105 protein-coding genes, 2 pseudogenes and 1 riboswitch (2 of these 108 cut by a window edge) are annotated in these 114,161 nt (G+C 75.6%); of the genes and pseudogenes, 51 read left to right on the top strand and 56 right to left on the bottom strand.

Annotated features, from left to right (window positions below):
• The 7 genes from BLS21_RS17455 to BLS21_RS17425 all read left to right on the top strand — a co-directional run.
• Positions 1–669 carry the final stretch of a beta-ketoacyl synthase N-terminal-like domain-containing protein gene (locus BLS21_RS17455; protein ID WP_281241951.1) on the top strand. Its footprint begins 708 nt before the window's first position, so 669 of the gene's 1,377 nt are visible here — the last part of the coding sequence; the start codon falls outside the window, past its left edge; the stop codon is at positions 667–669.
• A complete protein-coding gene (locus BLS21_RS17450) occupies positions 666–1,007 on the top strand; it encodes an antibiotic biosynthesis monooxygenase family protein (RefSeq protein ID WP_245700504.1) in 342 nt (113 codons plus the stop codon). The genes BLS21_RS17455 and BLS21_RS17450 overlap by 4 nt, the downstream gene beginning before the upstream one ends.
• The gene (locus BLS21_RS17445; RefSeq protein WP_091221328.1) at positions 1,004–3,922 is read left to right on the top strand and encodes an FAD-dependent monooxygenase; all 2,919 of its coding nucleotides are present in this window, start codon (positions 1,004–1,006) and stop codon (positions 3,920–3,922) included. Before BLS21_RS17450 ends, BLS21_RS17445 begins: the two co-directional genes overlap by 4 nt.
• Before the next feature lie 79 nt (positions 3,923–4,001).
• Positions 4,002–5,267: a cytochrome P450 family protein gene (locus tag BLS21_RS17440; protein WP_091221324.1), complete on the top strand. Its 1,266-nt coding sequence runs from the start codon at positions 4,002–4,004 to the stop codon at positions 5,265–5,267.
• Between the two features lie 28 nt (positions 5,268–5,295).
• Positions 5,296–5,988, top strand: a complete 693-nt coding sequence (locus BLS21_RS17435) for a TcmI family type II polyketide cyclase (protein WP_091221321.1) — start codon at positions 5,296–5,298, stop codon at positions 5,986–5,988.
• A 15-nt stretch (positions 5,989–6,003) separates the two neighbouring features.
• Positions 6,004–6,435 carry a VOC family protein gene (locus BLS21_RS17430; protein WP_091221463.1) on the top strand — a complete coding sequence of 144 codons (432 nt, stop codon included), beginning with the start codon at positions 6,004–6,006 and terminating at the stop codon, positions 6,433–6,435.
• Positions 6,436–6,593: 158 nt separating this feature from the next.
• A complete protein-coding gene (locus BLS21_RS17425) occupies positions 6,594–6,995 on the top strand; it encodes an aggregation-promoting factor C-terminal-like domain-containing protein (protein ID WP_091221320.1) in 402 nt (133 codons plus the stop codon).
• 51 nt (positions 6,996–7,046) lie between these two features.
• Here the strand turns inward: BLS21_RS17425 and BLS21_RS17420 are convergent, their stop codons facing one another.
• Together BLS21_RS17420 and BLS21_RS17415 are read right to left on the bottom strand one after the other, a co-directional pair.
• A complete protein-coding gene (locus BLS21_RS17420; protein ID WP_091221317.1) occupies positions 7,047–8,039 on the bottom strand; it encodes an LLM class flavin-dependent oxidoreductase in 993 nt (330 codons plus the stop codon).
• A gap of 411 nt (positions 8,040–8,450) precedes the next feature.
• Entirely contained in the window at positions 8,451–9,089 is a 639-nt protein-coding gene (locus BLS21_RS17415) for a dihydrofolate reductase family protein (protein WP_091221315.1), read from the bottom strand.
• Between the two features lie 250 nt (positions 9,090–9,339).
• On the opposite strand from BLS21_RS17415, the gene BLS21_RS17410 reads away from it, so the two are divergent.
• Together BLS21_RS17410 and BLS21_RS17405 are read left to right on the top strand one after the other, a co-directional pair.
• A complete protein-coding gene (locus BLS21_RS17410; protein ID WP_091221312.1) occupies positions 9,340–10,503 on the top strand; it encodes a PKD domain-containing protein in 1,164 nt (387 codons plus the stop codon).
• 67 nt (positions 10,504–10,570) lie between these two features.
• A complete protein-coding gene (locus tag BLS21_RS17405) occupies positions 10,571–11,227 on the top strand; it encodes a class E sortase (RefSeq protein WP_091221310.1) in 657 nt (218 codons plus the stop codon).
• An 89-nt stretch (positions 11,228–11,316) separates the two neighbouring features.
• Here the strand turns inward: BLS21_RS17405 and acmB are convergent, their stop codons facing one another.
• Together acmB and BLS21_RS17395 are read right to left on the bottom strand one after the other, a co-directional pair.
• Positions 11,317–12,519, bottom strand: coding sequence for a methyl acetate hydrolase AcmB (gene acmB / locus BLS21_RS17400; protein WP_091221307.1), 1,203 nt, complete (start codon positions 12,517–12,519; stop codon positions 11,317–11,319).
• Between the two features lie 167 nt (positions 12,520–12,686).
• Positions 12,687–14,525 (bottom strand): ABC transporter ATP-binding protein, encoded by a 1,839-nt coding sequence (locus tag BLS21_RS17395; protein ID WP_091221306.1) that lies wholly within the window; start codon positions 14,523–14,525, stop codon positions 12,687–12,689.
• Between the two features lie 68 nt (positions 14,526–14,593).
• Here BLS21_RS17395 and BLS21_RS17390 point away from each other — a divergent pair, with 68 nt between their 5' ends.
• Entirely contained in the window at positions 14,594–15,013 is a 420-nt protein-coding gene (locus tag BLS21_RS17390; protein ID WP_091221303.1) for a MarR family winged helix-turn-helix transcriptional regulator, read from the top strand.
• Between the two features lies 1 nt (position 15,014).
• Here the strand turns inward: BLS21_RS17390 and BLS21_RS17385 are convergent, their stop codons facing one another.
• The gene (locus BLS21_RS17385) at positions 15,015–15,350 is read right to left on the bottom strand and encodes a potassium channel family protein (RefSeq protein ID WP_091221301.1); all 336 of its coding nucleotides are present in this window, start codon (positions 15,348–15,350) and stop codon (positions 15,015–15,017) included.
• A gap of 115 nt (positions 15,351–15,465) precedes the next feature.
• On the opposite strand from BLS21_RS17385, the gene BLS21_RS17380 reads away from it, so the two are divergent.
• The 3 genes from BLS21_RS17380 to BLS21_RS17370 are packed head-to-tail and all read left to right on the top strand — an operon-like array spanning position 15,466 to position 17,197.
• Complete coding sequence (locus BLS21_RS17380) at positions 15,466–15,897, top strand: DUF1707 SHOCT-like domain-containing protein (protein WP_175479612.1); 432 nt, start codon at positions 15,466–15,468, stop codon at positions 15,895–15,897.
• Between the two features lies 1 nt (position 15,898).
• Positions 15,899–16,990: a winged helix DNA-binding domain-containing protein gene (locus BLS21_RS17375; protein ID WP_091221296.1), complete on the top strand. Its 1,092-nt coding sequence runs from the start codon at positions 15,899–15,901 to the stop codon at positions 16,988–16,990.
• A 9-nt stretch (positions 16,991–16,999) separates the two neighbouring features.
• On the top strand, positions 17,000–17,197 hold the full coding sequence (locus BLS21_RS17370; protein WP_091221293.1) for a hypothetical protein: 198 nt from the start codon (positions 17,000–17,002) through the stop codon (positions 17,195–17,197).
• 638 nt (positions 17,198–17,835) lie between these two features.
• Here the strand turns inward: BLS21_RS17370 and BLS21_RS24725 are convergent.
• Positions 17,836–18,276 carry a hypothetical protein gene (locus tag BLS21_RS24725; protein ID WP_139177188.1) on the bottom strand — a complete coding sequence of 147 codons (441 nt, stop codon included), beginning with the start codon at positions 18,274–18,276 and terminating at the stop codon, positions 17,836–17,838.
• A 287-nt stretch (positions 18,277–18,563) separates the two neighbouring features.
• Here BLS21_RS24725 and BLS21_RS17360 point away from each other — a divergent pair, with 287 nt between their 5' ends.
• Together BLS21_RS17360 and BLS21_RS17355 are read left to right on the top strand one after the other, a co-directional pair.
• Complete coding sequence (locus BLS21_RS17360; protein ID WP_091221288.1) at positions 18,564–20,639, top strand: hydantoinase/oxoprolinase family protein; 2,076 nt, start codon at positions 18,564–18,566, stop codon at positions 20,637–20,639.
• Positions 20,636–22,498, top strand: a complete 1,863-nt coding sequence (locus BLS21_RS17355; protein ID WP_091221285.1) for a hydantoinase B/oxoprolinase family protein — start codon at positions 20,636–20,638, stop codon at positions 22,496–22,498. The genes BLS21_RS17360 and BLS21_RS17355 overlap by 4 nt, the downstream gene beginning before the upstream one ends.
• Positions 22,499–22,503: 5 nt before the next feature.
• Here BLS21_RS17355 and BLS21_RS26250 read toward each other — a convergent pair whose 3' ends face one another.
• Entirely contained in the window at positions 22,504–23,376 is an 873-nt protein-coding gene (locus BLS21_RS26250; protein ID WP_281241950.1) for a helix-turn-helix transcriptional regulator, read from the bottom strand.
• A 246-nt stretch (positions 23,377–23,622) separates the two neighbouring features.
• On the opposite strand from BLS21_RS26250, the gene BLS21_RS17345 reads away from it, so the two are divergent.
• Complete coding sequence (locus BLS21_RS17345; protein WP_091221282.1) at positions 23,623–24,543, top strand: TolB family protein; 921 nt, start codon at positions 23,623–23,625, stop codon at positions 24,541–24,543.
• A 123-nt stretch (positions 24,544–24,666) separates the two neighbouring features.
• Here BLS21_RS17345 and BLS21_RS17340 read toward each other — a convergent pair whose 3' ends face one another.
• Complete coding sequence (locus BLS21_RS17340; protein WP_091221279.1) at positions 24,667–24,864, bottom strand: hypothetical protein; 198 nt, start codon at positions 24,862–24,864, stop codon at positions 24,667–24,669.
• 63 nt (positions 24,865–24,927) lie between these two features.
• Positions 24,928–25,422, bottom strand: coding sequence for a DnaJ family domain-containing protein (locus BLS21_RS17335; protein ID WP_091221276.1), 495 nt, complete (start codon positions 25,420–25,422; stop codon positions 24,928–24,930).
• Positions 25,423–25,584: 162 nt separating this feature from the next.
• On the opposite strand from BLS21_RS17335, the gene BLS21_RS17330 reads away from it, so the two are divergent.
• A complete protein-coding gene (locus BLS21_RS17330) occupies positions 25,585–26,595 on the top strand; it encodes an ATP-dependent DNA ligase (RefSeq protein ID WP_091221457.1) in 1,011 nt (336 codons plus the stop codon).
• A 178-nt stretch (positions 26,596–26,773) separates the two neighbouring features.
• Positions 26,774–28,114 carry an ATP-dependent 6-phosphofructokinase gene (locus BLS21_RS17325; protein WP_091221274.1) on the top strand — a complete coding sequence of 447 codons (1,341 nt, stop codon included), beginning with the start codon at positions 26,774–26,776 and terminating at the stop codon, positions 28,112–28,114.
• A gap of 10 nt (positions 28,115–28,124) precedes the next feature.
• On the opposite strand, the gene BLS21_RS17320 is transcribed toward BLS21_RS17325, so the two are convergent.
• From BLS21_RS17320 to BLS21_RS17310, 3 genes are all read right to left on the bottom strand, one after another.
• Positions 28,125–28,619 (bottom strand): MarR family winged helix-turn-helix transcriptional regulator, encoded by a 495-nt coding sequence (locus BLS21_RS17320; RefSeq protein WP_091221271.1) that lies wholly within the window; start codon positions 28,617–28,619, stop codon positions 28,125–28,127.
• 33 nt (positions 28,620–28,652) lie between these two features.
• Complete coding sequence (locus BLS21_RS17315; RefSeq protein ID WP_175479611.1) at positions 28,653–29,651, bottom strand: sensor histidine kinase; 999 nt, start codon at positions 29,649–29,651, stop codon at positions 28,653–28,655.
• Between the two features lie 102 nt (positions 29,652–29,753).
• Complete coding sequence (locus tag BLS21_RS17310; RefSeq protein ID WP_091221266.1) at positions 29,754–34,880, bottom strand: SpoIIE family protein phosphatase; 5,127 nt, start codon at positions 34,878–34,880, stop codon at positions 29,754–29,756.
• A 194-nt stretch (positions 34,881–35,074) separates the two neighbouring features.
• Here BLS21_RS17310 and uraD point away from each other — a divergent pair, with 194 nt between their 5' ends.
• Complete coding sequence (uraD, locus tag BLS21_RS17305; RefSeq protein WP_091221263.1) at positions 35,075–35,572, top strand: 2-oxo-4-hydroxy-4-carboxy-5-ureidoimidazoline decarboxylase; 498 nt, start codon at positions 35,075–35,077, stop codon at positions 35,570–35,572.
• Between the two features lie 242 nt (positions 35,573–35,814).
• Here the strand turns inward: uraD and BLS21_RS17300 are convergent, their stop codons facing one another.
• Entirely contained in the window at positions 35,815–36,309 is a 495-nt protein-coding gene (locus tag BLS21_RS17300) for a hypothetical protein (RefSeq protein WP_091221260.1), read from the bottom strand.
• Positions 36,310–36,386: 77 nt separating this feature from the next.
• On the opposite strand from BLS21_RS17300, the gene BLS21_RS17295 reads away from it, so the two are divergent.
• Positions 36,387–36,884 carry a phosphoribosyltransferase gene (locus tag BLS21_RS17295; protein ID WP_091221256.1) on the top strand — a complete coding sequence of 166 codons (498 nt, stop codon included), beginning with the start codon at positions 36,387–36,389 and terminating at the stop codon, positions 36,882–36,884.
• A gap of 15 nt (positions 36,885–36,899) precedes the next feature.
• Here the strand turns inward: BLS21_RS17295 and BLS21_RS17290 are convergent, their stop codons facing one another.
• The 4 genes from BLS21_RS17290 to msrA form a co-directional block, all read right to left on the bottom strand.
• On the bottom strand, positions 36,900–38,486 hold the full coding sequence (locus BLS21_RS17290; protein WP_091221254.1) for a methyl-accepting chemotaxis protein: 1,587 nt from the start codon (positions 38,484–38,486) through the stop codon (positions 36,900–36,902).
• A 132-nt stretch (positions 38,487–38,618) separates the two neighbouring features.
• Positions 38,619–39,710, bottom strand: a complete 1,092-nt coding sequence (locus BLS21_RS17285; RefSeq protein WP_091221251.1) for a class I SAM-dependent methyltransferase — start codon at positions 39,708–39,710, stop codon at positions 38,619–38,621.
• 114 nt (positions 39,711–39,824) lie between these two features.
• Positions 39,825–40,952 (bottom strand): class I SAM-dependent methyltransferase, encoded by a 1,128-nt coding sequence (locus tag BLS21_RS17280; RefSeq protein ID WP_091221249.1) that lies wholly within the window; start codon positions 40,950–40,952, stop codon positions 39,825–39,827.
• 89 nt (positions 40,953–41,041) lie between these two features.
• Positions 41,042–41,695, bottom strand: coding sequence for a peptide-methionine (S)-S-oxide reductase MsrA (gene msrA, locus BLS21_RS17275; RefSeq protein ID WP_091221246.1), 654 nt, complete (start codon positions 41,693–41,695; stop codon positions 41,042–41,044).
• A gap of 67 nt (positions 41,696–41,762) precedes the next feature.
• Between msrA and BLS21_RS17270 the strand changes: the two genes are divergently transcribed.
• The 4 genes from BLS21_RS17270 to BLS21_RS25620 all read left to right on the top strand — a co-directional run bounded on the left by BLS21_RS17270 (position 41,763) and on the right by BLS21_RS25620 (position 44,448).
• Complete coding sequence (locus BLS21_RS17270) at positions 41,763–42,779, top strand: NADP-dependent oxidoreductase (protein ID WP_091221244.1); 1,017 nt, start codon at positions 41,763–41,765, stop codon at positions 42,777–42,779.
• Between the two features lie 35 nt (positions 42,780–42,814).
• Positions 42,815–43,018, top strand: coding sequence for a hypothetical protein (locus tag BLS21_RS17265; protein ID WP_091221241.1), 204 nt, complete (start codon positions 42,815–42,817; stop codon positions 43,016–43,018).
• Positions 43,015–43,707 (top strand): alpha/beta hydrolase, encoded by a 693-nt coding sequence (locus BLS21_RS17260; RefSeq protein WP_091221238.1) that lies wholly within the window; start codon positions 43,015–43,017, stop codon positions 43,705–43,707. The genes BLS21_RS17265 and BLS21_RS17260 overlap by 4 nt, the downstream gene beginning before the upstream one ends.
• Positions 43,708–44,115: 408 nt before the next feature.
• Positions 44,116–44,448 carry a hypothetical protein gene (locus BLS21_RS25620; RefSeq protein WP_091221235.1) on the top strand — a complete coding sequence of 111 codons (333 nt, stop codon included), beginning with the start codon at positions 44,116–44,118 and terminating at the stop codon, positions 44,446–44,448.
• Here BLS21_RS25620 and BLS21_RS17250 read toward each other — a convergent pair.
• Both BLS21_RS17250 and BLS21_RS17245 read right to left on the bottom strand, forming a co-directional pair.
• Entirely contained in the window at positions 44,429–45,058 is a 630-nt protein-coding gene (locus tag BLS21_RS17250; protein ID WP_091221233.1) for an RNA polymerase sigma factor, read from the bottom strand. The two genes, BLS21_RS25620 and BLS21_RS17250, sit on opposite strands and share 20 nt — an antisense overlap.
• Positions 45,042–45,668 (bottom strand): hypothetical protein, encoded by a 627-nt coding sequence (locus BLS21_RS17245; RefSeq protein WP_091221230.1) that lies wholly within the window; start codon positions 45,666–45,668, stop codon positions 45,042–45,044. The genes BLS21_RS17250 and BLS21_RS17245 overlap by 17 nt, the downstream gene beginning before the upstream one ends.
• A 98-nt stretch (positions 45,669–45,766) precedes the next feature.
• Between BLS21_RS17245 and BLS21_RS17240 the strand changes: the two genes are divergently transcribed.
• Entirely contained in the window at positions 45,767–46,399 is a 633-nt protein-coding gene (locus BLS21_RS17240; protein WP_139177183.1) for a hypothetical protein, read from the top strand.
• Between the two features lie 134 nt (positions 46,400–46,533).
• Here the strand turns inward: BLS21_RS17240 and BLS21_RS17235 are convergent, their stop codons facing one another.
• From BLS21_RS17235 to BLS21_RS17220, 4 genes are all read right to left on the bottom strand, one after another.
• Positions 46,534–47,553: a 1-aminocyclopropane-1-carboxylate deaminase gene (locus tag BLS21_RS17235; protein WP_091221225.1), complete on the bottom strand. Its 1,020-nt coding sequence runs from the start codon at positions 47,551–47,553 to the stop codon at positions 46,534–46,536.
• Positions 47,540–48,199, bottom strand: a complete 660-nt coding sequence (locus BLS21_RS17230) for a GntR family transcriptional regulator (RefSeq protein WP_217636178.1) — start codon at positions 48,197–48,199, stop codon at positions 47,540–47,542. The genes BLS21_RS17235 and BLS21_RS17230 overlap by 14 nt, the downstream gene beginning before the upstream one ends.
• 72 nt (positions 48,200–48,271) lie before the next feature.
• Entirely contained in the window at positions 48,272–48,823 is a 552-nt protein-coding gene (locus BLS21_RS17225; RefSeq protein WP_091221219.1) for a GNAT family N-acetyltransferase, read from the bottom strand.
• A gap of 23 nt (positions 48,824–48,846) precedes the next feature.
• The gene (locus BLS21_RS17220) at positions 48,847–49,359 is read right to left on the bottom strand and encodes a VOC family protein (protein ID WP_091221216.1); all 513 of its coding nucleotides are present in this window, start codon (positions 49,357–49,359) and stop codon (positions 48,847–48,849) included.
• A gap of 97 nt (positions 49,360–49,456) precedes the next feature.
• Between BLS21_RS17220 and BLS21_RS25615 the strand changes: the two genes are divergently transcribed.
• The 4 genes from BLS21_RS25615 (at position 49,457) to BLS21_RS17205 (ending at position 53,115) form a co-directional block, all read left to right on the top strand.
• Positions 49,457–49,741 carry a hypothetical protein gene (locus tag BLS21_RS25615; protein ID WP_217636177.1) on the top strand — a complete coding sequence of 95 codons (285 nt, stop codon included), beginning with the start codon at positions 49,457–49,459 and terminating at the stop codon, positions 49,739–49,741.
• The gene (locus tag BLS21_RS17215; RefSeq protein ID WP_217636176.1) at positions 49,738–50,916 is read left to right on the top strand and encodes an aminotransferase class I/II-fold pyridoxal phosphate-dependent enzyme; all 1,179 of its coding nucleotides are present in this window, start codon (positions 49,738–49,740) and stop codon (positions 50,914–50,916) included. Before BLS21_RS25615 ends, BLS21_RS17215 begins: the two co-directional genes overlap by 4 nt.
• A 96-nt stretch (positions 50,917–51,012) precedes the next feature.
• Complete coding sequence (locus tag BLS21_RS17210; RefSeq protein WP_091221213.1) at positions 51,013–51,717, top strand: Mut7-C RNAse domain-containing protein; 705 nt, start codon at positions 51,013–51,015, stop codon at positions 51,715–51,717.
• A 105-nt stretch (positions 51,718–51,822) separates the two neighbouring features.
• Positions 51,823–53,115: an Nramp family divalent metal transporter gene (locus BLS21_RS17205; RefSeq protein WP_091221210.1), complete on the top strand. Its 1,293-nt coding sequence runs from the start codon at positions 51,823–51,825 to the stop codon at positions 53,113–53,115.
• An 89-nt stretch (positions 53,116–53,204) separates the two neighbouring features.
• Here the strand turns inward: BLS21_RS17205 and BLS21_RS25235 are convergent, their stop codons facing one another.
• Positions 53,205–53,375, bottom strand: coding sequence for a hypothetical protein (locus BLS21_RS25235; protein WP_175479609.1), 171 nt, complete (start codon positions 53,373–53,375; stop codon positions 53,205–53,207).
• A gap of 256 nt (positions 53,376–53,631) precedes the next feature.
• On the opposite strand from BLS21_RS25235, the gene BLS21_RS17200 reads away from it, so the two are divergent.
• Positions 53,632–54,516 carry a methyltransferase domain-containing protein gene (locus BLS21_RS17200; RefSeq protein ID WP_175479608.1) on the top strand — a complete coding sequence of 295 codons (885 nt, stop codon included), beginning with the start codon at positions 53,632–53,634 and terminating at the stop codon, positions 54,514–54,516.
• 86 nt (positions 54,517–54,602) lie between these two features.
• Here the strand turns inward: BLS21_RS17200 and BLS21_RS17195 are convergent, their stop codons facing one another.
• Positions 54,603–55,220 carry a TenA family protein gene (locus BLS21_RS17195; RefSeq protein ID WP_091221205.1) on the bottom strand — a complete coding sequence of 206 codons (618 nt, stop codon included), beginning with the start codon at positions 55,218–55,220 and terminating at the stop codon, positions 54,603–54,605.
• Between the two features lie 123 nt (positions 55,221–55,343).
• Entirely contained in the window at positions 55,344–55,943 is a 600-nt protein-coding gene (locus tag BLS21_RS17190) for a TenA family protein (protein WP_091221202.1), read from the bottom strand.
• Between the two features lie 34 nt (positions 55,944–55,977).
• Positions 55,978–56,090, top strand: a riboswitch (TPP riboswitch).
• Between BLS21_RS17190 and BLS21_RS17185 the strand changes: the two genes are divergently transcribed.
• From BLS21_RS17185 to BLS21_RS17150, 8 genes are all read left to right on the top strand, one after another.
• On the top strand, positions 56,080–57,426 hold the full coding sequence (locus BLS21_RS17185) for a purine-cytosine permease family protein (protein ID WP_091221200.1): 1,347 nt from the start codon (positions 56,080–56,082) through the stop codon (positions 57,424–57,426). (Overlaps the previous riboswitch by 11 nt.)
• Entirely contained in the window at positions 57,423–58,532 is a 1,110-nt protein-coding gene (gene thiO, locus BLS21_RS17180; protein ID WP_091221197.1) for a glycine oxidase ThiO, read from the top strand. The genes BLS21_RS17185 and thiO overlap by 4 nt, the downstream gene beginning before the upstream one ends.
• Positions 58,533–58,537: 5 nt before the next feature.
• Entirely contained in the window at positions 58,538–58,738 is a 201-nt protein-coding gene (gene thiS, locus BLS21_RS17175) for a sulfur carrier protein ThiS (protein ID WP_091221195.1), read from the top strand.
• The gene (locus tag BLS21_RS17170; RefSeq protein WP_091221193.1) at positions 58,739–59,551 is read left to right on the top strand and encodes a thiazole synthase; all 813 of its coding nucleotides are present in this window, start codon (positions 58,739–58,741) and stop codon (positions 59,549–59,551) included. It begins immediately after the preceding gene.
• Positions 59,548–60,123 (top strand): thiamine phosphate synthase, encoded by a 576-nt coding sequence (locus BLS21_RS17165; protein WP_091221190.1) that lies wholly within the window; start codon positions 59,548–59,550, stop codon positions 60,121–60,123. The genes BLS21_RS17170 and BLS21_RS17165 overlap by 4 nt, the downstream gene beginning before the upstream one ends.
• Positions 60,124–60,143: 20 nt before the next feature.
• Positions 60,144–60,467 (top strand): DMT family transporter, encoded by a 324-nt coding sequence (locus BLS21_RS17160; RefSeq protein ID WP_091221188.1) that lies wholly within the window; start codon positions 60,144–60,146, stop codon positions 60,465–60,467.
• 293 nt (positions 60,468–60,760) lie between these two features.
• Entirely contained in the window at positions 60,761–61,180 is a 420-nt protein-coding gene (locus tag BLS21_RS17155) for an ATP-binding protein (protein WP_091221184.1), read from the top strand.
• A gap of 189 nt (positions 61,181–61,369) precedes the next feature.
• On the top strand, positions 61,370–63,703 hold the full coding sequence (locus tag BLS21_RS17150; protein ID WP_091221182.1) for a glycoside hydrolase family 65 protein: 2,334 nt from the start codon (positions 61,370–61,372) through the stop codon (positions 63,701–63,703).
• 46 nt (positions 63,704–63,749) lie between these two features.
• Here the strand turns inward: BLS21_RS17150 and BLS21_RS17145 are convergent, their stop codons facing one another.
• The 4 genes from BLS21_RS17145 to BLS21_RS17130 form a co-directional block, all read right to left on the bottom strand.
• A complete protein-coding gene (locus tag BLS21_RS17145; RefSeq protein ID WP_217636175.1) occupies positions 63,750–64,676 on the bottom strand; it encodes a metal ABC transporter substrate-binding protein in 927 nt (308 codons plus the stop codon).
• A gap of 32 nt (positions 64,677–64,708) precedes the next feature.
• Positions 64,709–65,953, bottom strand: a complete 1,245-nt coding sequence (aztD, locus tag BLS21_RS17140; RefSeq protein ID WP_217636174.1) for a zinc metallochaperone AztD — start codon at positions 65,951–65,953, stop codon at positions 64,709–64,711.
• A 309-nt stretch (positions 65,954–66,262) separates the two neighbouring features.
• Entirely contained in the window at positions 66,263–68,320 is a 2,058-nt protein-coding gene (locus tag BLS21_RS17135) for a SpoIIE family protein phosphatase (RefSeq protein WP_091221177.1), read from the bottom strand.
• Positions 68,321–69,081: 761 nt separating this feature from the next.
• Positions 69,082–69,654, bottom strand: a complete 573-nt coding sequence (locus BLS21_RS17130) for a hypothetical protein (protein WP_139177181.1) — start codon at positions 69,652–69,654, stop codon at positions 69,082–69,084.
• Positions 69,655–70,107: 453 nt separating this feature from the next.
• On the opposite strand from BLS21_RS17130, the gene BLS21_RS17125 reads away from it, so the two are divergent.
• Both BLS21_RS17125 and BLS21_RS17120 read left to right on the top strand, forming a co-directional pair.
• Positions 70,108–71,457, top strand: a complete 1,350-nt coding sequence (locus tag BLS21_RS17125; RefSeq protein WP_091221171.1) for an APC family permease — start codon at positions 70,108–70,110, stop codon at positions 71,455–71,457.
• A 13-nt stretch (positions 71,458–71,470) separates the two neighbouring features.
• On the top strand, positions 71,471–72,415 hold the full coding sequence (locus BLS21_RS17120) for a nucleoside hydrolase (RefSeq protein ID WP_091221168.1): 945 nt from the start codon (positions 71,471–71,473) through the stop codon (positions 72,413–72,415).
• Positions 72,416–72,550: 135 nt separating this feature from the next.
• Here the strand turns inward: BLS21_RS17120 and BLS21_RS17115 are convergent, their stop codons facing one another.
• Positions 72,551–73,240: a GAF and ANTAR domain-containing protein gene (locus tag BLS21_RS17115; RefSeq protein WP_091221452.1), complete on the bottom strand. Its 690-nt coding sequence runs from the start codon at positions 73,238–73,240 to the stop codon at positions 72,551–72,553.
• Between the two features lie 154 nt (positions 73,241–73,394).
• Between BLS21_RS17115 and BLS21_RS17110 the strand changes: the two genes are divergently transcribed.
• A complete protein-coding gene (locus BLS21_RS17110) occupies positions 73,395–73,886 on the top strand; it encodes an ATP-binding protein (RefSeq protein WP_245700503.1) in 492 nt (163 codons plus the stop codon).
• A 99-nt stretch (positions 73,887–73,985) separates the two neighbouring features.
• Here BLS21_RS17110 and BLS21_RS17105 read toward each other — a convergent pair whose 3' ends face one another.
• From BLS21_RS17105 to BLS21_RS17090, 4 genes are all read right to left on the bottom strand, one after another.
• Entirely contained in the window at positions 73,986–75,608 is a 1,623-nt protein-coding gene (locus BLS21_RS17105; protein ID WP_091221165.1) for a GTPase, read from the bottom strand.
• Positions 75,605–77,302: a GTPase family protein gene (locus BLS21_RS17100; protein WP_091221163.1), complete on the bottom strand. Its 1,698-nt coding sequence runs from the start codon at positions 77,300–77,302 to the stop codon at positions 75,605–75,607. The genes BLS21_RS17105 and BLS21_RS17100 overlap by 4 nt, the downstream gene beginning before the upstream one ends.
• Positions 77,303–77,358: 56 nt before the next feature.
• Complete coding sequence (locus BLS21_RS17095; RefSeq protein WP_091221160.1) at positions 77,359–78,018, bottom strand: PilZ domain-containing protein; 660 nt, start codon at positions 78,016–78,018, stop codon at positions 77,359–77,361.
• A gap of 100 nt (positions 78,019–78,118) precedes the next feature.
• Positions 78,119–78,754 carry a flagellar brake protein gene (locus BLS21_RS17090; protein ID WP_091221157.1) on the bottom strand — a complete coding sequence of 212 codons (636 nt, stop codon included), beginning with the start codon at positions 78,752–78,754 and terminating at the stop codon, positions 78,119–78,121.
• A 150-nt stretch (positions 78,755–78,904) separates the two neighbouring features.
• On the opposite strand from BLS21_RS17090, the gene BLS21_RS17085 reads away from it, so the two are divergent.
• The 3 genes from BLS21_RS17085 to BLS21_RS17075 are packed head-to-tail and all read left to right on the top strand — an operon-like array spanning position 78,905 to position 83,191.
• Positions 78,905–81,637 (top strand): sensor domain-containing protein, encoded by a 2,733-nt coding sequence (locus BLS21_RS17085; RefSeq protein WP_091221154.1) that lies wholly within the window; start codon positions 78,905–78,907, stop codon positions 81,635–81,637.
• A gap of 37 nt (positions 81,638–81,674) precedes the next feature.
• Positions 81,675–82,334, top strand: a complete 660-nt coding sequence (locus BLS21_RS17080) for a pyridoxamine 5'-phosphate oxidase family protein (RefSeq protein WP_091221151.1) — start codon at positions 81,675–81,677, stop codon at positions 82,332–82,334.
• Entirely contained in the window at positions 82,334–83,191 is an 858-nt protein-coding gene (locus BLS21_RS17075; RefSeq protein WP_091221149.1) for a formate/nitrite transporter family protein, read from the top strand. Before BLS21_RS17080 ends, BLS21_RS17075 begins: the two co-directional genes overlap by 1 nt.
• Before the next feature lie 228 nt (positions 83,192–83,419).
• Here BLS21_RS17075 and BLS21_RS17070 read toward each other — a convergent pair whose 3' ends face one another.
• The 8 genes and pseudogenes from BLS21_RS17070 to BLS21_RS17040 all read right to left on the bottom strand — a co-directional run.
• Entirely contained in the window at positions 83,420–83,656 is a 237-nt protein-coding gene (locus BLS21_RS17070) for a hypothetical protein (RefSeq protein ID WP_091221146.1), read from the bottom strand.
• 60 nt (positions 83,657–83,716) lie between these two features.
• A complete protein-coding gene (locus BLS21_RS17065) occupies positions 83,717–85,216 on the bottom strand; it encodes a phospholipase D-like domain-containing protein (RefSeq protein ID WP_091221143.1) in 1,500 nt (499 codons plus the stop codon).
• Positions 85,217–85,221: 5 nt separating this feature from the next.
• Positions 85,222–85,911, bottom strand: coding sequence for an NYN domain-containing protein (locus BLS21_RS17060; RefSeq protein ID WP_245700502.1), 690 nt, complete (start codon positions 85,909–85,911; stop codon positions 85,222–85,224).
• A 206-nt stretch (positions 85,912–86,117) separates the two neighbouring features.
• Positions 86,118–88,211: a putative bifunctional diguanylate cyclase/phosphodiesterase gene (locus BLS21_RS17055; protein WP_091221142.1), complete on the bottom strand. Its 2,094-nt coding sequence runs from the start codon at positions 88,209–88,211 to the stop codon at positions 86,118–86,120.
• A gap of 128 nt (positions 88,212–88,339) precedes the next feature.
• On the bottom strand, positions 88,340–89,959 hold the full coding sequence (locus BLS21_RS17050) for an acyl-CoA dehydrogenase family protein (RefSeq protein WP_091221139.1): 1,620 nt from the start codon (positions 89,957–89,959) through the stop codon (positions 88,340–88,342).
• A gap of 115 nt (positions 89,960–90,074) precedes the next feature.
• Positions 90,075–90,260: a hypothetical protein gene (locus BLS21_RS17045; RefSeq protein ID WP_139177179.1), complete on the bottom strand. Its 186-nt coding sequence runs from the start codon at positions 90,258–90,260 to the stop codon at positions 90,075–90,077.
• Positions 90,261–90,367: 107 nt separating this feature from the next.
• On the bottom strand, positions 90,368–90,613 hold the full coding sequence (locus BLS21_RS26345) for an HNH endonuclease signature motif containing protein (RefSeq protein WP_342705878.1): 246 nt from the start codon (positions 90,611–90,613) through the stop codon (positions 90,368–90,370).
• Between the two features lie 21 nt (positions 90,614–90,634).
• Positions 90,635–91,582 (bottom strand): annotated as a pseudogene (locus BLS21_RS17040) (DUF222 domain-containing protein); the annotation flags it as partial.
• Between the two features lie 270 nt (positions 91,583–91,852).
• Between BLS21_RS17040 and BLS21_RS26455 the strand changes: the two are divergent.
• Positions 91,853–92,146, top strand: a pseudogene (locus BLS21_RS26455) (GNAT family N-acetyltransferase); the annotation flags it as partial.
• A gap of 22 nt (positions 92,147–92,168) precedes the next feature.
• Here BLS21_RS26455 and BLS21_RS25980 read toward each other — a convergent pair.
• From BLS21_RS25980 to BLS21_RS17020, 3 genes are read right to left on the bottom strand one after another with little or no spacing between them, the layout of a single operon-like run.
• Positions 92,169–92,564, bottom strand: coding sequence for an SRPBCC family protein (locus tag BLS21_RS25980; protein WP_245700501.1), 396 nt, complete (start codon positions 92,562–92,564; stop codon positions 92,169–92,171).
• The gene (locus BLS21_RS17025; protein ID WP_091221132.1) at positions 92,561–92,914 is read right to left on the bottom strand and encodes a cupin domain-containing protein; all 354 of its coding nucleotides are present in this window, start codon (positions 92,912–92,914) and stop codon (positions 92,561–92,563) included. Before BLS21_RS17025 ends, BLS21_RS25980 begins: the two co-directional genes overlap by 4 nt.
• Positions 92,914–94,185 carry a competence/damage-inducible protein A gene (locus tag BLS21_RS17020; protein ID WP_091221129.1) on the bottom strand — a complete coding sequence of 424 codons (1,272 nt, stop codon included), beginning with the start codon at positions 94,183–94,185 and terminating at the stop codon, positions 92,914–92,916. The genes BLS21_RS17025 and BLS21_RS17020 overlap by 1 nt, the downstream gene beginning before the upstream one ends.
• 122 nt (positions 94,186–94,307) lie before the next feature.
• Between BLS21_RS17020 and BLS21_RS17015 the strand changes: the two genes are divergently transcribed.
• Positions 94,308–94,997, top strand: coding sequence for a hypothetical protein (locus BLS21_RS17015; protein ID WP_091221126.1), 690 nt, complete (start codon positions 94,308–94,310; stop codon positions 94,995–94,997).
• A 20-nt stretch (positions 94,998–95,017) separates the two neighbouring features.
• Here BLS21_RS17015 and BLS21_RS17010 read toward each other — a convergent pair whose 3' ends face one another.
• From BLS21_RS17010 to efeO, 4 genes are all read right to left on the bottom strand, one after another.
• On the bottom strand, positions 95,018–96,526 hold the full coding sequence (locus tag BLS21_RS17010) for a Stk1 family PASTA domain-containing Ser/Thr kinase (RefSeq protein WP_245700500.1): 1,509 nt from the start codon (positions 96,524–96,526) through the stop codon (positions 95,018–95,020).
• Positions 96,527–96,627: 101 nt separating this feature from the next.
• Positions 96,628–98,253, bottom strand: a complete 1,626-nt coding sequence (locus BLS21_RS17005) for a serine/threonine-protein kinase (RefSeq protein WP_091221122.1) — start codon at positions 98,251–98,253, stop codon at positions 96,628–96,630.
• A 243-nt stretch (positions 98,254–98,496) separates the two neighbouring features.
• Positions 98,497–99,810: an iron uptake transporter deferrochelatase/peroxidase subunit gene (gene efeB / locus BLS21_RS17000; RefSeq protein ID WP_091221120.1), complete on the bottom strand. Its 1,314-nt coding sequence runs from the start codon at positions 99,808–99,810 to the stop codon at positions 98,497–98,499.
• Positions 99,811–99,828: 18 nt separating this feature from the next.
• Positions 99,829–100,965 (bottom strand): iron uptake system protein EfeO, encoded by a 1,137-nt coding sequence (gene efeO / locus BLS21_RS16995; RefSeq protein WP_091221116.1) that lies wholly within the window; start codon positions 100,963–100,965, stop codon positions 99,829–99,831.
• A gap of 193 nt (positions 100,966–101,158) precedes the next feature.
• Here efeO and BLS21_RS16990 point away from each other — a divergent pair, with 193 nt between their 5' ends.
• Positions 101,159–101,935, top strand: a complete 777-nt coding sequence (locus tag BLS21_RS16990; protein ID WP_091221113.1) for an enoyl-CoA hydratase-related protein — start codon at positions 101,159–101,161, stop codon at positions 101,933–101,935.
• A 148-nt stretch (positions 101,936–102,083) separates the two neighbouring features.
• On the top strand, positions 102,084–102,686 hold the full coding sequence (locus BLS21_RS25230; protein ID WP_175479606.1) for a hypothetical protein: 603 nt from the start codon (positions 102,084–102,086) through the stop codon (positions 102,684–102,686).
• On the opposite strand, the gene BLS21_RS16980 is transcribed toward BLS21_RS25230, so the two are convergent.
• The 3 genes from BLS21_RS16980 to BLS21_RS16970 all read right to left on the bottom strand — a co-directional run bounded on the left by BLS21_RS16980 (position 102,660) and on the right by BLS21_RS16970 (position 107,475).
• Positions 102,660–104,183, bottom strand: coding sequence for a dynamin family protein (locus tag BLS21_RS16980; RefSeq protein ID WP_091221107.1), 1,524 nt, complete (start codon positions 104,181–104,183; stop codon positions 102,660–102,662). The genes BLS21_RS25230 and BLS21_RS16980 overlap by 27 nt on opposite strands.
• Before the next feature lie 73 nt (positions 104,184–104,256).
• Positions 104,257–106,080 carry a dynamin family protein gene (locus tag BLS21_RS16975; protein WP_091221105.1) on the bottom strand — a complete coding sequence of 608 codons (1,824 nt, stop codon included), beginning with the start codon at positions 106,078–106,080 and terminating at the stop codon, positions 104,257–104,259.
• Between the two features lie 120 nt (positions 106,081–106,200).
• Complete coding sequence (locus tag BLS21_RS16970) at positions 106,201–107,475, bottom strand: IniB N-terminal domain-containing protein (protein ID WP_091221102.1); 1,275 nt, start codon at positions 107,473–107,475, stop codon at positions 106,201–106,203.
• A 290-nt stretch (positions 107,476–107,765) separates the two neighbouring features.
• On the opposite strand from BLS21_RS16970, the gene BLS21_RS16965 reads away from it, so the two are divergent.
• Positions 107,766–109,739: an Hsp70 family protein gene (locus tag BLS21_RS16965; RefSeq protein WP_091221100.1), complete on the top strand. Its 1,974-nt coding sequence runs from the start codon at positions 107,766–107,768 to the stop codon at positions 109,737–109,739.
• The gene (locus tag BLS21_RS16960) at positions 109,736–112,285 is read left to right on the top strand and encodes a helix-turn-helix transcriptional regulator (RefSeq protein WP_091221096.1); all 2,550 of its coding nucleotides are present in this window, start codon (positions 109,736–109,738) and stop codon (positions 112,283–112,285) included. The genes BLS21_RS16965 and BLS21_RS16960 overlap by 4 nt, the downstream gene beginning before the upstream one ends.
• Before the next feature lie 423 nt (positions 112,286–112,708).
• On the opposite strand, the gene BLS21_RS25975 is transcribed toward BLS21_RS16960, so the two are convergent.
• Complete coding sequence (locus BLS21_RS25975; protein WP_245700499.1) at positions 112,709–113,065, bottom strand: hypothetical protein; 357 nt, start codon at positions 113,063–113,065, stop codon at positions 112,709–112,711.
• Here BLS21_RS25975 and BLS21_RS16950 point away from each other — a divergent pair.
• Positions 113,064–113,702, top strand: a complete 639-nt coding sequence (locus BLS21_RS16950; protein ID WP_091221093.1) for an MBL fold metallo-hydrolase — start codon at positions 113,064–113,066, stop codon at positions 113,700–113,702. The two genes, BLS21_RS25975 and BLS21_RS16950, sit on opposite strands and share 2 nt — an antisense overlap.
• An 18-nt stretch (positions 113,703–113,720) precedes the next feature.
• Here BLS21_RS16950 and BLS21_RS16945 read toward each other — a convergent pair whose 3' ends face one another.
• Positions 113,721–113,990 carry a GlsB/YeaQ/YmgE family stress response membrane protein gene (locus BLS21_RS16945; protein ID WP_175479614.1) on the bottom strand — a complete coding sequence of 90 codons (270 nt, stop codon included), beginning with the start codon at positions 113,988–113,990 and terminating at the stop codon, positions 113,721–113,723.
• Between the two features lie 98 nt (positions 113,991–114,088).
• Positions 114,089–114,161, bottom strand: partial view of a metallophosphoesterase gene (locus BLS21_RS16940; protein ID WP_245700498.1) — the 3' end only. 1,235 nt of this gene lie beyond the right edge of the window; the window shows 73 of its 1,308 coding nt (coding positions 1,236–1,308); the start codon falls outside the window, past its right edge; the stop codon is at positions 114,089–114,091.

Raw genomic sequence — 114,161 nt, 5'->3', positions numbered from 1 at the left:
GCCGGGATCTGCCCCTACGCCCTGCTGTGCCAGGTGACCAGCGGGCGGCTGTCCACCGCCGCCCGCCCGGAGGACGCCTACAAGCCCTTCGACCGGCGGGCCAACGGTCACGTCATCGGCGAGGGCGGCGCCATCCTGCTGGTCGAGGAGGCCGACGCGGCACGGGCCCGGGGTGCGCGGCACGTGTGGGGCGAGGTGGTCGGCTACGCCGCCACGCACGACGCCCACCACCACGAGGACGCGGCTCCCGACGCCACCCAGTACGCCCGCGCCATCCGGATCTCGCTGGCCGACGCCGGCGTGACGCCGGAGGACGTGGACCTGGTGGTCGCCGACGGCGCGGGCGTACCCGAGCTCGACGCGCTGGAGGCCCAGGCGCTCACCGCGGTGTTCGGGGAGCGCGGCGTGCCGGTGACGGCGCCGTCGAGCTGGACCGGGCGGCTCATGGCCGGCGGGTCGGCGCTCAACGTGGCGACCGCCCTGCTCGCCATGCGCGACGGGGTCGTGCCCGCCACCGGCAACGTCGACGAGCCGGTGGAGGAGTACGGGCTGGACCTGGTGCGCCAGAACCGGGAGTCCGACCTCGACGTCGTCGTCGTGCTGGCCCGGGGCTTCGGGGGCTTCAACAGCAGCCTCGTGCTGCGCCGCGCCCACGAGGAGACGCCGTGACGACCTCCACGACCGGGACCCGGGCCGTGGTGCGCACGATGCTCCGGATGCGCACCCGCGAGGGCTGCGAGGCGGAGTTCGAGGCCGCCTGGCGCCGGGCCGCCGCGGAGATCAGCCGGGTGCCCGGCAACCTGCGCCAGGAGCTGATCCGCGACGCCGACGACCCCCGCACCTTCCTCATCACCAGCGACTGGACCGACCGGGCCGCGGTCGACGAGTTCGGTCGCAGCAGCGCCCGCGAGACGCTCACCGAGGCGCTGCGCGACCTGCGCGAGGACGCGGCCCGCAACACCTACGAGGTGCTGGCCGTCGTCCCGGGCGAGCAGGGGACGGCATGACGGCGGTGCACGAGGACGGCGGCAGGGCGACCGTGCGGACCCTCCTGCGGATGCGCGCGCGGGAGGGGTGCGAGCCGGAGTTCGAGGCCGCCTGGCACCGGGCGGCCGCGGAGATCAGCCGGGTGCCCGGCAACCTGCGCCAGGAGCTGATGCGCGACGAGGGTGACCCGCGCTGGTTCGCCATCGTCAGCGACTGGACCGACCGGGCGTCGGTGGACGCCTTCGGGCGCAGCGCCGCCCGGGAGACGCTCACCGAGGCGCTGCGCGACCTGCGCGAGGACGCCACCCGGTCGACCTTCACCGTGCTGGCGACGGTGGAGGCCGAGCGCCGGCGGCCGGTGCGCATCGACTTCTCGACCAGCGTCAAGCCGGGCGAGCAGGTGGCCTTCGAGCGCGCGTACTCGACGGTCACCCAGCGGATCGGGGACTCCCGCGGCTACGTGCGCGAGGAGCTGCTGCGCGACGCCAGCGGCCTGCGCTACCACATCTTCGCGGAGTGGGAGTCCGAGGACGACTTCGTGCAGTGGGTGGAGGACCCCTCCCACATGGACGCCGGCGCACCGCTGGCCCGGTGGCACTCGGTGGAGTTCCGGCGTGAGGTGCTGGAGATCCGCCAGCGGCCCGACGCGGACGACGACTTCCCGCCGCTGCTCTCGCCCGGCGGGGACGTCGAGGTCGAGCGGGTGCGCGTCGACACCGCCGTCGCCGTCGAGCCCTGGGAGCAGGAGGCCTTCGAGCTCGCCTACCTCGCCGCCGCGCAGCTGGCCCGCAGCGCTCCCGGCCACGCCCGCGAGGAACTGCTGCGCGAACCCGACGGGCGGCGCTACCACGTCGTCGCCGAGTGGGAGTCCGAGCAGCGCTTCACCGACTGGGCGGCGGAGCCGGCGAACTGGGCTGCCGGGCCGCTGGGCCGGTGGCTGGCGAGGGGCGAGGACCGCAGGGTCTTCGCGCTGCGCGTGCGGCCCGTACCGCCGTCGGTCGAGGACAGCGGGACCCCTGCGCCCGCGCAGCAGCCGGCCGCCGTCGATGCCGCCGTCCCCGAGGGGGTGCCCGTGGCGCCGGAGCCGGACCTGGAGGTGGTGGCCGGGCAGCCGGTGCGGCTGACCGCCGGCACCGAGCCTGCCCTCGCCGCCGCGCTCCCCACCGGCACGGTGCCCAGCGCCAGCGTGCAGGAGTTCGTGGAGAAGCCCGACGACGGGCACGCCCCCGCCGCGGCGGCGGCGCCGCTGCCGGACCCGGCCGACCTCGCGGACGCCTCCCGCACCGCCGGGCGGGCGGTCGAGGTGCTCGTCGTCGGCGCCGGCCCGGCCGGCCTGACCCACGCGATCGAGCTGGCCCGCCGCGGCATCGCCGTCCGCGTCGTGGACAAGCGCCCGCAGGCGTCCACGCAGGCGGACAAGGCGATCGGCATCCACTGCCGGACGATGGAGATCTGGGAGGACCAGGGCATCGTCACCGAGGCGATGGACGCCGGGATCTGGCTGTACGGCCAGACGGTGTTCGTCAACGGCGAGCAGACCCACCAGGTCGACTGGGCCGGCCTCGACGAGCTGCCCTACGCCCACCTCGGGCTGCCGCAGTACGACACCGAGCGCATCCTCGGCGCCAAGCTCGCCGCCCTCGGCGTGGTCGTCGAGCGCGGGGTCGAGCTGGTCGCCTTCGCCCAGGACGACGAGGGCGTCACCGCGCGGCTGCGGCACCTCGACGGCGAGGAGGAGACCACCCGGGCGCAGTACCTGGTCGGCTGCGACGGGGCGCACAGCGCCGTCCGGTCCGGTCTGGGGCTGGCCTTCGAGGGCGGGCTGTCGATGTTCCCGCAGCTGTTCATGCTCGGGGACGTCGACGTCGACTGGGACCTGCCGGCCGGGCACCTGGTGCGCTTCGTGCGCATCGAGAACGAGGACGACTTCACCGGGATGCTCGTCTGCGTCCCCCTCAAGGGCCGCAACCGGTACCGGATCGCGACCCTGGCCCCCCAGCGGTGGCAGGACGCGGTCGGCTCCGGCGTCGTCCCGGCCGGGTTCTGGCAGGAGTACGAGCCGCCGACGCTGGCCGACATGCAGGCCGCGATCGACGACCTGGGCCCGCCCGGGACGACGGCGAGCAACCTGCGCTGGTCGTCGATCTTCCGGATCAAGCACGGCATCGTCGACCGCTACCGCGAGGGGCGGGTCTTCGTCGCCGGCGACGCCGCGCACCTGCACCCGCCGGCCGGCGGGCAGGGGATGAACACCGGCATCCAGGACGCCTGGAACCTCGGCTGGAAGCTGGCCCTCGCCGTCCGGGGGCTGGCCGCGCCCGGACTGCTGGACAGCTACGAGGCCGAGCGCCGTCCCGCCGGGAAGATGATCGTCGACCGGGCCGTGGCCATCGCGTTCACCGACGAGATGGACATGGAGGACGAGAAGGCGCAGTTCCTGCTCGAGATGCAGATGACCATGAACTACGCCGGCAGCCCGCTGGTCGGCGAGACGGCCCCCGGCGGCTTCCCCGCCGGGCCGGAGCCCGGGCACCGCGCGCCGGACGTGCACGGGCTGCGGCGCTTCGGCGTCGCGCACCCGCTGCGGCTGTTCGACCTCACCCGCGGCACCCGCTCCACGCTGCTGCTGTCGGCCGACGCCACCGCGTCGGAGGAGCAGGTGTCGGACCTGGAGAAGCTCGCCGTCGCCGTGCGGCAGCAGACCCGCGGCGAGGTGGGGGCCTACCTCGTCGCCGCGCCCGACGCCCGGGTGCCGCTGCTCGTCGACCTGCCCGTCGTCCGCGACGCCGAGGGGACCTTCGCCGCCGCCTACGGCACCGCGGGCGCGGGGACGGCGGCCTACCTGGTCCGCCCCGACGGTCACGTCGGCTTCCGCTGCCGCCCGCTCGACGAGGACGCCCTCCTCGACCACCTGGCCGGGGTCTTCGCGCAGTGACCGGCCCAGCAACCGGCCTGGCCGCGGCGCACCCCCGACCGACCGCACCCGAGATCGCCCCATCCCCGAGGGAGACGACATGACCCAGACCGCACAGCCGGCCCCGGCCGCACCCCCGGACGACGTGGTCCCCGGTCAGGAGATCTACACGCCGGAGTTCCGTGCCGACCCCTACCCGGTCTACGCCCGGCTGCGCGCCGAGCGGCCGGTGGTCAAGGTGCGGACGCCGCGCTTCGACTCCTTCCTGGTCACCCGCTACGAGGATGCCCGGGCGGCGCTGTCGGACCCGCGGCTGTCCAAGGACCTGTACCGCGCCGGGGACACCTACCTCGCGGTGTTCGGCGAGAAGGCGCGGCAGATCAACACCAACATGCTCAACTCCGACCCGCCCGAGCACAGCCGGCTGCGCCGCCTGGTGACGCAGGCGTTCACGCCGCGGCGGATCGAGGCGATGCGCCCGCGCGTCGAGGAGATCGTCGAGGGGCTGCTCGACCGGATGGCGCCGCGCGGGCAGACCGAGTTCGTCGACGAGTTCGCCCTGCGGCTGCCGCTGGCGGTGATCGGTCACCTGCTCGGCATCCCCGAGGCCGACCACGAGGAGATCCTGGCCGGCACCCAGGTCATCCGGACGGTCGGCACCGGCGGGCGCAGCCCCCAGGAGGACCGCGCGGCCATCGGGCAGGCGCAGGAGCGCCTGCACGCCTACTTCAGCGGCCTGGTGGCGGCCAAGCGCCGGGAGCCCGGCGAGGACCTGGTGAGCGCCCTGATCACCGCCCGCGACGGGGACGGCCGGCTGTCGGAGGCGGAGCTGGTGTCCACCTGCTTCCTGCTGCTGTTCGCCGGCTACCAGACCACCTCGGACTTCCTCGGCAACGCCGTGGTCGCGCTGCTGACCCACCCCGAGGAGATGCAGCGGCTGCTGGACGACCCCGACCTGGTGCCCGACGCCGTGGAGGAGCTGCTGCGCTTCGACGGCTCGGTCCCGGTGTCGAGCTTCCGGTTCGCCACCGAGGACCTGGAGATCGGCGGCGTGCCGATCCCCGAGGGCTCGATCGTCACGATCGTGCTCAGCGCGGCCAACCACGACCCCGCGCTCGTCCCCGACCCGGACGCGCTGGACCTGCGCCGGGGCCAGACGCAGCACATGTCGTTCGGCCACGGCATCCACTACTGCCTGGGCACCGCTCTCGCCCGGCTCGAGGCGACGACCGCCCTGCGGCGGATCCTCGTCCGCCTGCCCGACCTGCGCCTCGACGTCCCCGTCGAGGAGCTGCAGTGGCTCCCGGCCGCCTCGGCCTTCCGTGGGCTGCTCGAGCTGCCGCTCCGCTTCACCCCGACCCCGTGAAGAACCCCGTCCCGCAGAGGAGCACGTCATGACCTTCCGACCGTTCCGCAACGTGATCGTGTGCCACATGGTGCCCGGCAGCGAGGACAAGGTGGGCCCGGTCTTCGACCACTACGACCGGGCCACCCGCCCCCAGGACCTCGGCGTCATCGGCCGCATCCTGCTGTCGCACGAGGACCTCTACCTGCACGTCATCGAGCGCAAGGAGGACCCGGCGGTGTCCGGGCAGCGACGGGGGCTGCCCGCGTTCCAGGCGATCGCCGAGGCCATCGCGCCGTACGTCACGCCGTACCCGAGCTACTGGGAGAACCCCTCGCACTCCGTGGCCAAGGAGTTCTACCGCTGGCTGCCCGAGGGCGACGTGCCCGAGGACCGCGAGCTGACCGTGATCGTGCAGCGGATGAAGCCCGGCGCCGAGCCCGACATCGCCCGCGTGTTCACCGACTCCGACGCCGGGGGGCTGCCGACCGAGACCGGCGTCACCGGGCGCTGGCTGTACTCGATCGACGACGTCTTCGTGCACCTGCTCGAGCAGGACGTGGAGAAGGCCGCGGCCGTGCGCGCCAACCACGAGTCGCACCGGCCCGCGTTCGCCAAGGTGATGCACGAGCTGAGCCCCTACGTGAGCCCGTACCAGCCGGAGGGCTGGCAGGGCCCGAAGGACTCGGTGGCCACGGTGTTCTACCGCTGGCAGGCCGACGACTGGAAGCCCGAGGGCTGAGGGCGGGTGCCGACGATGACCCTGCGCGGGATCTCCACCCTCATCTACCTGGTCGACGACGTGGCCGCGGCCACCGACTGGTACACCGACCTCCTGGGCGCGGGCCCGTTCTTCACCCGGCCCGGGCCCGGCGGACGCGTCCAGTACGCCAAGTTCGCCGTCGGCGACTCGGGGGCCGAGCTCGCCATAGCCGACCGCACCAAGGCCCCGCCCGGCACCGTGGCCGGGCCGGGCGGCGTGATCGTGCACTGGCGGGTCGACGACCTCGACGCCACGCTCGCCCGCCTGCAGGAGATGGGCGCGAAGGAGTACCAAGGGCGCACGCCCCACGGGCCGTTCGTCACCGCGGTCGTGATCGACCCCTTCGACAACCTGCTCGGCCTGCAGGGGCTCGCGGCCACCCCGCACTACTCCGACGACCGCGACTGCGCCCCGGTCACCACCTGACCGTCGCGGTCGGCCGCCGGCCCGGGACCCCCGGGCCGGCGGTCACCCCTGCCCCGTCCAGGCTCCGGTCAGCACCGGCCCGACCCCGTACGACCCGCCACCGGCGCGCGCCGGCCCACGGCGTGCGCCCTCCGCAGATCGCCCAGGAGGACTGCCCGATGCACGCGCACACCCGGACCCCCCGTCGCGCCCTGCACCTGCTCACCGCTGCGGGCGCCATGACGGTCGCGCTGACCGCCACCGGCGAGTCGGTCGCCCACGCGGCGTCCGCGAAACAGGCCTACAAGGACTACGCGGCGAGCCAGTTCAGGAGCGCTGCCCAGTTCGACTGCCTCGACCTGCTCTGGGAGGCGGAGAGCAACTGGAACCCCACCGCGCAGAACCCGACGAGCACCGCGTACGGCATCGCCCAGTTCCTGGACGCGACCTGGGCCACCACCGGCATCGCCAAGACCTCGGACCCGTACCTGCAGATCGACGCGGGCCTCATCTACATCGACGAGCGCTACGACACCGCCTGCAACGCGTGGGCCTTCCACCAGGCCAACAACTGGTACTGACGCACCGACGACGAGGGCCCCTCCCGCGGCGGCAGGGGCCCTCGTCCTTCGTCAGGCGGCGGCGACGGTCTTCATCGCCTCGGCGGTGAGCTGCACCGACCGCAGCCGGCCCTCCACCCCGGGGAACTGGTGGGCGACGATCAGCTCGTCGGCGTCGGCCTCCCGCGCGAAGCCGGTCAGGTACTCGCGCACCTCGGCCGGCGTGCCGACGGCGGTGTGGGTCAGCATCGTGTCGACGTGCAGCCCGGCGCCGCCGTCGAGCAGCAGCTGCGCCTCGTCGTCCGACAGCTGCCTGCCCCGGCCGAACAGGCCGACGGCCAGCGTCCGGCGGACGGCGGCGTACGCGGACTCCGCGGCCTCGCGGCTGTCGGCCGCCACCGCGTTGACCCCCGCGATCACGTACGGCCGGTCGAGCTGCGCCGACGGCGTGAACTCGCGCCGGTAGGCCTCGACCGCGGGCTTCAGCATCGCCGGCGCGAAGTGCGAGGCGAAGGCGTACGGCAGGCCCAGCGCGGCGGCGAGCGTGGCGCCGAACATCGACGAGCCCAGGATGTACAGCGGCACGTTCGAGCCCTTGCCGGGGACGGCGTCGACGCCGGGCACCTTGGTCTCGCCGGTCAGGTAGCCCTGCAGCTCGAGCACGTCCTGCGGGAAGCGGTCGGCCGAGCGCGGGTCGCGGCGCAGCGCGTACATCGTGTTCTGGTCCGAGCCCGGCGCCCGGCCCAGCCCCAGGTCGATGCGGCCCGGGTGGACGGCCTCGAGGGTGCCGAACTGCTCGGCGATCGTCAGCGGCGAGTGGTTGGGCAGCATGACGCCGCCGGCGCCCAGCCGGATGGACGAGGTGTGCGCGCCGACGTGCGCGATGAGCACGCTGGTCGCCGAGGAGGCGATGGTCGGCATGTTGTGGTGCTCGGCGTACCAGACGCGGCGGTAGCCGGCCTGCTCCGCACGCTGGGCCAGCGCGACGCTCGCCGCGATGCTCTCGCCCGGCGTCTGACCCTTCGAGATCGGCGCCAGGTCGAGGACGGACAACGGGATGCTCATGTGCTCCAAACCCCTCAGCTGGTGTTGGCATGGGCAACCACCGCCGTCCCGCCGACCTTCCCCCGTCGGTGTGAGACGCCTTCCAGGTCCCCTCGTTCCCCGCCGACGGACGACGAGGACGAGAGGAGCCCGTGCCCAGGGAGGCGTTCGGCACGAGGGTGGGTCGCACCATCGCGCGTGCCGAGCGGGCGCGGCGAACCCGCCCGCTCCGCTACGCCGGCCTGGGGGTCGACCGCCAGCCTCGGGCCGGGGCGGGCCGTGACCCAGCTGGGACGGGCCACGAGGCGGGGCTGGGCACCGTACACGGGCCGGGTGCCGTCGTTCCTCTGGTCCCTGCCGTCGCGCCGCCAGGCGGCGCGGATGGTGCTGGGCGCCGCGCGCAGACGAGGTCGCCGGGGACGCTGCCGGCGCTCACCCGCTGACGGCGTCCCCGTACTCGGCGCCCATCGCGCCGGTCTCGACCTCGCCGCCCCGGCGGTAGGTGCACAGCAGCACCCCGGTCGGCGTGGCCGCCGACGAGGTCAGCCGCCACGACCGCGGGATCGCGCCGTCGCCGAACAGCCGCTTGCCCTCCCCCAGCACCACCGGCGCCACGACCAGGCGCAGCTCGTCGACCAGGTCGGCGCGCAGCAGCGTCTGCACCAGGCCCGGCGAGCCGTGCACCTGCAGCTCGCCGCCGTCCTGGTCCCGGAGCGCGCGCACCGCCTCGACGACGTCGCCCTCCACGAGCCGCGCGCCGGACCACTCGAGCGAGGTCAGCGTGCGCGAGGCGACGTGCTTGGTGCGCGTGTTGAGCGCCTCGGCGACCGGGTCGTCCTCCGTCGGCGCCTGCGGCCAGGCCCCGGCGAAGATCTCGTAGGTCCCGCGCCCGAGCAGGAAGTCCTCGACGCCGGCGAACCAGGCGTCCATCTGCGCGCCCAGGGTCTCGTCGAAGAACGGCACCAGCCAGCCGCCGTGCGCGAAGCCGCCGGTGGTGTCCTCGTCGGGGCCGCCGGGGGCCTGCACGACCCCGTCCAGCGTCGTGAACTCGGTGACGACGAGCGGTCGCACGGCGCTCCTCCTCGGGTGCCGGCCGCCTCCGGTGACGGCCTCTGCGGGTAGGACGACGAACCGGCCGACGACTCATCGGTGCCACTCGCTTGGCCACGCACTGTGACGACGCGGCGGCCGACCCCCAGCCTGGGAGTCACCCGGGCGGGCGTCCGGGGGTGTGCCACGGCGCGCGCCCACCTCGACGCTTCTGCTGCCCGACGGGGGACGGGCCGGCCGGCCCCTGCGTGCACGACCACGGGGGGTCATCGTGAAGCGCACCACCGGTCTCGTCACCACAGGGGCACTCGCCCTCGGCACCACCGCCCTGCTCGGCACGGCCGCGCCCGGCGTCGCCTCGGCGTCCGGCTGCGGGATCACCACGCTCGACACGGCAGGCCTCGAGAGCACCTTCACCGGCGCCCTCAGCGGGGTGGGCGGCGGCGCCACTGCCGAGGTGCTCCCCGGGGGCCTGCGCATGACGACCCCCTCGGCCGACGCCGACCCGGACGGGGCCGCCTACGCCGCCTGGTTCATGGACGGCCTGGACATCGCGCTCGCCGACGCGACGGCGCAGTCGAACTACGCCCTCGACACCACGCCGGCTGCGGGGCAGCCCCTCGACAACCACCCGACGTACGAGCTCTACGTCGACCTCGACGGGCCGGGCGCCGGAGGCGAGGACCTCCTCGTGTACTGGGCGCCCGGGGCGGGCGAGCCGACCGACGTCTGGGAGAGCGCGTTCGGCCCGCTGACCGCGATGGACCCGGACGCCTCCGAGGCGCCCGAGGAGGGCACCCTCGCCGACATCAGCGCCGCCTACCCCGACGCCACGGTGACCAGCCTCGGCTTCCAGCTCATCGACCAGCCGGGCGCCGACGTGGTCGTCCACGGTCTGACCTTCGGGTGCAACGAGTTCCGGTTCAGCTCCGGCTCGGGCGGTGGCCCCGGCGGGAACCCGGGCGGCGACCCGGGCGGCGAGCCCGGTGGCGAGCCCGGTGGCGACCCGGTCAACCAGGCGCCGATCGCCGCCGTCACGGCCACCAGCACCGGCGCGACCTTCACCTTCTCCGCCGCCGGGTCGACCGACAGCGACGGCGAGATCGCCGGTTTCACGTGGAGCTTCGGTGACGGCTCCGCCCCCGCCGAGGGCGAGGAGGTCGTGCACCGGTACGCCGCCGCCGGCACCTACACCGTCACGCTGACCGTCGTCGACGACGACGGCGCCTCCACCACGGCCACCCGCGAGGTCGTCGTCCCCGCGACCGACGCGGGCGGCCCGACCGACCCGGCGGAGCCGACCGAGTACGGCACCCCCCTGCCCAACACCGGTGCCGACGTCCTGGGCCTGGCCGCGATCGGCGGTCTGGTCCTGGCCGGCGGTGGCGCCGGGCTGCTCGTGAGCCGTCGGCGCAAGGCCGGCTCCGCGTCCTGATCGTGGCCACCCGCGTCCCGCCCGCCGGCACCCGGCGGGCGGGGCGTGCCATCGGACAGGGGGACCGATGATCCGCACGCTCGTCCGCGGGCTCTCCGAGCTCGCGGTCACCGCCGGCGCGGTGCTGCTGCTCTTCGTCGTCTACGAGGTCTGGGTGACCGATCTCTCCAGCGACCGGGCGCAGGACCGGGTCGCCGAGGAGCTCCGCGAGGACTGGACGACCGGCACGCCCGATCCCGAGCCCGACCTCGGCCAGGCCTTCGCCTTCGTGCACGTCCCGCGCTTCGGCGCGGACTGGACCCGCGCCGTGGTCGAGGGGACCGACCCGGACGAGCTCGAGGACGGGCCCGGTCACTACGTCGGCTCCGCCCTGCCCGGGGAGCGGGGGAACTTCGCGATGGCCGGCCACCGCGTCGGCCGGGGCAGCCCGTTCCTCTCCCTGGACCTGCTCGCGCCCGGTGACCCGGTCGTCGTGGAGACCGTGGACGCGTGGCACGTCTACCGGGTGACGACGACGACGATCGTGGACCCGAGCGAGAGCAGCGTCGTGGCCCCCACGCCCGGCGGGGCGGCGAACGGCGAGCCGACCGGCGCCTTCCTCACCATGACCACCTGCCACCCGAAGTTCTCCACCCGCGAGCGGCTCGTCGTGCACGGTGAACTCGAGGACTCGGTGCCCAAGGCCGAGGTCCCCGACGGCCCCGCGGCCCTCGAGGAGGTCTGACTGGAGTCCTGGACGCCCACGCTCTGAGGGGCGACCGCGCGCGACAGCGGGCGGGACCGGGAGGACCCGGTCCCGCCCGCTGTCGTCGGTCAGCGCCGCAGCGACGCGTACAGCGCCGTCTCGAACTCCAGGTAGCCGCCGAGGGAGGTGGCGTCCGCGAACGGCAGGACCTGCGTCGCCCAGAAGCCGCCGTAGCCGTTCTCCCGGTCGATCCAGTAGAAGAGGTTGCCCAGTCCGGCCCAACCCTGCGCGCCCGCGGGCCGGCCGGTCGGCGCCGGCTCGTCGTTGACCATGAACGGCAGCGACCAGGACTTGGGCAGCCCGGGGAAGAACTCCGCGTCGTTGGACAGCGAGGGGATGACCCCGGGCAGCATCCTCACCTCGAGGTCACCGAGGTGGTTCTGCACGGCCGTCTGCACGGTCTCCGGCTCCAGGACGGCGCCGTCCTCCCCGCGGCCGTCGTCGAGCCACATGCGGATGAAGCGCATGTAGTCACCGACCGTGCCGTAGAGCCCGTGCCCGCCCATGTGCACCTGCGGCGGCTGGGGCAGGTCCCAGCCGTCCATCGGCGTCAGCGACCCGTCGTCGCCCCGGGCGTGCATCGTCGCCCGGCGTTCCTGCAGCCGGTCGTCCGGCTCGAACGTCGTCTCGGTCATCCCGAGGGGCAGGAAGATCCGCGCGGCGAAGACGTCGCCGAGCCGTTCACCGGTGACGCCCTCCACCACCTGGCCGGCCCAGTCGATGTTGCTGCCGTACTCCCACCGCTCGCCCGGGTCGAACAGCAGCGGGGTCTGCAGGCAGGCCTCGGTCGCGGCGATGATGCTGGGCTGCCCGTGCTCGCTGGCCAGCCGCGCGTAGTGCTCGTTGAAGAAGTCGTAGCCGAAGCCGGCGGTGTGGGTGAGCAGGTGCTTGGTGGTGATCTCCCGCTTCGGGTCGCGCAGTCGGGGTGAGCCGTCGTCGTCGAACCCGTCGAGCACCTTGAGCTCGCCGATCGCCGGTGCGTACGTGCGTGCGGGGGCATCGAGGTCCAGCCGGCCCTCCTCCACCAGCTGCAGGACGGCGGTGGCGGTGACGGCCTTGGTGGTGGAGAACAGGGCGAAGACCGTGTCGGTCGTCATGGGGACGTCCCCGCCGATGCGGCGGACGCCGGCCGCCCCCTCGTAGACGTTGCCCTCGCGGTCGGTCGCCATGGCGACCACGCCCGCGACCGGCGCGTCACCCCCGACCGAGCGCTCGAGGATCGCATCGGCCTCCTGGCTGAAGCTCTCTGTCACCTGCGTCGTCTGCGTCATCGCAGCTCCTCGTGGGTAGGTGGGACGGTGCACCGGGGGATCCAGCACCCCGGAGGGTGTCAGCGGATCCCGGAACCGGGCCAGCCGGCAGCGGCCACCTCGTCGCACTGCTCCCGGACGTGCCCCGCCGCTGTCGTGCCGGGTGGGGGCGCGCAGCAGGCGTGGGCTCAGGCGGCCAGCGCGGGCTCGCGGTCGCCGGCGGCCACGAGGGCGGCGTAGCGGCCGCCGCGGGCGACGAGCTCGTCGTGCGTGCCGCTCTCGACGACCCGGCCGGCGTCGAGGACGGCGATCCGGTCGGCGTGCCGCACGGTGGAGAGCCGGTGCGCGATGGTGATCGTCGTCCGGCCCCGGCTGGCCTCGTCGAGCGCGGCCTGCACGGCCCGCTCGGTGCCGGTGTCCAGGGCGCTGGTGGCCTCGTCGAGCACCAGCACGCGCGGGTCGCGCAGCAGCGTCCGGGCGATGGCCAGCCGCTGCTTCTCCCCGCCGGAGAACCGGTGCCCCCGGGCGCCGACGACGGTGTCGTAGCCGTCGGGCAGCGCGGCGATCACGTCGTGCACCTGGGCGCGGCGGGCGGCGTCCTCGAGCTCGGCGTCGGTCGCGTCGGGCCGGGCGTGCCGCAGGTTCTCCCGCACGGTCGTGTGCAGCAGGTAGGTCTCCTGCGCGACGACCCCGACCACCCGGGACAGCGTGGCCAGCGAGAGGTCGCGCAGGTCGACGCCGTCGATCGCCACCCGACCCGCCGTCGGGTCGGCCAGCCGGGCGACCAGCGAGGCCAGCGTGCTCTTGCCCGAGCCGGTCTCCCCCACCAGCGCCAGCGTCGTCCCGGCGGGGACGGTCAGCTCCACGTCGGCCAGCGCCGGCCGGTGCCCGTCCGGGTAGGCGAACGAGACCCCCTCCAGCGCCACGTCGCCGCGCACGCGGGCCGGGTCCAGCGGCACCGGGTCGGCCGGGTCGTCGACCTCCACCGGCAGGTCGAGGTACTCGAACACCCGGCTGAACAGCGCCATCGAGGCGGTCACCTGCACGCCGACGTCCAGCAGGCCCATGAGCGGGCGGAACAGCGTGCCCTGCAGGGCGGTGAAGGCGACCAGCGTGCCGATCGTCATCCCGCCGGAGGTCGCCGGCAGGCCCGCCGCCAGGTAGATCAGCGCCGGGATGCCGGCGAAGACGATGCTCATCGTGGCCATCCGCCACCGCCCGGCCAGCTGCGCACGGACCTCGAGGCCGACGAGGTCCGCGGAGGTCTCCGAGAAACGCCGCGACTGGGCGGGACCGGCGCCGAGGGTCTTGCCGAGCAGCACGCCGCTGACGCTGAGCCCCTCCTCGACCTGGGCGTGCAGGTCGGCCAGGTGGCGCTGGCGCTGGGCGGTGACCGTCCGCCGCATCCGCGCGACCTTGCGCGTGAGCACCACCGCCGGCGGCAGGACGAGCAGCGAGAGCAGCGACAGCCGCCACGACAGCGCGACCATCGCTCCGACCGTGCCGACGACGGTGGTCGCGTTGGCCGCCAGGGACGTCGCCGTCGAGGTCACCACCGACTGCATGCCGGCGATGTCGTGGGTCAGCCGCGACTGCACCTCGCCGCCGCGCGTGCGGGTGAAGAAGCCCAGCGACTGGCGCTGCAGGTGGCCGAACACCGAGGTCCGCAGACCGTGCATGACCCGCTGCCCGACCGTCGTCGACAGCCAGGTCTGCACCACGCCGAGGACGGCGGTGGTGGCGGCGACGGCCAGCATGCCGAGGACCGCCCAGACCAGCAGCCGCACGTCCTGCCGCGGCAGCGCCTCGTCGATGACGAGCTTGACGAGGAACGGCGTCGCCAGCGCCACTACGGACGAGGCGACGATGAGCACCACGACCGTGGCGACCTGCCAGCGGAAGGGTGCGAACAGCGCGGTCACCCGGCGCAGCGGCACCGGGTTGCGCTCGAGCTGGGCCCGGTCGGCCGGGTCGACGGTGCGGCCCGGCCGCCCGCCTGGTCCTCTCGAGTCGTCGATGACGACCACCTCCCGTGTCGGGTGCTGAGGCTACCTCATGGTGAGGGAACCAGGAGGTGGCCGGTAGGATTCCCGGCATGCCCGACGACGACGCCGAGACCCTGGGCGAGCTGCTCGTGCGGGTCACCCGCAGGCAGCGCCGGCGGTGGCGGGAGGCGCTGGCGCCCTGGGACCTCTCCCCCCACCACGTCCGCGCCCTGAGGGTGGTCACCGACCGGTCCGGCGTCCGCCTCTCCGAGCTCGCCGAGGCGCTGCACATCGCGCCGCGCTCGGCCACCGAGGTCGCCGACGCCCTGCAGGCCCGCGGGCTGGTCGAGCGGACGCCGGATCCCGCCGACCGGCGGGCCGTGGTGCTCACCCCCACCGAGGAGGGACGGCGGGTGCAGGCCGAGATCACCGCCGCCCGGGCCGCCGACACGCGCGACCTGTTCGCCCGGCTGGACGCCGCCGACCGCGCCACGCTGGCCCGCATCCTGCGCACGCTGGCCGAGGAGTGAGTCAGCCGCGGTCGCGCTCCGGTGCCGGCCGCAACTGCTGGGCCAGCATCGAGATGAAGGTCGCCAGCAGGCCGACGCCGGTGAAGATGAAGACGATCGTGAAGAGCTTCCCCGCGTCGGTCGCCGGCGCGAGGTCGCCGAGCCCGACGGTGGCCAGCGTCGTCACGCTGACGTAGAGCGAGTCGAGCCAGGACCAGCCCTCGTTCAGCGTGTAGAAGACGGTCCCGCCGACGAGCTGGACGACCACCAGCAGGGCCAACGCACGTCCCTCCGGCCGCCGCACGAGCAGCACGACCGCCCGCACGAGCCGGTAGGTCTGGAGGAGGAGACCCACCATCCCCGCAGGGTCGTCCCGGACGGCCGCCGCGGGCCAGCCCCTCCCCCGCGGCACGCACATCCCGGCCGCGCGTCGCACCACCCACGGCGGGCGGCCGCGGTGCCACGATCGGCCCGTGATCGAGCCGGTACACCCCGACGAGCTGCGCGTGTCGGACCCCGAGCGGGCCGCCGTCCAGGAGAAGCTCCGCCGCGCCGTCGCCGCCGGGCAGCTGGACCTGCACGAGTTCGACACCCGCGTGCAGTCGGTCTGGGCCGCCCGCACCCGCGGCGAGCTGTCCCGGGTCACCCGCGACCTGCCCGAGCCGCCGCCCGAGCCGCCGTCCCCGCCGCCGCTGGACCGCCGGTTCTCCGACGACGACGCCGGCACCGCGATGCGGGTGCTGACGATCATCTGGGCGAGCGTCACCGCGGTGAACCTCGCGGTGTGGACGCTGGTCTCGGTCACCACCGGGCAGTTCGTCTACCCGTGGTGGATCTGGCTGTCGGTCCCCGGCGCGGCCCTGCTCGTCCTCTACGTCGTCGGCATCGGCCGGCCGCGCCGCTGACGTGGCCGGCACGCTGAGCCGCCGGCAGGTGCTCGACCTGCGGGTGCACGCCCAGCAGATCGGCCGCGCCGCCGGCGACCTGGCCGGCACCGCCGTCCTCGACCTCGGCGTCCAGGACACCGGGCCGGACGGCGGGCTGTGGGCGCTGGCGCTGCGCGGCGTGGACACCGCGGCGCTCGACGGCGACGAGCTGGCCACCGCGTGGACCATCCGCGGCGCCCCGCACCTCTACCGGCGGGCCGACCTGCCCGGGGTCGTCGCGGCCACCGCGCCGTTCTCCGACGCCGACGCGGGCAAGCGCATCTTCGACGCCGCCAGGCCGCTCGAGGCCGCGGGGATCGGCAACCTCGAGGCGCTGGACACCGTGGCCGCGGCCATGCGGTCGCTGGTCACGGCGCCGATGGTCAAGGGCGAGGTGTCCGGCCGGCTCAACGAGCTGCTGCCCGAGCCCTACCAGCGGTCCTGCCGGCCGTGCGGTGCCGTGCACGTCCACGAGATGCCGTTCCGGCTGGCCGCGCTGCGCGCCGGGCTCGAGCTGGAGCCGGGCACCTCGCCGCCGGTGCTGCGTCCGGTGCCGGGCCTGGCCCCCGCCGAGACCGTGCCGCCGCACCTGGACGTGGTCCGCGGCCACCTGCGGCTGCTCGGCCCGGCGACGCCGAAGCTCGTGGCCGGCTACCTCGACGCACCCGTCAAGGACGTGCAGGCCCGCTGGCCGGAGGACGCCGTCGAGGTGACGGTGGACGGCGAGCGGCGCTGGCTGCTCGCCGAGGACGCCGACCGGGTCGACGACGTCCCGCCCGCGGCCGGCGTGTTGCTGCTCGGCCCGTTCGACCCGTTCCTGCAGGCCCGCGACCGGCCGCTGCTGGTCGACGACCCGGGCCGGGCCAAGGCGCTGTGGCCGGTGCTCGGCCGGCCCGGCGCGGTGCTGGCCGACGGCGAGGTCGCGGGCACCTGGCGGCCGCGCAAGGCCGGCTCGACGCTGACCGTGGCGGTGGAGCTGTGGGCGCCGCTGCCGCGGGAGGCGGTCACCGAGGCGGCCGAGCGGCTGGCCGCCTTCCGCGGGGTAGTGCTCAAGGACGTCCACATCGACTGAGGAGAGGCCATGACCGGTCCCGACGACGCCTTCCTGGCTCCCGACGACGCGCTGCGCGGCTTCGACGACGACAGCGACGTCGAGTCCGGCACGGGCGGTGCCGAGCGCCCCGGCGCGGACGACGTCGAGCGCCCGAACCCCGCCGGGGCCGCGGTCGAGGACGCCGGCCGCTCGACCGGCTCCCTGGACGGCGGGACCGAGGGATAGCGGCCGCCCCGGCGCCACACGCTCCCCGATCGGCCCGCGTGCCCGTCGGCCGGCCGCCCCGACTGGCAGGGTGCCGCATGACCGCGCCCCGGCACCCCTACCCGGTGTCCCGCGTGAGGTCGGCGATGGGGACCGTCCTGGCGTGGCGGGAGCCGAGGGCATGTCGCAGACAGCCGTATCCGACGTCACCCAGAGGCGGGAGGACCTCTGCCGCGTGACGTCGAAGGACCCTGCGCTCACCGCCGGCCGCATCGGGAGCGCACTCGACCATCGATGTCGGGTATCACCCTCGGAACGTCAGAGAGCGACGTGGACGTCCACGCGGTATGGCGTGAAGGTGCCTGTCCGACGCCCGTGGAAGTCGGCCACGAGGGCATGCCGATGAACTCTTCCTCGAGTCGACCATGCGATGCCCTTCAGTTCACCTCCCCGACCAACGTCAACTCCACTGCTGTCCCGATGCCAGGAAGCACGATGTCGGCACGCCTGTGATGACCAGCATGCTCAGGCATCGGATCCGCGATCCGCGCATCGGGGAAGTGCCCAGCGGCTCTGCGCGGCAGATCACCAGTCCACAGTCTCCCTGAACGCGAATTTAGGCAGCTGTGCCTGTGTCAGTTCGATCTCACGGGCCAGCGTTACTTGATGACCGCTTCCAAGTACGCTGCGGCCTCGCTCAAGGCCCGCACCTTACGAACTGAGAAGAGGAGCACAACGGCAATCACGGCTACCGCACCAAGCAGGCATCCGGCCACCGCAAGAGCCCATATCGGCAATTGCCCATCGCCATTCACTCCGAGCAGCGTACCGATGAGAGCGAAGACGGCCACCGCAAAGCTGGCGACGGTGAGCGACAGCCGCTCCCGTTCGGATTCAGCCTTCCATGCCTTGGCCAGGAAGTCGGCTTGTGGTTTCACTGTCGGAGGTAGTGCAGTGGCCACGAGTGGAGGCAGCTGAATCTCATCCCAGTGCCATCGACCGCGGGGAAGCTTGGCGACACCAGCCTCGCCCGTGGGGCGACAGCGTCTGATCTCATCCGGGTTCAAGTCCTTCAATTGCCGAGTGCTGAGCCTGGCCACCAGGCCTCCTCCTCAATGCTCTGGGATGTCTGGAATACAGTCGTCGAACGCTTCGAACACTCCTTGAGTCGGCAGCTCACAGAGTTAGCTTGAGGAACCACGTCCACCCCAGTTCAGCGCCTGACGTCGAACTCACCGCCGTCAACAGGACGTCCGATCCAGGCCGGAAGACACGGGTTCGCACCGCGGGTCATCGGGGTGACCAGATCCCACGTCGAGCACAACCCGAGCGATCGCCGTCGTCTGGTGCTTCCCGCCGAGGTATCTCAGCCCTAAGGTATCGGCGCATGGAGCCGCGCCGCGTCCGCATCGGCATCGACACCGGCGGGACCTTCACCGACGTCGTCGCGGTGGACGAGGCGACCGGCCGGACGACGACCACCAAGACGCCGTCCACCCCGGCCGATCCGGCGGAGGGCTTCCTCACCGGCGTCCGCAAGGTGCTCGACCTGCTGGGGCTGGACGGTGGCGCGATCACCGCGGTCAGCCACGGGACGACGGTCGCGACCAACCAGCTGCTCGAGGGCAGGCTGGACCGGATCGGCTTCATCACCACCGAGGGCTACGAGTCGGTGCTGGAGATCGCGCGGCAGTCGGTGCCCGACGGCTACGGCAACAGCTACTTCTGGGTGAAGCCGCCGCGGATCGTCCCCGCCGACCTGGTCCGCACCGTGCGCGGCCGGCTCGACTCCCGCGGCCACGAGGTGCGCCCCCTCGACGAGGGCGACGCCCGCGCCGCCGCCCGGTCCCTCCGCGACGCCGGGGTGGCGACCATCGGCGTCTGCCTGCTGCACTCCTACGCGAACGACGCCCACGAGCGCCGCGTCCTGGAGGTCCTCCGCGAGGAGCACCCCGACGCGGTGGTGAGCATCAGCTCCGAGGTGCTGCGCGAGTACCGCGAGTACGAGCGCTCGGTGACCACGCTGGTCGACGCCGCGGTGAAGCCGCGGGTGGGTGCGTACGTGACGGCGATCCGCGAGCGCCTGGACGGCATCGCCCCGGGCGTGCCGTTCTACGTGATGAAGAGCAACGGCGGCGTGCTGTCGGCCGAGGAGGTCGTGCACCAGCCGATCACCACGATGCTCTCCGGGCCGGCCGCCGGCGCCCTCGGCGCGGCCCTGGTCGCGGGCGCGGCCGGCTTCGACCGGGTGCTCACCTGCGACGGCGGCGGCACCTCCACCGACGTCGCGGTCGTGGTGGGCGGCGAGCCGACGCTGACCACCGAGGGCTCGGTCGGCGCCTACCCGTCGAAGATCCCGATGATCGACGTCGTCACCGTCGGCGCCGGCGGCGGCTCGATCGCCTGGCTGTCGCCGGAGGGCACGCTCAAGGTCGGGCCCCGCTCGGCCGGCGCCGACCCGGGACCGATCTGCTACCCGGACGGCGGGTCGGAGCCGACCGTCACCGACGCGCACGTGGTGCTCGGCCGGATCCCGCCGCACCTGCTGGGCGGGGAGATCCCGCTGTCGGCCGAGGCCGCGCGCGAGGGGCTGCGGCGACTCGGGAGCACGCTGGGCCTGGACCTCGAGCGCACCGCCACCGGCATCCTCGAGATCTCCGCGTGGAACCAGGCCAACGCGCTGCGCCAGGTCACGGTCGCCAGGGGCCTCGACGTCCGCGACTTCACGCTCACCACCTTCGGCGGCTCCGGCTCGCTGCTGGCCTGCCGGCTGATGGACGTCCTCGGTCTGCCCCGCACCCTCGTGCCGCCGGACCCCGGCAACCTCAGCGCGTTCGGCCTGCTCACCGTCGACGTCCGCAACGACCACGTGCAGACGACGATCAGCCGGCACGCCGACCTCGACCTCGACCGCGTGCGCACGGTCTTCGGCGAGCTGGAGGCCCGGGCACGGGAGGCCCTGGACGGCGAGGGCTTCCCCCGCGACCGGCAGCGGATCCAGCGCAGCGCCGACCTGCGCTACGTGGGCCAGGCGTTCGAGGTGCGCGTCCCCGTGGCGGACGGCGAGCTGGGCGCCGCGGCTGCCGAGGCCGTCGCGCAGGCCTTCCACGCCGCGCACCGCCAGCTCTACGGCTACGACTTCGCCGAGGACCCCCGGCAGGCCGTCGAGTGGGTGAACCTGCGGGTGAGCGGCATCGGGCCGATCCGCCGTCCCGACCTCGTCGAGCTGGCACCGGCCGACGGGTCCGGGCCGGACCGGGCCGTCACGGGCTCCCGGCCGGTCTTCTTCGACGACGACTGGGTGGAGACGCCGACGTACGACCGGCCGGAGCTGGCCCCCGGCGACGTCGTCCCCGGTCCGGCGGTGATCGAGGAGTTCGGCTCGACCGTCCCGGTGCACCCCGGCTTCCGCGCGACCGTGGACACCCACGGCAACCTGCTGATCGAGAGGAACGCCCGATGACCGCGGACCCGGTGCTCGTGGAGATCGTCGCGGGCACGCTGGCCGCGATCGAGCGCGAGGTGGAGACCTCGATCGGGCGGACGTCGCGGTCGCCGATGATCCGCGACGCGCACGACTTCCGCGCCGGCATCCACGACCGGGAGCTGCGCAAGCTGACCGGCCGCTCGTACTCCGCCCTGGTGCACCCGGTGGTGCGCGACCACCCGATCGAGACGATGAACGTCGGCGACGTCTACTTCCACAACGACGTCTACCTCTCCGAGGGCGGGATCGGGCACCTGCCCGACCTGTGCGTCACCGTGCCGGTGTTCGCCGAGGTGGACGGCCCTGCGGGTCCGGAGGCGCAGGTCGTCGCCTTCGTCCAGGCGTTCGGCCACCACGACGACATCGGCGGCGCCGTACCCGGCTCGATGCCCTCGGCGGCGACCTCGGTGTACGAGGAGGGGCTGATGGTCCCGCCGATCAAGCTGTGGGACCGCGGCGTCCGCAACGAGGCCGCGATGACGATCATGACCCGCAACTCGCGGATGCCCGACTCGCTGGCCGCCGACCTCGACGCCGAGTGCTCGGCCTGCCTGGCCGGCGCGCGGCGGCTGGGCGAGCTGTTCGAGCGGTACGGGGTGCCCGCCGTCGAGGCCTGCTTCGACGCGATCCTGGCCAACTCGACGGAGGTCTACCGGCGCGAGGTGCTCTCGCAGATCCCCGACGGCACCTACGTCTGGGAGGACTACGCCGAGCACGACGGCGTGGAGCCACCCAAGCTGCACCGGCAGCGGATCACGCTCACCATGGACAGTGCCGCCGACGTCCCGCTGGTCATCGACTTCACCGGCACCGGGCCGCAGGCCAAGGGGCCGATCAACCACTGCGGCGATCACGCCGACGGCAACTTCCTCAAGAAGTGGCTGGCGCCGATCCTGCGCAACCTCGCCGAGACGCCGGAGCGGATGGCCGAGCTCGACGTCAACGAGGGCGTCGTCCCGCTGATCGAGATGCGCTTCCCCGAGAAGGGCACGCTGCTCACCCCGGTGTTCCCGGCGCCGACCAACGCGCGGACGTTCGTCATCCTGCGGCTGCTCGGCGTCCTGGCCGGGGTGCTGGCCAAGGCGACCGGCGGCCGGATGCCCGCCGACCAGGAGACCATCCGCTACACCGGCGTGTACGGCACCGACGCCGACGGCCAGCCCTACCTGATGCGCGAGGTGCTCGGCGGCGGCTCGGGCGGGCGGTACTACGCCGACGGCGAGGACACCATCCACGTCGTCCCGGACTCGCGGAACCTGCCGACCGAGTTCACCGAGAGCCGCTTCCCGCTGCGGGTGGAGCGGCTGGGGCTGGCCCTGGACTCCGGCGGCCCCGGCCGCCACCGCGGCGGCTGCGGCTACGAGAAGCACATCCGGGTGCTGCGCGACGCGCACTTCATGTCGATCGCCGACCGCTCGATCCTGTCCTGCTGGGGCGTCGCCGGCGGTCGCGCCGGGCGGCCGTTCCAGATCACCGTGGACCCGGGCGGCCCCGACGAGCACGACGTCGACGCGCTGGCCGACGCCGAGCCGCTGGCCGCCGGCACGGTCGTCCGCATCCGGACGACGGGGGGCGGTGGGTGGGGCGACCCGCTGGACCGGCCGGTCGACGAGGTGCTGCGCGACATCGCCTGGCGCAAGGTGAGCGTCGCCGGCGCGCGGGCGGACTACGGCGTGGTGGTGCGGGACGACGGCACCGCCGACGAGGCGGCCACCGCGGCCCTGCGGACGGAGATCCGGGCCGCCCGCACCGGCGAGGAGCCGTTCTTCGACCGCGGGCCCGGCTACGCGCGGTTGTCCGGCGGGGCGGCGTTCAACGAGTTCGACCTGCTGTAGCCGCCTCAGCCCGCCCGCAGCCAGGCCAGCGCCGCGAGCACCCGGCGGTTGTCGTCCGGGTGGGGGGCCAGGCCGAGCTTCGCGAAGACCGCGGCGACGTGGGTCTCGACGGTCTTCGGGCTGAGGTGCAGCTCGCGGCCGATGCGCGCGTTCGACCGGCCCTCGGCGACGAGGCGCAGCACCTCCCGCTCGCGCGCGGTCAGCGGGTCCCCCTCCGCCGTGGCGGGACGGGGGGACGGCAGGGCCAGGGTCGGCGACGCACGGTGCCTCCCTCCCCCGCCCATGACCGTCGGGACGACGAGCGGCGCGACCTGCAGCGCCGGGACCGCGACCCCGGACCGGCGGGCCCGCCGCAGTGCCCGGCCGACCTGGGGCGACAGGAGCCCGACGAGGTCCCGCTCCCAGTCGGTGAAGGCCCGACCGGAGCGACCGAGGCTGATCCCGGTGAACGCGGACCCGTCGTCGGTGGCACCGAAGGCGATCTGGTCGTCCACCTCCAGCCGGTGGTACGCCTCGCGGTAGACGGGGTTGGCCTGCCACTGCCGCCGGCTGACCAGGTCCGAGGTGCGCAGCGGCTCGCCCACGGCCGGCAGGGCCATGGTGTAGGCGACGATCGGGTGCTGCGCCATGACCGAGGGGTAGCCGCCCAGGAACTCGGCGCGGTAGACCTCGGCCGGCCAGCCGAGCGCCAGCTCCCGACCGGCCCGGCGGTCGACCTCGTGGTAGACGGCCAGGTGGGCGGCGAGCAGACCGGCCAGTCCCGGGAGCAGGACGTCCCGGACACCGGCGAGGTCCTCGACCTCGTCGAGGCTCTCGACGAACGCACGACACCGGCCCAGGCGCGACACCGGGGACGCTTCGAACAGGCGCTGCGACATCGTCGTCCCCCCATGCACCAGGGCTCATCACCTGGGGTGCGCCACCGAGTGCGTCCCGCTACCAGTGTGGGGAGGACGGCGGTCCCCCGACAAGGCCCGGGGGGAACCCCGGAGCGGGACCAGGGCTGACCCCGATCCGGCCGCGGCGGAGATCCGCCACGCTCGTCCCCATCCGGACGGCGCACCGTCCGGACCGTCCCCTCGACGCCGAGCGGACGCCGACCGGATCGGAGCAGGTGGTCCTCGATGCGCCGCACCGCCGTCCTCCTCGTGTCGACGCTCGGCGTCGTGCCCCTCCTGGCCGTGCCCGCGCAGGCCGGCGGGCGGGTGCTCCCGTACGTGTTCACCAGCGACCGCGACGGTGACACCGAGATCTACCGGGTCCGGGCGGACGGACGCGTCGTGCAGCTGACGCACGACGACGTGGACGACGGCGACGCCGTCTGGTCACCCGACGGCCGCGAGCTGGCCTTCGTCAGCGGCCGGGACGGCGACCTGGAGGTCTTCGTGATGGACGCCGACGGCTCCGACGTCCGGCAGCTGACGCACAACACGGCGGGCCCGGGCAGCCCGGCCGCGGACCACTCGCCCGACTGGTCCCCGGACGGCGACGCCCTCGTGTTCGTGTCGGACCGGGACGACCCGGAGGGCGACATCTACCGGATGGCGGCCGACGGCACGGGGGTGACCCGGCTGACCGCCACCCCCTTCGTCACCGACTACTCCCCCTCGTGGTCCCCGGACGGGCGGCACATCGCGTTCGGCTCGACCCTGGCGGGCTTCGACAACGCCGAGGTCTACCGGATGCGCACCGACGGCTCGGGCCTGCGCCGGCTGACCCGGACGGCGGACGGCGTGTTCGACGACACCCCCGAGTACTCCCCGGACGGGCGGACGATCGTGTTCAGCAGCAACCGCGGCGGAGCGGACCGCGACCTCTACACGATGCGGGCGGACGGCGGGCAGGTGCGGGAGCTGACCGGTGAGGACGGCGTCGACGAGTGGTTCCCGACGTGGACCCCGGACGGCCGGCGGGTCCTGTACTGGAGCCTGACGCTGGACGGCACGGCCCGGGACACCGCGTGGATCGTCGACCGGGCCGGCAGGGACCCGCGCCCCCTGACCTCGGGCGAGTCGAACGACTCCTTCCCGGACGCCCGGCCGTGACCCGCCGGACCCCCACCCGCAGCGGCCAGGGGGAACCGCTGCGGGTGGGCCCCTGCACGGGCCCGCCGCGGCCCCGTCGAGAGGCTCGCCGCGAGCCGGCGAGTGGCGAGGAGGACGGGGTCCTCAGGGCGTGCCGAAGTCGGTGCTCCCGGCCGGCGGCTTGACCTCGTCGCCGGTCTCGCCCTCGTCGCCGCGGTTCCTCGGCTCGTCGGTGGTGCGCGGGTCGTCGTCGGTGTCGTCGACGTCCTCGGGGACCAGCGGCGTCTCGTGCAGGACGTGCTCACGCGCCGCGTCGCGGTCGGTGCCCGGTACCTCGGTCATGGCGACCTCCTCATCTCGGGATCGACCACGTACCCGACGGCTCCGCGGCGGATGCACCCGGCGCTACGCCCGGGGCGAACGGCGGCGCCGCCACCAGCGGGCGCGCGCCGGGGCGGACGGCGGTGCCGCGACCGGCTCGGGCTGCGAGGGCGGCGGCCGGGTGGCGTGCCACAGCCGCACGAGCGCGTCCTCGTCGGCCAGGCCGGGGACGGCGTCGGGCCCGTCCGCCGGACGCCGCCAGTGCTGCTCCACGCGGGCGTTGAACTCGGCCACCGTCGCCCGCACCGCGGCCTCGCTGGGCAGCCGGGGGACCCGCAGCGCGAGGTCCTCGCGCTCACGGCGCAGCGCCATGCCCGGCGGCAGCAGGTCGCGCGGGTCGGCCTGCTGGCGGCGCGCCCACTCCAGCGCCCACTCGTAGCTGGTCTGCTCCTTGTCCAGCCGCGGCAGCGGCCGGCCGGCGCCCCCGAGCCCCTCGAACGCACCCCGCTCCTGCGCCTGGGCGATCTGGTGGTCGATCCAGGTCTCGAAGGCCATCCCCGGGGGCTTGCGCTCGGTCATCACCTCCTTGGTACCCCGCCGATGCCGGATCGTGTCTTGACCTCCTGTGTCGCTCGTGCGGGGACCCCGGCGTCCTCGCGGAGCGTGGCGACCTGCCCCGGAGGGGTGAACCGGCAGCTCAGCGCCCTCCCCACGGGGCCGGCAAGCCCCACGCTGGCCGTCGTGCCGCTGTCCGTGCCCGGTGTGCCCGACGTGCCGCCCGAGCTGGCCGGACCGGTCGCGGTGGAGCTGGCCAAGCCGGTGCGCGACCTCCCGCGGGCCGACGCGCTGCCCGGCGGCGTCCTCTACGAGCCCAAGTGGGACGGCTACCGCCTGGTCGTCGTCCGCACCGGCGGCACGACCCGGGTCTGGTCGCGGCAGGGCCGCGACCTGTCCTCCCGCTTCCCGGACGTCGTCGCCGCGGCCGTCGCCCAGGTGCCGCCGGGCACGGTGCTCGACGGCGAGGTCGTCGTCTGGAACGGCTCGCGGCTGGACTTCGGGCTGCTGCAGCAGCGGATGGTCGCCTCCCGCGGCCGGATCGGGGCGCTGGTCGCCGCCGCCCCCGCCTCCTACGTCGCCTTCGACCTCCTCGCGCTCGGCGGCGCCGACCTGCGCGGCCGCCGGCTGCGGGAGCGGCGGGCGGCGCTGGAGGAGCTCGCCGCCCGCTGGGCCCCGCCGATGCAGCTCTCCCCGGTCACCACCGACCCCGCCGAGGCCCGGCAGTGGTCAGCCGACTTCCGCCCCGCCGGGGTGGAGGGGCTGGTCGCCAAGGGCGCCGGCACCCGGTACGCGCCCGGTCGCCGCGAGTGGCTGAAGGTGAAGTCCTGGGAGACCACCGAGGTGCTGGCCGGCGGCGTCATCGGGTCGCTCGAGCGGCCCGGCCAGCTGGTGGTCGGGCGCTACCGGGACGGCGAGCTGGTCGTCGTGGGCCGGACCAGCCCGCTCTCGCCCGCGCAGTCCGCCGAGCTGGCCGACGTCCTCACCCTCGCCGGGCCGGACCACCCGTGGCCCGAGCGGATCGGCACCGGCGCCTTCGGCGGCGGCCGGCTGTCGGTGCCGCTGACCCGCGTGCGCCCGGACGTCGTCGTCGAGGTCAGCGCGGACGCCGCGCTGCAGGCCGGCGTCTTCCGCCACCCGCTGCGCTTCGTGCGGGTGCGCCCCGACCTCGCCCCGGACGACGTCCCGGGGCTGTGACACGGTCGGCCTACCGGCCGACACCGCGGCCACGAGCCGTCCCCGACGAGCGTCGAGCCCGCCCGCCGCCTCGTCGCGGACCCCTCCGCGGCCCGCTCCCCGACGGCAGCGACGTCATCCGGCACAGCAGGCCGGTCCCGAAACCCGCACGGAACACCACGCGCGGACGATCGGGCGGGTGCACACCGGAGACCAGCTCTGCCTGACGGCGGCCGACCTGACGGTCCGCACCCTGGGCCCGGCGACCGTCCCCTCCCCGCTGGACGGCTCCCTGCTCGACCCGCGGGACAGCGTCCACTACGTCGCCGAGACCGACCGGGTGCTGCTCGACGACACCCTCGACATGGCGGTGCGCCGCGGGCTGCCCACCCGCGAGCTGCCCGCCTTCGAGCCCGGCGGACCGCGCTCCCGGCTGTTCTTCGACCCGCCCCGCACCCGCGTCGGCGTCGTCACCTGCGGCGGGCTGTGCCCCGGGCTGAACAACGTCATCCGCGGCCTGGTGCTGGAGGCGTGCGGCCACTACGGCGTCGCCTCGGTGACCGGCTTCCGCAACGGCTACCGCGGTCTGAACCGCGCGGGTGCGGCCGACGCGGTCGAGCTGACGCCGGCCGCCGTCCGCGGGCTCAACGACCAGGGCGGCACGGTGCTGGGGACCTCCCGCGGCGGCCAGGACCCGGCCGAGATGGTCGACACCCTCGTCGCGCGTGGCATCGACGTCCTGTTCGTCATCGGCGGCGACGGCACCCTGCGCGGTGGGCAGGACATCGCCGACGAGGCCACCCGCCGCGGCCTGCCGATCGCCGTCGTCGGCATCCCCAAGACGATCGACAACGACATCCCGTGGATCGACGCCAGCTTCGGCTTCCAGACCGCGTTCGGCCGGGCCGCCGAGTCGATCCGGGCCGCGCACACCGAGGCGCGGTCCACGCCGAACGGGGTCGGGCTGATCAAGCTGATGGGCAGGCACTCGGGCTTCATCGCCGCCTACGCGTCGCTGGCCAGCGAGGACGTCGACGTCGTCCTCGTGCCCGAGGTGCCCCTCGACCTCGACGGGCTCCTGGCCCACCTCGACCGGGTGCTCGACCGGCAGGGGCACGCGGTGGTCGTCGTCGCCGAGGGCGCCGGGCAGGAGCTCTTCGCGGGACAGCCCCAGGACCGGGACGCCTCGGGCAACCTGCGGCTGGGTGACGTCGGCGCGCTGCTGCGCGACCGGATCACCGCCGCGGCGAGGGACGGCGGCCGCGACATCAGCCTCCGTTACGTCGACCCGGGCTACGCCATCCGCAGCGTGCCGGCCAACCCCTTCGACAGCGTCTACTGCCAACGGCTGGCGCAGGCCGCCGTCCACGCCGCCATGGCCGGCCGGACGGCGACCGTCGTCGGCCGCTGGCACGGCCGGTTCGTGCACGTGCCCATCGCGCTGGCCACCGCCAGCCGCAACCAGGTCGACCCCCAGGGCGACCTGTGGCTCTCGGTGCTCGAGGCCACCGGCCAGCCGTTCACATGGTCGGCCTACTAGGCCGACAGTGTCAGGGCACGCGGCCGAGGGCGACCAGCAGGCGGCGCAGGAGGCCGGCGAGGGCGTCGAGATCGTCGTCGGGGAGCCCGGCCAGCAGCCGGCGCTCGGTCTCCAGGTGGTCGGGCAGCGCGGCGTCGAGCGCCGCCCGGCCGGCCTCGGTCAGGGTGACGACGACGGCCCGCCCGTCGGCCTCGCTGCGCTCACGGGTGATCAGCCCCTTCTCCTCCAGCCGGTCCAGCCGCTGGGTGATCGCGCCGGAGGTGACCAGGGCGGTCCGCATGAGCGCGGAGGGGGTCAGCTGGTACGGGGCCCCGGCTCGGCGCAGCGCGGCCAGCACGTCGAAGGAGGGGACGTCGAGACCGTGGCGGGCGAAGGTGGCGCGCTGGGCGAGGTGGACCTCGCGCTGCAGCTGGGAGATGCGCCCGATGACGCCCATCGGGCTGCAGTCGAGGTCGGGCCGCTCCCGGGCCCACTGGGCCAGGATCTGGTCGACGGCGTCCCCCACCCCCGATACCTCAGCAGTGAGGTATCAGCGGCGTCAAGCGCGGCGCAGGCGGGTGCTGAGCCGGACGGTGAGCCCGTCGGGACCGGGCAGCAGGTCGACGGAGTCCCAGAGCTTGCGGGCCAGCCACAGGCCCATGCCGCCACGGCCGAGGTCGGCGCCGTGGGCGGGCACGAAGCCGGCCAGCGGGTCGCCGAAGGAGTGCCCGGAGTCGGTGATGGCGCAGACCAGCCGATCCCCGTCGGTCCACATCCGCGCCGACACCGGCCGGACGCCGTGCCGGAAGGCGTTTGCGGCGACCTCGGCGGCGGCCAGGTGCAGGTCCTCCCGCTGGTCGCGGTCGGGCACCCGGTCGGCGAGGACCCGGCCGATCCCGTGGCGCAGCGCCACCAGGGTGGGGACGTCGTCGAGGGCGAGCACCGGCTCGGTGTCCTCGACCGGCTCCCGCGGCCACGGCAGCCGGGGCAGGTACTCCGCCGGGTCGCGGTAGACCGGGCTCGGCGCCCACGCACCGTCGACGACCAGGAAGGGGTGGGTGGTGGCAGCGGTCTCGACGACCGCTGCGGGCAGCCGGCGCCGGTCGTAGAGGCAGAGGCAGTCGACCGGCGTGCCCTGCACCACCCGGTTGGTCGCCGACTCGAACCGCACCCCCTCGCGCCAGCCGGCCGGGGTGGGCCCGAAGTCCACGAGGGAGAGGACGCGCAGCTGTCCGTTGCCCGCCTGCTCGGCGGTCTGCCGGGCGTGGGCCAGCGCGTCGGGCGCCCGGGCACCGAGCAGGCTCAGCCGCGGGTCGTCGCGGACCTGCCCGGCGCGCTCACCGAGCTCGCCGCAGAGCAGCGCCACGACGTCGGGCGGGCAGGCCAGCGCGACGACGTCCCCGGCGCGCAGCCCGGCGTCGAGGAAGGGCAGGGCCACGGCCAGCAGGTCGGCGTCCCCGCGCACCACCGCGGCGGCGTGCCGCGACAGGACCGGGGACCCGACGCCGCTCCGCGGGCGTGGAAGCGGCGCCCGGGCCCCGCCCACCGCTCGGTCCACCTCGTCCGGTCCTCCCTCCGGCCGAGAGCTCGGGCCGGGTGCCGCGTCATCCTCGTGCACGCCCACCCCCGATCACCCGAGGGGTGCCCAATGTGCGCGTCGTCACGCCTGCAGTTCCTCCCAGGCCTGCTCGTCGACCCCCGCCAGGGCGAGGATCCGCGCCGGCGGGGTCCCGGGCCGGGTCAGCACCCGCAGCTCGACGCCGGCCCGCCGTGCCCGGGTGACGGCCTCCAGGACCAGTCCGACGCCCGCGCTGGCCAGGTAGCCGGTCGACCGGAGGTCCAGCGTCGCGACCGCCCCCGGGGCCAGCTGCTCGAGCCGGGCGAGCACCTGCTGGCGGATCCGCGCCGCGGTGGCCAGGTCGACCTCGCCGTGCACCTCCAGGCGTGGGCCGCCGGACTCGTCGTGCACGGCCACGCTCGTCGCGCCGTCAGCCGAGGGAGCTGCCGGCGCCCGCTCGAGACGGACCGCCGGGCCGGGGACGGCGGGAGCCACCCGGAAGCGGACCGTGGTGCCGGCGACCCCGGGGGCGTGCACCACCTCGACGTCGGTGCCCAGCGCCTCGATCAGCTCCAGGCCGCGCCCCCGGTAGCCGCGGTCGGCCGGCGGCGGCCGCCAGAGGCCGGTGTCGCGCACCTCGACCCGCACGCTGCCGTCGGCCTCGCGGGCGAGCCGGTAGCTGCACTCGCCGTCGTCGGGGGACGCGCCGTAGGCGTGCTCGACCGCGTTGGCCAGCGCCTCGCCCAGCGCCAGCTGCAGGTCCTCGGCGGTGTCCCCGGGCAGCCCGGCCGCCGCCGTCCACGCCGCCACGGCCCGGCGGACGCCGGACAGCCGGCGCGGGTCGGCGGGCAGCCGGGCGGCCAGCGGCTCCGGCAGCAGCCGGGCGGCGATCAGCGCGACGTCGTCGGGCTGGGCGGCGTCGGCGAGGACCTCGGCGAGCAGCTGCCCGGTCAGCGCGACCGGGTCGGCCGCGGCGTGCCGGGCGGCCGCGGCCCGGACCCGCTCGAGCCCGTCGTCGAGGACCTCCCCGCGGCGCTCCACCAGGCCGTCGGTGTAGAGCAGCAGGGTCGCGCCGGGAGCGATGTCGGCGGTGCCCTCGGTGTAGGGACGTCGTCCGGGTACGCCGAGGACGGTCCCGGAGCCGGCGCCGTCGAGCAGCTGCGCCGCGGCCGGCGTCACCAGCAGCGCCGGTGGGTGCCCGGCGCGGGCCCAGCAGACCGTGCCGGCCGCGCCGTCGACGACCAGGCAGGCCGCGGTGGAGGCCAGCGCGCCGGGCAGCCGGGCGGCGAAGCGGTCCAGCAGCTCCAGCGCCTCCGCCGGGCCGCAGCCCTGCAGCAGGGCGGTCGAGAGCGCGCTGCGCAGCTGCCCCATGACCGCGGCGGCGGCCGGCCCCTGGCCGACGACGTCGCCGACGGCGATCGCGATCCGGTGGTCGGCCAGCTCGACGACGTCGTACCAGTCCCCGCCGGCCTGGCTGCCCTCGGCGCCGGGCAGGTAGTGCGCGGCCAGCGCCAGCCGCTCCAGGGCGGGCAGCTGCGCCGGCAGCAGGCTCAGCTGCAGCGTCTCGGCGATGCCCCGCTCGGCCCGGTACAGCCGGGCGCGGTCGAGGGCCTGGGCGCACTGCTCGGCGACGGCGAGCAGCATCGCCCGGTCCGTGGCGGAGAAGCGCCGCACCTCGGGCCAGGCCACCGACAGGACGCCGACCACCCGGCCGGCCACGGTCAGCGGCAGGGCCGCCACCGCGGCCAGCCCGAAGTCGCGCTCCGACGCGGCCAGCTCGGGAGCCAGTCCGCGGTCGGCCGCGGGCTGCGCAGTGAAGTCCTCGACCCAGATCGGGCGTCGCTCGCTGACGGCCGTGGTGGCCACCACCGGGGTCGACATCGGCAGCGTCCGCCAGAGCTCCCGGCCGGCCGGGCTGCCACCGTCGATGGCCAGCGCGAACAGCGCCCGGTGCGAGGGGTCGACCTCGTAGACCGCGACCCGGCTGTCCGGGCCGGTCAGCGCGCGGACGTGCCCGCCGGCCACCTCGGCGACCTCCAGCGGGGTGGTCGCCGCGGACAGCTCGGCGGTCGCCCGCTGCAGCAGCGCCAGCCGCCGCGCCGCCGCCCTCTCCTCGGCGAGCAGCACCGCGTTGTCCACCGCCAGGGCGGCCCGCCCGGCGACCTCCTCGAGCAGCACCCGGTCGTCGTCGTCGTACGGCGGCGAGTCCGGGTGCCGGGCGAGCGCGAGGACGGCGAGGACCCGGCCGCGGACGGACAGCGGCACCGCCATCCCCGAGCCGACGGCCAGGGCCTCCGCGATCTCCGGACGGTCGGGAGCCAGCGGGGGCAGCTGCGCCCGCAGCACGCTCCGGCCGGTCGTCACCACCTCGGCCCCGATCCCCGTGTCGGGGTCGAGAGCGGTCATGGCGGCCTCGGCCGCACCGTGGAGCCCGGCGACCCCGGCGAAGCGCAGCCGTCCGTCGTCCCCCAGCACGCGGGCCGTGCAGAGGTCCGCGAGGCGCCGGTCGACCAGCAGCCGGGCCAGCGCGCCGAGCTGGCCCTCGACGGTGGTCTCCCGGTCCAGGGCCGTGCCGACCTCGGCGAGCAGCGTCTGTCGCGCCGTCTCGCGGGTCCGGGCGTTGATGTCGGTGCAGCTGCCGACGTACCCGGCGAACGTCTCCCCGGCACCGATCGGCCTCCCCCCGATCGGTACGGCCCGCTCCAGCAGCCAGTGGTAGGTGCCGTCGGCTCGGCGCAGCCGGACGTCGACCTCCCAGCCCTCGCGGCGGGCGGTCGCCGCGGCGACGACCTCGGCGTAGCGGTCGCGGTCCTCGGGGTGCAGGCCCTGCGCCCAGCCGTCGCCGACCTCCTCGCGGGCCGGGCGGCCGGTGAACTCGGTCCAGCCGCGGTTGACGAACACCCGACGTCCGTCGGGGTCGGCCACCCAGATGAGGGCCGGCGCCAGGTCGGCCATCGCGGTGAACTGCTCCTCCGCGGCGCGGCGGGCCCGGCCGAGCTCCAGGTGCGCGCCGACGCGGGCCAGCAGCTCCTGCGCGGAGAACGGCTTGACCAGGTAGTCGTCGGCACCGGCGGCCAGGCCCTCGACGGCGGCCTCCTCACCGGCCCGGGCCGAGAGCAGCACCACCGGGACGCGGGCGGTGCGCGGCTCGGCGCGCAGGGCCGCGAGCAGCCCCATGCCGTCGAGCCCGGGCATCATCACGTCGCTGACGACCAGGTCGGGCGGGTCGGCCAGCGCCGCCTCGAGCGCCTGCCGGCCGTCCGCGACGGTGCGGACGTCGTAGTGCGGACCCAGCAGCCGCCGCACGTACCCCCGCATGTCGGCGTTGTCGTCGGCGACCAGGACCCGCCCGGAGACCGCGGCCGGGCGCGGGACGACCGGTGGCAGCTCGGCGCCGGGCGCGCCGTCCCCACCGGGCAGCCAGCGCATGGCCTCGGTGACGAAGGGGACGGCGGCGGACGAGACCGCGGACGTGTCCGGAGCGGCGTCGGCCAGCCGGTCGGCGGGCAGGTGGGCGGTGCCCATCGGCAGGGTGACGGTGAACGTCGTCCCGGCGCCCGGGGTGCTCTCGACGTCGATGCTGCCGCCGTGCAGGGCGACCAGCTCGCGCACCATGGCCAGGCCGATGCCGCTGCCTTCGCCCGACCGGCCGCGGGCGTCGGCCACCCGGTGGAAGCGCTCGAACAGGCGGGGCAGCTCGTCGGCGGGGATGCCGGTGCCGGTGTCGCTGACCGTCAGCCGCGCGCCGCCGTCGTCCTGCCGCAGCCGCACGGCGATGCCGCCGGTGAAGGTGAACTTCAGCGCGTTGGAGAGCAGGTTGAGGACGACCTTCTCCCACATGTCCCGGTCGACGTGCACCGGCGCGTCCAGCGGCGCGCAGTCGACGGTGAACTCCAGCCCCGCGCGGACGACGGCCGAGCGGAAGACGCTGGCCAGCTCGGCGGTGGTGGCGGCCAGGTCGACGGGCTCGAAGCGGGCGTCGATGCGGCCGGCCTGGATGCGGGAGAAGTCCAGCAGGGTGTTGACCAGCTTGCCCAGCCGCTGCGCGTTGCGCTCGATCACCTCGAGCTCCTCGCGCAGCCGCGGGTCGGACGCCGCGGCCGGGGAGGCGCGCAGCTCGGCGACCGGGCCGGCGATGAGCGTCAGCGGGGTGCGGAACTCGTGGCTGACGTTGCTGAAGAAGTCGGTCTTGGCCCGGTCCAGCTCGGCCAGCGCCTCGGCCCGGCGGCGCTCGGCCTCGTAGCTGCCGGCGTTGGTGAGGGCGGAGGAGACCTGGTTGGCGACGAGGCCGAGGAAGCCGTGGTAGGCGTCGTCCCAGCGGCGGTGCGGGTTGAGGCCGACGACGAGGAAGCCGGCCACCCCCTGGTGCTCCGGCGCCGAGGAGGCGATCGGCAGCGCGACGCCCTGCACCGGCGCGCGGTCCCAGGCACCGGTCGGCAGGCCGGGGCCTAGGTCGGTGAGGTCCTCCACCAGCACGTCGTCGCCGGCCAGCAACCGGGCCAGCGGCCACGTCCCGGAGTCGTCGGTCAGGACCCGGGGGACGGCGGGCGACCCGGGCTCGATGCCCACCGCAGCGCCCAGCCGGGCAGTGCCCTCGTCGTCCACCAGGTACACGGCGCTGAACGGCAGGTCGACGGGGTTGCGGGCGAGCTGGTCGGCGGTGGCGGCGAGCACGGCCTCCGCGGAGCGCGCCGCCCCGAGCGCCGCGGCGAGGTCGCGCAGCGTGCCCATCCGGCGCTCGCCGACGACCTGCTGGGTGGTCTCGGTGACCACGCACAGCAGGCCGCCGGTGCCGCCCTCGTCGTCGGGCAGGGGGCTGTAGGAGAAGGTGTGGTACGTCTCCTCCGGGTAGCCGCTGCGCTCCAGGAAGAGCAGCAGGTCCTCGTCCCAGGTGGCGGTGCCGCCGTCGAGCACCTCCCGGGTGCGCGGCCCGATGTCACGCCAGATCTCGGCCCACACCTCGGAGGCGGGGCGGCCCAGCGCCCACGGGTGCTTGGCCTGCAGCGTGTCGTGCCGGTACGCGTCGTTGTAGAGGAAGGCCAGGTCCGGACCCCAGCCGGCCCACATCGCAAACCGCGACGTCAGCAGGATGCGGACGGTGTGGCGCAGCCCGGAGGGCCACTGCTCCGGCGGGCCGAGCGGCGTCTGCGACCAGTCGACCGCGGCCATCGCGCGGCCGACCTCGCCCCCACCGGCGAACAGCGAGGTGTCGGCGTCCTCGTCGTTCACTCCGCCATCACGAGGGGATGGTAGGTCGGGGGCCGCCACGGCCGGTTACGGCAGGGGGACCCGCGCGCCGCGTCGGCCCGGGACGGCCCGCTCGACGACGGTCGCCGGCGGGCACCCCGCCTCGTCGCGGACGTCCTCCGGGGGCGGCCTCCGTCGACCCTGCCACGTGGACCGCCGGCTGCCATCCTCGTCGCATGGCCGCCCTCGACGACTTCAACGCCGAGCCCGCCGACCGCGCCGTCCAGGCCCTCCGGGCGTGCAACGCCGCGCCGCGGTTCGCAGCAGCGGTGGTGGCCGGCCGGCCCTACCCGGACGTCGACGCGCTGGTCGCCCGCACCGAGGAGGTCGTCCGCGGGCTGCCGTGGGAGGAGGTCGAGCTGGCCATCAGCGTCCACCCGCGGATCGGCGAGCAGCCCGAGGGCTCCTCACCCGAGGCGGAGGCCTCCCGGCGGGAGCAGAGCGCGGTGGGCTCGGCGGACGACGCCACGCGGACCGCGCTGGCCGAGGGCAACCGGGCCTACGAGGAGCGCTTCGGCCACGTCTTCCTGATCCGTGCGGCCGGCCGGTCCCCGGAGGAGGTGCTCGCCGAGCTGCGCCGCCGGCTGGTCAACGACGAGGGGACCGAGCGGGCCGAGGTGACCGGTCAGCTGGCCGAGATCACGGCGCTGCGGGTGCGGGAGCTCGTCTCGTGAGCGTCTCCACGCACGTGCTGGACCCGCGCGGGCGCGACCGTCGCAGGCGCGCACCGGCTGGTCTTCGCCACCGGCCCGTGGTCCGCCGACCAGGGACGGGACACCTCCCGCCCCGAGGTCACCCGGCCGGGGCGGGGTCCCTCCTCGCGACCTCCGCCCCCGCTCACAGGAGGGAGCAGCGGTGGAGCAGGCGCCGAACACGTCCCCTCGCCCGCCACGTGCGACCGGCTCCCGTCGAGCGGTCAGCGGCCCCAGCTGTCGTCCTGCGGCGCGGTCTCGAGGCCGACCCCGGCGAGGAGCAGGTCGGCGTGCACCCGCAGGTCGGCCCCGCGCTCGTCGTCGGTGGTGAAGAGGTCAGCGCCCTCGGCCACGCCCACCCCGCCCACGCCGCGGCAGCTCCACCACACGTGCCAGCCGGCCGGCACCCGGACCCCCACGCCGCCCATCGACGCCCGCACGGTGAGGTCCACCCCGCCGGGCACCTTGGGCACCGCGGTCAGGTCCAGTCGGACGCCGCCCATGAGCACGTCCAGCCGCACCCGCGACAGCTCGGGGTGGACCGGCCGCAGCTCCTCGCCGCCGACCACCACGACCCGCCGGATCCCGGCCGTGCTCTCGTCGCCCTCGTCCTTGCGCCGTGCCACCAGGCGGCCGGTCACGGCGAGCACCGCCTGCACCGCCCACCAGCCCAGCAGCCAGGGCAGCAGCCGACGGACGGCGGGCGGGAGGCTCGTCATGCGGTCAGCCTGCCCGCCGTCCCGCCCGGTGCCCAGTCCTGAGCGCTCCGCGGTCCCGACTGGCACCATCGACCGGCGTGGGCGACGAGCACGAGGTCCTGACCTACGAGGCGTTCGGCACCGCGGCGCGCGAGCTCGCCGGGCAGGTCGCCGCCGACGGTTTCGAGCCGGACCTGATCCTCTCCATCGCCCGCGGCGGGCTCTTCCTCGGCGGCGCGCTGGGCTACGCCCTCGACGTCAAGAACCTGTTCGTGATGAACGTGGAGTTCTACACCGGCGTCGACCAGCGGCTCGACCTGCCGGTGGTGCTGCCGCCGACCCTGGACGTCGTCGACCTGACCGGCGCGCGGGTGCTGGTCGCCGACGACGTCGCCGACACCGGCAAGACCCTGGAGCTGGTGCGCGACTTCTGCGCCGGGCACGTGACCGAGGTGCGGACGGCGGTGGTCTACGAGAAGCCGCACTCGGTGGTGCACTGCGACTACGTGTGGCGGCGGACCGACCGCTGGATCGACTTCCCTTGGTCCAGCGAGCCGCCCGTCGTCCGGCGCCGGGCGGGCTCGACCGGAGCCTGAGCGGACCTCTCCCCTTTAGCAGCGGAAGCGCTGCACCGACGCGCTGAGCGCCGAGGCCATCCGGGCCACCTCGTCCATCGCCGTCCGGGCGTCGGTCATCGCGCGGGTCGTGGCGGTCGCGGCGCCGGCCACCGCGGTGATGTTGTCGGCGATCTGCCCGGCCGACTGCGCGGCCTCGGCGACGTTGCGGTTCATCTCCGTGGTGGTCGCGGTCTGCTCCTCGACGGCGGCGGCGATGGTGCCCTGCGAGTCGTTGATCAGGGCGATGATCTGCGCGATCTCCCCGATCGCCCGCACCGCGCCCTCGGTGTCGCCCTGGATCGCCTCGACCCGCGCGGTGATGTCCTGCGTGGCCTTGGCGGTCTCCTGCGCCAGTTCCTTGACCTCGTTGGCGACGACGGCGAAGCCCTTGCCCGCCTCGCCGGCCCGCGCGGCCTCGATGGTGGCGTTCAGCGCGAGCAGGTTGGTCTGCTCGGCGATCGCGGTGATCGTCTTGACGACGCTGGCGATCTCCAACGAGGACTCCCCCAGCTTGGCGACGGTCGCGTTCGTCGCGTCGGCGACCTGCACGGCCTGACCCGCGACCCGGGCCACCTCGCTGGCGTTCTGCGCGATCTCGCGGATCGAGACGCCCATCTCCTCCGAGCCGGCGGCCACGGTCTGCACGTTGACCGACACCTGACCGGCGGCGTCGGCGACCACCCCGCTCTGCACCGAGGACTCGTCGGCCAGCCGGGTCATGTCCTGGGCCGTCGCCGAGAGCTCCTCGGTGGCCGAGGCGAGCGTCCCGGTGGTCTCCCCGATCGAGGTCAGGACGGCCCGCACGTTGCCCATCGAGGCCTCCAGCGCGGCGGCCATCCGGCCCACCTCGTCCCTGCTGGTGACGCCGGTGGAGCCGCGCAGGTCGCCGTCGGCCATGGCGGCCAGCACCGCGCCGACGCGGTGCAGCGGCCGCACGACCGAGCGGGTGACCACCCAGCCGAGCAGGGCCAGGACGACCACCCCCACGACCGCGACCACCAGGGCGAGGGTGATGGCGGTGCTGCGCTGACCGTCCGCGTGCGCGACCGCGTCGTCCGCGAACGCCGCCACGGCGTCCTCGAGCAGCGGCAGCTCGTCCTCCAGCGCCGAGAACGCCTGACCGAAGGCGGGATAGGCCGCCTGCGCGGCCACCGGGTCGCGCCCGGCGGTGGTGACGATCTGCTGGCCGGCGAGGAGGTACGCGTCGACGGTGGGGGTCACCTCCTCGACCGCCGCGACGATCTCCGGGCTCAGGCCGTCCCCGGAGATCTCGACGAGGAGGTCGCGGAAGGCCTGGTCGTGCTCGGCCAGGTCGGTGACCGCACCTCGGTAGAGGTCGCCCTGGCCGCCGCTGACCAGCGCCTGGAGCACGTCGCCGCGGACGGCGTCGTGCATCATGTCGGCCGTCAGCACGTCCCCGGTCACCTCGGCGCTGGCGAGCAGCTCACCCGCGGTGGTCTCGGTGCTCTGCAGCGCCCGGATGGCGATCCAGGCGAAGACGGCGAGGACGACGGCGCCGGCAGCGACCAGCGTTCCGAGCTTCACGCCGAGGGGACGGTCGGACCAGAGGTTGCGCGCCATGCCGGCACTCCTGCGGTGAGGGATCGGCGCGCCAGGTGCGCGCCGTTGCCCCGTGTTCGGCAGGTCGCTGGAGCTGCTACAGCGCAACGGGTCCGACCGAGGATCCTTTCTGGTTCCGGAATGTGGCCGCGCTCACGCCCGGTCGCGCAGCCGGTAGAAGCGGAAGATGTCGTGCTCGACGGGCAGCACGTCGACCCCGGCGAAGCCGGCCTCGCGGGCGTAGCGCTCCAGCGTGGCCGGGCGCATCACCGTGCCGGTGCCCGCCGAGGGCCGGGTGGACAGCCCGTCGGGCAGGCAGCAGGTGACGCTGAAGCCGTACATCAGCCGTTCGACCTGGTCGCCGGGCGCGGTGAACCGCTCGGCCACCCGCTCGTCGACGACGAGCACGGTGCCGCCCGGGCGGGCCATCCGGCGCATCGCGGCGAGCACCGCCACCGGGTCGGCCAGGTCGTGCACGCACTCGAACGCGGTGACCAGGTCGTAGCTGCCCTGCTCCCCCGCGGCCGCCGCGTCCACCGTGGTGAACCGGACCCGGTCCGCGACGCCGGCCTCCTCGGCGTTGCGCCGGGCCTGCTCCACCGAGGGCTCGTCGACGTCGTACCCGTCGACCCGGGCCTGCGGGTAGGCGCGGGCGATGCCGATGGCCGACCAGCCCATGCCGCAGCCGACGTCGGCGACCCGGCCGCCGGCCTGCAGCGCCGCGTCGATCTCCGGCACGGAGGCGAGGTCCTGCGAGGCCATGGGGCCGAGGAAGTAGGCGCGGTTGCCGGCGGCCTGGGCGCTGCGGGCATCGCCCATCTCGGCCCAGGACAGGCCGCCGCCGGTGCGGTAGACCTCGAGCAGCCGCGGCACGTTCCCGCTGAACACCAGTGCCTGCTGCACGAACGGCGGCATGTAGGCGAGGTCGTCGCGGTCGACGAGGACCGGGCGGTGCGCCTCCGGGAGCGTGTAGCGCCGCTCGTCGGGGGCGGCGGCCTCGTCGTCCACGGTGAGGAGGCCGGCCACGGCCTGCTGCTCCAGCCACTCGCGGGCGTACCGCGGGGCGGTGCCGGTGCGCTCGGCGAGCTCGGGCGCGGTCGCGGGGGCCTCGGCGAGGGCGCGGTACCAGCCCAGCTCGCTGCCGAGGTGGACCGCGGCCAGCTCCAGGGTGGCGATCACCCCGTCGAAGAGCCGCTCGGCCAGGGCGGTGGTGGCGTCGACGGGTGGGGTCTCGGTCGTCGTCATGCCCCCCGACCGTGGCCCGGCACCGCTCGCCCGGCCAGAGCCCTCCGGCCCGGGCGAGCCGGCCCGTCCGGAGGCTCGCCGCGAGCCTGCCAGCGGTGCGGAGGACGGGTCCTCCTAGGGGTCCTTCACCGAGACGGTGACGGTAAAGCGCCGGTCGGACGCAGCGACCTGCGTGGGGCCGACCAGCCGGCGCAGCGCGGCCCGGTGCGGCAGCCGGTTGTTGTAGACGCACCACAGCTCACCGCCGGGCCGCAGCACGCGCCCCGCCGCGGCGAACAGCCGGTCGGCCGCACCGGTCACCACGGCCGCGCCGAGGTGGAAGGGCGGGTTGCAGACGACGAGGTCCACGCTCGCGTCCGGCACGGTGGACGCCGCGTCGTCCCGGACCACCCGGACCCGCTCGGCCACCCCGTTGGCCGCCGCGGTTGCCTCTGCCGAGGCCACCGCCGCCGCGGACTGGTCACCGGCCAGCACGGTCAGCCCCGGCCGGGCGAGGGCGAGCGCGGTGGCCAGCACGCCGGTGCCGCTGCCGAGGTCCAGCGCCGTCCGGGCGTCGGGGGCCATCCGGGGCAGTGCGGCGAGCAGGGCGCGCGTGCCGGCGTCCACCCTCGTGCCGGCGAAGGCCGCGCCGTGCGCGCAGACGGTCAGGCCCAGGTCGGTGTGGTGCTGCCGGCGTGGGAAGGACGTCGCCACCCCTTCCCGGGGCCCGCGCGCGACCAGCACCCGCGACTTCTGCCGGGCCAGCGTCGCGTGCACGTCGGTGAAGCCGAGGCCCAGGACGTCGTTCATCGCGTGGGTCATGTGCTTGACCCGCCCGCCGACCAGCAGCGTGACGTCGGGCGCGGCGGAGGAGGCCACCACCTCGGTGAGCTCGCGCAACGCATCGAGGGACTTCGGCGCCTTGGCCAGCACGAGCCCGACGCCGTCCGCCAGCCCGGGACCCAGCGGCAGCGAGCGGAACGTGCCGGTGAGCCCGGTGCGCTCGGCGTTGCGCACCAGGGCCAGCTCGCCGACCAGCAGGTCCTGGTGCACCCGGACGTCGCGGGCGCCGGCGGCCACCGCGCCCAGGGTCAGCGCGCCGTAGGAGTCGTCGACGACGGCGACCGCACCGGGGCCGGCCGCGGCGAGCAGGTCGGCGGCCTCGTCGAGCAGCAGCCGGTCGGTCGCGTCGACGGCGACCAGGTCCGGCGCCTCGACGTCCGGCTCCCGCCGCAACTGCTCGAGGAGCCCGGAGTCGGCCACGGCACTCCCTCCCCGCGAGGTACTGGAACGGCCGCCCTTCAGGGGCCCGCGCCGAGCCTGCGAGGCGTGGGGGGAAGGGTGGTCCTCGTTCAGACGCCCGACAGGCCCACCGGGCAGGAGACGCCGGTCGAGTGGATCGGGCAGTAGCCGCCCGGCACCTTGTACAGGTACTGCTGGTGGTAGTCCTCGGCGTAGTAGAAGTCGCCGAGCGGCGCGATCTCGGTGGTGATCTCGCCGTAGCCGGCCGCGGTCAGCCGCTGCTGGAAGGCCTCGCGGCTGGCGCGGGCGGCCGCCTCCTGCTCCGGTGAGGCGTAGTAGATGGCCGAGCGGTACTGGGTGCCGACGTCGTTGCCCTGGCGCATGCCCTGCGTCGGGTCGTGGTCCTCCCAGAAGACCTTGAGCAGCTGCTCGTAGGAGGTCACCGCCGGGTCGAAGACGACCAGCACGACCTCGGTGTGGCCGGTCTGCGCCGAGCAGACCTCCTCGTAGGTCGGGTTGGGCGTGTAGCCGCCGGCGTAACCGGCCGCGGTCGAGTAGACGCCCGGCTGCTCCCAGAAGACCTTCTCCACGCCCCAGAAGCACCCGGCCCCGAAGACGGCGGTCTGCATGCCGTCGGGGAACGGCGGCTGGATGCGGTTGCCGTTGACCGCGTGCAGCTCCGGGACGTTCGGCAGGGGCGTCGGGCGGCCCGGCAGCGCCTCCTCGGCTGCCACCGGCTGGGTCTTGGTCCGGGAGAAGAACATGCTCCGAGCGTAGGCCGGGTCCGCAACCGACCCGGCGGACCGACCAGGCCCGATGCAGGATCGGGGCATGGCTGCGACGACGCGTGAGTGGCACCTGGCGGCCCGGCCGCACGGCGAGCCGACCCCCGAGGACTTCCGGCTGGTCGAGGTACCCGTCCCCGAGCCGGCCGCGGGGCAGGTCGTCGTCCGGATGGTCGTGATGTCGGTCGACCCGTACATGCGCGGCCGGATGCGCTCGGGGCCCTCCTACGCGCCGCCGTGGGAGGTCGGCGAGGTGATGAAGGGCGGCGCCGTCGGCCGGGTGGTCGACTCGCGCGCACCCGAGCTGCCGGAGGGCTCGCTGGTCCTCACCGACGCCGCCTGGCGGGAGACCGCCGTCCTCGACGCCGCCGCGGTGACGCGGCTGCCGGCCGAGGAGGACGTGTCGCCGTCCTGGTACCTGGGCGTGCTCGGCATGCCGGGGCTGACCGCGTACGCCGGCCTGTTCCGGGTCGGCGCCTTCCGCGAGGGCGACGACGTGTTCGTCTCCGGGGCCGCCGGCGCGGTGGGCAGCCTGGTCGGCCAGTTCGCGCGGCTGCGGGGGGCCGGCAGCGTGGTCGGGAGCGCCGGCTCGCCGGAGAAGGTCGCCTGGCTGCGGGAGCTGGGCTTCACCGCCGCCTTCAGCTACCGCGACGGGGTCGCGCGCGGGCTGGCCGAGACGGCGCCCGACGGGATCGACCTGTTCTTCGACAACGTCGGCGGCGAGCACCTGGAGGCCGCGATCGGCGCGTTCCGGGTGCACGGGCGGGCCGCGCTGTGCGGCTCGATCTCCGGCTACAACGCCGTCGAGCCGCCGCCCGGGCCGCGCAACATGGGCCTGATGGTCGGTAAACGGCTCACCCTGCGCGGCTTCCTCGTCAGCGACCACGCCGACCTGCGACCGGAGTTCACCGAGACGGTGACCGGCTGGCTGCGCTCGGGCGACCTGGTGGTCCGGGAGACCGTGCACGAGGGCATCGAGCAGGCCGTGCCGGCCTTCCTGGACCTGCTCCGCGGGGGCAACGTCGGGAAGATGGTCGTCCGCCTGGCGCCCGACCCCGACTGAGGCCCCCACCGGCCGAGCGAGGCAGACTGCCGATCATGTGGCTCTTCCTCACCAGCCGGTTGCGCACCTGGCTGCTGCTGACCGTCGTCGTCCCCCTCGCCACCGGGCTGCTGCGCCGGGCCGGGCAGGTGCTCGAGCGGCGCACCGGGTCCACGCCGGTGACGCGGGCGCTGTACCGGGCCGGCGACCTCGGCGACCGCGCCCGCGCGACGCTCCGCGGCGGGCGCCGTCGCCGGTGACCACCAGCGGCGCGCACCCGGGCCTGGACCACCAGCCGGCCGCGGGGCCGACCCGGGCGCTCGCCCTCTTCTGCCACGGCGGCACCGTGGCCAGCGTCCAGCCGCCCAAGGAGCGGGCGCTGTCGCTGCTGCGGATGCGCGCCATCGAGCAGTTCGTGCGCGCCTCCGCCGCCGACCGCGGCCTGGACACCTACCTGCTGCGCTACCGGGTCGCCGGCTGGAACGGGGTGGCCGCCGACGCGTACGCCGACGTCCGGTGGGCGCTGGGCGAACTGCGGGCCCGGCACGGGGACGACGTCCCGGTCGTGCTGGTCGGCCACTCGATGGGCGGCCGCGCGGTGCTGCGCGCCGGGGACGACCCCTCGGTCCGGGCGGTCTGCGCGCTCGCGCCGTGGACGCCGCCGGGCGAGCCCGTCGAGCACCTGCGCGGGCGGACCGTCGCGATCCTGCACGGCCGCGGCGACCGGTGGGTGCCGGCCGCGCTCTCGGGCGACTTCGCCGTCCGCGCGGAACGAGCCGGCGTGCGCATCGCGCGGTTCACCATCGCCGGCGGGCACAGCATGGTGCGCCGGGCGCCGGTCTGGCACACCTTCGTGCGGGACGTCGTCCTCGCCGGGTCCGGGCTCGCACCGTGGCGGGCCGAACTGCGCGCGGCCCTGGAGAACCGCGAGCTCTCCGCGTCCCTGTGACCGGGACGACGCGCCCGCACCCCGTACCGACGAGTGGCCCAGTTCGTCGGTCGGTCCTCGTCCGAGGAGGTCTCGGGTGTTGCCACGCCCCTCCCCTCGTGCGTATGAGGGTCACGGAGTCGCAGTCCACTGGTCCCGGTGACGCCGGCCGGCACCTGTCCGGCAGACGACACGGTTGCCAGTCGCGTGGTCTCGTGCGTATGGGGAGTAGTGATCTCGAACGAGCTCCCGGGGCTCGCGCGAGCAACAGAGGGAGAGGTGAGCGCCATGGCGGCCAAGTTCTGGCCCCGTCGTGGAGAGACGAGCGCTGCGCAGGGTCCTCGGACGGCTGCGCGCCCCAGGGCTGTCCCCAGGCGCTCCAGCGACGCCTCCAGGTGTGCGGTCTCCCCCGAGACCCCGGACCCGGCCGTGCTCGAGGAAGGCTCCGAGCAGGACCTCCTCGCTGGGTTGAACGATCGACTGATCCGCGTGCTGGCCGGGTTGCACGAGGCTCCCTGCGCCGTCGCCGAAGCGACGGTCCAACTCCTGCCGTTCGGTTCACGAGCCGGGCTGGAGGCCGCAGAGCTGGCCGTCCTCGAGCGAGACGAGAGCGGACAGGAGTTCCTACGACTGACGCCTGCCGCCTACGTGGCCATGGCGCAGGCAGCAGCGAGAGCGGACGGAACTGCTGACGCGGTCATCGAGTGGGAACGACGTCTCGAGCGCGCGCACCGGGCGAACGTCAGTCGAGCACGCTGCTAGAGCGACCGGTGTGGTCGATGAGGTCTCGGTACCTCCTGAGCGCGTTGGCCACACCGGTGTGGCTCAGACCGAGCGCCTCTGCGGCAGCCCGGTTGCTCGGCACCCCTCCGGTCTGCTCGATCTCGTCGAGCAGGTACGTGACCACCCGGACGAGGGTCGTGTCACCGGCTTCGTGCGCAGTCGACAGAGCCCTCCGCACCAGTCGTGCATCGGCTCTCGCGTCCAACCTCGCGACGATCTCGTCATCCGTCACGTAATGGCCGGCGACGTCCACGAGGTCGGCGGGGTCGATCAGTGTGATCCGTCGACCCTTGCGCAACCTGTCGACTGCCGCATTGAGCGCTATGCGCACCAGATACCCGCTGGGGTTGCGAGAAGTGTCCACCTTCCCCCTGCGGGCGGTGTCCTCGAACTTCACGATGGCGTCGAGCGAGATCTCCTCCAGATCCGTCTCGGGCAGGTCCGTGAAACGTCTGCGCAGGACAGCCACCAGCCAGGTCGACAGGGCCTGCACTTGCTGCGTCGACGGGCTGCTCTCCCCGTGGCTCAACCTGAGGACGGCTTCATCGAAGCCATCCCGGGAACCGGAGGACTCACGGGAGGGAGTCATCGGTGACTTCGCTCAGCAGGTTCTTGAACAAGAGCAGTGCGGTCTCAGCGGTGTCGAGACACACTCGCGCACGATCTGCCGTCTCCGCCAGGTGCGGTTCCCTCCTGAGCTCCTCCGCCAGGTCGAAGTAGCTCTGGATCACCTTGGAATGGTCGAACAGGCGTCTGCGACGCAGCTCCCGCAGACACGTGACCACCGCATCACGATCGGCTTCGTGGAAGAGTCGTGACACCAATTCGGAATCTCTGGCCGACCGACTGCAGCGACGTCCCGCATCTCCCCGCTGCCGTCTGTCCCACACCTCGAGAGCGTGATCCGTCGCCCCCTTTGCGAGGGCTTCGAGGAAGGGGTCGTCCTGGGCTCGCACATCGACGGCCGCGCAGGCAGCATGCAGCTCGGCCTGCCGGTGGATGATCACGGACCGGGCCATGTCCCGCCGGTCCTGCACGCTGAACTGACCTGGGAACCTCGCTTCGACGTACTCAGCCAGAGCAGGTACGAGTTCCTCGATGTAAGCCTCGGTGAGCCCGCCGTGAGCGCCAGGTGCGGCGAGGACCCGATCAATGACGCCCCTCACCTGCAGAATTGCCTGCAACGTCGCCGCGCTCACCTCAGGGTTCCCCCACCCTTCAGCCCGCCGCGCCGGCCGGTGCCGAAGCGCACTGGCTACTGTATGGGACGATCGAGGACCCTTCGATGGAGTCGGGCATGTCCCTCGCCGTGGCAATGATTGTCGCGGCGGGCTTCGCGATGATCGGTTTCCCGTTCAACCACCTCCAGGCCTGGATCAGCTGGGGGCGCTGGAAGACCCTCGGGCTGCTCCTCGTGTACCTCTCGACAGTGGCCGTCGGCGGAGGCGTGATCGGCTGGGCCATCGGATCCTTGGCAAGGACCCAGATCAACCCCAACGACGCTGTGAAGGGGCTCTGCTACGGACTCATCGGCTCGGTCCTGCTGCGGGCCGACTTCCGATCTCGACGCAAGCCTCCGGCTGAGCTGCGAGATGCGGTGTCCATGCTCACCAGCGTCATCGAGTGGATACGCCAGGCTCTCGAGTCGGTGATGGACAGGGCGATCGGGAACTGGGCCGGTGAACAGAGCCCCGAGAGTCTCGAATACCACTCGTTCAACGCCCTCAAGGGCATGCAAGGCAAACTCGAGCCTCGGCAGCGGAGAACCCAACTAGAACTCCACACCCCGGCCATCGAGAACATCTACAGCTCCGACGACAAGAAGCGGAAGGACGCGCGGGCCAATCTGATGGCCTTCCTCCGGACCTACTACGTGGAGCAGCACCTACCCCGACCCACCCTGCACCTCTGGCAGCACCGCGAGGCGTGAGGCAGGGGCGCGGACCGAGCACCGCACCGGGCTCGGACCCACGCGAGGACGGGCCCGGCCGGTCGACGTCCCGGTGACGCCCGGGTCGGCCGCTCTCGACCGTGCCCCGCCAGCCGGGCCCGGCCCGTCCCACCTCAGGAGAACAGCGCGCTGTAGCCGTTGAGCGCGGGCTGCCCGCCGAGGTGGGCGTAGAGCACGGTGGACGACGGGTCGATCTCCCGGCGGCCGACGAGGTCGATGGTCGCGGCCATCGACTTCCCCTCGTACACCGGGTCGGTGACCATGCCCTCGGTGCGGGCGGCGGTCTCCATGGCGCGGATCGTCGTCTCGTCGGGGATGCCGTAGACCCCGGCGGAGTAGCGCTCGTCGAGCTCGACGTCGTCGAGGGTGAGCTGGCGGCGCAGGCCGATCAGCTGCCCGGTGCGCTGGGCGATCCGCAGCACCTGGTCGCGCGTCTCGGCAGGTCTCGCGGAGGCGTCGACGCCGAGGACCCGGCGCGGGCGGGCGCCGTCCTCCTCGAGCCTGGCGAAGCCGGCGACCATGCCGGCCTGCGTCGAGCCGGTGACCGAGCAGACGACGACGGTGTCGAAGAAGACGCCCAGCTCGGCCTCCTGGGCGGCGAGCTCCTCCGCCCAGGAGGCGAAGCCCAGGCCGCCGAGCGGGTGGTCGCTGGCGCCGGCCGGGATCGCGTAGGGTCTGCCGCCGCGGGCCTCGATCTCGGCGAGCGCGGCCTCCCAGCTCTCCTTGAACCCGATGCCGAAACCGGCCTTGACCAGCCGGACGTCGGCGCCGGCCAGCCGGCTGATCAGGATGTTGCCGACCTTGTCGTAGACGGCGTCGGGCCAGTCGACCCAGCTCTCCTGCACCAGCACGCACCGCAGGCCCACCCGCGCGGCGACCGCGGCCACCTGGCGGGTGTGGTTGCTCTGCACGCCGCCGATCGACACCAGCGTGTCGCAGCCCTGGGCCAGCGCGTCGGCGACCAGGTACTCGAGCTTGCGGGTCTTGTTGCCGCCGAAGGCGATCCCGGAGTTCACGTCCTCGCGCTTGGCCCACACCGCGGCGCCGCCGAGGTGCTCGGTGAGCCGGTCCAGCCGGTGCACCGGCGAGGGGCCGAACAGCAGCGGGTACCGGGGGTGGTCAGACAGTGCCATCAGGGGTCTCCTCCAGCTCGGACAGCAGCGCCGTCCAGATCTCGGTGGTGGTGGCGACGGCCGTGCCGGCGTCCGAGGCGGCGCAGGCGGCGATCAGGCGGTCGTGCAGGTCGACGGACTCCCCACCGTGCGCCGCGGCGAAGCGCCGGCGCTCCAGCCGGCGGACGGCGGGGGTGAGCCGCTCGACGGTCGCGGTGAGCGCGGCGTTGCCGCAGCGGGCCAGGAGCACGCCGTGCAGGTCGTCGTCGGCGGCCAGGGCGGCGTCGACGTCCCCGGCCCGCACCGCGGCGGCGAACCGCCCGTTGGCCGCGCGCATGGCGGCGACGTCGTCCGGGGTCACCGCAGGGACGGCCTCGCGGACGGCGAGCTCGTGCATCGCCCGGACGACGACCGCGGCGTCGCGGACGTCGCGCACCCGCAACGGCGTCACTCGGGTGCGGCTCTGCGGCTTGGCCTCGACCAGGCCCTCGTCGGCCAGCCGGGCCAGCGCCGCGCGCACCGGGGCCACCGACAGGCCGAGGCGGGCGGCCAGCTCGGCGTCCTTCACCACCGCGCCGGGCTCGAGGTCACCGGAGACGATCGCCGCCCGGATGCGCTGGAGCGCGACGTCGCGCAGTAGGACGCGGGAGACGGGAGCCAGGGTCACGACTGACATCTCAGATGTCAGTCGCGCTCGCGTCAACCCCCTGCGGCCATCCCGCGGACATGGCCGGGGGGCTCAGCTGCTGAGATCCGGTGCGGCGTCGTCGGCCAGCCGGCTCCAGATCAGCTCGTCGTGCTTGAGCCCGTCGCCGTACCGGTACGAGCGGCGCAGCCGTCCCTCGAGGGTGAAGCCGGCCTTCTCGGCCACCCGGCCGGAGGCGGTGTTCTCCACGGCGTGGCACAGCTCCACCCGCTCCAGCGGCACGGCCGCGAAGGCCCACGTGCAGGCCGCGTCCACCGCCCGGGCGGCGACGGCGCGCCCGCGGGCGGCCGGGACGGTCCAGTAGCCGACCTGCGCGTTGCCCTGCGCGACGGCGATGGAGTGCAGTGACACCGAGCCGAGCAGCGCGCCGGTCACGGCGTCGGCGACCGCCCAGGAGGCGTGGTCGCCGGCGGTCCAGTTCCCGCGCCGGCGCAGGAAGGCCAGCGCGTCCGGGCGGGTCGTGGCCGGCAGGCCGTTCCACAGCCGCATGAGCGGGTCCTGCATCGCCGCGACGACGTCGTCGGCGTCGTCCTCCCGCCAGGGCCGCAGACGCAGCGCGCCGACGTCGAGCTCGACCGGGTCCACGGGGAGCCATCCTCCCCGGACCCTCACGCGGGGACGGAGACCCCCACGCCGCCGCGGGTTGCGGCCCCGTAGCGGGCGATCTCGCGGTCGAGGTCCAGCGGGGCGGTCATCGGGGCGCCCTCGGTGAGCTCCGGCGTGATGAGCGCGGCGGGGAGCAGCCAGGAGACCTCGAACCCCAGCCCGTCGGGGTCCTGCGCGTAAAGGGCCTTGGTGGTCACGTGGTCCGAGGCCCCGACCAGCGCGCCGGCCTGCAGCAGCGCGTCGCGGACCCGGGCCAGCTCGGCGAGCGTGTCGACCTCCCAGGCCAGGTGGTACAGGCCGACGGTGCGCCGGCCGGCCTCGGAGGCACCGGCCGCGGCGCCCACCTGGAACAGGCCCAGGTCGTGGTCGTTGGTCGACCCCTCGGCCTGCAGGAACACCGCGGCACCGGGGATCTCGGTCTTCACCCGGAAGCCGAGGACGTCGCGGTAGAAGGCGAGGCTGCGCTGCACGTCCCGGACGTAGAGGACGGCGTGGTTGAGGCGCTGGACGGGCACGGCGGGCTCCTGACGGGTCGGTACGACGGCGTCCAGTGTGCGCGCCACTGCTTGAGTATTCAAGCATCCATGGCGGCCGATCGGGTAGGGCCCGCCCATGGACCACTCACGCGCCCCCGTCCTCGAGGCACTGCAGGAGTTCCGTCGCCGCGGCGACCTCGTCTACGGCCCGCCCGGCCACAAGCAGGGCCGCGGTGCCGACCCGCGGGTGGTCGAGGTCGTCGGCGAGGGGGTCTTCGCCTCCGACGTCCTCTCGCTCAACGGCCTCGACGACCGGCGGGAGTCCCAGGGGGTCACCACGCAGGCCGAGGACCTCATGGCCGACGCCGTCGACGCCGACAGGGCCTTCTTCTCGACCTGCGCGGCAGCTCGCTGTCGGTGAAGAGCGCGATGATCTCGGTCGCCGGGCCCGGCGAGAAGCTGCTGGTCAGCCGCAACGCGCACAAGTCGGTGGTCGCCGGGCTGATCATCAGCGGCATCCAGCCGGTGTGGGTGCACCCGCACTTCGACCCGGACCTGCAGCTGGCCCACCCGCCGGAGCCGGAGGACGTGCGCCGGGCGCTGGCGGCCCACCCCGACGCCAAGGGCGTGCTCCTCATCACGCCGACCGACTGGGGCACCTGCGCGGACATCGCCGGGGTCGCCGAGGCGTGCCACGCCGCCGACGTGCCGCTGATCGTCGACGAGGCGTGGGGCGCGCACCTGCCCTTCCACCCCGACCTGCCGGCCTGGGGCATGGACGCCGGCGCCGACGTGGTCGTGACCAGCGTGCACAAGATGGGCGGTGCCATCGAGCAGAGCTCGGTCTTCCACCTCCAGGGCGACCGGGTCGACCCGAACGTGCTCGAGGCCCGGGAGGACCTCCTGGGGACGACGAGCTCCTCGTCGCTGGTCTACCTGACGCTGGACGGCTGGCGGCGCCAGATGGTCGAGCACGGCGCGGACCTGCTCGGCCGTGCCCTGGAGCGGGCCGCGCGCATCCGGGCGGCCATCGACGGGATGGACGGGTTGTCGCTGATGGGCCGGGAAGTGGTGCACCCCGGTGGCGCCTTCGACCTCGATCCACTGGTGTTCACCATCGACGTCCGGCCGCTGGGGATCACCGGCTACCAGGCCGGTGACTGGCTGCGCGCCGAGCGGCACGTCGACGTCGGGTCCGCCGACGCCTGCCGGATCAGCGCGCGGATCACCCACGCCGACGACGACGAGACCGAGAAGGTCCTGCTCGACGCGCTGCAGGGTCTGGTGGACGGCGCCGGGTCGATGGAGCGCCCGCCGCGGGTGGACCTGCCCGAGCCCCGGTCGCTGGAGCTGGAACAGGCGATGCTGCCCCGCGACGCGTTCTTCGGCCGGGTCGAGCAGGTGCCGGCGGCCGAGGCGGCCGGCCGGATCGCCGCGGAGATGGTGAGCCCCTACCCGCCGGGGGTGCCGGTGCTCGCGCCCGGTGAGCGGATCAGCCAGGAGGCCGTCGACTACCTGACCACCGGGGTGCAGGCGGGGATGCTGGTCCCGGACGCCGCCGACCCGTCGATGCAGACCCTCCGCGTGGTCGCCTGATGACAGCGGGAGCATCGCAGCGAGCGCCGGCGAGCGAGGAGCGGACCGAGGCGCGGAACCAGGCCAGAGTCGTCGCGTGAGTCGGGAGGCGCAGCGGTGACCGAGGACGTCGACGTCGTCGTCCCGGCGCCGCTGCGCTTCCTGCTGCCGGGGCGGGACCGGCACCGGGGCGTCCGGCGGATGCGCTTCGACCCCGACGCCACGGTCGCCCACGTCGTCCAGGCCGCCGGCGTGCCCCTGACCGAGGTGGGCGAGGTGCGGGTGGACGGCCAGCTCCTGCCGCTGTCGGCGCGCACCCGTCCCGGCGCCGTCCTCGAGATCGGGCCGGTCCCCCGCCCGCAGCCGGTGCCGTCCGGCGGCTTCCTGCTCGACGTCGGGCTGGGCACGCTGGCCCGCCGGCTGCGGCTGCTCGGTCTGGACGCCGCCTGGTCCAACGACGCCGAGGACGCCGACCTGGCCGCGCGGGCCGTCGCCGAGGAGCGGGTGCTGCTGACCCAGGACCGCGGCCTGCTGATGCGGCGCGGGGTGCCCGGGGCGCTGGTGCGCGGGAGCCGGCCGGACGACCAGCTGGCCGACGTCCTCGACCGGTTCGCGCCGTCCCTGGCCCCGCTGACCCGGTGCACCGCCTGCGGCGCCCGGCTCGAGCCGGTGCCGAAGGCCGACGTCGCCGACCGGCTGCCACCGGGCACCCGCCGGACCTTCGACGACTTCTCCCGCTGCCCGGCGTGCGGCCGGGTCTACTGGCGCGGCGCGCACGCCCGTCGCATCGACGAGCTCGTGGCGGCCGCGCGGCGTAGGTGAGGCTCACTTCGGCCCCCGGGGGCCACGGCCTGGCCCCGGTGTGACACCCCGGGCGGGCAGTCCAGGAGCGACCGCCCATGCCTGACACCCCGCTGCGAGGCCGCCGTGTACCTGTCGAAGACCGAGGCCGCCGTCCTGCCCACCACGCTGGTCGGCACGCCGGGACGAGCTCCGCAGGCCACCGGCCGGCGCCGCGTCTGGCCGCTGCTCGGGCCGGCGTTCGTGGCCGCGGTCGCCTACGTGGACCCGGGCAACTTCGCGACCAACTTCTCCGGCGGCGCCGCCTTCGGCTACACGCTGCTGTGGGTGATCGTCGCGGCCAACCTCATGGCGATGCTCATCCAGTCGCTGACCGCGAAGCTCGGCCTGGCCACCGGCCGCGACCTGGCCACCAACTGCCGCGAGCAGCTGCCCAGGCCGGTCACCCGGGGCCTGTGGCTGCAGGCCGAGGCGGTCGCGATCGCCACCGATTTGGCCGAGATCGTCGGCGGCGCGGTCGCGCTCAACCTGCTGTTCGGCGTCCCGCTGCCCGCCGGCGGGCTGATCACCGCCGTCGTCGCCTTCGTGCTGCTGGCCGCGCAGTCCCGCGGGCACCGGCCGTTCGAGCGGGTGATCACCGGCCTGCTGCTGGTCATCGGGCTGGGCTTCGGCTACACGCTGGTCGGCTCGGGCGTCGACGTGGGCGGGCTGGCCGGCGGCCTGGTGCCCTCCTTCGCCGGTCCGGACAGCCTGGTGCTCGCCGCCGGCATCCTCGGCGCGACGGTGATGCCGCACGTCATCTACGTGCACTCCGCGCTCACCCCGGGCCGCTACGGCGACGTCGTCACCGCCGGGCGCTCGGCCGAGGGGCGGCGCCGCCTGCTGCGGGCCCAGCGGCTCGACGTGCTGCTGGCCATGGGCCTGGCCGGGCTGGTCAACGCGGCGATGCTGGTCATCGCGGCGCAGCTGTTCACCGGCGGGGGCGACGCCGGCTCGCTGGAGGGCGTGCACGCCGGGCTCGGCGACCAGCTCGGCGCCGGGGCCTCGCTGGCCTTCGCGCTCGCGCTGCTGGCCTCGGGGTTCGCCTCGTCGTCGGTCGGCACGCACGCCGGCCAGGTCGTCATGGCCGGGTTCCTGCGCCGGCACATCCCGGTGCTCGCCCGGCGGCTGATCACCCTGGCCCCGGCGCTGCTGGTGCTGCTGCTCGGCGGCGACCCGACGACCGCGCTGGTCTGGTCCCAGGTGGTGCTCTCGTTCGGCATCCCGTTCGCGCTGGTGCCGCTGCTGTGGCTGACCAGCCGGCGCGACCTGATGGGCGGCTGGGTGAACCGGCGGGTGACCACCGTCGCCGGTGCGGTGGTCGCGGCCCTCATCATCGGGCTGAACGGCCACCTGCTGCTGGGCTTCGTCCTCGGCTGAGCGGCTGGACCTCCGCCGTCCGTCCCGGCGAGATCGACGAACTCGTGGCGATCACGGCTCGATGGCCACGAGTTCGTCGCTCGCGGCCTTCAGGCGGGTTCCGGGACGCCGCCCGGGTCGCCCCCGGGGTCGTCGGGTGTCGGCTCGATCGGCGGGGGCGGGAGGGGCTCCGGCGCGTCGGGGAGCAGCTCGCCCGGGTCGTCGGGCACCGGCTCGGTCGGATCGATGCTCGGACCCGGCTCGGGGATCGGCGCGACCATGGGGGGAGTCAAGCAGCGTCCTGCACACCAGGCCTCGCGGGGGTGGGGTCCCCGCAGGTCGCCCGCGCCAGGCGACATGAGCACCGACGCACGCGCTCCTGGCCCACCTCCTCGCCCGGCGGTGGCGGACCACACCCAGGTCCGTGACGTTCGACCGCACCGCCGGAGGCGGACCCGTTGGCTCTCGGGTGGGGAGGGAGAAGCATGGTCGCGCCCGGCGATGCGCTGGGCGTCGGGACGCACACGGGAGCCCACCATGCCCGAGTCCGTGGGGGCCGGACCAGGTGCGGCCTGGTCCGGCCACGAGTCCGGGCAGCCGCACGCTGCCACCGACACCGCGTTCGCGGTGGGTCGCAGCCGCGGGGAGACCGCGCGGCTGCAGAGGCAGGCCGAGGAGCTGGCACCGCTGAGCCGGGTCCTGCTCGAGCGCACGGCACTGGGGCCGGGACAGCAGGCGATCGACGTCGGCTGCGGCCCCCGTGGCGCCCTCGAGCTGCTGGTGGAGCGCGTCGGCCCGACCGGGCGGGTCGTGGGGCTGGACTCCGATCCGGCCCTGATCGAGCTCGCGGCGGGTCTCGCCGCGGGCCGCGGTTGGGGCAACGTGGCGCTGGTCTGCGCGGACGCGCAGCACACCGGCCTGCCGTCCGCCACGTTCGACGTGGTCCACACCCGGACCCTGCTGATCGGACTGCCGCAGCCGGCAGATGTGCTCACCGAACTGGTCCGGCTGGCCCGGCCGGGCGGCTGGGTGGTCGGCATGGAGCCCGATGCCGACCACCCGGTCTGCCATCCGCCGCACCCCGCCGTCGACCGGCTCTTCGACCTGCTCACCCGTGCCCTGGCCCGTGCGGGCGCTGATCCCCACCTCGGTCGCCGCCTGGCCGAGCTGTACCGCCAGGCAGGGCTGGCCGACGTCACCGTCGAGGTCCGGGCTCCGGTGTGTCCCCCGGGGCACTCCCGGCGGACCGCCCTCGCCGACCTGGTCGGCTCGCTGCGCGCGCCGATCCTGGGCCTGGGCCTGGCCGACGAGGGCGAGCTCGAGGAGCTGGACGCAGCGGCTCGGCGCCACCTCACCACGCCCGAGACGCTGGTCGTCCCCGACCTCTTCTTCCTCGCCTGGGGGCGCACGCCCACCCGGTGAGGGGCGAGCTCACTGCCCCGCGCCCCTCCCACCTGCTCCGCGGGGCCGTCCGGTGCACGCCGCTGGTTCCACGTGGAACCGGAGGGTCAGACCCCGCGCCAGGCGGCGTCGAAGAAGCCGACCTCCAGCTGCATCGCCCGCCGGTACGCCGTCCGCACTGCGGGGACGTCGGAGCCGTGCCGGTCGAGCAGCCGCTCCAGGCCGGCGGCGAGTTCCTCGAAGCCCGGGTCGGCGTAGGTGGTGACCCACTCGGCGTAGTCCCCGGCGCGCTCGGCCGACAGCGACCGGCCCAGGTGCGCGTAGAGCCGCATGCACGGGGTCATCGCGGCGCAGGTGGCGCCGACCCCGCCGAGGGACGCCGTGGCCAGCAGGAAGTCGGTGTAGGCGGTGGTCGCCGGCAGCGGCTCGACGCCGGCGAGGTCGATGCCCCAGCGAGCGGCGTAGCCGGCGTGCAGCCGCAGCTCCTCGCGGACGCCGACCAGCAGGTCGGCGAAGGCGTCGAGGGTGGCCCGGTCGGGGCTGTGCGCGACACCGAGGGCGTAGGCGCGGGCGAAGGACTCGAGGAAGAAGGCGTCCTGGGCGACGTAGCCGGCGAAGCGCTCCCGGGGCAGCGTGCCGTCGCCGATGCCCGCGACGAACGGGTGCGCCAGCGCCGCCGCGGCCAGGTCGGCGTTGGCCTCCCAGAGGTCCGTGGAGATCGTCACGCCGCCTCCACCGCCATGCTCACCGCGCCCAGTCCTGCGCCATGCTCACCGCGCCGAGTCCTGCGCCATGCTCACCACGCCGAGTCCTGCGCCATGCTCACCGCGCCGAGTCCTGCGCCATGCTCACCACGCCGAGTCCTGCGCCATCGCCCAGAAGGCAGTCTCGGCGGCGACCACCTCGGTGAACACCGCGTCGGCGTCGGGTGCGGGGACGCCGTCCGCCGCCGCCTCCAGGCCGGCGACGTAGTCGGCGAACCCGGGCTGCGTCCAGTGCTCGACGAAGGCGTGGTACCCCTCCGCGCCGGGCCGCGCGTGCGACCAGGCGTCGAGGTAGGTGCGCTCGATCGTCCACAGCGCGGTCAGCGCCGTCCCGACGTCGGCGTCGTCGAGCCGCCCGAGCAGCTCCGCGTAGGCGGCGGTGGCCGGCAACGCGGGCGTGCCGAGGTCCAGCCCGCGGAGGGCGGCCTGCTCCTCGAACCAGGCCAGCTCGTCGACGAGCGCGACCAGCCCGCCGGCGAGGACGGCCTGCGCCGGCCGGGGGACGCGGGCCAGCAGCCGGGCCTGGAAGCGCAGCAGGTCGGCGACGAAGCGCGCGTCCTGCACCAGCCAGGTGTCGAAGGCGGCGACCGGGATCGTCCCGTCGCGCACGGCGCCGAGGAACGCGTGGCGGGTCGCTGCCCGCCAGGCGTCGGGATGGCGGGACGGGAGGTCGGTGACCGGCACGGCGGCGACCGTACGCGTCGGGGTTACTGTGGGCAGCGCCATGTGCGGGAGCTCGGGCGGACCGGGCTGAGAGGGCGACTCGACGCGTCGCCGACCGCTGGAACCTGACCGGGTAATGCCGGCGTAGGGAGCGACCATGAGCACGTCGGACGACGTCCGCACCAGCGCGCCCACCGCGGACGCGCCCCTCACCCTCGACCAGGCCCCCGCCACCACGCTGGGCCTGCGCGACTCCTTCGGCCTGTGGGCCAACCTCGGCGTCAGCCTGCTGCTGCCGGTCGCCGCGGTGTTCGTCGTCCTCCCGGGCCGGCCGCTGTCGACGACGCTCGGCGCGATCGTCGTCGGCGCCGCGATCGGCGCGGTCCTCCTCGGGCTGGCCGCCGCGGCCGGCGCGCGGGAGCGGGTGCCGACGATGGTGCTGCTGCGCGGGCTGCTCGGCCGCCGCGCCTCCGCGCTGCCCACCGCGCTCAACCTCGTGCAGTGCGTCGGCTGGGCGACCTTCGAGATCGTGATCATCGCCGAGGCCGCGTCGCGGGTGCTCGACGCGCCGCGCTGGCCGTTCGTGCTGGTCGCCGGCGGACTGGCCACCGCGATGGCGCTGCGCCCGCTCGGCGTGGCCCGGGTGCTGGCCCGCTACGCCGTCTGGGCGGCGCTGGCCGCGGTCGTCTACCTCTTCGTCGAGGTGCTCGCCGAGCCGCTGCCGCCGCTGGCGAACGGCGCGGCGACGTCCTTCTGGACGGCGGCGGACATCGTCATCGCCCTGCCGATCTCCTGGTTCCCGCTGGTCGCCGACTACACGCGGCACGCGCGCAGCGGCCGGGCGGCGTTCACCGGGGCCTCGCTCGGCTACGGCCTGGCCACCGTCGCGATGTTCACCCTCGGCGTCCTGGCGCTGGCCGCCTACGGCAGCTCCGGGCTCGACGTCATCGACGCGCTGCTCGCCGTCCCACTCGGCGCCGTGGCGGTGCTCGTGCTGGTCGCCGTCGAGCTCGACGAGGCCTTCGCCAACGTCTACTCCACCGCGATCTCGACCCAGAACCTCGTCGCCCGCGCCGACCGCCGGCTGCTCGCGCTGGCCGTCGGCACCGTCGCGACGCTGCTGGCGCTGACCTTCGACATCGCCGCCTACGAGCCGTTCCTCTTCCTCATCGGCGCGGTGTTCGTCCCACTGGTCGGCGTCTTCGCCGTCGCCTACTCCACCACCCCCCGCGGCGCCTGGGACACCTCCGACACCGCCCCCGCCCGGCCGCTGCTCCTGCTGCCGTGGCTCGCCGGCTTCCTCGCCTACCAGCTCACGCTGCCCACCTACTTCGCGGGCCCCGGCGCCGGCTGGACGGCGTGGTGGACCGCCCGCCAGGCCGACCTCGGCATCGACCCGGCCAACGGCTGGTCGGCGTCGCTGGTGGGCCTGGGTGTCGCGGTGCTGCTCACCGCGCTGATCTGCCTGCCGGGGTGGCTGCACCGGCGGAGACTGCCGGCATGAGCGACGTCGTGGTCGCCGGCGGGGGGCTCATCGGGCTGGCCACGGCCTGGCAGGCGGCCAGGCGTGGGCTCTCGGTCACCGTCGTCGACGACTCCCCCGGTACCGGCGCGTCGGCCGCCGCGGCCGGGATGCTCGCCCCGGTCACCGAGGCCGGCTACCGCGAGGAGGCGCTGCTGCGGCTGGGCCTGGCCTCGGTCGAGCGCTGGCCCGCCTTCGCCGCGGAGGTCGAGCGGGCCAGCGGCACCCCGGTCGGACTGCGCACGGCGGGCACGCTCGTCGTCGGCTTCGACGAGGACGACGTCCGCGAGCTCGCCGCGCTGCACGCCTTCCAACGGGAGCTGGGCCTGGACGCCGAGCGGCTCACCCCGCGGGAGGCCCGCCGCCGCGAGCCCTCGCTCACCCCCCGGGTGCGCGGCGGGCTGCTCGTCGCCGGCGACCACTCCGTCGACGGCCGGGCCCTGCACGCCGCGCTGCTGGTCGCCGCGCTGGACGCCGGCGTGCGCCTGGTGCGCGACCGGGTCACCGAGCTGCGCGTCGTCGGCGGCCGGGCGGCGGGCCTGGAGACGGCGGACGGCGGCACGGTGGCGGCCGGCACCGTCGTCCTGGCGCTCGGCGCGCACAGCGGCCGCCTGCCCGGGGTCCCGGCGCTGCCGGTGCGCCCGGTGAAGGGCCAGATCCTGCGGCTGGCCGGCGCGAGCGACCTGCTCGAGGGCACGGTGCGCGCGCTGGTCCGCGGCCGGCCCGTCTACCTGGTGCCCTACGCGGGCGACCGGCTCATCGTCGGCGCGACGACCGAGGACCGCGGGTTCGACCCGACCGTCACCGCGGGCGGGGTCCACGACCTGCTGCACGACGCGATCGACGTCGTCCCCGGGATCAGCGAGCTGGAGCTGGTCGAGACGCTGGCCCGGTGGCGCCCGGGCACGCCGGACAACGCCCCGCTCCTGGGTCCCGGCCCGCTGCCGGGCCTGGTGCTGGCCACCGGGCACCACCGCAACGGCGTGCTGCTCACCCCGGTCACCGCCGAGGTGACCGCCGAGCTGCTGGCCACGGGCAGGCTGCCCGAGCTCGCCGCTCCCTTCACCGCCGACCGCTTCGGGAGGTAACCGTCATGCAGGTCACCGTCAACGGCGAGGACACCCAGCTGGCCGCGGACGCCACCGTCGCCGACCTGGTCGCCGCACGCAGCGGCGCGCACGACCGGGTCGCGGTGGCGCTGAACGGGGACGTCGTCCCCCGCAGCAGCTGGCCGGCGACGCACCTCTCCCCCGGCGACACCCTCGAGGTCCTCGCCCCGACCGCAGGAGGCTGAATGACCACGTCCGACCTGGCTCCCGCCCTCGCCCGCGAGGAGGCCACCGACGCGTTCGTGATCGCCGGCGAGACCTTCACCTCCCGGTTGCTGCTCGGCACCGGCGGCGTGCCGGACCTCGAGACCCTCGAGGCGGCGGTGCGGGCCTCGGGCACCCAGCTGGTCACGGTGGCGCTGCGCCGGGTGGAGGCGTCGTCGAGTGCCTCGATGCTCGAGGTGCTCGACCGCTGCGGCGTGCGGCTGCTGCCCAACACCGCCGGCTGCCGCACCGCCCGCGAGGCCGTGCTCACCGCGCGACTGGCCCGCGAGGCGTTCGGCACGTCCTGGGTGAAGCTCGAGGTGATCGGCGACGAGCACACCCTGCTGCCCGACGCCGTCGAACTGCTCGACGCCGCCGAGCAGCTGGTCGCCGACGACTTCACCGTGCTCGCCTACACCACCGACGACCCCGTCCTCGGTCGCCGGCTGGCCGACTCCGGGTGCGCCGCGGTCATGCCGCTGGGCTCGCCGATCGGCAGCGGGCTGGGCATCCGCAACCCGCACAACATCGCGCTGCTGCGGGAGGGCGTCGACGTCCCGGTGGTGCTGGACGCCGGCATCGGCACCGCCTCGGACGCCGCGCTGGCGATGGAGCTCGGCTGCGACGCGGTGCTGCTGGCCTCCGCGGTGACCCGCGCGCGCGACCCCGAGCGGATGGCGCTGGCCATGCGGCAGGCGGTCGAGGGTGGCCGGCTGGCGAAGCTCGCCGGCCGGATCCCGCGCCGCTGGCACGCCGAGGCCTCCACCTCCTTCGAGGGCCTGCCGGAGCTGTGACGCTGCCCCGGCTGCTCGTCGTCACCGACCGGACGCAGGCCGCCGGGCCGCTGGCCGACGTGGTGGCCGAGGCCGTCGCCGCCGGGGCCCGGGCGGTCCTGCTGCGCGACCGCGACCTGCCGGACGCCGAGCGCGCGGCCCTCGCCGCCGGCCTCCGCACCGTGCTCGACCGGGTGGGCGGGCTGCTGGTCACGGCCGGGCCGGTCGCCGGCCCCGGCCACCCCGCCGTCCACCTCGCTGCGGCCGAGCCGTTCCCCGACCCGCGCCCGGCGCTGGTCGGTCGCTCCTGCCACTCCGCCGCCGAGCTGGCGCAGGCGCGCACCGAGGGCTGCGACTGGGCCTTCCTCTCCCCCGTGTTCCCCACCCCGTCCAAGCCCGGCTACGGCCCGGCCCTCGGCGCCGACGGGTTCGCCCGCCTGCGGCCGCAGGGCCCGCCGGCCTACGCGCTCGGCGGCGTGCTGCCCGAGCACGTGCCCGAGCTGCTGGCCGCCGGCGCCGCCGGGGTGGCCGTGATGGGGCCGGTGATGCGCGACCCGTCCGTCGTCCGGGACTACCTGGCGGCCCTCCGCTGACCCCGGGGCACGATCGCCGGGTGCCCTACGTCCTGCTGGCCTGTGCCATCGCCAGCGAGGTCGCCGCGACCTCGCTGCTGCCCCGCACGAACGGCTTCACCGTGCCCGTGCCCACCCTCGTCGTGCTCGCCGGGTACGCGCTGTCGTTCGTGCTGCTCGCCCAGGTGGTGGAGACCATGCCGGTCGGCGTCGCGTACGCGGTCTGGTCCGGCGCGGGCACCGCCGCGGTGGCCGCGATCGGCGCCACGTTCCTGGGCCAGTCCCTGTCCCCCTGGCAGTTCCTCGGGCTGGTGCTGGTCGTGGCCGGCGTCGTGCTGCTGAACCTGGGGGGCAGCACGCACTGAGCCCTCGGAGGGGACGAGCGAGGCGGTCCAGGCCGGGCAGCACGGGGTCGACGGCGACGGCGACGACGAGCAGCGCGCGGGTGTCCAGGCCGTCCTCGCTCAGCAGTCCTGGCTGGTCGCCGCGACACCCCTGCGCCGGCCGGGGTGTGACAGCTGCCTCACGATGTTTGAGACCGCCTGCGCTGACCCATACGCAGGTGTTCGACTCGCTCGCGAGCCGACGGTCGGCCGCGCCCAACGGGCGAGGCCAGGGGGCGCCTCCGGGCGGGACGAGCACGTGAGGGGACCACGGCGTGACAGGCGAGACGGCCCGGCAGCTGTGGCCGTCCGCACGACCGCCCGCGGCCCCCGAGCACTTCGCCTGGGACCTCGAGAGCGTCGCCGAGCTGCCCGTCGTCCGCGCCGAGGTGCGGGCCCACCTCGACGGCCCGCACCAGGCCGACCTGCGTGACCGGCTGGTCCTGGCCCTCGACGAGATGGCCTCCAACGCACTGCGGCACGGCGGCGGCCGGGTCCGCGCCACGGTGCGCCCACTGGCGAACGCCTGGCTGATCGAGGTCCGCGACGGCGCGCCGGGCACCCCGCCCGCCCCCGCCGTGAACCGCGACCCCAGCGAGGGCGGGCTCGGGCTCTACCTCATCGCCGAGCTGGCCACCGACCACGGCTGGTACGTCACCGCCGGCGCCAAGCACGTCTGGGCCGTGCTGCGGTGACATCGCGGTCCCACCGGACCGCACCGCGGCCAGGAGCCGTCCCCGACCCGACCTGAGCCGCTGCCCGCGTCCCGGCCCGGACCCCGCCGTCCCGGATCGCGCCCGGGTGCGCCGACCGGTAGGACAGGAGGCGGGACGCCGGCCCCGTGCGTCCGTCCCGTTCCCGGACGACGCAGACGAGGACCGCACGTGAGCGCCCCGACCCTCGACACCGACCCGTGGCTGGTCCGCGAGCCGCACGTAGATCCCGAGACGCTCGGCGTCGCCGAGTCGCTCTTCGGTCTCGCGAACGGCTACGTCGGGGTCCGGGGGACGCTCGACGAGGTCGAGCCCTTCGGCATGCGCGGCACCTACCTCTCCGGGGTCTACGAGACGCACCCGCTGTCCTATCCCGAGGGCGGCTACGGGCAGCCCGGGGAGGGGCAGGCGATGCTCACCGTCGCCGACGGCACGCCGCTGCGCCTGCTGGTCGACGGGGTCCCGCTCGACATGCGCGAGTTCCGGCTGGACGTCCACGAACGCACGCTGGACCTGCGCGCCGGCACGCTCGACCGCCGCGTGCGCTGGACGACGCCGACGGGCACGTCGGTGGAGGTGTCCTCGCGGCGGCTGGTCTCCCTGGTCGAGCGGTCGGTCTGCGCGGTGCGGTACGAGGTCCGCGTCCTGGACGGGCCCGCGCACGTCGTCGTCCGGTCCGAGCTGGCCGCCGGCGAGGTCACACCCGCGGGCGTGGACAACGACGACCCGCGCGTCGCGGAGTGCCTGGACGAGGCCTTCGAGCCGCGCGCCCAGATCGGCAACGCGAGCGGTGGCGCCCTCGTGGAACGGACCCGCCGGTCGGGCATCACGGTCGCGGCCGCGGTCGGTCACGAGGTCGACGGCGGCCGGGTGACCACGCGCGTCGACGAGCAGCACGTCGTCACGACGGTCGCCGCCGACCTGCGCCCCGGCGAGGGCGTCACGGTCGTCAAGGTCGTCGGGTACAGCTGGTCGCACGACGCCGGGTCCGACTCCGTCCTCGCCGAGGCGTCGGCGGCCGTGAGCTCCGCCTTCGACCTCGGGTGGGAGGGTCTGCTCGCCGGCCAGCGGGCCGCGCTCGACGAGCTGTGGGCGACGGCGGACGTCGAGGTCGACGGCGACCCCGAGCTGCAGCAGGCGCTGCGCTACACCGTCTTCCAGCTGTTCTCCTCCGCCGCCTGCATCTCGGGTGCTCCCGTCGGCGCCAAGGGACTGACCGGGATCGGGTACAGCGGCCACACCTTCTGGGACGTCGAGGGGTTCGTCGTGCCCGCCCTCACGCTGCTCCGCCCGGACGCGGCGGCACGGCTGCTGCGGTGGCGCGCCGCCACGCTCGACCTCGCGCGGGAGCGGGCCCGGACCCTGGGTCTGGCGGGCGCGTGCTTCGCGTGGCGCACGATCAGCGGCCGCGAGGTCTCCGCGTACTGGCCGGCGAGCACGGCCGCGATGCACGTCAACGCCGACATCGCCCGCGCCTTCTGGCTCCACCAGAACGTCACCGGCAGGGACCTCGACTCCCTCGGGGGTCTCGCGGTGCTCGTCGAGACGGCGCGGTCGTGGGTCTCGGCGGGCCACGAGGACGCGGCCGGCGCCTGGCACCTGTTCGGCATGACCGGGCCGGACGAGTACACGGGGGTCGTCGACGACAACGTCTTCACCAACCTCATGGCCCGGCGCAACCTCCGGTGGGCCGCCGATGCGTGCGAGAGGCTGCCGGAGCGCGCGTCGGAGCTGGGCGTGGACGACGCCGAGACCGCCGCCTGGCGGTCCGCGGCGGATGCCGTGCACGTCCCGTGGGACGAGCGCCTGCGCGTGCACCCGACGAACGACAACTTCACGACCTACCGGGAGTGGCCCTTCGAGGACGAGCGCGACCACTACCCGGTGCAGGAGCACCACCACTACGCCGACTTCTACCGGCGGCAGGTGCTCAAGCAGGCCGACCTGGTCCAGGCGCTGTGGTGGTGCCGCGACGAGTTCACGGCCGAGGAGGTGGCGCGCGACGTCGACTACTACGAGGCGCGCACCGTCCGGGACTCCTCGCTCTCGGCCGCCGTCCAGGCCGTCGTGTGCGCCCAGGCCCAGCACCCCGACCTCGCCCTGCGCTACCTGCGGGAGGCGGCCCTCGTGGACCTGCGCGACGTCCGGGGCGACACCTCGAACGGCCTGCACCTGGCCGCCGTGGGCGGGGCGTGGCTGGCGTTCGTCGCCGGTCTCGGCGGCCTGCGGGAGGACCACGAGGACCTCGAGCTCGCGCCGCTGCTGCCGTCGTCGCTCTCGCGCACCGCCTACTCCCTCACCTGGCGCGGCCGGCTGCTGCGCGTGGAGACGACGCGGAGGGGCACCACGGTCACGCTGGTGCGCGGCGAGGAGCCGGTGACCGTCGTCGTGGACGGCGCCCGGCTGTCGGTCACGGCCGCCGCCCCCGTCTCCGTGCCGCTCCGTGCCCCCACCCCGTTGCTCGACGAGCCGAGGCAGCCGGTCGGCCGCGAACCACGCACGTGAGGGTCCGCCTCGACCGCGGGCGCTCCTCCGGCCCGGACCGCTGTCGTCAGCCGCCGGCGGGTAGGCAGTCCAGCCCCTGCTGCAGCGCCCGCAGGTTGGCCCGCATGGTGCTCGAGTAGTCCTCGCCCGCCGCCGGGGCGCGCTCCACCGGGTCGAGCACCCCGGTGCGCAGGCCGAGGTCCTCGGCGAGGGCGCGGGCCAGGCCGGGACCGGTGGACACCTCGAAGAACACCGTCCGCACGTCGCGGCCCTCCACCACCTCGACGACGTCGCGCAACCGGGCAGGTGAGGGCTCGACCGCGGGATCGAGGCCGGCGATCCCCACCTGCACCAGGCCGTAGCGCTCCGCGAGGTAGCCGAAGGCCTCGTGCGAGGTCACCAGGGTGCGTCCCCGACAGCCGGCCAACCCCTCCTGGTACGCCGAGTCCAACTCGGCGAGCTCGGTCCCCAGGGCCGCTGCCGCCGCGGCGTAGTCCCCGGCGTGCTCGGGGTCGACCGCCGCGAACTCGTCGGAGACGGCGCGGGCGACCGCCGCCAGACGCGTGGGATCGAGCCAGAAGTGCGGGTCCGGCGCCTCCGCGCGCGCGGCGCCGGCCGGTCGGCCGGGCGCCACGCCGAGGTCGACGACGTCGGCGGCGTCGACCACGCGTGCGGGGCCGTGCTGCTCCAGCGCTGCGTCGGTGGACGGCTGCAGGCCGGAGAGGTGCACGACGACGTCGACCTCCCCGAGCCGGCCGACCTGTCGGGGGGTGAGCTCGACCTGGTGGCTGTCGCCGCCGGGCGGTACCAGTCCCTCGACCGTGACGTGCCCCTGCCCGACCCGCTCGGCGACGTACTCCAGCGGGTAGCCGGAGGCGACGACCTCCACTCCGGCGGTGTCCGCACCGGGGTCCCCGGAGCACGCGACGGTCGCGAGCACAGCGCAGCAGGCGGTGGTCCAGCAGCGCAGGACCGGAGCGGGACGGGCGGTCACGGGACCTCCTCCTGGAGAGGCGGGCGCGGGGCTCACTCGTCGCCGGTCACGCCGGCGAGCTCGTCGGGCAGGACGCCGACGTCGGCGGACCGCCACACCTCGCCGGTCACCACGTCGACCGCGTGGACCTCACGGGTCGCCGGCTCGGTGACGTAGGCGGTGCCGTCGAGCACGTGCAGCGCCGGGCGCGGCTGCTGCCACTCCAGCGGCTCCTCCCACGGCGCGACCACCGGGACCGAGCGCTCGAGGGCGCCGGTCTCGGGGTCGATGACGTGGAGCGCGCCGTCCGTGCCGAGCACCAGCGCCTCGCCGTCCTCGCCGCGACCGAGGGAGCGGAACGAGTAGGACGCGGGCAGGTCGACCAGCCGCAGCTGCGCCGTCCGGGTGTCGACCAGCGCGACCCGGGTCGGGCGCTCGAGCTCGGCGTCGGGGTCGGTCTTGTAGTCGCCGAGCACCACCGGGGAGGCCTCGCTGCCGGCCTGGTTGCCGATGCGGCCGTAGGCGTCGGGGCTCTGCACCTCCCGGATCTGCCCGTCGGCGTGGACGAGCGCCCCGTCCTCGCAGCCGATGACCACGGCGTCGTCGGCGGCGACCGCCTCGCCGTGCACGCCCGGGCAGCCGTCGGACGACGCGATCTCCTCCCCGGCGGCGTCGAGCACGCGGATGCCGGTGCGCTCGTCCTCGGTGCCCTCGGACACGACCAGGGTGCCGTCGGCCAGCGCCACCGCCACGCCGTGGTGCGGCGAGGGCGTGGTCAGCCGCCGGGCGCCGTCCGGACCGTCGGCGACCGCGTCGCTGTCGAGGACGACGACCTCGCCGGTGCCGTCGTCGAACAGGGCGGTGCGCCCGTCGTGTGCGACGACGTGCCCGGGTTCCTCAGCCGGGTGGAGCACGTCGGTGAGCCGAGGGGAGGACGTGTAGTGGTGGCCGTGGTCGCCGTGCGGCTCGGTCCACGTACCGGCGTCCAGGACGCGGAAGCCGCCCTGCGTGCTCACCAGCAGGTGGCGGCCGTCTCCGGCGCCGTTGAGCCGGTTGAAGCCGTCGAGCGGCAGGTCGGCGACGGTCTCGAGCGTGGTCGCGTCGAGGACCCGCACTCCCCCGTCGTGCGTGAGCGCCAGCCGCGGGGTGCTCGCGGCCACCTCCTGCACGTCGGAGGGGGGTGCCGGCTCGGCAGCCGGGGTCCCGGCGGTCGCGGCGGAGGGGCCGCCCGTCCCGGACGCACAGGCGGTGAGCAGCAGTGGCAGGGCCAGGCCGGCGGCGAGGGGACGGTGGGACACGGGGGTGCGCGGCATCGTCGGTACGGGCGGGTCCGGCCCGCCCACTCCTTCCGGGAGGGAGAGGGGGTCGCCGAGACGCTAGCAATAACGAGAATCATTCGCATTAAGCGGGCTGTGCACAGCTCGGTGCACGCGGGGTGCGGGCGGTCGGCCGCGCGTGCACGGGCCGGCGATCGGAACCTGTGGAGTGCGCTCCCGGCCTGCGCCGATCTCATCTGGGTGGAGCGGTGTGCGCCTGCGGCGCGTCGGGCGGCCGGGATGCGCCGCTCGCGCACACCACGGACGACAGCCCGAGCCGGACCGACCGGCTCAGCCCTGCGGGTGCAGCCGGATGGCGACCAGCGCGATGTCGTCCTGCAGCCGCTCCGGGCGCAGCCGCTCGATGACCGCGTCGCAGAGCTGCTCCAGCGGCTGGTCGCCGAGCTCGGCCAGCGCGGCGCTCAGCCGGCCGATGCCCTCGTCCAGCGGCAGGTCGCGGCCCTCCACCAGCCCGTCGGTGTAGAGCAGCAGGGTCGACCCCCGGCGCACGGTCAGCACGCTCTCCGACCGCGACGTGGCCGGGTCGACGCCCAGCATCAGGTCCGGCCGCTCGGCCGCGAGCGCCTCCACCCGGCCGTCGGTGTGCAGCACCAGCGGTGGCGGGTGCCCGGCGTTCGACCAGCGCAGCGTGGTCAGCCCGGCGTCCCGCTGCTCGGGGCTCTGCTCGACCCGCGCCACCGCCGCGGTCGCCATCGTGCGCATGCCCAGCCCCTGCATGGCGGCGTCGAGGTCGCTGAGCACCTGCGCCGGGCCGACGCCGTCGCGGTAGGCGGTGCCGCGCAGCAGCCCGCGCAGCTGCCCCATCGCCGCGGCGGCCTCGGTGTCGTGGCCGACGACGTCGCCGATCACCAGCATCGTCGTCCCGGAGGGCTGGACGAACGCGTCGTACCAGTCGCCGCCGACCTGGGCGACCTCCACCGCCGGCCGGTAGCGGACGACGATCTCCGCGGCGTCCGGCGCCGGCGGGGCGCTGAGCAGGCTGCGCTGCAAGCCCTCGGCCAGGCGGCGCTGCTGCTCGTAGAGGCGGGCGTTGTCCAGCGCCAGCGCGACGCGCGCCGCCACCTCCTGGGCCGTGGCGACGTCGTCGTCGTCCGCGGCCGGCCGCCCGGCGGAGCGGTAGGTGCTCAGCGCGCCAAGGGTGCGGCCACGGGCGACGAGCGGCAGCGTCACCGCCGTCCGCGGGTCGAGGGCCCAGAAGACGTCGCTGACCTCGCCGGGGGGCAGGGTGCGCCCGACGGCCGCGCCGACGTCGGCGACGGTCAGCGTCCGGCCCGAGGCCAGCGCCCGCATGATCGGTGCGTCCGGCGGCAGCGCCGCCAGGCGCAGCCCGGCGTAGCGCGCGACGGTCGCCCGCTGCGCCGGGTCGACGTGCCAGCTGCCGACGTCGCGCATCCGGCCGTCGGCGCCGGCGAGGCTGACGATCACCCAGTCCCCCAGCACGGGGACGACGGCCTCGGCCAGCCGCTGCAGCGCGGCGTCCTCCCCCGCACCGGAGCCCAGCGTCTCGCCGGTGACCGCACCGGCCTCGGCGATGAGGGCGAGCCGGGCGGCGCTGGCGCGGGCCCGCTCCTCGGCGGCCCGGCGCTCGGTGACGTCGAGGAAGTAGACCGACAGCCCGTCGGGGCCCGGCCACGCCCGGACCTCGTACCAGGCGTCCAGCGGCGCCGGGTAGTAGGCCTCGAAGACCCGCTCGCGCCCGGTGGCCGCCGCACCGCGGTAGTGCGCCTCGAAGTCGCTGCCCATGGCGGCGGGGAACAGCGCCCAGATGTCGCCGCCCAGCAGGTCGCCGCGCGAGCGCTGCAGCACCCGCTCGGCCTCGCCGTTGACGTAGGTGAACCGCCAGTCCCGGTCGAGGGCGAAGAACGCGGCGTTCATCGACTCGAGCACCCGCGCCACCCGGGCGTCCGCCTGGCGGTGCTCGGTCGTGTCGTACCCCGCCCCCAGCAGGCGCACGGACTTCCCGGCCTCGTCGGCCAGCGCCCGGCCCCGGCCCTGCACCCAGCGCGTCTCGCCGGTGGGCAGGACGACCCGGAACTCCGCGTCGTACTCCCCCTGGGTGTCGATGGCGTGCCGCAGCGCCTGGAGGGTGCGGGTCGCGTCGTCGGGGTGGAGACGCTCGACGAAGGCCTCGATGGTCCCCGGCCAGCTGGCCCGGTCGTAGCCGAAGATCTCCAGCAGCCGGTCGTCCCACTCCAGCCGACCGGTCACCAGGTCCCAGTCGAAGCTGCCGATCCCGGCCGCGTCGATGGCCAGGTCGAAGCGCAGGCGGGTGACCGCGGCCTCCGGGTCGGGATCCCCGGTCTCCGCCGGCGTCCGATCCAGGTTCACGGTCGACTCACTCGCATCCTCGGGGGCAGGCACGGACGTCAGGACTGTCGTCCACTAGCCCCGTGGGAGCACCCGGGACGCGCGGTGCTCTCTTTGTCTCACGCCCGGAGCCACCGCGGCCACCCCTTGTGCCGGAAGTGACAACTGCGCCCTGCGCGGACCAGGGGCCACGGGTGGCGGTGGGGAGGCACGGACGCCGACGGCGGGCGCCCCGGGCCGGGAGGGCGCCCGCCGTCGGCGGGGGGAGCGGCGGTGTCCGGCGCGACGAGCGCGTCCTGCGGCGCACCGGCTCCCGGCTGCGGGTCGTCTCCTGCGGTCGACTCCCGGGCCGGCTGCGGCCGGGCACGCCGCCCGCCACGGCGCCGGGCCAGGTCGGTGCCGGTCAGAGACCCGGGGGACGGGTACCGGCGCGGACCTGTCGTCCCGTCGGACGGACCGCGTCGCCGGCCAGCCGTGCCGCGCTGCGGTCGCCGCCTCCCTGGAGGGTCCGCGCGCTGCGCTCGGGGGCGCAGTCGGCGGGGGGTCGAGGCGGGTACCGGTGGAGCAGCGACGTCTGGGGCGACGGGGAGCACCGTCGGAGGGGACAGCCAGGAGCGGTTGCGGGGTCGGTCGGGAGGAGCGGAGACCACCGGGCTGCGGCCGCCGGAGGGGGCGACGGCCGGTGCCGGGAGGCGGAGCGGGGGACGGCGTCCGTCCTGAGAGCGGCCCCGTCTCGGGTCCCGCCCCGAGCGTGCGAGGGGTGGGGAGGACGGGGTCTTTTCTCAGCCGGGTGGCTGCCCGCGGGCCGGAGGGGGTCGCGGATCGCCCCGGCTCCGGGCCGGGGCGGAGGCCCGGGCGGCTGCCGGCGGGCGGCCTCCCTGCGCGGTCCTCGGTGCGGGGGCAGGCCGCGGTGCCGGCAGCTGCCGGGCGAGCGGGGCGACCACCGGGACGCGGGGGCGGGCGGCCGGCCGGGGGACCCGGGCCGGGGACAGCCCCGCGGCGGGGGACAGCGCCGCGGCGGGGGACAGCGCCGCGGCGGGGGAAGGCGCCGCGGGCTGGACCGTGGGGGTGTTCGGCAGCTCGGTGAGCACGACCGGGTCGTCGGGGCGGGGGGCCGGCGCGGCCGGGCGTCCCCAGGCGAGGTGCGCGCCGTCGGGGCCGGCGCCCCAGAGCGCGAGCCGGCGGACCAGGCCGCGCACCCGCGCCCGCAGGCCCCGGCGGGGCGCGGGAGCCGGGGCCGGCGCGGTCCAGACCGGTGCGGGGGCCGGCGCCAGGGGCAGCGGCCGGGGGCGCGCCGCGGGCACCGGGACGGGGCGGACGGCGGCCGGCCGGCGCGCTGCACCGGTGCGGTGCACGGGCCGCGACCCGCGCCGCACGTGGCCCGCCTGCAGGGTCCCGCTGCGAGCCTGCGAGTAGCGGGGGGCAGGCGGGTCCTCCCGCAGGTCGTCAGCCGAGCGCGACGGACGCGGAGCCACTGCCCGGTCGTTCGCCATGACGTTCTCCTCAGGTCGGTGCCGCGATCGCTGCGGACAGGGAGAACGGTAGGGACGACGCCCCCGCGCGACGGCCTCCTGCGACACCTCCCGGAGGGCGCGTGACCGAACCGTTGCGACGGCGTCCCGCGGCGGACGGTGACCCGCTCTCCCGGGCGACCGCTTGTCGACAAGATCACCGATCCTGAGCGTGGAACGCGCTGGTCAGGGCACCGGTCACCTCCGGACGCGTCCCGACGCGCCCGGCGTGTCGAGGTACCGGACCCCCCGGTCCGCTGAGTTGCCGGGCCGTGCGGCCCTGCTGAGACTCGACCGGTGACAGACCGGGCCGCACCACCCGCCGACCGGACGGACACCCGGCTGCGCCGCGCCGTCACCGGGCCGCTGCTGTTCCTGTTCGTCCTCGGTGACGTCCTCGGCGCCGGCGTCTACGCGCTGGCCGGTCAGGTGGCCGCGGAGGTGGGCGGGGCGATCTGGGTGCCGCTGCTCGTCGCGCTGCTGCTGGCCCTGCTCACCGCGGCGTCCTACGCGGAGCTGGCCACCAAGTACCCGCGCGCCGGCGGGTCGGCCGTGTACGCCGAGCGAGCCTTCCGGCAGCCGCTCGTCGCGTTCCTCGTGGGCTTCTCCATGCTCGCCGCCGGCGTGACCAGCGCGGCCGGGCTGGCGCTGGCCTTCGCCGGCGACTACCTCGGCGTCTTCCTCGACGTGCCCGCGACGCCGGCCGCACTGGTGTTCCTGCTGCTGGTGGCGCTGCTCAACGCCCGCGGCATCCGCGAGTCGCTGAGCGCCAACCTGGTGATGACGCTCGTCGAGGTGTCCGGGCTGGTGCTCGTCGTCGTCCTCGGTGCGGTGGTGCTGGGCCGGGGGGACGGCGACCTGGGGCGCACCGTGGAGTTCCCGCCCGGGGTCGCCCCGACCTCGGCGGTGCTCGCCGCCGCGCTGCTGGCCTACTACTCCTTCGTCGGCTTCGAGACCTCGGCCAACCTCGCCGAGGAGGTGCGCGACGTGCGCCGGGTCTACCCACGGGCGCTGTTCGGTGCGCTGCTCACCGCCGGAGTGGTCTACGTGCTGGTCGGCCTGGCGGCCTCGGTGGTGCTGCCCCCGGAGGAACTCGCCGCGTCCTCCGGCCCGCTGCTGGAGGTGGTGCGCGCCGCGGACGCCGGGGTCCCCGACTGGCTGTTCAGCGCGGTGGCCCTCGTCGCGGTGGCCAACGGCGCGCTGCTCACCATGATCATGGCCAGCCGGATGACGTACGGGATGGCCGAGCAACGGCTGCTGCCCGGCGTCCTCGGCCGGGTGCTGCCGAACCGCCGGACGCCGTGGGTGGCGATCGCCGTCACCACCCTGGTCGCGATGGCGCTGACCCTCGTCGGCGACCTGTCCACGCTGGCCAACACCGTGGTGCTCCTGCTGCTGTTCGTCTTCCTCAGCACGAACACCGCGGTGCTGGTGCTGCGCCGCGACTCCGTGGCGACCGAGCACTTCCGCGCCCCGACGGTGCTGCCGGTGCTCGGCATCGCCTCCTGCCTGCTGCTCCTGTGGCAGCAGGAGGCGCAGGTCTGGGGTCTGGCCGCGCTGCTGCTGCTGGCCGGCGTCGTGCTGTACCTGGTCACCCGGCTGGCGGGACGTCGGCCGAGCGCCGCCGGGGGCGCTCCGCGCGGCTGACAGGATCGGGCCCGTGGCGACCCCCCTCGTGATCGACACCGACCCCGGCATCGACGACGCCCTGGCCATCCTGCTGGCGCTGGCCAGCCCGGAGGTCGACCTGCGGCTGGTCACCACGGTGCACGGCAACGTCGAGCTGGCGCAGACCACCGACAACGCGCTGCGGGTGCTGCACCTGGCCGGGCGCTCCGACGTCCCGGTGGCCGCCGGGGCCCGCGACTCGCTGGTCTACCGGCAGCCCGAGCGGGCCGGCCACGTGCACGGCGAGACCGGCCTGGGCGGCGTCCGGCTGGAGCCCTCGCCGGCCGCTCCGGACCCGCGCCCGGCGGTGGTCGCGATGGCCGAGGTGCTGCTGGCCGCGGAGACGCCGGTGACGGTGGCCGCGATCGGCCCGTGGACGAACGTCGCGCTGCTGCTGGCCACCTACCCCGAGGCCGCCGAGCGGATCGGCCGGCTGGTGCTGATGGGCGGCTCGGCCGCGCGCGGCGGCAACGTCACCGCGGCCGCGGAGTTCAACGTGTGGGCCGACCCGGAGGCCGCCCAGCGGGTGCTCGGCTCCGGCGTCCCCACCGTGCTGGTCGGCCTGGACGTCACGCTGCCGACCGTGCTCGACGCCGACGGCATCGCCCGGTTCGCCGCGGCCGGGCCGGTCGGGGCGACCGCCGCGGCGATCCTGCAGCAGTACGTCGACCACGCCCGCACCAGCTACGGCACGACCGGCGTCGTGCTGCACGACGCGCTGGCGCTGACCGAGGCGATCGCGCCCGGCACGCTGGGCACCGTGCGGCGGGACGTCGTCGTCGACACCACCCTGGGCGCCGGCCGCGGGCAGACGCTGGTCGACCGGCGCAGCGTCTCGTCGTCCCCCACCGCGGTCGAGGTGGCGGAGACCGTGGACAGCGCCGCGGCGGTGGAGTTCCTCGTCAGCCGGCTGGAGGGGCTGAACCCGCGGAACTGAGGCAGACCGGCCGCCCTCCAGGGCCCCGCCGGCCCCGTCCCGAGGCTCGCCGCGAGGCCCCGTCCCGAGCCTGCGAGGGGTGGGGAGGAGGGTTCTCCGCAGGGGTCCTCCCACGAGGCGTGGGGGGCGGTCCTCCTACTGGCGCCGCTGGGTGGACTCGACGATGCCGCGGGCGATGTCGCGCAGCTTGCGGTTGTAGCGCTGCGATGCGTCCCGCATGACCTCGAACGCCTGCTCGGCGTCGACCCCCTGCTGGGCCATCAGCACGCCCTTGGCCTGCTCAATCACCGCACGCGACTCCATCGCCAGCCGCATGTTGTGGGCGTGCGCGCCCAGCCGGTCGTGCGCGTCGGCGTTGGCCACCAGGACCGCGACGGCCTCGGCCACCGCGGTCGCCGCCTCCTCCGAGTCCTGCGAGGCGAAGGCCGCCGGCTGGGTGGAGTAGATGTTCAGCGCGCCGATCGAGCTGCCCTGGTAGGGCAGCGGCATCGACAGCGAGCTCCGGACGCCGACCTCGAGCACCCGGGCGGTGTACTCGCGCCAGCGCTGCTCGGTGCGCATGTCGTCGACCCGCAGCACCACGCCGGCCCGGCCGGCGTCCATGCAGGGCCCGTAGCCGCGCTCGTACTGCAGCTCGTCGGCGGCCAGCGCCATCTCACCGGTGTGCGCGGCGGTGAAGGCCTTGTCCCCGCGGACCAGGGTGATCGAGGTGGCCTCGGCACCGGGGATGCTGCGGGCGGCGATGTCGGTGACCTCCCCGAGGACGTCGTCGAGACTCCTGTCGGCCAGCGCCACCTGGCTCAGGGCCCGCCACAGCTCCTGCACGCGGCCAGTCTGCCCCACGCACGCCGTAGGGAGCCGGAGACGACCCTCCGGGGGCCGCCGCTGCGGGAAACGGGCCTTTCGGTCAGGATGGGAGAGCGGGTCGGTGGTGGGTCCACCCCGACCTGATCGCCCAGCGACGGCGGAGGAGGTTGCCTTGGGCCAGGAGCCGTGGCCGCACGCACCCGTGCCGTCCCTCGCGGGCGACGTGTGGCACTGGCAGCTCGAGGCGATGCACGTCGTCTCCCGCGTCCGGGCCGACCTGCGGGCACGCGTCGCCCACCCGTCGGTCTGCTCGACGTCCACCGACGACGCCCGCGACGGGCTGCTGCTGGTGTTCGAGGAGCTGGCGTCCAACGCGCTGCGGCACGGCGGCGGCGCGGTGCGCGCGCTCGTCGTCGCGGGCACCGACGGCTGGCTGCTCGACCTCAGCGACGAGGCACCCGACCGCCCGCCGGTCCCCGCCGTCGACCGCGACCCGGCGCTCGGCGGCATGGGGCTGCACCTGGTGGCGCAGCTGTCCACCGACTACGGCTGGGAGAGCCGCCCGGGCCGCAAGCACGTCTGGGCGATGCTGCCCAACGGCCTGGCCCCCCTGGAGACCGGTTCCGTGCCCGAGCCGCGCGCCGGAGAGCACCACCGCGACTGAGCCGTGACATCGCGATCCTCCGGATCGCACCGCGGCCAGGTGCCGTCCCGACGGGCGTTGAGCCCCAGCCCGTGTCCCGGCCGGGGGACCCGGAGCCGACTACTTACGTGCTCTGGTCACGGCGGCGCAGTAGCGGTCGTGGTCCTCGCGGACCTCGGCCATCGGGGCCAGCACCTCCTCCTGCGCGACGACGTCCACCGCCGCGTGGAGCCGCTGCTCGGCCCGCCGCGCGCGCCGACGTGCCCGGAGCCCCACCAGTGGCCGGGCGACCAGCGCCAGCAGCGCCCCGGCCAGCAACCCGCCGACCAGCAGCAGCGTGGGCAGCGGCAGCCCCTCCACCCGGGGCAGCGGGACGACGTCGTCGAGCTGGAAGAAGCCGAGGACCACCAGCGCCAGCAGCCACAGCGCGCCCGCCAGCGCGACCAGGGTGAGCAGCCACTGCAGCCCGCCCACCGCGCGCTGCCACAGCGGGGTGCGCTGCGGACCGAGGTCGGTGCCGGCGACGGCCTGGTCGAGCCGGTCGGCCAGCCGTTCCTCCGACACCTCGACGGTCCGCCGCAGCTCGTCGCGCCACGCCTCGGGCAGGCCCTCCCCCGCGGCCTCCCGCGCCGCGCGCACCGCCCGGGTCACCCCGGCCCGCTGCACCGCGCCCGCGGCCGGCAGCGACGTGCGGGCCACCACCGCCCCGTCGTCGTCCGCGCCCTGTCCCAGGTGCAGCCGCTCGAGCGGGTCCGGGCGCAGCTTCCGCGTCCAGCGCACCAGCGGCCAGCCGGTGGCCGCCGTCCCGCTGCGGCGCACGGACCGCTCGACGGCGGCGGTGACCGCGGGCACCCCGGCCGCCTCGGCCAGCGCATCGGTGAGCTGCTCGCGCTCGGCCCGGCCCACACCGCTCCCGCCGTGGGCCGGGGAGCCGGCAGCACAGTGCGCCGCCAGCGCCGTCGCCACCCCGCGGACGTCGGCGGTGAGCCGGTCGGTCGCCGCCCGCCGGGCCGACACCCGCCGGGCCAGGTCGGCACGCAGCTCGCCGAGACCGGTGCCGGTGCGCCCGGAGACGGCGAGCAGTGGCGTGTCCGCCAGGCCCTCCCGGTCGAGCAGGCCGCGCAGGTCGGTCAGGCAGGCCCGCACGGCCGCGGGGTCGAGCCGGTCGACCTGGTTGAGGACGACGAGCAGCACGCCCGCGTGCCCGGCCAGCGGGACCAGGTAGCGCTCGTGGACGGCGGCGTCGGCGTACTTCTCGGGGTCGAGCACCCACACCAGCACGTCGACCAGCTGCACCAGCCGGTCGACCTCCAGCCGGTGCTCGAGCCGCACGCTGTCGTGGTCGGGCAGGTCCAGCAGCACCAGGCCGTCCAGTGCCGGCTCGGGGGCGTGCCGGTGCCGGCGCGGCACCTGCAGCCAGTCGAGCAGCCGGTCGGTCGGGTGGGTGGGGTCGTCGTTGCCGCCCCACACGGTCGCGTGCGCCACCCCGGTGGTCGGCCGGCGGACGCCGGGGGTGCTCACCTCGCTGCCCGAGAGCGCGTTGAACAGCGTGGACTTGCCGCTGCCGGTGGCACCGGCCAGCGCGACGACGGTGGCGTCGCCGAGCGCCTCGCGGGCACCGGCCTTGGCCAGCAGCGTCCGGGCCTGGGCCAGCTCCGGGACCTCGAGGCGGCCGTCGGCGACCTCGACGGCCTCGCGCAGCGCCGCCAGCCGGTCGGCCAGCGGCGGCGTCCGTCCCCTCATGCCCGGTCCCGGGCCGCGGCCAGCGCGGCCGCGGCGGTCCGCAGCTCGGCGGCGGCGTCGGGGCCCGGCCCGGCCGTGTCGACCAGCGCGTCGAAGCGGCCCTGCTCGTAGCGCAGCAGCGCGTCGACGCGGGCCTGCAGGTCCTCCCGGGCACGGGCGGCCAGGGAGCGGACGGCGGCGTCGCCGAACACCGCCTCCAGCAGCCGCTGGCCCAGCGCCGTCGTCCCGCCGGCCACCGCCACCTCCCCGCCGGTGAGCCCGCCGGTGTGCGCGAAGACGGCGACCATGACCGCGGCACCGGCGCCGTTGACCCCCCAGGAGAGCACCCGGGCCTGGGTGCGCTTGCCCGCGCCCTCCTCACGGACCAGGTCGAGCACGTAGCCCTGCCAGTCGCGGACCTGCGCCGCGGCGGCCTCGGAGAAGTCCGGCGAGACCCGGTCGAGGTCGGTGTCGGCGGCCGACAGCAGCGGTGGCCCGCCGGGCAGCGCCCGCCAGACGGTGACCGTGCGCTCGGCGGCGCGGTCGGCCTCGGCGCGCAGCAGCGTCTCGACGCTGGTCTCCAGGGCTCCCTGCAGTTCGGCGGCGGGTGAGGGGCGGCCGGTGATCGCGGCGGAGACCCGGTCGCGCAGCCGGCCGATCGAGCTCTGCAGCGAGCGCATCCACTCGCCGGTGCCGACGAACTCCTGCCAGCGGGCCAGGACCTCGCCGCGCAGCAGGCTGCCGCTGCGCACGCCCTCGTCGATGCCCTCGTAGGCGGCGGTGTAGGACGCGGCGGCGGCCTCCCGCAGCGCGCGGGCGGCCTGCGCCTGCTGCTCGACCTCAGCAGCGATGCCCGCCACCCGGTCCTCCAGGCTGGCCAGCGCGCCGGTGAGGGTCTGCCGGACGACGGCGGCCCGCTGCTCCTGGTCGGCGGCGAGCGCGTGCAGCCAGCCACGCAGCGGGGCGACCTGGTCCTCCGGGAGGAAGCCGTCGACGAGCGGCCGCTCCTCGACGACGAACAGCCGCACCCCGGCCAGCCCGGCGCGGTCGAGCATCCCGGCGAGGTCGGGGGCGATCTCGTCGGCAGCGCCCGGCGGCACCCGGTCCAGGACGACGGCCAGCGCGGTGCCGCGCTCCTGCGCCGTCCGCAGCACGTCCCACGGGACGGCGTCGGCGTAGCGGGCCGCGGTGGTGACGAAGACCCACAGGTCGGCGGCGGCCAGCAGCTGGGCGGCCAGCTCGCGGTTGGACTCCACGACCGAGTCGACATCGGGGGCGTCGAGCAGCGCCAGGCCGGGCGGGACGTCGTCCCGCGGCACCAGCTGCAGCGTGCCCGGGCTGCCGGCCCCGCCGGTGACCCGGGCGAGGCCGGGCAGCACCCGGTCGCCCTCGAAGGCGGGGACGTCGGTGCGCGCGCAGACCAGCACCGGCGCCCGGGTGGTCGGCCGCAGCACGCCCGGCGTGGTGACCGGGGCGCCGACGAGGCTGTTGACCAGCGTGGACTTGCCGGCCCCGGTCGAGCCGCCGACGACGGTGAGCAGCGGGGCGTCGAGGTCGCGCAGCCGTGGCAGCAGGTAGTCGTCGACCTGCTCGACCACCCCGCGGGCCGCGCGCCGGGCGGCCTCGCTGCCGGGCGTGGCCAGGCCGAGCGGGGCGGCCGCGACGGCGTCCCGCAGGGCGGTGAGGGCCTCGGGCAGGCGGGCGGGGACGGTCACACCCCGGGGACTATCCCGCTGGTGGGGCTTCTAGTCGGAGCCTGCCCTGCGGGACGTCATCCATCGGCGTCGGCCCGCCGGGCGCGCTCGGCGCGCAGTTCCGCGAAGACGCGCCGCCGCAGCCGGTCCCGCGTCTGCTCGGACGGGTCCCTGAGCTCCAGGGAGATGTACCAGCGGGCGCCGCGCACCAGCACGCGCACGACCCGGGCCGGCGCGATCAGCTCGCCGTCCTCCAGGTCGAGGGCGATCTCCGCGGGCAGGCCGGGCTCCGGGGGCAGCCCCCACCCGTCGACCAGGACGCGGCAGCCGGCCTCGCTGAGGTCGGCGGTCTCGCCCACCGTGTCGGTGCCGTCGACGTGCACCCGGATCGGCACCTGCACCCCGGCGCGCACCGCCTGGCGGCGCTGGCTGGGCTCGGCCGGGCCGGTCACCCGCAGCTGCCAGCAGGCGTCGTCCCCGGACGAGACGTCCACGACCTGGGTCGGCAGGGCCAGGCCGACCCCGAGTTCGCGCCAGAAGACCTCGACCCGGTCGCCGGCCTTGATCGCCCACGCCTTCGCGAGCTGGGGGGCGTCCGGGCGGACCACGAGTCTCGAGTCGGCCAGCGTGCCGCCCACCACGGTCTCGACCGACCCGGTCAGCGAGACACCCTTCCTGAGAGGGGTCAACTGGACCTCGGTGCCTACGGTCGGCCGGTCGCCGCCGACGTCGCTCATGGGGACCTCCCGGTTCTGTGCCTGCGGCGTCTCGGTTCAGCCGCCGCTGGTACATCGGCAGATCCCGCCGCACCTTGAGCGTCCGCGCCGGGTGGGTCCCTCAGGAGGAGTGGCGGGCGCGCTCCTCGCGCATCGCCTGGAACACCCGGCGGCGGACCCGGTCCTGCTCCCGCTCGGGCAGGTCGAGGAAGCGCAGCGAGACGGCCCAGCGGCCGGCCCGGGTGTGGTGCCACACGACCTCGGCGCGCGCCGTGACGTCACCGTCCTCGAGGTGCACGGTCAGCGGGACGACGCTGCCCGGCACCGGCGGGCTGCCGGAGGCGTCGAGGACGGCGCGGATGCCGCGCTCGCTGAGGTCGACGACCTCGCCCTGCAGGTCGATCGAGCCGAGCACCACGGTGACCGGCACCGCGAGGCGGGCGCGGACCGCCTCGCGCCGCTGGATGGACTCCGCGGGCCCGAGGACGGTCAGGTGCCAGCGGGGGACGGCGCCGCGCTCGACGACGTCGACCTGCGCGGGCAGCGCCCACACGGCGGTGGCGTCCCGCCAGAAGACCTGCACGTGGTCACCGGCCCGGACGACCTCCTGGTCGGCGAAGTCGCCGACCGAGGGGCGCACCACGACCGTCTCGCCGGTGACCTGCTCGACGCGGGTGCTGACCGGGTAGCGGTGCTCCCGCGGGGTCACCTCGGCCTCGTCGTCCACCTCCGGACGGACGGCGCCAACGGCGTCCATCGGGCTCCCCCCGCTCGGTCCTGACGCTCGCGGCACGGTGCCGCGACGGAACGGTAACCGTCACCGCCGCCCCCGGTGCGGCCGCCCCACCGGCGCGCCGCGGGACCCGCTCCCTCCCGGACCCCCTCGGAGGGAGGAGGTGGAGAACCGGTGCTCAAGGTCACGCGCATCCCGTCCGATCCGCTCTCCATGACCCGCAAGCTCCGTCCCTGGCACCGCGACCGCGGTCCGGCCCGGACCTCCGCACCCACCCTGTCCGACCGCCTCCTGGCCGTGACCGACCAGGGTGTCTACGCCGTCGACACGGCCGGCCGCTGCGTGCTGGCCAACGATGCGGCCGCGCGCATGCTGCGGACCGCTCGCCCGCTCCTGCTGGGCGCCCAGGTGCACGACGAGCACCACGGCCGGCCGGTCGACGAGTCCCCCGCCGCCTGCCCGTTGTGCGCACCGCTGCACACCGGCCGCCCGGCACGGGGGACGGCGCCGCTCACCGCGGTCGACGGCAGCACGCTCACCGTGGACTACGTCAGCTCGCTGGTGAGCCACGACGGGGAGCCGATCGCCGTCTTCTGGTTCGAGGACGTCGCACCGCGGCACCAGACCGAGTCGGCGCTGCAGCAGCTGGAGACGAAGTACCGCGCGGTCACCGAGTCGGCCAGCGACGCGATCGTCTCCGCCGACGCCCGCGGGCTGATCGTGAGCTGGAACCGCGGCGGCGAGGTCATGTTCGGCTACACCGCCGAGGACGTCGTGGGCAAGCCGCTGACCATGCTGATGCCGGAGCGGTACCGCGATGCCCACGAGCGCGGCATGGGCCGGTTCCTGCTCACCGGGGAGCCCCGCGTCATCGGCTCCGGTGCCGTCGAGGTGCACGCGCTGCGGGCGGACGGCACCGAGTTCCCGGTGGAGCTCTCGCTCTCGCACTGGGTCGGGGCGGAGGGCCGGTTCTTCACCGGGATCCTGCGGGACATCACCGAGCGCAAGCGGGCCGAGGAGGCGCTGGCCCGGGAGGCCGGCTTCGTCCGGCTCCTGCAGCAGGTCAGCGTCGCGTCCAACGAGACCTCCAGCGGGCGGGAGGCGCTCGAGACCGGGCTGCGGATGATCGCCGAGCACACCGGCTGGCCGGTCGGCCACATCTACCTGGTGGACGAGGACGGCGAGACGCTGCGCTCCTCCAACATCTGGGTGCACCCCGACGACGAGCGGTACCTGCCCTTCCTGCAGGCCAGCACCGCGAGCTCCTTCCGCGCCGGCACCGGGCTGCCCGGACGGGTCCTGGCGTCCAAGCAGCCCAGGTGGGTCGTCGACGTCACCGCCGACGACAACTTCCCCCGGCGCGACGCCGCCCGGGACAGCGGGCTGGCCGCGGCCTTCGCCTTCCCGGTCCTGGTCGGCAGCGAGGTCACCGCCGTCCTGGAGTTCTTCACCTCCGAGCCGCTGCAGGCCGACGGCGCCCTCTGCGAGGTCATGGGGCAGATCGGCACGCAGCTGGGCCGGGTGGTCGAGCGCGAGCTGGCCCAGGACCGGCTGACCCACCACGCCCTGCACGACCCGCTGACCGGCCTCCCCAACCGGACGCTGCTGCTCGACCGGCTGGAGGTCGCCCTGGCGCAGCGCAACCGCGGGGGGATCGCCGTGGTCTTCATCGACCTCGACCACTTCAAGCTGGTCAACGACAGCCTTGGGCACGCCGCCGGCGACACCCTGATCGCCGCTGCCGCCACCCGGCTGCGTGCCGTCGTGCGACCCGGGGACACCGTCGCCCGCTTCGGCGGTGACGAGTTCGTCGTCCTCGCCGAGTCCGCCATCGGGGAGCGGGACGCCGAGGGGCTGGCCGAGCGGCTGGCCGGGGCGCTGGCCGAGCCGTTCGACCTGGCCGGCAACGAGGTCTTCGTGACCGCCAGCATCGGCATCGCCGTGTCCGACGGCCTGGACGAGGACGCCCACAGCCTGCTCCGGGACGCCGACGCGGCCATGTACCGGGCGAAGGAGGCCGGGCGCGCCCGGTACGAGGTCTTCGACTCCCTCATGCGGGCCGGCGCGGTCCGCCGGTTGGAGATCGTCAACGACCTGCACCGCGCGCTCGAGCGCGACCAGTTCGTGCTGCACTTCCAGCCGCAGATCGACCTGCGCACCAACACCCTCATCGGTGTCGAGGCGCTGCTGCGCTGGGTGCACCCCGACCGCGGGCTGGTCCCGCCGATGGAGTTCATCCCGGTCGCCGAGGAGACCGGCCTGATCAACGAGCTCGGGCGGTGGGTGCTGCGGGCGGCGTGCCAGCAGGGCCGGGTCTGGCTCGACCGGTTCCCCGACCGCCAGCCCCTGGTCATGAGCGTCAACCTCTCGGGCCGCCAGCTCGGCCAGCCGCGGCTGGCCGACGAGGTCGCCGCCGCGCTCGAGGACTCCGGCTTCCCCCCGCACCTGCTGGTGCTGGAGATCACCGAGAGCGTCCTCATGAACGACACCGCGACGACGATCCAGACCCTGGAGGCGCTCAAGCTGCTCGGCGTCCGCCTGGCGATCGACGACTTCGGCACCGGCTACTCGTCGCTGACCTACCTGCAGCGCTTCCCCATCGACATCCTCAAGATCGACAAGTCCTTCGTCGACGGGCTCGGTGGCACGAACCTCGAGGAGTCGGCGGTGACCCGCACGATCGTCTCGCTGGCCAAGACGCTGCGGCTGGAGACCGTCGCCGAGGGCGTCGAGCGCAGCGAGCACGTGCGCGAGCTGCAGAGCCTGAACTGCGACATCGGCCAGGGCTACTTCTTCGCCCGGCCGCTGGACGCCGGCGCGCTGACCTCCCTCATGAGCCAGCCGGACACCCCGGTCGCGGCGCTCGGCGTCCTCACCGAGGCCGATCGCCTGCTCGGCTCGCACTGACCTCCACTCCCCCTCCCCTCCGACCTAGGGAACCCCCATGCCCGGCTCGATCGGCGAGCACCTGCTGCAGGAGCGCTACGGCACCGCCAGCCGCGCCCGCGGCTTCTACAACCACCAGATGCTCGACCACCTCAACGACCACATGCGGGAGTTCGTGGGCCGCATGGAGATGGTCTTCGTCGCGACGTCCGACGCCTCCGGCGAGGCCGACTGCTCCTTCCGCGCCGGCCCGCCCGGGTTCGTGTGCGTGCTGGACGACCGGACCCTGGCCTACCCCGAGTACCGGGGGAACGGGGTCATGGCCAGCCTCGGCAACATCGTCGAGAACGGGCACATCGGCCTGCTGTTCCTCGACTTCTGCGGCGACGCCATCGGGCTGCACGTCAACGGCCGCGCGTCGATCCTGGAGAACGACGACCTGCTCGCCCGGCCCGACCTGCCCGACAGCGTCCTCGACGGGCTGCTGCAGGACGGCGGACGGCGTCCCGAGCGGTGGGTCGCCGTGGACGTGGTCGAGGCCTACATCCACTGCTCCAAGCACATCCCGCAGATGGTCAAGCGGTCCGAGGTGCGCCAGGCGTGGGGCACCGACGACGTCGTCCGCAAGGGCGGGGACTACTTCAAGGCCAAGCACTCGACCCGTCCGTGGGTCGACGACGTGGCCGCGAGCGCTCCGGTCCAGGGCGGGGTCTCCTGATGCCCCGGACCGTCCCCGAGGCCGCCGCGGAGACCACGGCGCAGGCCGTGGCCAAGGCGGCCGCGGTCCAGAGCCCGGCCGGTTACCTCAAGAGCTCGGTGCTGGCAGGGGTCTACGTCGGGTTCGCCGTCGTGCTCCTCGTGAGCGTCTCCGCTCCCCTGTCCGCAACCGGCTCCCCGGCGACCAGGCTGGTGCAGGGAGCCGTCTTCGGTCTCGCGCTCACCCTCGTCGTCTTCGCCGGCGCGGAGCTGTTCACGGGCAACGTCATGGTGATGGCGCACGGGATCAGCCGGCGGGCCACCGCCCGGCGGTCCGCCGGGCTCGTCGGGGCGCTCTCCCTCCTCGGCAACGCGGTCGGCTCCCTGGCCCTGGCCGGCGCCGTGCACCTGAGCGGGGTGCTCGGCTCGCCGGCGGGCGCGACGGGACCGTCACCGGCCGTGGCACTGCTCGACGGCATCGTCACGGCCAAGAACGCCGCCACCGGTCCGCAGCTGTTCTGGCGCGCGGTCCTGTGCAACGCGCTCGTCTGCCTGGCGGTCTGGATGGCCACCCGGGCCGCGACCGACGGGGCCCGGCTGGCGGTCCTGTGGTGGGGGCTGCTCGCCTTCATCGGCTCGGGCTTCGAGCACTCGATCGCCAACATGACGACCTTCTCGCTCGCCGCCCTCCAGGGGGTCGCCGACTGGTCGGACCTGGCCGGCAACCTGCTGTGGACCATCCCGGGCAACGTCGTGGGCGGTCTGCTGGTCGCGGCCGCCTATGCCACACGAGCCGCACGCAGCGGTGACGGGCTCCCCGCGCCGGCAGCCGCCTCAGCTGCCGAGCTCGTCGTGCCGGGACCTCGCCGGGCCGGCTGAGGGCTGCAGCGCCGGCGCTGGTGCTCGCGCCGAGCCCGCGGTGGCCCCCTGCAGGGTCCGCCGCCGGCCCCGTCCCGAGGCTCGCGCCGAGCCTGCGAGACGTGAGGAGGACGGGTCCGCCCACGGCGGGGCAGGGGGTCCTCTCTCAGGCCGAGCCCCCCGGCCCGGCTCCGCGCCACGGTCCGCTCCTCGCCCGCAGAGCTCGCTGCGATGCTCCCGCGGCCGTCGTCAGGCCGAGTCGCGGACCGGGGCGTCCCCGTGCTCGTGCCGCGCGCAGTGCGCGCAGCAGTAGAAGCGTCCCTCGACCACGACGCCGTGGCCGACGACCTTCACGCCGCAGTGCTCGCAGATCGGCGCCATCCTGTGGATCGCGCACTCGAAGCTGTCGAAGGTGTGCCGCGCCCCCTGGGCGACCACCTCGAAGCTCATGTCGTAGTCGTTGCCGCAGACCTCGCAGACCGCCATGGCCCCTCCTCGCGTCCGGGGTCGGTTCCTTCCCCGCCGCGGGCCGCGGGACACCGGCGGTCAGCGGTGGCGGGTTCCCGAACCGGCCAGCCGCGGCCGGAAGCTGCGGCGCACCCGGTGCCACCGGTTGGGCGTCCGCTCGGCGTCGAGCAGCTCCGTCTCGGCCAGCACCCGGTCGCCGGGCCCGAGTTCCGGCGGGACGTAGGGCACCAGCGAGCGCCCGTGCGGCCGCCGCAGGCTCTCCACCGCGGCGACCAGGCGGCCGTCGTGCGCCGCCACCGCCCGGGCCACCTCCTCGGGCGGCACGCCGAGGTGCTCGCCCAGCAGCCGGTCGCGCAGGCCGGTGACCACGGCCGAGACCTCGTCGTGGCGGGCGCCGGGCCGGGTCTCGATCGAGACGTCGCACTCGGTGTCCAGGCCCATCGAGCGGTTGTTGAGGTTCGCCGAGCCGATCCGCAGCAGCCGGTCGTCGACCACGAGGACCTTGGCGTGCACGTAGATCGGCCGCCGTCGCTCGGTGACCGGCACGTACAGCCGGAACCGGTCGTGCACGTCGGCGTCCTCGAGCATCGCGAGCAGCTTGGCGCGCGCGGTGTCCATCGCCTTCTCCTCGAGCCAGCTCGCCGAGCTCTCCGGGTTCACGACCACGACGTCGGGCCCCTCGGGTTCGGCCAGCCGCTGGGCGACGGCCTCGGCGATCCGCCGGTTGGCGAAGAACTGGCTCTCGACGTAGAGGCCGCGCCGCGCGGCAGCGATGGCGGCCAGCCACAGCAGCTCGATCTCGTGCACCAGCTCCGTACCGCCGTGCTCCGGCCGGGTGCGCGAGATGGCCACGTCGACGTCGGTGAGCAGCGGCTCGACGTCGTCCGGCCAGCACACCTCCAGGCCCTCGACCGGCTCCAGCCGGTCTCCGGTGGCGCTCTCCCACCGCTCCCGCGCCAGGTCGCCGATGGCCCGGGCGGCGTTCCCGGAGACGACGCTGGTCACGTCGTGCCAGGGCCCCGACCGGCGGCCCGAGCCCGGCCGGCGGCGCAGCGGGTGGCCGTCGCGGTGCTCGTCGGTGTCCCACCGGTCGGTGGTGACGTCGATGCCGCCGGCGAAGGCGAGGCAGTCGTCGACCACCACGATCTTCTGGTGGTGCGCGCCGCCGATCGGGTGGTGCTGGTCGACGGTGAAGGTGAGCCGGTCGGGGGTCCGCCGGTTGAGCAGCACGATCGGCGCCAGGCCGCGGACGAGCGCGATCAGCATGCCGACGTCCCAGTGCAGGACGCCGATCTCCAGCTCCGGGTTCCTCCGGACGGCGGTCTCGAGGACCCGGCCCAGCCGGTCGGCGCGTGCGGTGCCGTTCCGGCGGGGGTCGAGCTGGATGCGCGGGTCGAAGTCCCAGCCGATGAACAGCACCCGGCGGCGCGCGCGCAGCACCGACTCCTTCAGCGCCGCGAAGTAGTCGGCGGCGTCCACGAAGACGGCGAACCGGTCGGCCCGCTCGATCCGCCAGCACGTCTCCCCCGGGACCAGCAGGTCCTCGGTGGCGACCGGCCCGGCACTCCCGTCGGCCACCCCGGTCAGCCGTTGCGGCGTACGTAGGAGCTGACGAAGTCCCGCAGGCTGCGGGTGGGCCGCAGCCAGGCGCCGTCCGGCGGCAGTGCGTCGAGGCGCACCCGGTCCAGGGGGACGGCGAAGGCGCCGGGCACGTCCTCGATGTCGATGAACTCCAGCAGGTCCGAGCCGATGGCGTAGCCGGCGACCTCGCTGAACGCGACGACGGTGACCTGGGTGCCGGCGCGGGCCAGCTCCTCCAGCGGCTCGGCGAAGTTGCGGCCGTCACCGGAGAAGACGACCAGCCGGCGGAGCCGGTGGCTGTGCTGGCGGACCTCGATGTGGTCGAGCATCGCCTGGTCGATGTCGTCGTCGGGCTGCTGCTTGGGCCGGGCGAAGACGGCGAAGCCGAAGCTGCGCAGCGCCTCGACCCAGCGCTGCAGGCTGCCCACCACCGGCGGGATGTTGGCGAAGACGCACGCCTCGACCTCGGGGGCGTCGATCGCGCCGGGGTCGCCGGCGCCCTCGACGAACCACGCGGCGATCGCGTCGAAACGGGGGCGCGAGGCCGCGGTGGGGCGGGCCCCGATCACCGTCGAGAGGGTCATGTCGATGTTCGGCGCGTCCCAGATGAGCAGGTCCAGCGCCGGGCGTGCCCGCCCGTCGAACGCGTCGGTGTCGGGCGTGGTCCCCGCGGCGACGTCCAGGTCGGTCACGTGTCCTCCTCGCTGACGCTCGTCGTGCCACGTGCCCGACGGCGGTGCTGTGTCCTCCGGGGACCTCGCACGCTCGGTCCCCGGGGCAGTCTGCCCGGCCGGGGGCGGATCGGAGGACGGCGCACCCGTCGTGCGTGGTGGCCCGCCCGGTGACGTGGCCCGTCGCGGCGTGCGGCGGCGCAGCCGGCGGGCCCGCGCCGGGCCGCTCAGCGGGTGCGGGTCCGCAGCGCGAAGGCGCACGAGTCACCACCCGCTGCCCGGACCCGGGACGCCCACCGCAGGACGTCGGAGGCCGGCATCGGCTGGGCGAGGAGGTAACCCTGGGCGAGGTCGCAGCCGGCGTCGCGGACCATCTGCAGGTGCGCGGGCGTCTCCACGCCCTCGGCGACCGAGCGGATCCCGAGGGTGCGGGCCAGCGAGACGATCGCGGCCAGCACCGGTCCGGTGCCGTGGGCCGCCAGGCGGGCGGCGGCGGTCAGCAGCGAGCGGTCGATCTTGAGCGTGCCGATGGGCAGCGCGAGCAGCTGGGCGAGGGAGGACCAGCCGGTCCCGAAGTCGTCGATCGCCACCGTCACGCCCGAGCTCTGGAGCACGGCGAGCTGGTCCTCGGCGCGGGTGGGGTCCTCGGCGACGCTGGTCTCGGTCAGCTCCAGCACCAGGCTCTCCGGGGCGAGCCCGGAGTCGTGCAGCGCCACCCGCACGTCGTGGACCAGCGTCTCGGCGGAGAAGTGCCGGGCGCTGATGTTGACCGACATGCGCAGCGGCAGCCCCTGCTCGGCCCACGCCGCGGCCTGCCGGGTGGTCTCGCCGAGCAGCCAGCGGGTGATCGGGATCAGCTGGCCGGTCTCCTCGGCCACGGAGAGGAAGGCGTCGGGGGTGAGCAGCCCCCGCTCGGGGTGCTGCCAGCGCAGCAGCGCCTCCACGCCCTCGATCTCGCCGGTGTCCACCCGGACCACCGGCTGGTAGTGGACGACGAACTCGTCGACGGCGCCGTCCCGCAGCCGGTTGGCCACCTCCAGCCGCCACCGCGCCGCCTCGCGCAACCCCGGCGAGAAGACGTGGACGCGGTCGCGGCCGGCGCCCTTCGCGGCGAAGGCGGCGGCGTCGGCGTCGCTGAGCAGCTGGTGGGCCCGGTCGGCGCCGGGCGCGGCGGCGGCGACGCCGATGCTGGCCGACAGCGGCACCGAGATGCCCGCGGCGTGGAAGGGGCGGGAGAAGGAGCTCTGCAGCCGGAAGGCCAGGGCCGCGGCCTCGGCGGTGTCGCAGTCGCGGGCGAGGACGAGGAACTGGTCGGCGCCCAGCCGCCCCACGGCGTCCTCCGGGCGGACCTGCTCGGCGAGCCGGCCACCGACCTGGCGCAGCAGCTCGTCCCCGACCTCGTGGCCGAGGGAGTCGTTGACGGTCTTGAACCCGTCGAGGTCGAGGAAGAGCAGCGCCGCCCGGCCGGCGCCGTCCTGCAGCGCCTCGCCGATGAGCTGCAGCAGCCGGGCGCGGTTGGGCAGGCCGGTGAGGTCGTCGTGGCTGGCCCGCCAGGCCAGCGCCTGCTGGTCGCGGACCCGCTCGGTGATGTCGGTGTGGGTGACGATGACCCGGTCGGAGGCGTCCACCCGGGCGGCCTGCAGGCGGAACCACGCGGTGTCCGCGCCGACCTGGTGCGGGTAGTCGCAGGTGAACGTGGACGCCGGGTTCCTGGTGTCGGTGAGCCTCCGCAACCCCGCGGCGATCCCGGCGTGGTGCTCGGCGTCGACGTACCGCGCCATCGCGTCCAGGTAGCGCTCGCCGACCGGGGCGGACCGGTCGCCGCTGCGTTCGAGCACCTCCCCGTTCGCCGTCCACGCCCGGTTCACCATCTCGATCCGGCCGTCGCCCGTCAGCACCACCGTGGCCGGGGGCAGCGCCTCGAGGACGGCGCCCAGCTGCCGCAGCTCGGCGACGCGCTGCTGGTCGGCGCGGTGCTGGTCGTCGACGTCGCGGAGGAAGGCGGTGAGCCCGCCGGCGTCGGCGAAGGCGCGGATCTCGAACCAGCGGTCCAGCGGCGGGTAGAAGTACTGGAACTCGCGGACCCGTCCGTCGGCGAGCACTGCCCGGTAGACGTCCTCGATGACCGTGCCGAGCGTCTCGGGGAAGCACTCGAAGGCGTAGCGGCCGATCATCTCGTCGGCCCGGCGGCCGAGGAGCCGCTCGGCGGCGGCGTTCACGTAGGTGAACCGCCACCTGCGGTCGATCCGGTAGACGGCGTCGGTGATCGAGGAGAAGGGGTCGGCTGGAGCGACGTGCCCACTCGGAACGTGACCGTGCACCCTTCCCGCTCTCTCTCCCCCTGCGGAAGACGTCAGGTCCTCGTCCCGGGGCCCGCACCCCTCCACGGTCCCCTCACGACGGCGCCGGGCGCCCGACGTACGACCGAGGGTAACCACACGGATGCAATTCAGACAGGGGAGACCCGGGCTCGCCCGAGGATCGCGCCGACCGGCGTGCCCCCGGGCAGGGTGCCGAGGACCGCGCCCCAGTCGCCGTCCAGCCGGGTCGCGCAGAAGGTGTCGGCGACCTCCGCCGGGGCGTGCCGCAGGAGCAGCGAGGCCTGCAGGCACAGGGCGAGCAGGCCGGCGATGCGGCGGGCGCGCACGGGGAGCTGCTCGGGGTCGGCCAGCTCGGCGGCCAGCCGGCCGACCGCGGCGTCGAGCCGGGCGTCGGCGCCGCGGGCGAGGTCGATCTCGGCGCGGACGGCGGCCAGGGACGCCGAGGAGCGGCCCATCGCACGGAGGACGTCGAGGGCGATGACGTTGCCCGACCCCTCCCAGATGCTGTTCAGCGGCGCCTGACGGTAGAGCCGGGGCATGCCGGACTCCTCGACGTAGCCGTTGCCGCCGAGCACCTCGAGCGCCTCGGCGACGGCCGTCGGGGTGCGCTTGCAGACCCAGAACTTCGCGGCGGCCCCGGCGAGGCGGAGGAAGTCGGACTCGCCCGCGTCGACGGCGGCGGCCAGCCGGACGGCGAGCGCGGTGGCGGCCTCGCTCTCCACGGCCAGGTCGGCGAGGACGTTCTGCATCAGCGGCTGGTCGGCCAGCAGCGCGCCGAAGGCCCGCCGGTGCCGGGCGTGGTGGATCGCCTGGGTGAGGGCGGCGCGGACGGTGGCGGCCGAACCGAGCACGCAGTCCAGCCGCGTGGTGTTGACCATCTCGATGATGGTCCGGACGCCGCGGCCGGGCTCGCCGACCAGCCACGCCGTCGTCCCCTCGAACTCGACCTCGCTCGAGGCGTTGGCGCGGTCGCCGAGCTTGTCCTTGAGCCGCTGCAGCCGGAACACGTTGCGGGTGCCGTCGGGCAGCACCCGCGGGACGAGGAAGCAGGAGACGCCCTCGGGCAGCTGGGCGAGGACGAGGAACAGGTCGCTCATCGGGGCGCTGGTGAACCACTTGTGCCCGGTCAGCGCACACGTCCCGTCGGGGTTCGGGACGGCGCGGGTGGTGTTGGCGCGGACGTCGGAGCCGCCCTGCTTCTCGGTCATGCCCATGCCGGCGACCAGGCCGCGCTTGCCGGTCGGCTCGGCGAGGCCGAACTCGTAGGCGGGAGCCGTGAGGCCCGGCTCGTACCGCTCCGCGAGTTCGGGGGCGGCGCGCAGCGCGGGGACGGCGGCGTAGGTCATGGTCACCGGGCAGCCGTGCCCCATCTCGACCTGCGTCCAGCCGAGGTAGCCGACGGCGCGGCGGACGTGCGCGTGCGGCTCGGGTGACGCCCACGGGACCCCGGCCAGGCCGTGCTCGACGGCGGTGCGCATGAGGTCGTGCCAGGCCGGGTGGAACTCGACCTCGTCGACCCGGTGGCCGTACCGGTCGTGCGTCCTCAGTCGCGGCGGGTTCTCGTTCGCCAGCCGGCCCCACTCCTGCGCCTGCCCGCTGCCGGCCAGCGCGCCGAGCGCCTTCAGCGAGTCGAGCGTGGTGACGTCGGCGTGCCGGACGCAGGCCTCGGCCAGGGCGGCGTCGCCGGCGATGGGGTCGTGACCGACCAGCGGCGGGACCTGGTTGGTGACCTCGTGCGTGACGCCCATGGCCGAACCGTACGACGGGACCGTGGTCCTCCGGGCCACACCGCGATCAGGTGCCGTTCCCCTGCCACGCTGAGCCCCTCGTCGTTCCTCGCGGGACCCTGCGGGCCCCACTCGCTCACGACACCCGGGCGGTGGACGCCTCCTCACCGGCGTGGGCGATGTGGGCGAGCAGCCCGCCGACGAGCGGACCGGCGGCGAGGACGATGCCGTCGCCGAGGTCGCCCACCCAGGACGACCCGACCAGCCAGCGGAACGGCGTCCCCATCCGGGCGGGCAGCGCCGCCTCCACCAGCCCCCGCACGGCACGCACTGCAGGTACCGCCTCCGACGCCCGTCCGCCGGATTCCCGGGACGCACGCCTGCTGCACGTTCCACGTGGAACGCGCGACAGGCGTGCGTCGTCGTCGGTCAGGCGGCGGTGGCCAGGGGTGGGCCGGTGCGCTGGGGTCCGGTGCGGATCTCGGTGCCATCCGGCCGCCAGGTGCGCCATCGGCCGTCGGGTTGTCGTTCGACCCGGAAGCCGTGGTGGACCTTCGTGTGGTGCCGCTCGCACAACAGCGCGGAGTTCTCCAGGTTGGTCTCTCCGCCGTTGACCCACTCGAGCAGGTGGTGGACGTCGCACCAGGACGTCGGGGCCCCGCAGCCGGTGAACACGCACCCACCGTCGCGGACCTCGGCGGCGCGGCGGACGTGGGGTGGCACCAAGCGGACGCTGCGCCCGTAGTCCAGCGGCATCCCGTCCGGACCCATCACGATCCGGGTGACCTGCCCGTCGCAGGCCAGCCACCGGGCCCGCGCGGCGGAGATCGTCGCGCCGAACCCGGTCTCGGCCGCACCCGGCCCGGTGGCCGGGGCAGTCAGGTCCCCGATGCCGATCGTGACGATCACCTGCGGCTCGTGGCCGCGCAAGGTCGGCAGGGTGCCGGCGGCCAGCTGGTTGTCGCACAGCTGCACCAGCGCGTCGGCGTGCTGCTGGTGACGGGTGCGCTCGTCCCCGGCGCACCGGCCGGCCTACACCACCGACTCCAGCGCGGTCTGCAGCCTCTCCCCGCCGACGGCGTCCAGGTCGAACCGGCCGGTGATGCTGCCGTCGGCGTGCTTGGTGATGGCCAGCCGCCGCCCTTCGGTGGGATCGGGCTCCGGGCCGTCGGCGTCGAGCCGGTCCAGGTAGTGGTGCACCGCCCTGGCGGTGTCGGCGTGTGGGCTGGCCTGGGCCACGTCGGTGAGCACGGCGTCCACCACGGTCAGGTCGACGTCCTGGTCCGCGGCCAGCCCGAGCGCCCCGGGCTCGGCCACCCGGCCGATCAGCGCCGCCTGCTCGGCGGTCACCGCACCCGCGGCGAAGGCGGCGGCCATGGTCGGCAGGTGCTCCAGCGCGCGACCGGTGCGCACCACCCGGGCGGCCTCGGTGACCGACAGGTGCCCGTGGCCGCGCAGCCAGGAGGCCATCGTCTTCAGCCCGTCGAGCTCCTCGGCACCGGACACCTCGGCCTCCCGCACGGTGCGGGCCACCTCGGCGGCGATCCGGTTCTGCGCGGCCAGCAGCGGGCGCAGCCGGTCCAGCAGCGCCGGGCCGAACAGGGGGCTGAGGTCCTCGACGGCCAGGGCGTCGAGGGAGGCCATCAGCTCGTCCACGACACCTCTCACCGGATCGATCAGGTGTTCGAAGTCTAGCCCGACCGACGGCACTCGGCAAGGCGGATACGCAGGTCAGCGGCTCATCCACAGATGTGCTCGTGGTCTTGACGCGAGTCGCCGACGTCCGCCCCCGACCACCGTGCGCCCGTGCGCCCGTGCACCTCGAGACCGAGCGGCTGCTCATGCCGCCCCTCTCCGGTCAGCACACCGAGACACTGACCGAGGTGTACGCCGACCCCGGATGTCGCTCGGTACATCGGCGGAGCGACCCTCGACGCCAAGGGCGCGGCGGCCCAGGTGGCACGGTTCGAGGCGGTCTGGCGCGAGCACGGCTTCGGCCAGAGCGCACTCCTCGACCGCGTGACCGGGGCCGTCCTCGGGCGGGCCGGGCTACACCCCTGGCCGCAGTGGGACGAGGTCGAGCTGGGCTCCGTCCTCGCCCGGCACGCGCAGGGGCAGGGCCTCGCCATAGGAGCCGCACGAGCCTGGCTGCACGTCGCGTTCGGCGAGCTCGGCCTGCACCGCGTCACCGCGGTGGTCCACCCCGACAACGCATCGACGAGGGAGGCCGTCAGCGCAGCGGGCGGACCAGCCGGCCGATCGCCAGGTGGGCCAGCGGCGCGTAGCCGACCACCAGCGGCGCCGGCCCGGAGACCCGCAGCCCCGTCGTGCTGCCGCCGTCCGGGCCCTCGGTGACCCAGTGCAGCAGGTGCAGCCGCACAGGGCCGAGGGACACCGTCCACGACCAGCGCCGGGCCGCCTCGTCCACCGCGTCGACGACGAAGGGCAGCGCCACCCCCAGCGGCGCGCGCACCCGACCCCGCACGCCTGCCACCAACCGCGCCACCGGCACCTCGACGCCGGCGATCTGCGGCGCCCACTCCGACCAGCGCGCGGGGACGGCGTAGCGCTCCCAGACCTCGTCCGGCCCGATGGGTCCGGTCGCGTGCAGGGTCAGGGTCGTCACGAGGCCCCCTCGCCGGCCAGTGGACGGACGTGGCACTGCACCACGACGGCCGTCAACCCCTCGTCGGACCCCGACGTGTGGTCCTCCCCCGGCGACCACAGCGCCGCCTCGCCGGCTCGCAGCGGCCGACGGTCACCCGACGCCCCGGACACCCAGCCGCGGCCGGAGACGACCAGGAACAGCAGCCACAGCCGGGTCGGGTGCCGTCCGATCGACCCGCCCGGCGCCAACTGGACGACGTCCACCGCGAACCCGTCCTGCGGCTCGCGCACGAGCGCCGCGCGCAGCAGTTCCACGCCCGAGCTGCCGTAGGACGACAGCTGCCGGGCGGACGGCGTGAGCAGCTCCATCAGGCCGGCGGCCCACCGAGCAGGAGCTGGCGCAGCATGTGCATCGCCAGGGCCACCGACCGGTGCCGCACCGCCGACCGCGAGCCGGGCAGCACGACCGAGCGCGGCTGGCGCCCGTCGGGCCCGACGGCGCACAGGTGGACGGTGCCGACCGGCTTCTCCGGGGAGCCCCCGCCCGGTCCGGCGATCCCGGTGATGCCGACCCCCACGTCGGCGCCGAAGCGGGACCGCGCCCCCTCGGCCAGCGCCGCCGCGACCTCCGTGCTCACCGCGCCGCAGGACTCCAGCACCTCCGACGGGACGCCGACCAGCGCCTCCTTCGCGGAGTTCGCGTACGACGCCACCCCGCCGAGCACCCACGCCGAGGACCCGGCCCGCTCGGTGAGCCGCGCCACCAGCAGCCCGCTGGTGCACGACTCCGCCGTCGCGACGGTCAGCCCGCGGTCGGCGAACGCCGACGCCACCAGGTCGTCGACCGTGGGGCCGGTCGAGAACAGCTGCGGCCCGTGCGCCGCGCGCACCGCCTCGACCAGCCGGTCGTACTCCGGCTGCGCCTCCGAGCCGTAGCGGGTGACGATCTCCAGCTCGCCGTCCCGCAGGCAGGTGGTGACCTCCAGGGCGGGGAACTCGTGCTGCCGCAGCGTCGCCGCCAGCTGCGACTCGAGCGTCCCCCACAGCCGCAGCGTCTCCTGGCGCAGCTCGCTGCGGTCGGCCAGCGCCCGCTGCACCGGCTCGGCGGCCAGCGCCGCCGGCCACATCCCCTGCAGCTCCGACGGCGGCCCGGGGAGGACGACGACCACCGGTCCGTCCCGCTCCTCCGCCGGGGGGACGACGAGACCCGGCGCCGTCCCGACCGGCGGCAGCACGATCGCCCCCTCGGGCACGAGCGCCTGCTTGCGGACGCCGGCCGCCGTGGCCTCGGGGTCGGCACGCCACCCGCGGCCGTCCATGAGGCCCTCGACGATCCCGGCGATCTGCCGCTCCAGCTCCGGGTCGACCGACGACGGCCGGCCCTGCACCTCGCCGACGACCTGCGCGGTCAGGTCGTCGGCGGTCGGGCCGAGCCCGCCGGTGGTGAGGACGACGTCCTCGTCGGCGAGGAAGCGCAGCGCGTTGCGCAGGTCCTCGGGCCGGTCCCCGACGACCAGCACCGCGCCGACGTCCACCCCGAGCCGGCGCAGCTCCTCGGCCAACCACGGGCCGTTGCGGTCGCTCACCCGGCCGGTGAGCACCTCGGTACCGGTGACGACGATCCCTGCACGCACGGCCACCCGGCCGACCCTAGTGAGACCTCGGCCCGCCCGCGTTTCCTGCCGGGCCGCCGGCCGCCCCGCCGCTAGCGTGCGGTGACGAACCGGTCCGGCGCGTGCCCGCGCTCGAGCGAGGAGGAACCGTGACGCACTCGAGTCCCACCCCCGAGCCACCGGCACCGCGCCATCCGACCGAGGCTGGCACGCAGGGGATCGCGTTCACCGCCGCCGGCGCGACCGCCGCCGGCACGCACCACCTGCCCCGGGTGGACGCCGACCCGCTGCCCGGCGGGGTGCAGCCCACCGGCCCGGTCGGCGCGATGCCCGGACCGCCCGGCACCGCGGCCGCCGACCCGGCCTTCGGCCTGCCGCTCACCGCCGGGGAGGGCATCCGTCGGGCCCGTGCCCGGACGTCGCGCCCGCCCCGCACCCCGCGGCCCGCCCGGACCCCTCGCACCGCGCGCCCGCCGCAGGAACGCGCCGCCCGCATCGGCACCGGCCTCACCGCGCTCTCCCTGCTGCTGCTCCAGCTGGGCCTCGGCCTGGGCTTCGGCGAGACGCCGCTGTGGTCGGCCGTGACGTTGTGGTCGGTCTTCGCGACCCTCGCCACCCTCGTCGGCGCGCTGCCGTTCGCCGGCCGCGTCGTCCCGGCGGCCCGGCAGCACCCCGACGCGGCGTGGAAGGCCGCGGCCGCCGGGCTGACCGGCGTGGCCGTGTTCTGGGTGCTGGTCGTGCTGCCGCAGGTCGGCAGCGACCGCGGCTTCGTCCTCACCGCCGCGCTGGCCGCCCTCGGCGCCGCCCTCTGGATCGCCCCCAGCCGCAGCCGGGGCTGACGAGGGCGAACAGCGGCGGCTCAGCCCCGGCCGTTCCCCCGGCCGGAGTCGTCGGGCTTCGCCCCGTCCCTGCCCCTCCCCCTGTCCTCGCTCCGGCCCGGGCCCGACCCGCCGTCCGCGTCGTCGTCGACGACCACCGGAGCGGGAACCGGTGCGGGCGCGGGAGCCGGAGCCGGCGCGGGGACCGGGGCCGGGGCAGGAGCGGGGGCAGGGTCCGGTGCGGGGCCGAGCGGTTCCACGACGGGCGCCGGGGCGGGTTCGGGAACGACCGGTGCGGGAGCCGGGGCCGGCGGGGCCACCGCGACCGTCAGCGTGACGAGGTCGCCCCGCGCCAGCGCACCGACCGGACCGAGCGCGACCACCGACCCCGCGGGGACGTCGGAGCGCTCCACGGTCTCGCGCTGCACCCGCAGGCCCAGCGCCGCGAGCTCGGCCTCGACCTCGTCGGCAGGGCGCCCGACGTGGTCGGCGGCCGCGACCACCAGCGCCGCCACCGGCGCCGCCGGCGCGCTGGTCGGTGCCGCGGGGTCGGCGACGGCCACCTTCGTCTCGGCGACCCCGCTGTCGAGCACCTGCAGCGCCCCTCCGCCCAGCCCGACGCCGAGCAGCAGCGCGGCCGCCGGCACCAGCAGCCGTCGGCGGCGGGAGCCCCCGGCCGGCAGCGCGGCGGTGGGCGGCGGCAGCGGTGCCAGGGAGCGGCCGGCGCGGACGGCGTCGACGGCCGCACGGAAGGCGGCGCCGTCGGGGAAGCGCAGCGCCGGGTCCTTGACCATCGCGCGGGCGACGAGGGTGCGCACCACCTCGGGGAGGTCGTCGGGCAACGGCGCGGGCTCGTCGCGGATCTGCGCCAGCGCGATCTGCACCGGGCTCTCGCCGTCGAAGGCGCGGCGGCCGGCCAGGCACTCGTAGGTGATCGCCCCGAGTGCGTAGACGTCGCTGGCCGGGCCGGCCTTGCCGCCGTCGGCCTGCTCCGGCGACAGGTAGTGCGCGGTGCCGACCACCTGGCCGGTGCGGGTGAGCGGCACGCTCGACGCCGACCAGGCGATCCCGAAGTCGGTGATCTTCACGACGCCGTCCCAGCCGACCAGCACGTTGCCGGGCTTGACGTCGCGGTGCACCACCCCGGCGGCGTGCGCCACGGCCAGCGCCGCGGCGGTCTGCCGCACGATGTCCAGCGTCCGCTGCGGGTCCAGCCGGCCGCAGCGGGTCAGCAGCGCCGACAGCGGCTCGCCCTCGACGAGCTCCATCACCAGGTAGGCGCAGGTCTCCCCGCCGGCTGCCACGACCTCGCCGTAGTCGTGCAGGGCGGCGATGTTGGGGTGCACCAGTCGGGCGGTGTGGTGTGCCTCGGCGCGGAACCGGGCGAGGAAGGTGGGGTCGCCGGTGTACTCGCTGCGCAGCACCTTGACCGCGACCGGCCGGTCGAGCAGCACGTCGTGCGCTCGCCAGACCTGGCCCATGCCGCCGGTGGCGAGCAGCGAGCGCAGCGCGTAGCGACCGCCGAGCGTGCGCACCCCCGGCTCAGCCACCCGTGCCTCCAGCCCGCAGCCATCCCCCGCGACCCCTCAGCGTGCCAGCCGGGACCCGCGCCGACAGCGCGGAGCGGGGACGTCCACCCGTCCGGGGACGCTCAGCGGTCGTCGCGGTCCCGGTCGCCGTCCCAGCTGCCGTCGCCCTCGCCGTCCCCGGACCAGGTCTGGTCGTCCGACGACGTCGGCGGCCCGGCCGTGCTCGGCGGGTCGGCGGCCTCCTCCGACTCCGTCGGGGTGCCGCTCGCCGACGGGGTCGACGTCGGGGTCGGCGTGCTGGCCGGCAGCTCCTCCTCCGGCGTGGCGGTCGGCGTGGGGGCCGCCTCGGTCGACTCGGGCGCGGGCTCCGGCTCGGGCGTCCGCCGCGGCCGCTGCGCCTCGTCGTCGGTGCCCTGGGAGACGCGGGTGGCCGGTGCGGAGTCGCGCTGCCGCGGAGCGGGCGCCGGCGCCACGGCGACGAGGACCCGCACCGTGTCGCCGGGCCGCAGTTCGGTGCCGGCCGGGTCGACGGCGGTCACGGTGCCGGGCGCGGCGTCCGCGGTGACCTGCTCCTCGCGCTGCACCAGCAGGCCCAGCGCGGACAGCGCGAGCGCCGCCTCGTCGGCCTGCCGCCCGACGTAGTCATCGGCGGCCAGCACGATCCGGGCGTCCTCGGTCTGCGCGGCGACCACGGTCGGCCCGGCGTCCTCGTCGCTGGACACGGCCACGAAGACCCCGGCGGCCGCGCCGGCACCGAGCAGCAGCGTCACCACCGGCACCAGGACGGCGGCCGGCCAGCGGCGGCGCGGCGCCGGCGGTCCGACGGTCCGGGCGCCGGGTGCGGCAGGGGTGCCGGCCGTCGCGGGCGGGACGGCGAGGCTGCGGGTGGGGGCGGGCTCGGGCACGGGGCGGCCGGCGCGGACGTCCTCGACCGCGGCGACGAACGCCGCGCCGTCCGGCATGCGGGAGGCCGGGTCTTTGGCCAGCGCGCGGCGGATCAGCCTCCGCACGTCGCGGGGCAGGTCGTCGGGCAGCGGCTCGGGGTCGTCGCGCACCTGCTTGAGCGCGATCGTCACGGCGTTGTCCCCGTCGAAGGCGGGGTGGCCGGTCAGGCACTCGTAGCCGACCAGGCCGAGGGCGTAGACGTCGCTGGCGGGGGTGGCGTGGTGGCCCTCGGCGACCTCCGGTGCCAGGTACTGCGGGGTGCCGATCACCTGGCCGGTGCGGGTGAGCGGCACGCTGTCCGCCGACCACGCGATGCCGAAGTCGGTGATCTTCACGCTGCCGTCGTCGCGGACCAGGATGTTGCCGGGCTTGACGTCGCGGTGCACCAGCCCGACCCGGTGCGCCTCGGCCAGCGCGGAGGCGGTCTGCTCGAGCAGCGACAGCGTGACGGCAGCCGACAGCCGGCCCTCGCGCTGCAGCACCGCCGACAGCGGCTCGCCCTCGACCAGCTCCATCACCAGGTAGGCCAGCGTCTCGCCGCTGCCGTCGGTGGCCTCGGTCTCGCCGTAGTCGAAGACGGCGGCGATGTTCGGGTGGGAGAGCCCGGCGGCGTGCTGGGCCTCGGCGCGGAAGCGGGCGCGGAACGTGGGATCGCCGGTGTACTCGCTGCGCAGGACCTTCACCGCGACCGGACGACCGAGGAGGACGTCGGTGCCGCGCCAGACCTGCCCCATGCCGCCGGCGGCGATCAACTCGGCGAGCTCGTACCGCTCACCCAGGTTGCGCCGACCCGGCTCCACCACCGTGGCTCACTCCTCGCCTGCGACCCAGCCGTCGTCCACGGCCCGAGGGCGCCGGTGCCCCTCGGTCTGGATGTCCCGCACCCCTGGTGGCTACACATCGGCGCAGGACACCGGGCGTGTCGCCGACCTGGGGGGACGGCGCCGCGCGCTCCGGCCCGCGCCGCGTCCGTCCGCCATCCATCGTCCCAGCCGATCGGCTCCGTGAGGGGACGGTCCCGTCACGTTCCGGCCACGATCCGGGGCTCAGCCGGTGAACAGCGCCCGGCCCCACCAGTCGTCGTCGCCCCGGACGCCCGGTGGGCAGGCGAAGACGGCCGAGGAGGTGTGCCGGACGTACTCGTTCATGGCGTCGGTGCGCAGGTTGCGCTGCACCTGCACGAACCCCGTCGCGGGGTCGCGCTGGAAGGCGATGAAGAACAGCCCCGCGTCCAGGCGGCCCAGCCCGTCGGAGCCGTCGACGAAGCTGTACCCCCGCCGCAGGATCGCCGTCCCCGAGTTGGTCGGGTGGGCGAGGAAGACGTGGCTGCGCTCCGGGACGGCGAACTCGCCGTCGACCTGCGTGGTGAAGTCGACCGGGTCGAACTCGGCGCGCTGGCCGAGCGGGGCGCCGGAGCCCTTGGCGCGGCCGATCGTCTGCTCCTGCTCGACCAGCGAGGAGCTGTCCCACGGCTCGATGAGCATCCGGATCCGCCGGGTGACCAGGTAGCTGCCACCGGCCAGCCAGTCCGCCCCCGGGTCGCCGTCGCCGACCCACACGAACCGGTCCAGCGCCGCGGTGTTCTCGGCCTTGAGGTTGTCGGTGCCGTCCTTGAACCCGAACAGGTTGCGCGGGGTGGCCTGGCCGGTGCTGGTGGACGACGTCCGGCCGAAGCCCAGCTGCGACCAGCGGACGCTCACCACCCCGGCGCCGAGCCGCACCAGGTTCCGGACCGCGTGGACGGCGACCTGCGGGTCGTTGGCGCAGGCCTGGACGCACAGGTCGCCGCCGCTGATCGCCGGGTCGAGCTGGTCGCCGGCGAAGGCGGGCAGCTCGACCAGCGGCGCCGGGCGGCGGGCGGCCAGGCCGAAGCGGTCGGCGCCGTCGGCGGTGGTGAACAGCGTGGGGCCGAAGCCGACGGTCAGCGTCAGCCCGGACGGCGGCAGGTCGAGCGCCTCACCGGTGTCGTCCGGGGGCGCGTACGGGGAGCCGGCGAGGGCACCGACCGGGCCGGCGTCCTGCCCGGCGGTCATCCGGCGCGCGGCCGCCGTCCATGCCTGCAGCACCTCCACCAGCTCCTCGCGCCGGTCGGTGGTGACGTCGAAGGCGACGAAGTGCAGCCGGTCCTGCGCCGGGGTGACGATGCCGGCCTGGTGCGCGCCGGTGAACTCCACCGCGTCGGTGGGGCGCGGCCCCGCGGCCGTGGCCGGGTCCTCGCCCGGCCCACCCACGTCGACCGTGGCCCGGCCGATCGCGCCGCCGGCCGCGCCGGCGGCGACCACGCCCGCCGTCCCGGCGCCGAGCAGGCCGAACAGCCGGCGCCGGCTCAGCCCCCGGCCGGCGGGCGCTGGTTCGCTCATCGGGGCCTCACCTCCGGCTCATCGGCCGGCGACGACGGCCGCGACCCGGCTGACCGACTCGGTCAGCGCGGTGATGCTGTCGCTGAGGCCGCGCAGCTGCTCCTGGGTGAGCTGGTCGTAGAGCACCCAGCCGTCACCGGTGCGGTACTGCTCCAGCTCGGCCTCGGCGGCGGCGAACCGCTCGTCGATCTCGGCCACCAGGTCGGGGTCGGCCTCCTCGAGGTAGGGGCGCAGCGCCTGGACGGCGGCCTCGGAGCCCTCGAGGTTGGCGGCGAAGTCCCACAGGTCGGTGTGCGAGTAGCGGTCCTCCTCGCCGGTGATCTTGCCGGTGGCGATCTCGTCGAGCAGCGCCTTGGCGCCGTTGGCCAGCTGCAGCGGGTCCAGCGTGGTCTCGTCGGCCAGACCGGCGACCTCCTGGACGTCGGCCTGCAGCTGGTCGGCGTACGGGGCCATGCCCTCGGTGCTGCCATCGACCCACAGCGCCTGCTCGATGCGGTGGTAGCCGGTGAAGTCCTCGCCCTCCGCCTGGTCGCCCTCGCGGCCGTCGATCCGCGGGTCGAGGTCACCGAAGACCTCCGCGACCGGCTCGATGCGCTCCCAGTAGGTGCGGGCGACGGGGAACAGCGCCTTGGCGCCCTCGACGTCCCCGGCCCGGACGGCGTCGGCGAAGGCCGTCGTCTGCTCGACGAGCGCGCCGGTCTGGCTGCGCACGTACCGCTGGTAGTCGGCGCCGGCCTGGGCGAGGGTCTCGTCCTCCGACAGCTGCGCCGCCTCACCGGTGACGGTGAGGGCGCTGCGGATGCCGTCGCCCACCATGCCCGGCTTGCAGGCGGTCTCGTAGCCGCCGGCCGGCAGCTCCACGAGCAGCTCGCGGGTCAGCCCGGGGGCGATGTTCTCCACCTCGCCCATCACCCGGTCGCCCTCGGCGTAGACGTAGAACTCGGTGACCTGGTCGCCGCTGTTGGTCACCCGGAACCGGTGGGTGCCCGCGGCGAGCTCGCCGGTGGCGACGTCGCAGGCGTCATCGGTGGCCGCGACGGTGATCGTGTCGGCGGCCTCCTCGCCGGTGCCGGGGTCGCCGCCGCAGGCGGCGGTGGTCAGCGCGGCGAGCAGGCCGGCGGTGAGGAGGGGCAGGCGGCGGTCACGCACGGACATGCTCGGGAGCCTCCGGGACGCGGTGGAGCCCTGCGACGGCGTCATAGGGCAGCCTCACCTTACTCACGCCCGATCGGGACCTCGGCCGCCCGGAGCGAGACCGCCGATCTCGTACGCTCCCGGTCCCGGAGCCGGGTGAGATCGCCGATCTCGCCGCGCGGAGGGGCGCCGACGACGACGAGGAGGGGCGACGATGCCCGAGACCGTGACCCGCGAGGACGCCGGCGGGGTCGCCACCGTCACCATGCTGCGGCCGGGGCTCACCTCCCGGTCGCGGCGCGAGCTGCTCGACGTCGTCCGCGGGGTCGCGGCCGACGAGGCGGTGCGGGCCGTGGTGCTCACCGGCACCGGCCGGGCCTTCTGCGTCGGCCAGGACCTCGGCCAGCACGTCGAGGCGCTCCGCGGGGACGCCGCGACGTCGCTGTCGGTGGTCGAGGAGGAGTACAACCCGCTGGTGCTGGCGCTGGCCGCGCTGCGGGTGCCGGTGGTCGTGGCGGTCAACGGCGCCGCCGCCGGTGCCGGGCTGGGCATCGCGCTCGCCGGGGACCTGCGGGTGGCCGCTGCGGGCGCCAAGTTCACCACCGCGTTCGCCGGCGTCGGGCTGTCCAGCGACTCGGGGCTGGCCTCCCGCCTGGTGCACTGCGTCGGCGGCTCGCGGGCCGCCGAGCTGCTGCTGCTCCCCGAGCCGTTCCTCGCCGAGAGCGCCGCCGAGTGGGGGCTGGTGCACCGGGTCGTGCCGGCCGAGCAGGTGCTGGCCGAGGCGCAGGCGCTGGCCGCGCGGCTGGCCGCCGGCCCGACCGCCGCCTACCGGGCGATCAAGACGGTGCTGGCCACGGCGGCCACCGACCGCCTCGAGGACACCCTGGCGCTCGAGGCCCGGCTGCAGACCGAGCTGGGCCGCACCGCCGACCACCGGGAGGCCGTCGAGGCCTTCCTGGAGAAGCGCACCCCCCGGTTCACCGGTCGCTGACAGAAGGCCACCCTTCCCCCCCCACGCCTCGCGGGCTCGGCGCGGGACCCTGCCGGGGGGCCGGGCCGGCGGCCGGCTGGTTGTGGGGGCGCGCAGGCGGTGACAGGCTGCGACGGTCCGGCGGTCAGGCCCACGGGGGGAGCGACACGTGGCGGGGTCCACCAGGTCCGAGCAGGGACCGACGACAGCACACCGCCCCCTGCCGCGGCGGGTCGTGCTCACCGGCAACGTCGCCGCACCGCCGCCCCCGGCGCGGCCGGCGGTGACCAGCGACATCGCCCCGCCGCTCCCCCGGAGCCGGCCGCCCCGGCCCGCGACCGTGCGGGCGGCCGTGGCGCTGTGGTGGGCCGGCTGCCTGGCCGCGGTCACCGGCATCTCGGCGGCGCTGCTGGACCTCGGCGCGCTCCGCGACCGGCTCGCCGTGCTCGCGACCGCCGAGGACCCCGCCGCGCCCGCCGACCTGGTCACCGACGGGGTGCGGGCCACCATCGCGCTGGTGCTCGGCGGGGTGGGAGCGCTCGTCGCCGTCTCCCTGGTGTGGACGGCGCTGGTGCTGCGGGGTTCCGGGTGGGCGCGGTGGGCGCTGGTCCTCACCGTGGTACCCGCGGTGCTGGTCCTCGACGTCGCGCAGACCGTCGTCACGGGCGGCGCCGACCTCGACCGGTGGGCGCTGGTCGCCGCCGCCGTGCTGTGCGTGCTCGCCGTCGTCCCGCTGTTCAGCCGGTCAGCGCGGGCGGCCGGCCGCCGCTGAGCGGTCCAGGGCGGCGAGCAGCGCCTCGCAGGCCCGGACGACGACCTCCGCGGCGTCCGCGGTCGCCCGACCGGCGAGCGGGTCGTCGGCGGCGGTCCGCCACCGGGCCAGGGCCTCGAGCGCCGCCTGCCGCAGCGCGTCGTCCGGGGTCCCGGCGGGCAGCCCGAGCCGTGCGGCCGGGCCGGTGCCCTCGGCGCCGAGCAGCCGCTCCCCCTCGGCCCGCAGCTCCGGCGGCAGCGGGCCGTGCGGGGCACGGGACCGGGCCAGCAGGGCGAGCTCGCCGAGGTCCGGGGTGGCCAGGCGCAGCCGCTCCAGCTCCGCCCGCAGCTCGTCGTCGCCCTCGACGGGGTGCTCGGCGAGCACCTCCTCCACCAGTCGCAGCGCCGTCCCGGCCCGCAGCTGCGCGCCGCGCTCGGTGAAGTGCACCCGCAGCAGCCGCTGCAGCTCGGCCAGGCCGCTGCGCCGGAGCAGCTCCTCGGCCAGCGCGGTGGCGTCCGGGACACCGGCCCGCACCAGCGCGATGGACAGCCGGATGCCGAACAGGCCCAGGCGGTCCAGCAGCGCGGTCCGCACCTCCGCCGGGAGCGGCACCGGCGCCTCCGGCCGGGTGAAGCGGTCCGCGGTCAGCAGCATCCGCGACACCTGCTGCTGGTCGGCGCCGGCCAGCGCCCGCAGCGCGACGAAGTCGCCGTGCCGCAGCGTCCGGCCGGCCAGCGCCAGCAGCCCGGCGACGGGGACCACCGCGGAGCTCACCGCCGCGACCTGCGGGTCGGCCGACATCCGGCGGGCCACGGCGTCGGCAGCGTGCAGCGCGTCGAGACGCCCGGCTCCGACCTCGTCGGCGCGGGACAGGACGGTGATCGTCGTCGTCAGCGCCCCCTCCCCGCCGGTGCCGGCCTGGAAGGCGGCCAGGACGGCGACGTCCTCGGGCTGCGGCTGACGGGTGAGGAAGACGATCGCGTCGGCACCGGCCACGCCGTCGTCGGCGCCGAGGAAGCCGTGCGTGCGTGCGCTCGTGCCGGTGGACAGCGACGCGATCCCCGGGGTGTCGACGACGGTCGCCCGCAGCAGGTCGTCGGTCGGCCAGTCCACGACCAGCTGCGCGATCTCCTCCGGCGGGGTGCCGCCGAGCTCCAGCCGCAGTCCGCCGTCCGCGCGGCGCACCGGCAGGGTCCGCCGTCCGCCGTCGGTGCCGTGCAGCTCCACGCGCGGGGTGGCGCCGTGCCGGTAGAGGGTGACCACCCGGGTGCACTCACCGGCGTCGGTGGGCGCGACCCGGGCGCCGACCAGGGCGTTGAGCAGCGTCGACTTGCCCGACTTCACCCGGCCGACCAGGGCCAGGCGCAGCGGCTCGTCCAGCCGCCGCCGCTGGGCCTCGAGCCGGGCAGCGGCCGCGGGGACGTCGGCGTAGTGCGCCACCGCGTCGTCGAGCAGCGCGCGGACGGCGTCCAGGGCGGTGCTGCCCGCCTCCGCGCCGGACCTCGCCGGTCCGGTCACGAGGCCTCCTCGCTGGCGCTCGTCGGCGTCGTGACCGACGGTGCCCTGCCCACGCGTGGACTCGCGAGCTCGGTCACGGAGCCGCCACCGCGGCCCGCTCCAGGGCGCGGACGTCGGCGGCCAGCCGGTCGAGCTGGTCGCGCCGCTGGCGCAGCGAGCGGATGCGGGCGTCGCGCTCGGCGGTGGCCTCCCGGGTGGCGCGCTGGGCGGCGGCGACCGCGTCGGCCAGCGACCGGGACATCTCCTCGGCGGTGTCGGTGATCAGGTCGCGCAGGGTGCGGGAGACGGTGCGGAGCCGGTCCTTGAGGTGCTTGGCGACCTGGAACACCACCTCGTCGAGGTGCCGCCGGACCACGGCCTTGGCCTCCGACCGGCGTCGCTGCAGGCGCTGCTGCTGGTCGTCGCGGTAGGCCTTGCGCCCGAGCAGGATGCCCGCGGCCAGCGAGACCGGGTTGATGATCGCCATCCCGGCCAGGCTGGTGACCAGCCCGGTCATGAGGACGCCGGTGTAGGAGCCGCGCAGCCCGATGAGGGTCCGCTCGCGCAGCGTCATCGCGCCGTCGTCGACCGTCGGCAGCTCCACCAGGCCGGCCAGCGCCTCACCGGCGGCGCCGACGGTCAACGCGGGGACCGCACCGCCGCCGTCCCGGGCGAACTGCTCGATGACCCGCTCGGCGAGCCACTCCGAACGCTGCTCGGCCCAGACGTAGCTGTCGGCGACCGCAGCGGCGATGCGCCGGTCCAGCCACTCGGACAGCTCGGGCCACATCGGGCCGGGGTCCTGGGCGTCGATCGCCTCCTCGGCCTCGCGGACCACCACCCGGGAGCGGTCGCGCAGGTCGAAGTCGATGTCGGCCACGAGGTCGGTGACGCCGTCGGTGAGCACCTGCTGCCAGCGGGACGAGCGGCGGCGCAGGTCGTCGGCGGCGGCCCGGGCCTGCTCGAGCCCGCGCACCAGCTCCTCGCGTGCGGACGGGTCCTCCAGGCCGGCCAGCTCGGTGCGCACCGCCAGGGAGAGGTGCTCGGTGACCGCGCGCAGGTCGTGCACCAGCGCGCGGCGGGTGAGCACCTCAGCGCGGTCGACGACCTCGCGGCGCAGGTGGGTGACCAGGGCGCCGATCCCGGACTCCTCGTGCAGCTCCCGGTCGCGGTGCTGCACCGCCAGCTGGGCGAGGGCGGCGGACACGGCGAACAGCGGCGCCTCGATGCCCCGGCGGGCGAGGTGGCCCCGGTCGAGCTCGGCCACCTCGCGCCAGTGCGGGCAGGCGTCGGTCTTGGTCAGCACGCAGACGACCGTCGGGCACAGGGCGGCGGCCTGCTCGAGGAAGGCCATCTCCGGGGCGGTGAACTCCTGGCTGGCGTCGGACACCACCAGGACGGCGTCCGCGGTGGGCAGCAGGTCGACGGTGCGCAGCGCCCGCTGCGCGCCCACGCCGCCCACGCCGGCGGTGTCGACCAGCTCCAGCCCGTCGAGCAGCCGGCGGGGCAGCTCCACCTCGGCCTGCACCAGCCGGTCGGTCCCCTCGCCGGTGACGCGGGCGGCCACCTGGTCGACCGGGACCGGCACCCGCTCGGTCGGCCCGTCGTCGTCCGGCGAGCCACCACCGATCCCACCCGGCCCCGTGGCCAGGACCAGGCTGGCGCGCGGCGCCTCCCCGGCGCGCACCACGGTGGGGACGACGGTGGCCACGTCGTCGGCCACCGGGCAGACCGGGGCGCCGACCAGGCCGTTGACCAGCGAGCTCTTGCCCTGCTTGGGCTCGCCGACGACGAGGACGCGGACCCGCGGGTCGGCGCTGCGGGCCCGGGCCTGGAGCAGCCGGCGCTGCAGGTCCGGCCGCCCGCAGACCTCCGCGAGCGCTCCCGCCCGGTCGAGCAGCTGCGCTGACGTTCCCACGGGCACACACCTCCTGACGTCCCGGTCCTACCACCCGGGGCTCCCTGCGGGGGACAACCGCGGACAGCCGGGTCCCGGTCGCCCCCCGTGCAGCGACCGGGACCCGGTGTACCGCGGGGGTCAGCCGACCGTGACGTCCCCCGTGTCCTGCGCGTCGACGTGGTAGTCCTCGTCGACGTCGACCGAGTTCTCGGTGTAGCTGTTGCCGGTGTCCTCGACGCTGTTGTCGGTCTCGGAGTTGTCCGACAGGTCGTTGCCGTTGAACGAGCTGTCGACCCCGTCGTCGTCGGACAGGTCGTTGCCGTTCAGCGACCCGTTGAACGAGTCGTCCACGCCGTCGTCGTCGGACAGGTCGTTGCCGTTGAACGAGTCGTTGACGCTGTTGTCCGTCTCGGAGTTGTCCGAGTGGTCGTTCCCGATGTCCTCGTTGCCGTTGAACGAGTCGTCGACCCCGTCGTTGTCCTGCGAGAGGTCGTTGCCGTTGAACGAGTCGTCGATCCGCACCGAGTTGTCGTTGCCGACGTTCTCCGAGTCCTCGACCACGGTCACGTCGTCCACCCGCACGGAGGTGTTGTCGCCGACCTGGCCGCCGCGGTCGGCGACGACGTCGTTGTCCTCGTTGCCGTTGAAGCTGTCCACGGCCTGGTCGCCACCGGTGTTGACGGGGCTGTCGTCGATGTCGACGTCCACGTCGACATCGGTGTCGTAGGAGTCGCTCACCGAGTGGTCGCTGTTGTCGACCGAGGAGTCCTCGACGTCGTCACCGGCGACGATGCCGCCCTCGTTGTCGATCTGCGTGACGTCGCCCCGGACGTCGCCGAAGATCGCCTGGGCGTCGCCGCTGACCCAGATGCTGTGCGAGGCGTCGATCTCGACGGTCGTCTCGGTGTGCGAGTAGTGCACCTCCTGCAGGTGGGTGATGACCACCGTCTCGGTGCCCCCGGCCGGCGCGGGGGCGTGGGAGTGGCCGCTCCCGGCCTGGCCCTCGTCCTCGTCGTCGTCGCACTCGTCGCGGTCCACCGGCGCGACGCCGCCGGAGGAGTGCTCGTCCTCGTCGTCGTCGACCGGCCTCGGGTGGTGGTGTCCGCCCCGGTCCTCGTCGGCGTCGCAGGAGTCCCCGCGGCCACCCCCACCGGAGTCGTGGTCGTCCCGGCCGCCGCCGTGGGAACCGCCCCCGTGGGAACCGCCCCCGTGGGAGCCACCGCCGCTCCAGCCGCCGACGGTGGCGTAGTCCGACACCATCGGCGCGAGGTCGGCCACGTCCGCCGGCGTGCTGTCGGACAGGCCGGCCGCGTCCAGCGCGGCCTGCGGGTCGGCCTCGTAGGCCGCGGCCTTCTCCGGGTCGCGGAACAGGTCGAGGATGAAGTCGAGCAGCGTGCTCGCGACGGTCGACATGGCTGCACTCCTGGGTCTCGAGCCGCCCACCGTCGGCCGGCTGTTGCGGCGCAGTCCACGCCCGGCCGCCGTTCCCCGGCATCGGGGAGACGCCCCCCATCGCCGGACCCGTATGGGGGATGACCGCTGACGCTCCGTTAGGGGCTGCGGGGTGTCGCCCCCTCCTCACCGTGCGCTGCGGAGCGGCGCCCGTGACACGCGGGACAGGGCGGACGTCAGGGACATACGTTGCGATGCGACCCCGACCGGTCCGCAGTCGGACCCGGGGACTCGTGTGGTCAGGGGGGCCTGTGCGCATCGGCGAGTACGGGGTGGGGATCGACGTCGGGGGCGGTGCGGTCTCCGCGGCGGTCTGCGGGCCGGACGGCACGGCGGTGCCGCTGCCGCTCGGCGAGGGACCGGTCGCGGCAGCGGTCGGGGACGACGGGCGGGTCGCCCTCGTCCCGGCCGACGGGACGGCGGGCCGCGCGCCCCTGGTGGCGCGGGTGGGCGACCCGGTGCCGGTGTACGCCGCAGGTCGCGCGGTACCGGCCGCCGAGCTGGTGGCCGACGTCGTCCAGCACGTGCGGGGGCTCGCCGCCGAGCAGGAGGGCCGGCCCGACGCGTGGACGGTGGTGACCGTGCCGCCGTCCTGGGCCGGCCACCGCTGCACCGCCCTGGCCGGCGCGCTCACCGCCGCCGGCGTCCCGCGCTTCTCCCTGGTGTCCTCCGCCGTCGCGGCCGTCGCCGCGCACGTCGCGGCCGGGGACCTGGCGCCCGAGCCGACGGTCGCCGTCTACGACCTGGGCGCCGGGTCGCTGGACACCGCCGTGGTGGGCCCCGGCCCGGAGCGGCCGCTGGTGCACCTCGCCGCCCCGCCGGCGCCGCTGCCCTGGGGTGGGCGGGACGTCGACGACGAGGTCCTCGCCCACGTCCTCGACTGCCTGGGCGCACCCCCCGGGGACGCCCGGGCGCTGCGGGGAGCCTGCCGGGCGGCCAAGGAGGCGCTGTCGACGGCCACCGTGGTCCGGATCGGGACCGACGGGCCGGACGGACCGGTCCGGCTCACCCGCGAGGAGCTCGACGAGGTGCTGGCCGGGCCGGTGCGGGAGTCGGCCGAGGCGCTCGCCGCCACGGTGGCGGCCGCGGGCCTGGAGCCCGCCGACCTGGACGCCGTGGTGCTGGCCGGTGGCGGCGTGCGGGTGCCGCTGGTCGCCGAGGTCCTCTCCGACGAGCTGGGCCGGCCGCTGGTCGTGAGCGGGGACCCCGCACTGACCCCTGCCCTCGGTGCGGCCGCGCTGGCGGCCGAGGCGCTGGCAGCCGAGGCCCTGCCGCGAGAGGCACCCGCCGCCGCGCCGCCCACCGAGCTGCCGGACGTGCCGTCCGACGCCGTGGACCCGCAGCCGGTGCTCCCTCGGCCGCGCACGCCTCGGGGGCGGCACCGTCCGGGGTCCCCTACCCGCGCGGCCACCGGGCCTGCCGCGCGGCGGAGCGGGCGGGTGCGCCGCGGCGCGGTCGTGGCCGGCCTCGCGCTCGGGCTGCTCCTGCTGGGGCCCGCGGCGGCCGGGCTGTTCGACGCCGTCCTGCCGCCCGGCCCCACGGGACAGTCCGCCTCCGGGGCCGACGACGGCAGCGTCATCGCCCGCGGGACGGCCATCGTGGGCGGCGGCTCCACCGCGCGTGCCGCCGAGAAGGCCGTGGGCGGCTCCACCGCACGAGCCGCGGAGAGCTCCGGGGGCGGCGCGTCGCGGACGGCGGCCGACCCCACGGGCTCCCCCCGGACCAGCCTGGCCGCCGCCATCGCCACCGCGGCCCGCAGCAGCACGCCGTCCGCCTCCGGCAGCGCGGCGTCGACGAGGGACCGCACCGCACCCGGGACCACGGCGTCCGCCCCCAGCCCCTCCCGGGCCGCCGCCGGCGGGACCCCGTCCGGCACGGCGTCACCGGGTGCCCCGGCGCCCGGGACGGCGGGGCGACCGTCCCCGTCCGTCCCGGCTCCCGTCGTCGAGGAGCCGACCGGGAACGGGCAGCCGACCACCTCGCCGCCCCCGGTCCCCCCACCGACGGCCGCCCAGCCGCCGGTCTCCCGACCGCCCGTGTCCCGGCCGCCGGTCCCTGCTCCCTTCACGCCGGACCCGCCGGCCCAGCAGCCGCCGGCCTCCCAGGCCCCCGTGGACCCGACGCCGGCGCCGGTGCCCGAGCCGACCGACGCCCCCTCGACCGACGCCCCTGCGACCGACGCCCCTGCGACCGAACCGGCTGCCTCGGCAGAGGGGCCGGCGTGAGCGCGGCGACCGGGTGGGGCCCGGAGCTGGTGCGCGAGCTGACCGCCTCCACCGGCCGGGTGCCCGCCGTCGTGACCGTGGTGGGCCCCGGGGGGACCGGGAAGTCGCTGCTGCTGGCCGAGCTGGCGACGGCGCACGAGCGGGCCGGGCTGGCGGTGCTGGACGCCGTCCCGGAGGACCCGGCCGCGCTGCCCGGACCCGTGGTGGTCCTCGTCGACGACGCGCACCACCTGTCCGACGCCGACGTGGCCCGCCTGGGCGCGCTGCTGCGCTCACCGGCCGCCCGCGTGGTGCTGGCGCAGCGCCCGTGGCCGCGGCCGGCCCCACTGGGCGCGCTGCTGGCCGAGGTCGGTCCCGCCCGGCGCACCGTCGTCCTCGGGCACGCCGACCGGGCCCGGCTGCGCGAGTGGGCCCGGGAGCTGCTGGGCGAGGCCCTGGCGCCCCCGCTCGCCGACGCCGTCCTGACCCAGACCGGCGGGCTGCCCGCGTTCGCCGTCCCGCTGCTGCGTGCGCTGGGCCGACGCGGCGGCGTCCCCGGGCAGCCGGGGCGGCTCGTGGTGCCCGACGAGGTCACCGACCGGGTCCGGGCCGACCTGGCGGCCGTGGCGGAGGAGACCCGCGCGCTGCTGCACGCCCTCGCGGCCGGGGCACCGCTGGACGAGGACGTGCTGGGCGAGCTGCTCGGGGTGTCGCCGGACCGGGCGGTCGACCTGCTGGAGGCCGGCCGGGCCACCGGGCTGCTGCTGGGCACCGGCGAGGTGGTGCCGCTGGCGGCCCGGGCGCTGCTGGCGGTCACCCCGCCCGACGTGACGCGGCGGGTCCGCCGCCAGCTGCTGGCGCTGCTGGTCGAGCGCGGTGACGAACCGGTCGAGCTGGCCCGGCGGCTGGCCGCCGAGCGGGTGCGGGACCGGCACGCCGCCCGGCTGCTCGAGCGGCACGGCGAGGCGGCGCTCACCGACGACCCGGCACTGGCCGCGGAGCTGCTCGGCGAGGCGGCGCGCAGCGGGGCGCCGGTGGCGTCGCTGGCCGGCCGGCGCGCGCAGGCCGCCGCGCTGGCCGGGGACCTCGACGGCGCGCTGCAGTGGGCCGACACCGCGCTGGCCGACGAGACCGCCCCGGACCGGGCGCGAGCGGCCGGCGTGACCGCGGCCGTCCTGGCCCAGCGGGGGCTGCTGTCCCGCGCCGCGGGGCTGTGCCGGCTGGCCGGGGCCGAGCGCGCGGGGTCGGCGGCGCTGGCGCTGCTGGCGACCGGCGAGCCCGCCGCGGCAGCCGCCGCCCTCGAGGCGGCGCGCACCGCCTGCGAGGTGCCCACGGTGCTGTCGGTGAGCGAGGAGCTGACCGCGCAGGGGGTGCTCCAGTCGCTGCGCACAGGGGACGGCGCCGCCGCGGACATCGCCGCCGCGCTGTCGACGCTGACCCGCGCCGCCGCGCTGCTCGAGCCGGTGGGCCGCACCGCGCTGCTCGTCGACTCCCCCGCCGCGCTCGCCGCACTGGTCGCGCTGCACAGCGGGGAGCTGGGCGTGGCCGAGTCGGTGCTGCAGCGGGCGGTCGACGCCGACCTCGGTGGCCCCCCGTGCCGGCGCCGGCACCGGCTGCTGCTGGCCTGGATCGCGATGCTGGCCGGCCGGTTCACCCAGGCGCGGGAGCAGATGGCGCGGGCGCAGGAGGGCGGCAGCCCGCTCGAGCCGCGCGACGACGTCGTCCTGCAGGCCCTGGAGGTGGGGCTGGCGCGGCGCAGCAGCGACCTGCCGGCCCTGGTGCGCGCGTGGGTGCGGGCGCGCGAGGCGGTGGTCCGCCACCCGGTGGACCTGTTCACCCTGCTGCCGCTGGGCGAGCTGGTGGTGGCCGCGGCACGGCTGCGGGACGGCGACCGGCTGCGCCCGCACCTGGCCGAGGCCCAGGCGTTGCTGGCGCGACTGGGCGACCCGGAGCTGTGGGCGACCTCGCTGCACTGGAGCGGCGCGCAGGCGGCGATCCTGGCCGACGACCCCGAGGGGCTGCGGCCGCACGCGGCGGCGCTGGTCGCGGCGGCACGGACCAGCCCCTACGCGGCCACGGTGGCGCGGGCCGGGCGGACCTGGCTGCAGGTGCTGTCGGGGGAGGTCGACCCCGACGAGGTGGTGGCCGCGGCCGAGCAGCTCACCGCGGTGGGGCTGGGCTGGGACGGGTCGCGGCTGGCCGGCCAGGCCGCGGCGCGGGCGACCGAGCAGCGGGCCCGCTCGGTGCTGCTGGCCTGCGCCCGGTCACTGGCCGACAGCGCCGGCTGCGAGACCGCACCGGCGGTGCCGGTGCCGCGGCCGGCCGGACACGGCACCTCCCAGCCCTCGCCCCCGGCGGTGGGCACCGGGACGCTCAGCGACCGGGAGCGGGAGGTGGCCCGGCTGGTCGTGGCCGGGCAGACCTACCGCGAGATCGGCGGGCGGCTCTACATCTCCGCGAAGACGGTGGAGCACCACGTCTCCCGGATGCGCCAGCGGCTGGGCGCGGGCACCCGGTCGGACCTGCTGGCCCGGCTGCGGGCCGAGCTGGCCGAGGAGCCCGCCTAGCGCGGTCCCGGCCAGAGCCTGCTGAGGGTGGCCGCGGGGACGGCCGGGAGGAGTGGGGCCCGGAGGGTCCCCGACGAGTGGCCGGCCGGGCTCCACGGCGGTCGGGGACGGCACCCCGGCCGCGGGTATGGCGGCCTTGAGGAGTGGGGCCCGGAGGGTCCCCGACGAGTGGCCGGCTGGGCTCCACGGCGGTCGGGGACGGCACCTGGCCGCGGGGCGGGTCCCTGGGAGCGGGGGGCCGGAGGCTCCCCCGAGCAGGGACGGGCTGGGCTCCACGGCGGTCGGGGACGGCACCTGGCCGCGGTGCGGGTCCCTGGGAGCGGGGGGCCGGAGGCTCCCCCGAGCAGGGACGGGCTGGGCTCCACGGCGGTCGGGGACGGCACCTGGCCGCGGTGCGATCCGGAGGATCGCAGTGTCACCGTGTCAGCGGCTGAGGACGACGCAGGCGGGGCAGACGTCGCGGGCCGGGGCGGGCCACGGCTGCTCGACGTCGACGCGGGCCAGCGAGCCGCAGAGGGTGAGCTCGCAGGCGCCGTCGACCTCGGCGGTCGGTCGGTGCAGCTCGACGGCGTGCCACAGGGCGGCCGTCGGGCCGTGCGGGCGGCTGCGGGCGGCGACGACGGTGGCGGCGGCGAGGGTGGGGGCGCTCATGCCCAGGGTGTCGGCAGCGCGCCAGGACAGGGTCAGCGTCGACAGGGGTCCCCTCACCCGGACGGGTGAGCGGCTCACCCGGAGGCGGGCCGGGCGGGTCTCGCCGGCCGGGGGCAGGATGCGGGACATGGAGCTGACGAAGCACGGCCATGCCTGTGTCGTCCTCAGCGAGGACGACCGGCGGCTCGTCATCGACCCGGGGGTGTTCACCGACCCGTCGGTGCTGCAGGGGGCGACCGCGGTCCTGGTGACCCACGAGCACGTGGACCACTTCGCGCCCGACGTGCTGCGCGCGGCCATGGACGCCGACCCCGCCCTGGAGGTGTGGACCAACGGGTCGGTGGCCGGACATCTCGACGGCGCGGCGGGCCGGGTGCACGTGGTGGGGGACGGCGACGCGCTCACCGTCGCCGGCTTCGACGTCACCGTGCACGGGGAGCTGCACGCGGTGATCCACCCGGAGCTCCCGCGGGTGGGCAACGTGGGGTTCCTGGTCGGTGGGGTGGTGTTCCACCCGGGTGACGCCTTCACCGTCCCCAGCGAGCCGGTGGCCACGCTGCTGCTGCCGGTGCACGCGCCCTGGTCGAAGACCGCCGAGGTGATCGACTACGTGCGGGCCGTGGACGCCGACCAGGCGTACGCCGTCCACGACGGACTGCTCAACGACACCGGGCTGGGGTTGGTCGGGGGCCTGCTCGGTGAGCGGGGCCCGGGGACGCCGACCCCGTACAGCCGCCTGGCCCCGGGGGAGTCGGTCGAGCTCTGAGCCCTGCGGGGACCGGGCTCAGCGGACGGCGCGGTTGCGGGCTGCGGCCACGCCCTCGGCGACGCCGACCAGCAGCACGGCGGCGAGGACGGCGAAGAGGAAGCCCCAGAAGTTCAGCTCGGTGATCGAGCCGACGTCCAGCCAGTCGGCGAGGAGACCGCCGAGGACCGCTCCGGCGACGCCGAGCAGCACCGTGGCGAGGACGCTCATCCGCTGGCGTCCGGGCTGGAGCAGCCGGGCCAGGGCCCCGATGACCAGGCCGACCGCGATGAGGCCGAGGATCTGCACGGCTTCTCCCTCGTGTTGCGGGCCGGGGACGCGGGCGCCGTCCAGCCGGCTGCCCCCGGGGGGCTCCGTCGAGCTCCGAGCCCCCCGGGGACCAGTGGTCAGCGGACGGCGCGGTTGCGGGCTGCGGCCACGCCCTCGGCGACGCCGACCAGCAGCACGGCGGCGAGGACG

This window comes from Geodermatophilus siccatus (genome assembly GCF_900103785.1).
In the GTDB taxonomy this organism is placed as follows: Bacteria; Actinomycetota; Actinomycetes; order Mycobacteriales; family Geodermatophilaceae; genus Geodermatophilus; species Geodermatophilus siccatus.
The sequence above is the reverse complement of the archived record's forward strand: the minus strand, read 5'-3'. Positions and strand labels throughout refer to the sequence as shown.

Bases quoted from the DNA above. Each gene is read 5' to 3' on its own strand.
- BLS21_RS17360 (WP_091221288.1), top strand. From the start codon at position 18,564: ATGGAGCCGCGCCGCGTCCGCATCGGCATCGACACCGGCGGGACCTTC.
- BLS21_RS17340 (WP_091221279.1), bottom strand. From the start codon at position 24,864: ATGACCGAGGTACCGGGCACCGACCGCGACGCGGCGCGTGAGCACGTC.
- BLS21_RS16990 (WP_091221113.1), top strand. From the start codon at position 101,159: ATGCCCGAGACCGTGACCCGCGAGGACGCCGGCGGGGTCGCCACCGTC.
- BLS21_RS17285 (WP_091221251.1), bottom strand. From the start codon at position 39,710: ATGACGACGACCGAGACCCCACCCGTCGACGCCACCACCGCCCTGGCC.
- BLS21_RS17370 (WP_091221293.1), top strand. From the start codon at position 17,000: ATGACCGGTCCCGACGACGCCTTCCTGGCTCCCGACGACGCGCTGCGC.
- BLS21_RS17300 (WP_091221260.1), bottom strand. From the start codon at position 36,309: ATGACGAGCCTCCCGCCCGCCGTCCGTCGGCTGCTGCCCTGGCTGCTG.
- BLS21_RS17435 (WP_091221321.1), top strand. From the start codon at position 5,296: ATGACCTTCCGACCGTTCCGCAACGTGATCGTGTGCCACATGGTGCCC.
- BLS21_RS17240 (WP_139177183.1), top strand. From the start codon at position 45,767: ATGTCCCTCGCCGTGGCAATGATTGTCGCGGCGGGCTTCGCGATGATC.
- BLS21_RS17290 (WP_091221254.1), bottom strand. From the start codon at position 38,486: ATGGCGCGCAACCTCTGGTCCGACCGTCCCCTCGGCGTGAAGCTCGGA.
- BLS21_RS17250 (WP_091221233.1), bottom strand. From the start codon at position 45,058: ATGACTCCCTCCCGTGAGTCCTCCGGTTCCCGGGATGGCTTCGATGAA.
- BLS21_RS17200 (WP_175479608.1), top strand. From the start codon at position 53,632: ATGCCCGAGTCCGTGGGGGCCGGACCAGGTGCGGCCTGGTCCGGCCAC.
- BLS21_RS17355 (WP_091221285.1), top strand. From the start codon at position 20,636: ATGACCGCGGACCCGGTGCTCGTGGAGATCGTCGCGGGCACGCTGGCC.
- BLS21_RS17385 (WP_091221301.1), bottom strand. From the start codon at position 15,350: ATGGTGGGTCTCCTCCTCCAGACCTACCGGCTCGTGCGGGCGGTCGTG.
- BLS21_RS17425 (WP_091221320.1), top strand. From the start codon at position 6,594: ATGCACGCGCACACCCGGACCCCCCGTCGCGCCCTGCACCTGCTCACC.
- BLS21_RS16970 (WP_091221102.1), bottom strand. From the start codon at position 107,475: ATGTCGACCGTCGCGAGCACGCTGCTCGACTTCATCCTCGACCTGTTC.
- BLS21_RS17235 (WP_091221225.1), bottom strand. From the start codon at position 47,553: ATGGCACTGTCTGACCACCCCCGGTACCCGCTGCTGTTCGGCCCCTCG.
- BLS21_RS16950 (WP_091221093.1), top strand. From the start codon at position 113,064: ATGGAGCTGACGAAGCACGGCCATGCCTGTGTCGTCCTCAGCGAGGAC.
- BLS21_RS25975 (WP_245700499.1), bottom strand. From the start codon at position 113,065: ATGTCCCGCATCCTGCCCCCGGCCGGCGAGACCCGCCCGGCCCGCCTC.
- BLS21_RS17050 (WP_091221139.1), bottom strand. From the start codon at position 89,959: ATGGGCGTCACGCACGAGGTCACCAACCAGGTCCCGCCGCTGGTCGGT.
- BLS21_RS17405 (WP_091221310.1), top strand. From the start codon at position 10,571: ATGATCCGCACGCTCGTCCGCGGGCTCTCCGAGCTCGCGGTCACCGCC.
- BLS21_RS26250 (WP_281241950.1), bottom strand. From the start codon at position 23,376: ATGTCGCAGCGCCTGTTCGAAGCGTCCCCGGTGTCGCGCCTGGGCCGG.
- thiS (WP_091221195.1), top strand. From the start codon at position 58,538: ATGCAGGTCACCGTCAACGGCGAGGACACCCAGCTGGCCGCGGACGCC.
- BLS21_RS17095 (WP_091221160.1), bottom strand. From the start codon at position 78,018: ATGAGCGACGTCGGCGGCGACCGGCCGACCGTAGGCACCGAGGTCCAG.
- BLS21_RS17170 (WP_091221193.1), top strand. From the start codon at position 58,739: ATGACCACGTCCGACCTGGCTCCCGCCCTCGCCCGCGAGGAGGCCACC.
- BLS21_RS17390 (WP_091221303.1), top strand. From the start codon at position 14,594: ATGCCCGACGACGACGCCGAGACCCTGGGCGAGCTGCTCGTGCGGGTC.
- BLS21_RS17345 (WP_091221282.1), top strand. From the start codon at position 23,623: ATGCGCCGCACCGCCGTCCTCCTCGTGTCGACGCTCGGCGTCGTGCCC.
- efeB (WP_091221120.1), bottom strand. From the start codon at position 99,810: ATGAGCGAACCAGCGCCCGCCGGCCGGGGGCTGAGCCGGCGCCGGCTG.
- BLS21_RS25235 (WP_175479609.1), bottom strand. From the start codon at position 53,375: ATGGTCGCGCCGATCCCCGAGCCGGGTCCGAGCATCGATCCGACCGAG.
- BLS21_RS17265 (WP_091221241.1), top strand. From the start codon at position 42,815: ATGTGGCTCTTCCTCACCAGCCGGTTGCGCACCTGGCTGCTGCTGACC.
- BLS21_RS17420 (WP_091221317.1), bottom strand. From the start codon at position 8,039: ATGAGCATCCCGTTGTCCGTCCTCGACCTGGCGCCGATCTCGAAGGGT.
- BLS21_RS17335 (WP_091221276.1), bottom strand. From the start codon at position 25,422: ATGACCGAGCGCAAGCCCCCGGGGATGGCCTTCGAGACCTGGATCGAC.
- BLS21_RS17430 (WP_091221463.1), top strand. From the start codon at position 6,004: ATGACCCTGCGCGGGATCTCCACCCTCATCTACCTGGTCGACGACGTG.
- acmB (WP_091221307.1), bottom strand. From the start codon at position 12,519: ATGACGCAGACGACGCAGGTGACAGAGAGCTTCAGCCAGGAGGCCGAT.
- BLS21_RS17270 (WP_091221244.1), top strand. From the start codon at position 41,763: ATGGCTGCGACGACGCGTGAGTGGCACCTGGCGGCCCGGCCGCACGGC.
- BLS21_RS17105 (WP_091221165.1), bottom strand. From the start codon at position 75,608: ATGAGGGGACGGACGCCGCCGCTGGCCGACCGGCTGGCGGCGCTGCGC.
- thiO (WP_091221197.1), top strand. From the start codon at position 57,423: ATGAGCGACGTCGTGGTCGCCGGCGGGGGGCTCATCGGGCTGGCCACG.
- BLS21_RS17080 (WP_091221151.1), top strand. From the start codon at position 81,675: ATGCCCGGCTCGATCGGCGAGCACCTGCTGCAGGAGCGCTACGGCACC.
- efeO (WP_091221116.1), bottom strand. From the start codon at position 100,965: ATGTCCGTGCGTGACCGCCGCCTGCCCCTCCTCACCGCCGGCCTGCTC.
- BLS21_RS17090 (WP_091221157.1), bottom strand. From the start codon at position 78,754: ATGGACGCCGTTGGCGCCGTCCGTCCGGAGGTGGACGACGAGGCCGAG.
- BLS21_RS17070 (WP_091221146.1), bottom strand. From the start codon at position 83,656: ATGGCGGTCTGCGAGGTCTGCGGCAACGACTACGACATGAGCTTCGAG.
- uraD (WP_091221263.1), top strand. From the start codon at position 35,075: ATGGCCGCCCTCGACGACTTCAACGCCGAGCCCGCCGACCGCGCCGTC.
- BLS21_RS17075 (WP_091221149.1), top strand. From the start codon at position 82,334: ATGCCCCGGACCGTCCCCGAGGCCGCCGCGGAGACCACGGCGCAGGCC.
- BLS21_RS17445 (WP_091221328.1), top strand. From the start codon at position 1,004: ATGACGGCGGTGCACGAGGACGGCGGCAGGGCGACCGTGCGGACCCTC.
- BLS21_RS25615 (WP_217636177.1), top strand. From the start codon at position 49,457: ATGGACCACTCACGCGCCCCCGTCCTCGAGGCACTGCAGGAGTTCCGT.
- BLS21_RS17025 (WP_091221132.1), bottom strand. From the start codon at position 92,914: ATGGAGCTGCTCACGCCGTCCGCCCGGCAGCTGTCGTCCTACGGCAGC.
- msrA (WP_091221246.1), bottom strand. From the start codon at position 41,695: ATGTTCTTCTCCCGGACCAAGACCCAGCCGGTGGCAGCCGAGGAGGCG.
- BLS21_RS17185 (WP_091221200.1), top strand. From the start codon at position 56,080: ATGAGCACGTCGGACGACGTCCGCACCAGCGCGCCCACCGCGGACGCG.
- BLS21_RS17440 (WP_091221324.1), top strand. From the start codon at position 4,002: ATGACCCAGACCGCACAGCCGGCCCCGGCCGCACCCCCGGACGACGTG.